Consider the following 114,170-nt stretch of genomic DNA (forward strand, 5'->3'; position numbering starts at 1 on the left):
GTGCGCAAGAAGGTGATGCGCGCCTTCTCGCGCCCCGTGGTCGCCGGGTTCGAGGATGACATCCGCGCGTTGTCGGTCGATATTCTGGACTACGCGCTGCAAGACACCGAGTTCGACGCCACCAAGGCTATCGCGCGGGAATTGCCGATGCGGATGCTGGGCCGCATTCTGGGCGTGCCCGAGGCCGATCTGCCCTGGCTGGTGCAGAAGGGCGACGCGCTGATCGCCAACACCGATCCCGATTTCACCGACCATGTGCTCGACAAGCTGGACACCGACGAATTCCGCATGATGCCGTTCAACTCGCCTGCCGGGGCCGAGCTTTACGCCTATGCGCGCGAGTTGATGGCGGACAAGGCGGCGCGCGGCGACACCGACGGCATCCTGCACATGATCCTTGCGCCTGATGAGGATGGCGAGACCATCAGCGAGACCGAGTTTCGCAACTTCTTTTGCCTTCTGGTCGCCGCAGGGAACGACACCACGCGCTATTCCATCGCCGCCGGGATGCAGGCGCTGGCGCGCCAGCCGGGGCTGCTGGACCAGGTCGCCAGCGGGGCGGTCGATGACACGATGGCCGACGAATTCATCCGCTGGGCCACGCCCGCTACCTATTTCCGCCGCACGGCCGCGCGCGATATTGAGGTGCATGGCCAGACGATCCGCGCGGGCGACAAGGTGCTCTTGTGGTTCGCTTCGGCCAACCGCGACGATGCGGTCTTTGAAGATCCCTTGACCGTCGATCCGGGGCGCAAGCCCAACCCGCACCTGTCCTTTGGGCAGGGCGGCCCGCATGTCTGCCTTGGCATGCACCTTGCGCGGCTCGAGGTGCGAGTGCTGTTTCAGGAATTGACGAAACGTATTGCGGGGATCGAGATGGCGGGCACCGAGAAATTCCTGCGCTCCAACTTCGTGGGCGGGATCAAGTCGCTTCCCGTGCGCGTCACACTCCGCTGAAGGATGCCCCGATGAAAGACCGCCTGCGCGCGATGTTCTGCGATCACCTGTCGATCCTGCGGGGGAAATACCTGCCGGGGAGCAAGATCGGCGATGGCGGCACGCGTTTTGCCCAGCCGACGTTCTCGGTGCATTACGACAAGGACCTGCTGCTCGATGCGCCCGGAACAGGCGTGCGGGGCGGCCTGCCCGACATGGAACTGCGCTGGGCGGGGGCCGAGATCCGCGACGGGTGGGAGCCGTCGACGAAGGTGGTCCTGGGTGATCTGTTCGGTGCGGACGGCGCGCCTTTGCCGCTGTGTCCGCGCGGGGCGCTGAAGCGCGCGGTCGCCGGGTGGGAGGCCAAGGGCCTGACGCCCAAGATCGGGATTGAGCTGGAATGTTTCGCGCTTCAGGCGGACGAGCGCGGCGTGCTGCGCCCCTATGACACCCCCGGCGCCGTGGTTTATGGCACCGGCAACTTCACCGATCCGTTGCGCTTCACCGATGCGATCTGGGAACGCGCCGAGGATCTGGGCTTCGAGCTGGAGCTGATGACAGCGGAATACGATGCGCCCGAGTTCGAGTTCACGTTGAAGTTCGACGACGCGGTCAAGGCGGTGGACGACATTGTCCTGTTCCGCCAGATGGCGCGCGAGATCGCGCTGGATCACGGTATCCTGTTGTCCTTCATGCCGAAACCCGTGGCCGAAGCCGGGGGGGCGGGGATGCACATCAACCTGTCATTCACCGATGCCGAGGGGCGCAATGCCGTCTCGACCGGGCCCGTCGGCGGGCCGGAAAACATGAGCGATCTGGCAAAGGGCTGCATCGCGGGCTGGATGCGGCATCACAAGGGCATGGCCGGGCTGATCGCGCCCACGGTCAACAGCTACCAACGGCTGCAACCTGCGGCCTTGTCAGGCTACTGGTGCAACTGGGGCGGCGACCACCGCGGCGTCACGGCGCGGGTGTCGGGCGAGGGCGGCGCCAAGGCGCGACTGGAACACCGGATGGCCGACGCCTCGGCCAATCCCTACACCGCTGTCGCCACGGTGCTTCAGGCGGCGCGTCTTGGGGTCGAGGGCGGCTATGATCTGCCGCCGATGGAAGGCGGCGATTGTTTCGACCGCACCGATGCCAAGGTCAGCGTCGCCGAAGACCTGCGCCGCGCCATCGACGATCTGGAGGCGGATACCGCCCTGTCGCAGGCCGTCGGCGCCGATCTGGTGGCGCATCATGCGTTCATGAAGCGCAAGGAGGTGCGCAAGACCCGCGAGATGGAAGGCGATGCGCTGCGCGATTTCTACGTTCACTTCATCTGACAGGTCGTTCGGGAAGCGCGCATATTTACAACAGGACCGAGATTTCGGCCTGTGGATATATCGCGGCGGCTGTCTGCGGGCTAAACTAGGCTGCGACCAAGCGCGTGACGCACTGCGGGGTATGTCTGTGCGAGTAACACTTTCCAGCCTGTCGTTGGTATTGGCCCTTTTCACACCAGTCACGGTCGGCGCGGAACCCTTGGCGAGCGCCGTGGCTGCGGCAGTCACGTCGAACCCGGCGGCCCGCGCCGCCGAGGCGGACGTGCGCGCCTCGGTTGCCGACCTCGCCCGCCTGCGGTCCGAATACGAGCCGACGGTCAACCTGTTCGGCGAAGTCGGCGGCCAGATTGTCGACAACCCGTCCTCGCTTGCCCCGAACGAGAACAACCGGCTCAAGCTGGCGCGCCAGATCGGCGTCGGCGTCGAGTTCACCCTGTTCGACGGCTATCGTCGCTCGAACCTTGTCTACCGAAATTCCGTGCGCATCGACGGCGCGATCTATCGCCGCCTCGACGCTGCCGAAACGCTCGCCCTGACGGCGGTCGAGGCGTATATCGACGTTGTGCGCCTGCATCGGCTTGTCGCGCTGGCGCGTGACAATGTGGTGCAGCATCAACAGCTTGCGCGGCAGGTCCGCGATCTGGTCGATGGCGGGCGACTTCCGGCGAGCGACGGGTTCCTTGTCGACGACCGCATTCTTGCTGCGCAAAGCGCCGTGCTGGATGTCGAGCGCTCGCTGTCCGACGCCAAGGCGCGGTACGAGCGTGTCGTCGGTCATTTGCCATCGGGCGCGATGTCGGTGCCGTACCCGCGCGGTGTGCCGCGCCACCTTGACGCCTACCTGTCCGAGGCTGTCGCCGCATCCAACAAGGTTGCCGCCGCCGGGGCGCGGGCGCGAGAGCCGCTGTATGACAAGAACGTCGCGCTGGCGCGCCGTTTGCCCCGTGTGACGCTGAACGCAGGCGTGGCCCACGGGATCGATCGCAGCGGGTCTTTCGGCTCGGACACCGACGCCTTCGTCGGGCTGCGGTTCAACTGGCAGCTCTATGGCGGCGGGCGCGATGCCGAGGAAGCCTATTTCGACGCCGAGGCCGCACAGGCCGCCTATGAGGCAGAGACCATCGCCCGCGAGGTGCGCGAGATCGCGGCGCGGGCGTGGAACGGCTATCAGACGGCAATCGAGCGGCGCGATCTTCTGGCGCGGCAGGTGCGCGCCAACCAGCAGATCGTTCGGCAGTACCGCGATGAGGTCGAGGCGGCCAAGCGCAGCCTGATCGACGTTCTCGAGGCCGAGCGCACGCTGTTCAACATCCGTTTCCAGGAGATCAGCGCCGACTCTGCCGTGACCTTCGGCGCCTACCGCCTGCTGGCCGCGAAAAGCGCGCTGGCCGATCACTTCGGGCTGTCGCGGGCTGCCGTGGCACTGGCGCCGGGCTTTGAGGACCGCGCGCAGGGTGCCCCCACCGGCGCCGTCTTCAACACATCGGTTCCGCCGCTCGAATGACCAGCGATCCCTCCGCCCCCGTCGCGGCCGCCACGACATCGGGCGGACCTGCGGTGCTGGGATCGGAGAGCGAGGTTTCCCCCGATACGCCACGCGGGCTGGCGTTTGCCGTGATCGGCTGGATGGCGGCGCATCACGGGCACCCTTTCACCGCGTCCGCCGTCGCCGCGCGGGTGCCGACCGATTTCGCGGCCCATGACCGAGGCGCGCTGATCCGGGGGCTGGGGGCGGTGGGCCTGCGCGCCCGCACGGTCGAGCGGGATCTGGCCCGCCTGGACCCCGCCGTGTTCCCCGTCATCGCCATCACCCGCAAAGGTCAGCCGCTGATCGTCGCGGGCCGGGCCGAGGGGCGGCGCATGTGGCGCATCGTCGATCCCTCCGAGGGCGCGCACGCGCAGGACATCGGCCAGCGCGCGTTGCGCCGCAGGCTGAGCGGCCCCTTGATCCTTGCCGCGCCCGAGGGCGACGGGGCACCGCGACTGTCCACCGATCCGGGCGGCCGGGCGCGCCACTGGTTCTGGGGGCCGTTCTGGGGCGGATGGGACGCCTGGGCGCAGGTGATCCTTGCGGTGCTGGTGGTGAACCTTCTGAACCTCGCGCTGCCGCTGTTCGTGATGAACGTCTACGACCGGGTGATCCCGAACCTGGCCTTCGTGACCCTCACGACGCTGGCCATCGGCGTCGGCATCGCCATCGCGCTTGATTTCTGCGTGCGGATGATCCGCTCGGTGGTGCTGGAACGGGTGACGCGGCGGGTGGACCTGCGCGTCGGCGCTGCGCTGTTCCGGCAGGCGATGTCGGTGGAACTGCTCTCGCGCCCCGGCGGCGCGGCGGGCATCGCCAGCACGATCCGCGATTTCGACACGGTGCGAGATTTCTTTGCCTCGGCCAGCTTCGTCGCGGTGATCGACCTTGCCTTCGTCGGCATCTTCCTTGGCGTCTTGTGGTACATCGTCGGCCCGCTGGCGCTGGTGCCCGCGCTGGCGGTGCCGGTCGTGCTGCTGCTGGGCCTGATCGCGCAGATGCCGATGCGGCGCAGCGTCGACAAGGGGCAGGCGGTGGCGACCCGGCGTCACACCGTGCTGGTGGAGTCGCTGATGGGCATCGGCACGATCAAGTCACTGGGTGCCGAGCCCGCGATGCAGCGCGAATGGGAGAGTGCCGTCGCCGCCTCGGCCCGGCTGGGCGGGCAGACACGGTTCTGGTCGAACGTCGCGCTGAACGGCACGCAGCTGGTGCAGCAGGCGGTCAGCGTCGGGATCATCGTATGGGGCGTGTTCCTGGTGTCGGACGGGCGCATCACCATCGGCGCGCTGATCGCCGCCAACATCCTTGCGGGCCGCGTTCTGGCGCCGCTGGCCAACATCGCGCAGACGCTGTTCCGCGCGCATTACGCGGTGCGCTCGATGCGGGCGATCACCGATTTCATGGCGCTGCCGGTGGAAGGCGGAGGAGCCGTGCGCAGCGCGGCGCGCGTCCGGCAGGGCGCGGTCGAGCTGAAGGGTGTCAAATACACCTATCCCGGCGCCAAGGTGCCCGCGCTGGACGGCGTGGACCTGTCCGTGTCCCCGGGCGAGTGCGTCGCGCTGGTTGGCCCGGTCGGGTCGGGCAAGACCACCACGGGCATGCTGTTCAACGGCCTCTTGCGCCCGACCGAGGGCGTGGTGCTGGTCGACGGGCAAGAGCTGTCACATTACGATCCGGCGGAACTGCGCGCCGGGATCGGCTATCTGCCGCAGGATGCAGAGCTGTTCACCGGCACCGTGCGCGAGAACCTGTCGATCGGGCGCCCCGGCGCCTCGGACGACGATCTGGCGCGCGCGCTGTGGTATGCGGGCATGGACCGCTTCGTGGCCGAGCATCCCGACGGGCTGGGCGCGCATGTCGGCGAAAAGGGCAACCGGCTGTCAGGCGGCCAGCGGCAGGGCCTGTCGCTTGCGAGGATCGTGCTGCGCCGTCCGCGCCTGATGTTCCTCGACGAGCCGACCAACGCGATGGACCAGCGGATGGAGGCGACTGTGACGGAACGCCTGCGCACGCTGCATACAGAGGGGCTTGGCCTTGTGTTGTGCACGCACCGCCAGTCGCTTGCCGCCATCGCGCCGCGCCTTGTCGTGTTCGACCGGGGCCGCAAGCTGCTGGACGGGCCCTATGCCGAGGTCGTGCAGCGGCTTCAGGGCGCCGCCAAATCAATCGAGGCGCAGTGATGTTCGGACGCGGACCGGAAGCGGAGTTCCTCAACGACATCGCCGCCGCAGAGGCGGGGACGGCGGGGCGCGGCGCATGGGCGTTTCTGTTGCTGATCGTCGGCGGGCTGGCCGCGTTCGGCTGGTGGGCGGCGACCTATGAGATCGAGGAATTGACGCGCGGCATGGGCCGGGTGATCCCGTCGTCGCAGGTGCAGATCGTGCAGGCCCCCGAGGGCGGTGTCGTCCGTGCCATCGCGGTGGCCGAGGGCGACACGGTGGCGCAAGGCGATGTGCTCATCACCGTCGACGACACCACGGTTCTGGCCGAGCAGGGCGAGTTCCTTGAACGCCGCGCTGCGCTGGAGGCCGAGCGCATCCGCCTGTCCGCCGAGGCCGAGGAGGCGGACGCGCCCGACTTTCCCGCCGCGCTGCGCGCGCAGGTGCCCCGTGCCGTCGCCGCCGAGGCCGAGGTTTTTGCCTCGCGCCGCCGCCAGCTTGCGCAAGAGATCGAGGTTCTGGAGAACCGGCTCGACCAGCGCCGTGCGGACCTGCAGGAGTTGCAGGCGACCCGCGCGCGCGCCGAGGCGGTGCTTGGCCCCCTGCGCGACGAGATCACCCTGACCGAGGACATGGCCACGCGCGGCGTCGTGCCCGAGATCGAGCTGTTGCGCCTGCGTGCACGGCTTGCCGAACTGACCGGCGATCTTGCGGTGACCGACGCCGCGCTGCCCCGCACCCGCGCCGCCATTTCCGAGGCCGAGAACGAGATCACCGCCGCGCGGTCGGGCTATGTGCTGGCCGCGCGGGAACGCCTTGCGCGGCTGGAGCTGGAGCTTGCGGTGGTGCAAGAGGCGCTGTCGGCGGCGACCGAGCGCGTCACCCGCACCGAGATCCGCGCGCCGGTGGACGGGGTGGTGAACCGTCTTGCCATCTCGACGCTGGGCGCCGTGGTGCAGGCCGGATCGCAACTGGCCGAGATCGTGCCCGCCGATGACGGGCTTCTGATCGAGGCGGACCTGCGCCCGCAGGACGTTGCCTTCATCGGCCCCGGAGAGCCTGCGTCGGTCACGATCACCGCCTATGATCCGCTGATCTATGGCAAGTTGTCCGGCGAGGTGCTGCGCATCGGTGCCAATTCCATCGACACGGGCGAAGGCGAGACATTCTTTCGCGTCGTGGTGCGAACCGACCGCCAGACGCTTGGCACCGAGGCGAGCCCGCTGCCGATCATCGCGGGCATGGTGGCGACGGTCGAGATCCAGACGGGCCGCCGGACGGTGCTGTCTTATCTGGCCAAGCCCATCCTGCGCGCAAGGGCCGAGGCGTTCCGCGAACGCTAGCCTTCCTTGCTACTTAGACGTCGCCGTATAGACGCCGTCCCAGTCCGGCCCCGGCGGCACGGCGCGGAATTCGGCGATCCGGGCGCGGTAGAGATCGAGGTATCCCGTCAGCCCCATCGCCTCGGCGCCTGCCGTTTCCATCCCGCACATGGCAGCTTCGGCGGCGTCCCAGCGCTGATCGCGATAGGCGGCCAGCATGTCGCGGTTGGTTTCCAGCAGGCTGACGGTCGCCGGATCGGCCATCAGTGTGTGATCCCCGAGCAGGGCGAAGATGCGCACCGGTTCCTGCTTGCCCTTCACCCGCAGAAGATCGAGCTCCATCACCGCCATGTCATGCTCGACTTCGCGCGCGGTCGACTCTCCCAGCACGATGCCGACGCCGTAGGGCTTTGATTGCCCCTCCAGCCGCGAGGCAAGGTTCACCGTGTCGCCAAGCGCGGTATAGTCAAAGCGGGTGTCGGACCCCATGTTGCCCACGACACAGGAGCCGGTGTTCAGCCCGACACCGACATCAATGCGGTGCACCGTCTCGCCGTCAGTGGCCTCGGCGAGGCGGAGCGTGTTCAGCTCTTCGACCGCCTTGCGCATGGCGATCGCGGCGCGGCATCCGGCGCGGGCGTGCTGCGGGATGTCCAGCGGCGCGTTCCAGAACGCCATGACCGCATCGCCCATGAACTTGTCGATGGTGCCGCCCTCGTCGAGGATCGCGTCCGACAGCACGGTGAGAAAGCGGTTCATCAGCACGGTCAGCCCCTGCGGGTCGTCCTTGAAGCTTTCCGAGATCGCCGTGAACCCGCGCACGTCGCTGAACAGGAGCGTCAGCTCTTTCGTCTCGCCGCCAAGGCGCAGGCTGCCGGGGTTGTCCTGCAGCCGCTCGATCAGCGCGGGCGAGACGTATTGTCCGAAGGCGCCCCGGATCTCGCGGCGCTGGCGTTCCTCGCGCAGGTAGTTCGCCGTCGTCATGATGCCTGCGATCAGCAACGTCGCCAGCACCGGATAGGTCGGGTCGATCAGCATCCGCGCACGCTCGAACGCGAGCCATGTTGTCGTGACATAGGCCGCCAGCACCAGCAGCGTCGACAGGATCACCCAGCGCGCCGCCATGTTGGGCACCAGCAGGACGGTCAGAAGGCCAAGGATCGCGGTGGTCAGCAACTCGACCGAGATGGCGTAGTTCGGGCGATCCAAGAGCGTGCTGGACAGGATGTTCTCCAGGAGTTGCGCATGCACCTCGACCCCGGCCATGGCGACGCCAAGAGGCGTGGCGCGGTAATCCTCGAGGCCGATGGCGGAGGTGCCGACAAGGACAAGATGCCCGGCCAGCCGCCCCTCGGGCAGTCGGTTCAGGATCACGTCGGCGGCGCTGACATAGCGCGCGCGCGCGCTGTGCGACAGGTAGGGCCGCACCGACCCGGTGGCATCGGTGCGGATCAGCTGGCGGGCCACCACGATCCCGTCCACGCCCGCCTCGTTGCTGCGGATGGCAAAGCTTTGCCCGCCGGTCGCGACGCGCAGCAACTCGGGCGTCAGGCCAAGGCGCAGCGTCTCGCCCGCCAGCATCACCAGCGGCACGCGGCGGTAGACGCCGTCAGTGTCGGGCCGGACCGAGAACACACCGCGCCCGGCAGCGGCGGCTTCGAGGGCTGGCAGGTTCTCGACCAGATCGGGAAAGCGCGAGAGGAACGGACGCGGATCGGGACCTAGCAGCGCGTGCGGCACATCACGCGGCACGGCGCTTTGCCCGCCCGCCCCTGCGACGCGGATGCTGGTCTGGCCGAGGATCACGCGGCCCCGCCCGATCGCTTCGGCAAAGATGTCGTCGTTCGACGGCAGGCCCGACAGCGCGTCGCGGATCGCAGGGTCGAGCGCCTCGTTGTCGCTTGCGATCAGGCCGGGGGACAGCCGGTCGGGTTCCGAGAAAAGCACGTCGAAGGCGATCGCGGCGGCCCCGCCCGCAGTGGCGTTGTCGACAAGCTGCGCCAGCCTGGTGCGCGGCCACGGCCATTGCCCCAACTCGGCGATAGAGGCGTCGTCGATGTCGATGATCGTCACCGGGGCGGGCGCCACCTCGCGCGGCTTGACGCGCTGGAAGGTGTCGAAGGCAAGGTTGCGCAGGATCGAAACCGGCGTCGGGTCGAGGATGCGAATCGTCAGGAGCAATGCCAGCATGACCAGCCCGGCCATCCGGCTCCAGCCGTTCGAAATCAGATTTCGGCCCACGCGACCGTCCCTCGCCCATCCATTTACCCAGCGTTTCACAAGCGATTGAGGCGGGTAAAGGGAAGAACCGACGCACGCGAAAGAATTGTGCAAGCGTGATGCGCTTCGCTTTGTTTGAAACGCAATTATGCGGTAATGTTGCCAGATTGCTGGGGAAAGCTGATCTCATCATGAAGACATTCATCAACCCGGGGGCGGGACCTGTCGACATTGTGCTGATGGCCAATGCCGAAGGCGTCACCGTGCCGGAAGCCAGTCTTCTGTTTCGGGCCGCGTTCACCCGCGACGGCCCGGATCTTGTGCTTGAAAATCCCGGTCATTCGGACATCCGCATCGTCGGCTATTTCTCGGCGCCGGAACCTGCCGATCTGGTGACAAGCGATGGCGCGGTGCTGCGCGGTCCTGTGGTCGAACGGCTGGCGGGCCCCGAGGCGCCGGGCCAGTATGCGCAGGCCGGGGCTATTCAGGGTGCCAACCCCATCGGACAGGTCGAGACGATCAATGGCGACGGCTCCGTGCAACGCGCCGATGGCACGGTCGAGAACCTGTCGCTTGGCACGCTGGTCTACGAGAATGACGTGGTGCAGACCGGAAACGGCGCGACCGTCGCGATCACCTTTGTCGATGGCACGATCTTCTCGCTGGCCTCGGGCTCGCGGATGCTGCTGGACGAATTGATCTACGATCCCGACGGCAGCGACAATTCGGGCGTGTTCAACCTGATCGAGGGCAGCTTCGTCTTTATCGCGGGGCAGGCGGCCAAGACCGGCGGGATGGAGGTCAACACTCCCACCGCCACCATGGGCATCCGCGGCACCACCGTGAAGGTCGATATTCAAACCGTCAACGGCGTGACCGAGGTCATGGTGTCGCTGAACACCGACCCCGATGGCGGTGTCGGGTCGATCGAATTGCGCGATCTCGACGGCAATCTCATTGCCACGATCACCGCGACAGATACGGCTTGGGTCGTCTCACCGATCGAGGGCGAAACCCGAGAGATCGCGCGCGATCCCGGCGATCTGGCGAATGATGCCGACCTGCTGTCCGAGGCGCTGACTGCCTTCCAGCTTGCGACCCAGCGGTTCGGGCAATCTGGCACCTTCATCACGCTGGATGGCAACGCAGGAGACGGGCCCGCGACGCCGCCCCCGATCGAGGATATCGGCGAGCCGCCCCCGCCGCCCCCGCCGCCCGCCGATGATCTGAACGACGGCGGCGGCGATGACGACAGCGATGGCGGGCAGGGCGGCGACACCGTCATCAACGTGAACGATGCACCCGTTGGCACCGACTTTGTCCTTGCGATGAACGAGGACACGACCGCGCGAGGGCAGCTAGCCGCGACCGACGCGGACGGTGATGCGCTGTCCTTTGCGCTGGCGCAGGGCGCTGCCAGCGGTCTTGTCGTGCTGCAGTCCAACGGCGCGTTCACCTATACGCCGAATGCCGACTTCCAGGGCACCGACAGCTTTACCTACACCGTCAGCGACGGCGAGTTGACCGACACGCGCACGGTGACGTTCACCGTAGCCGGGGTCAACGACGCGCCTGTGGCGCAGGATGTGACGCTGACCCCCACAGGGGACGCGATCGAGAATGCAGGGTTCGACGATGGCCTTCAGGGCTGGAGCGTCGAGAACACGTTTCGGGTCGAGGGGGCGACTTCCAGCAGCAGCACGTCGACAGCCAACCTGAACGGCAGCGTGACGGCGCTTGGCAACGCCGCGCCTGCGGGGGACGATATCACAGCGGCCTCCCTGACGATTGGCGGTTCGGTGTCTTCGCAGTCCACAGGATACGGCCCGCTTCTGGTCAGTTCGGGATTTACCGTCGCGGATGGAGAGGCGATTTCGATCGTCTATCAGCTTGACGCCACCGGCGGATCAGGCGACCGCGATGCGGGCCGGATGCGCGTCTACTTGCGCGACGCCGAGACCGACGCGTTCGTGACCGAGTTGTTCACAGACTCTGCCGCGCTTGGGACCACGCAAGGCATCGAGACGTTCAACGGCACCATCGCCGAAGGCGGCACCTATGAATTGGTGTACGAAGTCGGCTCGCAAGATTCGACCGGCGGGCTCGTGATCGGGAGCGTGCTTCGCGTCTACTCGGTAAGCGTCGAGGGCGGGGTCGGCGAAGGGTCGTCGCGCAGCTTCGACGCATCCAAGTTCCTTGCCGGTGCAACGGATGTCGAAGGGGACACGCTGTCTCTTGCCTCTGTCTCGGCCTTCAGCGCGAATGGCGCGCGCGTGTCCATCGTCGGGGGACAAGTCGTCTACGATTCCGCGACACTGTGCGTGGACCTCGAGGCCGGTCAGACCCTGACCGATACCTTCACCTACCGCATCTCGGACGGGAACGGAGGTTTCGACACCGCTACGGCGACCGTTACTGTTGCGGGTAGCGATTCCGCGGCCGGCGCCTTCTTTTCATCCGACCTGATCGAGACGTTCGGCGCGGAAACACTGCTTGGCAGCGGGCCGCTCGACCTTCAAAACGGCGAGACGGACGACCTTACGCTTTCGGCGGCGGATGTCTTCTGCGTGTCGGATTCGGACAGCGAAGACGGGCTTTTCGAGGCGCTGGAGGCGGGAATTCGGGCGCTGCGGATCAAGGGCGACCCCGACCAGCCGCAATCCGAACAGGCGGGCGACAGCATCACCTTGCAGAACGAGGACGGGCTTGGCTTCGTGCGCGGGGCCGAGGGGGACGACCCTGCGGGCTACAATGTCTATGACCTTGTCCAGACCACCGGCGGCATGTCCGAGATCATCGCGCGGATCGCGGTGGACGAGGATATTTCGGTCGCCGTGGCTCAGGCCAACGTCGCCTAGAACGCCAGCGCGACGCCGATCATCAACACATAGGTCAGCTGGTGCGCCAGCTGATCGAGCCCGAACAGCGACCAGTAGGCCTTGTCCTGAATGGTCAGGCCAAGCCGCTTGCTGACGACTTCCTTCATGAAGTCGACGTGATAATGGATCACGAATTCGCCCACGCAGATCGCAAGGGACAGCAGCGGCGCAAACCCGGCGACCACGAGGATCGGCAGCGACATGGCGGCATGAACACCGGCGTGCTGGATGCCGCCGGGATGCCCGTAGCGCCCCTTGTTCTGGACCATATAGAGGGTCTGGAACTGATAGTCCGCCAGGAAATGCTTGATAAGAAGCGCGGCCGTCAGCGCCAGATAATAGGTCTCGTTGGTCATGGGACCCTTTCGAGGTCTCTGCTCATGGCAGCGCTTCGCCCGCCGCGCCGTTCCATGTGCCCGTCCGCCGCGCCCTGCGTCAAGCCAGATCGCGCAACATGAGTGTGGTTCTGCTCAGCTTCTCGGCGAGTGTGATCGCAATGAGCTTGTGCCACGCCGCCAGTTCGGGTGTACCCGCCATCGCGGATTCCAGTTCTGCGGGATCAACGACATACACCGTGCTGTCCACCTCGGCGACGACATCGGCGGTGCGGGCAAGCCCCGTATAGCTGGCGATCTCGCCCACCAGCGCCCCGGCACGAAGCGAGCGCACGCGCAACATCTTGCCATCGGCCAGCGGGGCATAGATGCCAAGGCGCCCCTCGTCGATCAGATAGATCTCTCCGGTGGTCTGGCCGTGGGTGATGATGCGGTCTCCGGCGCGGATGCTGCGCCGGGTCATCAGCGCCATCAGCGCGTCCGTGATGGCGGCATCGCCGAGGATCGCGGTCAGCGCGCTTTGCGCGGTCTCCTCGTCTGCCTGGGGCGGCGTGGCAAGGATGCGCTCTTCTGCGCTGGCCAGCGCCTCGTCTGCGGTGCCCGCGCGGACAAGCGCCGGAGTGCCGGGCAGGGCAAGACCCTGCCGGTCCAGCGCCTCGGCGACTTCGGGCCGGGCGGCGGCGATCACGACCTGCGCGCCGCGCGCCTCTGCCAGATGCTCGACCTTGCCAAGCGCGGCAAGAGCGGCCGAGTCGACGCCGCGCACCCGCTGGAAATCCAGGATGACGATGCGGACATCGTGCCGCGTGGCCAGCAGGGTGCGGATCTCGGCGACCAGCTGTTCGGTCGAGCCGAAGAACAGGAACCCGTCCAGGCGCAGGGTCACGACCTGTCCGGCCTGACGGTCGAGGCGGCGGGTTTCGGCAGGACCGCGATCGACCGCGCTGCGGCGGGCCGACAGATCGCTGATCTGCGTCACGACCGGCAGTCGCCCGTAGCTGAAGGCAAAGATCATCGACGCGGCAAGAACGCCGACAGCGATGGCCTCCAGCACGCCGAACAGCACCGAGATCAGGACGATGGCGCCCGCGAGCAGCCAGTCGGGCAAGGTCTGGCGCGGACGCTGCCAGACGAACCAGCGCGCCAGGATGCCCGCGCCGATATACAGCAGCAGGCCGCTCGACAGAAAGCCGGGCACGAAGGCGATGATGTCGCCGACCAGGAAGAACCCCACCGTCAGCATCCCGATGACCCCGAAGGCCAGCGCCTTGTGGTTCGCGCCCATATCCTGCGCGGTGATCGTGGTGGTCGAGGACGGATAGCCGATGGTGCCGCCCACGGCGCCAAGGGCAATGTTGGTCACGCCGGAAACCTTGAGGGTGCGCGCGGTGTCAAGGTCACGCCGCAGCGCAAGCTCGATCCCGGTCAGGTTCAGCGCCAGTCCCAGCACAGAGATCATCGCCGCGGCAAGGATGTTGGGAAGTGCGGCGCGGACGAAATCCCAGTCGATGGCGGCCAGCATCGCGGGCGACGGGGCAACCGCGCTGATGCCCTGGGGGCTGTAAGGCAAGAGGCCAAGCGCGCGCGCCTCGGGCAGGTCGATGCCCTTGGCCGACAGGACGGTGTAGAACAGGGCAATGCCGCCGATGATGGCGAACACCAACCCGCGCTCCCTGAGCAGTCGGTAGGCGAGCCCGAGGACCAGCCCGAAGCCAAGCGTCAGGAACAGCGGGGAATGGGTGCTGGGGGACACGCTTACCAGCGCGGCAAGGTTCCTGTCGGCTGCGGGCAAGGCCCCGATGATCGCCGCCAGCATCAACAGCGCGCCGGTTGCCGCCAGGAACCCCGCCGACACCGGATAGGGCATCAGCCGGATCATCCGGTCAAGCCGCAGATAGGCCAGAGCCAGCATCGCGACGCCCGTCAGGACCGAGGTCAGGCCCAGAAGCGCGAAGGCAGTGGCATTCGCCGTGAAGGTCGCCTCGGGCGTGGCGGGCAGCGCGGAGAGCGCAAAGAAGAACGGCAGCAACACCGCAAAGGGCGCTTGCTGCACCGCGCCGATCACCGGCCAGTTGCTGCGCCCGGTCGCAACCATCGAGACCGTGGCCAGCAGGCTGGCCATCACCATCAGCATGGTGCCCGCTGCGGCCCCCGCCGCCAGCGTTCCGGCAAAGATCACCGTCGCCATCGCGACGGCGCGCCCAACAAGGTCGAAGCCGACGATCATGCCGACCGCGGCCGAGCGTGCGGGATGGGCCGACCCTTTCGGGTTGGCCGCAAGGGCTGCGGCGTTGGTCAAATCTCGCTGGCCCCCGCGCCGCGCGCATTGCTGGCCATCAGCTTGCGGGCGGTATCCTCGGTCATGCGCGAATCGAGCGCGCCGCGGATCTCGGACGCGCTGTCCCGCAGTCGGCGCAGGGCGGCGCTCGAGATGGCGAACAGCCGCGCGGGGCGGGTCAGGTTGACGGACGCGCTTGCAGGTCCCTCGCGCAGGGCGCCGATCTCGCCGACAAAGCCGCCGTCGATGGTGGCAACGATGCGCGTGTCCACGCGCACCTCGGCCTCACCGCTCATCAAGAAATACAGCGTGCCGACCGGTTTGCCCTCTTCGGTCAGGGTCATGCCCGGTTCGCCGTCGATCCAGGCGCCATGGTCCATGAACCGGCGCTGATGCTCGCTGCGCAGGTCCGGCAGCAGCGCGTTCAGAAGCGCGGTTTCCTCGGCGGTAAAGCGGATGCGCCGGTTCGCCAGATAGAGCCGGGCAAGGCCGTAGAGGCTGATCGCGGCAAAACTGACCTGCACCACCATGGCCGAGAGGTTGAAATCCCTCTGAAGGCTGGCCATGATCAGAAGAGCGGCGCACAGGTTGAAGGCGGCATAGGCATAGCCGTCGCCCCGAATGAACCCTGCCATCAGCGCGGCATAAGCCCCAAGATAGGCGATCGCGCCGATCAATCCGATAAATTCGAGCGTCCAGCCGAGACCGACGAACATTGAAATCCCCGAGCTCGCCCGCAAAATCGGGCGACATGACCGGCCCCCAAGGACCGCCGTGCTTGAAATCCTTGCCGTACCGATTTCCCCAAACCGGCGCAGAACATTCCGAAGTTGTCACAGCTTTGCCTGCCCGTGGCAAGCACGGGCAGGCCGATCACTCTGTTCCGATTGAAGAAACCGCGTGGCGATCAGATCGCGGCAAAGCCCTTGTCGAGCGCGCCAAGGATGATGTCGACGTCGGCGGCGGTCAGGACCAGCGGCGGCGACATGATGACGTTGTTGCCCGAGACGCGGACCATGGCCCCCGCCTTGTAGGTTTCTTCCTGCAAGGCGGCGATGCTGGCCTTGTCGATGGGCGTCTTGGCGGCGCGGTCCGACACCAGTTCCATCGCGCACATCAGGCCATGCCCGCCGCGCACATCGCCGACGATGTCGTATTTCGCCGCAAGGGCTTGAAGCCCCTGATAAAGCTGGCGCCCCCGCTCGCCCGCGTTCGTCGCCACATCCAGCCGCTCCGTTTCGGCAAGGCAGGCGACCGCAGCCGCCGCGCCGACCGGGTGCCCGGAATAGGTATAGCCGTGGCCGATGGATGCCGCGCCGGTGGTGTCGTTCTCGAACACTTCAGCCACCTTGTCGGCGATCATCACCGCGCCGAAGGGGAAATAGCCGTTTGTGATCGCCTTGGCGGTCGTCATCATGTCGGGCTTCACGCCCCAATGGCGCGAGCCGGTCCAGTCGCCGGTGCGTCCGAAGGCGGTGATGACCTCGTCCGCGATCAGAAGGATGCCGTGGCGGTCGCAGATGTCACGGACGCCGGGCATGAAGGAATGGTGCGGCGGGATCACGCCGCCCGCGCCCAGCACCGGCTCCATGATGAAGGCGGCGATGGTCTTGGCGCCCTGGAACGCGATCTCGTCCTCGATGGCCTGCAGGCACAGTTGTGCCAGCTTCTCGGGTCCGGTCTCGTTGAACGGGTTGCGGTAAGTGTAGGGCGCGGGCGTGTGGAAGCAGCCGGGCAGAAGTGGCTCATAGGCGGTGCGGAAGTTGGCGTTGCCGTTGACTGACGCGGCGCCGAAATGGGTGCCGTGGTAGCCCTTTTTCAGCGACAGGAACTTGGTGCGCCCTTCCTGCCCGCGCAGCTTGTGATACTGCCGCGCCAGCCGCAGCGCGGTTTCCACGCTGTCCCCGCCGCCAGAGGTGAAGAACGACCGCGTCAGCCCGTCGGGCGCGAAAAAGGCGTGCAGCGCCTCGGCGCATTCGATCAGCACGTCGTTGGTGGTGCCGCGAAAGGCGGAATAGTACGGCAGGCGGTGCAGCTGCGCGCTGATCGCGGCGATGATCGGCTCGCAGGAAAAGCCGAGGTTCACGTTCCACAGGCCGCCGACACCGTCGACAACCTCGTGCCCGTCGATATCGACGATCCGCACGCCATGCGCCTCGGTGATGATCGTCGGCGGATGCGCCTGCATGTCGGCGGGGTGCGCCATCGGATGCCAGAGGTGGCGGGCGTTCATTTCCTTGAGGAAGTTGGAATCTTTCATCTCTGCGGCCTTTCAGTCGGTGGGTTCGGGCACGGGGGGCGGGGGCGTGTCTTGCAAGAGGGGGGAAGCGCCCCAGAGCGCGCCAAGCGCCGGGGCCGTGTCGGTCAGCGCCTGCGCGATGCGCGCGCGCAAGGCATCGGTCATGCGCGACACCGGCGTTGCGACGGCCAGCGCGCCCGTCACACTGCCATCGGCGGCGAACAGCGGCACCGCCAGCGACGAGACATCGGCCTCGAAGCCGCCGGTGGACACCGCGATGCCGCTTGCGCGGACCTGGGACAGCGCCGCCCGGATGCGCGCGGCATCGGTCTGGGTCGCGGCCGTGAACCCGGCAAGCGGCGGCGTCAGCAGGGCCTCGCGCCGGTCCGGCGGCAGGTAGGCCAGCACGGCCAATCCCGAAGCTGTGGCATGGAACGGCAGGACGGCGGCGTCTTCCATCCGCACGCTGGTGCCGTGGGCGTCGGCGTAGGTGAAGGCATAGGTGCCCAGCTTGCCGCCCTCGAGGAAGGACAGGTGCACCGTCTCGCCCGTGCGGTCGCTGAGGCGTTGCAGAAGCGGCATCGCGGCGGCGCGCAGCGGCACCGTCGCCTCGCGCAGGGCGGCCAGACGCAAGACGGCGGGGCCGATCCGGTAGGCGCGCGTGCCGGTCTGCTCCAAAAGCCCCTCTGCCTGCAATTCGCTCACCATGCGGTAGACCGTTGCCTTGTTCATGCCCGACAGCCGCGCCAGGTCGCTCAGCCCGATCTCGGGGCGGGCGAGGGTGAACAGATCAAGCAAAGACAGGGCCTTGGCGACGGTGCCCATGGGGCGGGGGACCTCTTGTTCAGGGCGCGGGGCGGGCGCGGAGATGCGCCTGCATTTAACGCGTTCACCTTTTCGTTGACAGATCGACGCGGGCTCTGTCAATCTGAATTAGAACCAAAGGTTCAAATAATGAACCAATCAAAGCCAGAGAACAGGGAGTTCTTGATCATGCCTTTCCCCAAAGCGACCACCGCGATCGCGCTCGGCCTTGCCGCGCTTGCCGGTCCGGCCCTTGCCGATTATCCCGAAAAGCCGGTGGAGTTCATCGTGCCCTGGCCGCCCGGCGATCTCGAGGACGTGCTAACCCGCATGATCGCCGAGGATTTCCAGGCGGAATACGGCGTTTCGGCAGCGGTGGTGAACAAGCCCGGCGGCGGCGGCGGCCCGTTCCCCGGTGCCATCGAGGTGGCGACCGCGCCCGCTGATGGCTACACCATCGGGTCTTTCGTGATCGGCGTGCCGGTGATCGGCCACACCATCGACATCCCCGAATTGACGCCTGCGCAGTTCGAGCCGCTGGGCATCTTCCTGACCTATCCCTTCGTCATCGCCACCGGCGGCAACGCGCCCTATTCGACCATGGACGAGCTTGCGGCCCATGCGCAGGACAACGACGTGGCGCTTGGCCATTTCGGCGACGTGCTGACGCCGACGCAGGTGACAAAGGCCTTCGCCTCGAACCTTGGCTTTGAATACTCGTCCGACGCGGCCTTCGACGCGCTGGACTGCAACACGCTGGCTTCGGGTGATGCCGACGTCATCAACACCACGCTGCAGCTGATCCTGCCCTGCCTCGACCAGGTCAAGGTGCTGGCCTCGATCACCGACGAGCGCATTCCGCTGGTGCCCGACGCGCCGACCGTGGGCGAGCTTGACGACAGCCTGAACATCGCACTGTGGAACGGCCTGTTCGTGCACAAGGACACCCCGCAGGACGTGCGCGACAAGATCGTCGCCGTCGCCGAGAAGACGGTGATGAGCGAGCGCGCGCAGAACGTCGCCGCAGAGACCGGCGCGCTGGTCTATTGGCAGGACGCCGAAGAGTCTGCCGCGCGGATCGCGCAGGACATCGAAACCGTTGCGCGCATCGGTGAAACCCTGGAATGATGCTGGCGCGGGCCGGGATCATCCCGGCCCGTTCCCCCTGTCCGGACCGCTGACATGAGCGACGATCCCCTTCAGGCTTCTGCCGCCAGAACGCGGGGCCAGCCGCTTTTCGCGCTAGTGCTTGTCGCCGTCGCGGCGGGTCTGGCTGTCAGCTTTCCCTGGCAGGTCAGCCACGCCGAAGGCCGTGTGCTGGTCGCGCAGCCCGGTTTCTGGCCGGGTGTGTCGGTCGCCGGGATGCTGGTGTTTGGGCTGCTGCACTGGCGCATGCTGCCCCGCAAGCGCCTGCACCGCATGGACGGCACAGAGGCGCGGGTCTGGGCGGCGGCGCTGGAATACGCCGCATGGTTCCTGTGCTATGTCCTGGTGGTGCCGGTGATCGGCTACCTTCTGGCCACGGTGGGGTTCCTTGCGGCGCTGACGTGGCGGCTGGGCTATCGCAGCCCGGGGATGCTGGCGATGAGCGTGGCGCTCGGCATCGGCATCGTCGTGCTGTTCAAGGCGGGCCTGTCGGTGAAAATTCCCGGCGGGATGATCTACGAGGTGCTGCCGGGTCCGCTGCGCTCCTTCTTCATCCTCAATTTCTAGGCGCCCCGATGGCACCATTCTCCCGTGATCCGGCACCTGCGGTCCCTGACCGGACCGGCGCCGGGCTGATGCGAAAGGTCTGAGCGATGGAGCTTTTGCTCTCTGGGCTGGAGGTGCTGGCGCGCTGGGACGTCGTTGCGGCGCTGCTGGTCGGCTCGGTCGGCGGCGTGCTTATCGGCGCCGTTCCGGGTGTCGGGCCGGCCGTCGCCATCGCGATCCTGTTGCCCGCCACTTTCTCACTTGACCCAATCGTCGGGCTGACAGTCCTTCTTGGGATCTACGGCTCGTCGATGTATGGCGGCGCGATCCCGGCGATCCTGATCAACACGCCCGGAACGGCGGTCAACGCGCTGACGACCTATGACGGCTATCCGATGACCGCGCGGGGCGAGGCGCGGCGCGCGCTGAGCCTTGCCTATTCCGCCAGCTTCTTCGGTGGCATCTTTTCCGTGATCTGCTTGATCCTGTTCGCCCCGGTGCTGGCGCGCATCGCGCCGATGTTCGGCAGCCGCGAGATATTCCTCGCCGCGCTTCTGGGGATCATCCTTGTCGTCGTCGCGCACCGGGGCCAGACGCTGATCGCTGCGGCGCTGGCAAGCTTCGGCATCTTCCTCAACACCGTCGGGCTCGAGCCGGTCGAATACACCCGCCGCTACACCTTTGACCAAAGCTGGCTGTCCAGCGGGATCGACCTGATCGTCGTCGTGCTTGGCCTTTTCGCGCTGAGCCAGGCGTTCCTGCTCATGACCGACATCGACGAGAAGACTCGCATGACCAAGCTGCGCGGCGGGTTGTTCCAGGGCTTCCGCGAGCTTGCGCGCCATCCGCGCCTTGCGTCGGTGTCGGCAAGCTGCGGCGTGGTGATGGGGATGATCCCCGGCGTGGGCGAGTTCACCGCGCAGTTCCTCAGCTACACCTACGCGCAGAAGACCTCGAAGCGGCCTGGCGATTTCGGCCACGGATCAAGCGAGGGTCTGATCGCGTCCGAGACGGCGAACAACGCGGTGCCCGCCGCCGCGATGGTGCCGCTTCTGGCGCTTGGCATCCCCGGCGAGGCGCTGACGGCGATGATGCTGTCGGTGTTCTACGTGCACAACGTGGTGCCGGGGCCGGGGCTGTTCCTGTACCAGATGGATTTCGTCGTCGCGCTGTATCTGGCGCTGTTGATCCTGAACGTCCTTGTCATCGTGTTCCTGCTGGTCTCGACCCGGCAGTTGATCAAGGTGGTGAACGTCCCCAACCGGTTCCTTGGCGCGGCGATCCTCGTTCTGTCCTTCGTCGGGGTGTATTCGCTGCGCAATTCGGCGACGGACTGCATCCTTGCCGCCGCCTTCGGCCTGATCGGCTTTGTCCTCAAGCGGCTGAAGCTGCCGGTGGTCCCGATCATCCTTGGCATGGTTCTGGGCAACATCATGGAGGTCAAGCTGCGGTCCTCGATGAACCGGGTGGATACGCTTTGGGACTTGATCGAGCGGCCGATCGCGATGGTGCTGTTCGGGATGATCGTTGCCGTTCTGGCGCTGCATCTGGTGAATGTCTGGGGCGACTGGCGCATGCGGGCAGCGCGGCGCAAGGACATTCGCGAACGCCCGGAGCGCTTTGGCGGCTGGATGTTCCGCCGCCGGGCGCGGCTGGAGCGGGACCGAGAACGCCAGATGCGCGCGCGCACCGCGACCCACGCAAGGCCCTGGTCGCACCGTCTTGGCGAGTGACGGCGGTGTGCCCTATGGTGCCGCCAAAGGGAGCCTGCCATGCCGCATCTGAGTTTCGAGTATTCCACCGGGCTGGGCGAGATCGCCGATCTTGATGGCTTTGCGCGGCACATGCGCGACGCGATGCTGGACACGGGCGTGTTCCCCCTGGGCGGCATCCGCGTGCGCGGGTTCGAGGCCGACGTGATGGCGGTGGCGGACGGCAATGGCCACCATTTCCTCGACATGGTCTTGCGCATGGGGCAGGGACGTGACCCCGAAGTGCGCGAGGGCGCCGCCGACACGCTTTACGCCGCCGCGCGGACGTATCTGGAGCCGCAGGTCACGGGCACGTTCATGCTGTCGCTGGAACTGGTCGAGATCGACGCGCGGTTCTCGCGCAAGGGCTGGAACACCGTGCACGCCGCCGTCGCGACATGAGAAGCTACGACCGTGCTCTGCCCATCGCGCTTTTGCGGGCGCGCGAGGCGACGCTGCGGCCGTTCCGGGCGCATCTGGACGCCCACGGCCTGACCGTCCAGCAATGGCGGGTGATCCGCGCGCTGGCCGAAGGCGCGGCGCTGACCCCGACCGAACTGGCCGAGCGCTGCGTGCTCTTGCCGCCATCGCTCAGTCGCATCCTAAGGGCGATGACCGACCGGGGGCTGGTCGAGCCTGCCGCCGACCAGGATGCGCGCCGCCGCCGCGTGCGGCTGACGACCGAAGGCCGCGCGCTTTATGACAGCGCCGCCGTTCAGTCGCGCGCCGTCTATGACCGGATCGAAACGGTGTTCGGCGCGGGCAGGATGGAGACGCTGCTCGATCTTCTGGTGGACCTGCAAGACGTGGTCGAGGCGGACCCGGTGCTTGCGAAGAACGGTATTGACGGCGGGGACGATATTACTTAACAGGTTAAGCAATTAGTCTGGGAGGGCAGGATGGCGACGCTCGACGACAATCTGGCGACTGCGAAGGGCTACATGACCCGCTGGTCCGATGGCTGCCTGAACCACATCGGCGGCAAGGCAATGCCTGCCGCGTCGGGCAAGACCTTCGCCACCGTCTCGCCGGTGGACATGGCCGAACTGGCGCAGGTGGCCGAGGGCGACGCCGCCGACATCGATGCTGCCGCGCAGGCCGCCAAGGCGGCGTTTCCGGGCTGGCGCGACATGGCGGGGGCCAAGCGCCGCGACCTGCTGCACGCCATCGCCGACGCCATCGAGGCGCGCGCCGAAGAGATCGCCTTTACCGAATGCCTCGACACCGGGCAGGCGCTGCGTTTCATGTCCAAGGCCGCGATCCGCGGCGCCGACAATTTCCGCTTCTACGCCGACCGCGCGCCCGAGGCGCAGGACGGCCAGTCGCTGTATGGCCCCGGCCAGATCAACATCACCTCGCGCACGCCCATCGGCCCCGTGGGGATCATCACGCCGTGGAACACGCCGTTCATGCTGTCGACGTGGAAGATCGCCCCGGCGCTGGCGGCGGGCTGCACCGTGGTTCACAAACCGGCTGAACTGTCACCGCTAACCGCTCGTCTTCTCGTGGAAATCGCCGAAAGCGCGGGTCTGCCTGCCGGGGTCTGGAACACCGTCAATGGCTTTGGCGAGACGGCGGGCCGCGCGCTGTGCGAGCACCCGGCGATCAAGGCCATCGCCTTCATCGGGGAATCCACAACCGGCCAGCACATCCTGCGGCAAGGCGCCTCGACGCTCAAGCGCACGCATCTGGAACTGGGCGGCAAGAACCCGGTGGTGGTCTTCGCCGACGCCGATCTTGACCGCGCCGCAGATGCGGCCGTGTTCATGATCTACTCGCTGAACGGCGAGCGCTGCACTTCGTCGTCGCGGCTGCTGGTCGAGGCGTCAATCTACGACAGCTTTACCGCAAAAGTGGTTGAGAAAGCAGAGAATATCCGTATTGGCCACCCGCTTGATCCGCAGACGACGATCGGCCCGCTGATCGCGCCGGGGCATCTGGACAAGGTGCTGTCCTACTTCGACATCGCCAAGGCGGACGGCGCGACCATCGCCACCGGCGGCGCGCGCTGGGGCGATACGGGGTGCTGGGTCAAGCCGACGCTGTTCACCCATGCCACCAACGACATGCGCATCGCGCAAGAGGAAATCTTCGGCCCGGTCCTGACCGCGATCCCTTTCGACACCGAGGAAAAGGCTCTGGAGATCGCCAACAGCGTCGACTACGGCCTCGCGGGCTATGTCTGGACCGCCGACGTGACCCGCGCGATGCGGTTCACGCAAGCCATGGACGCCGGGATGATCTGGGTGAATTCGGAGAACCTGCGCCATCTGCCCGCGCCCTTCGGCGGCATGAAGTCCAGCGGCATCGGCCGCGATGGCGGCGACTGGTCCTTCGATTTCTACATGGAAGCCAGGAACGTGGCCTTTGCCACGACCGCCCACAAGATACCGAAACTCGGAGGCTGACGCGCGAGCGCCGATCGAGAGGGAGAACACAGATGCCCGTTCCAGCACATAACCTGACGCCGCCCTTCAACGTGGTGCGATTGTCCCATGTCGATCTTGCCGTCACCGATCTGGAGGCGAGCCGCGCGTTCTATGCCGACACGCTGGGCCTGCAGGTGACGCATCAGGACGACGACACGCTGACCCTGCGCGCGATGGAGGAACGGGGGCACCACTGCCTGATCCTGCGCCGCGCCGAGGCTCCAAGCGCACAAGCCGTGGTGTTCAAGGTCTGGTCCGAGGCGGACCTTGATCTCGCGGAGGCTTGGTTCGCCGACAAGGGCCGGCCGACCGAGTGGGTGGACCGCCGTTGGCAGGGCCGCACCCTGCGCAGCAGCGATCCGCACGGCCTGCCCATCGAGTTCTACGCCCGGATGGACCGGCTGGAGCCGATCCACCAGCACTACAAGCTGTACAGGGGCGTGAAACCGCTGCGGATCGACCATTTCAACTGCTTCTCGCCCAATGTCGACGACAGCGTCGGCTTCTGGAACGAGATGGGGTTTCGCGTCACCGAGTATACCGAGGACAAGGACAGCAAGCGGCTTTGGGCGGCGTGGATGCACCGCAAGGGCGGCGTGCATGACATGGCCTTCACCAATGGCCATGGCCCGCGCCTGCACCATGTCGCGTTCTGGGTGCCGACGCCGCTGAACATCATCGACCTGCTCGACCTGATGGCGACGACGGGATATGTTTCACATATCGAACGTGGGCCGGGGCGGCACGGCATATCGAACGCCTTTTTCTTGTACATACGCGATCCAGACGGACACCGGATCGAGATATACTGCTCGGACTACCAGACCGTCGATCCCGATCACGAGCCGATCCACTGGGATCTCAAGGACCCGCAGCGCCAGACGCTTTGGGGCGCGCCCGCGCCGCGATCCTGGTTCGAGGAAGGCACGCTGTTCGAAGGCATAGACACCCGCGCGCCAGAGCTGGACGCCCAGCCGATCGTGGCGCCATGACCGGGACCATGAACGGGCTGGCGAGTTTCACCTCTGCCGGGCGCGCCTTCTGGGGCGTGGCGACCAATGAAGGCATGATCGCGCTAAGCCAGGAGTTCCCGCAATGGCGGACGCTTCGAAATGTCATCGAGAACAAGGCGTTGAGTATTGTTCTTGAAGCGGCACGCAACGGCGATGTGACCCATCCCGCCGGGACGTTCGACTGGGATATTCCGGTGCCGGACCCCGAGAAGATCATCTGTGTCGGCGTCAACTATCCGGACCGGAACGCCGAGTACAAGGACGGGCAAGAGGCGCCGCCGAACCCGTCGCTGTTCATCCGCTTTGCGCGCTCCTTCGTGGGGCACGGCCAGCCGCTGATCCGCCCGCCCGAAAGCGAAAAACTGGATTACGAGGGCGAGATCGCCATCGTCATCGGCAGACCCGGGCGCCGCATCGCCGAGGCCGACGCCTGGCGCCATGTCGCGGCCATGACGCTGGCGAACGAGGGCACGATCCGCGACTGGGTGCGCCACGCCAAGTTCAACGTGACGCAAGGCAAGAACTGGGACGCCAGCGGCGCCATCGGTCCGTGGCTGGTGCCGCTCGAGGGGCCCGAGCAACTCGCCGACATCCGCCTGACGACCCGCGTGAACGGCAAGGTGCGTCAGGACGACCGCACCGGGCGGATGATCTTCCCGGTGCCCTACCTGATCCACTACATCTCGACCTTCACGACGCTGGTGCCGGGTGACGTCATCCTGACCGGCACGCCGACGGGCGCAGGTGCAAGGTTCGACCCGCCGGTGTGGCTGGTTCCCGGCGACGAGATCGTCGTCGAAGCGGACGGGATAGGCCGCCTTGTGAACGGGGTGACGGACGAATGACGCCCGAGGAACACGCCGCCGCAGGCGCAGCCCTGTTCGAGGCCGAGCAGACGCGCAGGCAGATCGGGCTCTTGTCGGTGAAATGCCCGGGAATGACGCTGGACGATGCCTATGCCGTGCAGGCCGAGTTCGTGCGCCGCCGTCTGATCGCCGGGCGCAAGGTCATCGGCTGGAAAATCGGCCTGACCAGCCGCGCGATGCAGGACGCGCTGAAGATCGACACGCCTGACTCGGGCGTCTTGTTCGACGACATGCTGTTCCGCAGCGGCGACACGGTTCCGGCGGGGCGGTTCATCCAGCCGCGTGTCGAAGCCGAGATTGCCTTCGTGATGAAGGCGCCGCTGAAAGGCGCGGACGTGACGCGCGAGGATGTGCTGGCCGCGACAGACTACATCGCGCCCAGCCTCGAAATCCTCGATACGCGCATCTTGCGCGCCGATCCCGGCACCGGCGTGGCCCGCAGGATCACCGACACGATCAGCGACAACGCGGCAAACGCAGGGATCGTACTGGGCGACGGACGTTTCGATCCGGCGGCGACCGACATGCGCTGGATGGGCGCCATCGTGAAGCGCGGCGGCGTGGTCGAGGAAACCGGTCTTGGCGCGGGCGTGCTGGACGATCCGGCGACGGGGATCGTCTGGCTGGTGCGCAGGCTGGCGCAGTACGGCGACGGGATCGAGGCGGGGCAGGTGGTCTTGTCCGGCAGCTTTATCCGCCCGATCGAGGCGCCGCAGGGCGCGGACATCGATGCGGACTTCGGGCGTTTTGGGAATGTCACGATCCGCTTCGCCTGAGCAAAGATTTCCGAACATCAACCTTCCCTGCCGGACCGTAACGCCCTACCTGACGGGGTAGGGTATGAACATGTCTGATTCCTCGCTTCGTCTTCATCTGACAGGAATGCACTGCGCGGGCTGCGTTGGCCGCGTGGAGCGTGCCGTGGCGCGGCTGGGCGGTGTCGAGACCGCGCATGTCAATCTTGCCACCGGGACACTGGACGTGACCGGCCCGGTCGAGACCGCCGCCCTTGTTCAGGCGCTGGACGAGGTCGGCTATCCCGCCGAGACGACCAGCGCGGTACTGGACATCGAAGGCATGCACTGCGCGTCCTGCGTGGGCCGGGTCGAGGCGGCGCTGCGGGACGCGCGCGGCGTGTTGGACGCGGGCGTGAACCTGACGACGGGCCGCGCCACCGTGACCATGCTTGCGGGGGCTGTGGACGCCGCCGCGCTGGTGCGGGCGGTGCAGGACCGGACAGGATATGCTGCAAGCCTCAGCGGGCAGGACGCGGCGCCCGATCCCGGCGCCCGGTCGGCGCAAGAGATCGCAAGCTATCGCCGCCTGACGCTGATCGCCGCGGCGCTGGCGCTGCCGGTGGTCATCCTCGAGATGGGCGGACACTGGATTCCCGGCTTTCACGCCCTGATCGGCAACACCATCGGGCATGACACCAGCCGCGCGCTGCAATTCGCCTTTGCGACGGCTGTTTTGCTGGGTCCGGGGCGCGTGTTCCTGCAGCGCGGCACGCGGGCGCTGGCGCGTCTGGCGCCCGACATGGATGCACTTGTCGCCATCGGCGCGGGCGCGGCCTGGGTCTATTCCACTATCGCCACCTTCGCGCCCGCGCTGCTGCCCGAAGCCTCGCGCGCGGTCTATTTCGAGGCGGCGGCGGTCATCGTCACGCTGATCCTCGCGGGGCGCTGGATGGAGGCGCGCGCCAAGGGGCAGGCGGGCTCTGCGATTTCGGCCCTGATCGGGTTGCAGCCGGACACCGCCCTTGTCGAGAGGGATGGCATCCCCGTCGCCACCGCCGTCGAGAGCATCGTCGCCGGGGACATCCTGCTCGTCCGTCCGGGCGAGCGTATTCCGGTCGATGGCGCGATCACCGAGGGGGCCAGCTATGTCGACGAAGCGATGATGACCGGCGAGCCGCTGCCGGTCGAAAAGCATGTCGGCGACGCGGTGACGGGCGGCACGGTGAACGGCACCGGGGCCTTCCGGATGCGCGCGACCCATGTAGGCGCCGACAGCACCCTTGCCCGCATCGTGCGCATGGTCGAAGGCGCGCAGGGCGCCAAGCTGCCGATCCAGTCCATCGTCGACCGCATCACGTTGTGGTTCGTTCCGGCCGTTCTGGCCATCGCGGCGCTTACGGTGCTGGTCTGGCTGGCGTTCGGTCCGTCCGGGTCTGCCGCGCTTGTCGCTGGTGTCTCGGTGCTTATCATCGCCTGCCCCTGCGCCATGGGACTTGCCACGCCGACCTCGATCATGGTCGGCACCGGGCGCGCGGCCGAGCTTGGCGTGCTGTTCCGGCGGGGCGACGCGCTTCAGGCGCTGGACGAGGTCAAGGTGGTGGCCTTCGACAAGACCGGCACCCTGACCGAAGGCCGCCCCGAGTTGAACGATTTCGTCACGGCGGGCGGCGATGCCAACACGCTGATGCGCCACATCGCGGCGATAGAAGGGCAGTCAGAGCATCCTATCGCCTATGCGATCCTGCGTGCCGCCGAAACGCGGCAACTGTCCGTGCCCCGCCCCGAGATGGTCGAGGCGATCCCCGGTTATGGCCTGTCGGGGCGGGTCGAGGGTCATGCCTTCCTCATCGGCGCCGCGCGGCTGATGGACCGCGAGGGCATCGACATCGACCGCTTCACCAACGCCGCGCGGGGCGCCGAGAGTGACGGGCAGACCGTGCTGTATGTCGCCCGCAACGGCGAGGCGGTGGCGCTTCTGTCGGTGGCCGATCCGCTGAAGGACGGCGTCGCGGAGGCGATTGCCGGGCTCAAGGCGCGCGGTGTCGAGGTTGCGCTGATTACCGGCGACAGCGAGGCTGCCGCCCGCACCGTCGCGTTCCGCGCAGGGATCGACACCGTGGTCGCGGGCGTGCTGCCGGGCGGCAAGGTCGACGCGATCCAGCATTTGCGCGGCGACGGGCGCAAGATCGCCTTCGTCGGGGACGGCATCAACGATGCCCCCGCGCTGGCCGAGGCGGATGTTGGCATCGCCATCGGCACCGGCACCGACATCGCCATCGAGGCGGCGGACGTGGTGCTTGTCTCTGGCGATCCGCAGGGCGTGGTGACGGCGGTAGACCTCAGCCACCGCACCATGGGCAACATCCGCACCAACCTGTTCTGGGCGTTCGGCTACAACGTCGCGCTGATCCCGGTGGCGGCGGGGGTGCTGTATCCGTTCTTTGGCGTGCTGCTGTCGCCGATCCTTGCGGCGGGGGCCATGGCGGCGTCCAGCGTGCTGGTCGTCGCAAATGCACTGCGTCTGCGCCGGGCCGGAGCGCGGGCAATCGATCCGCGCATGGTTGTGCGGCGTGTCGTTCCCGGCGCGCAACCCGCCGAGTAGCGCGGGCCGCTTCATCCCTTGCCAGTGGATTTCGGGGCGCGCCCCCTCGACGCCGCGCGGTTGACTTCGTTGCAAATGCAACGAATAATGCACATCAATTCGATACCGCTCGAATCGAGATGCGAGGAGGATGCGCATGACCCGCCACGAGCTTGCCCAAGGCATGGTCCGTGCCGCTGGCACCACCGGCACGCATGACGGCTACATGCCCGGCTTCGGCAATGACTTCGAGACCGAGGCGCTGCCGGGCGCGCTGCCGCAGGGCCAGAACAGCCCGCAGAAATGCGAATACGGGCTTTATGCCGAACAGCTGTCGGGCACAGCCTTTACCGCGCCGCGCGGCCAGAACGAACGCACCTGGTGCTACCGCATTCGCCCTTCGGTGCATCATGTCGGCCGGTTCCAGAAGATCGACGTGCCCTATTGGGCCTCGGCGCCCAACATCGACCCCGACGTCATCTCGCTTGGTCAATACCGCTGGGATCCGGTGCCGCATTCCGGCGACGCCCTGACCTGGATTACCGGAATGCGCACGGTCACGACGGCGGGCGACGTGAACACGCAAGTCGGCATGGCCAGCCACGTCTACCTCGTGAACACCTCGATGCAGGACGAATACTTCTTTTCCGCCGACAGCGAGCTTCTGGTGGTGCCGCAAGAGGGCAAGCTGCGGTTTTGCACCGAGCTTGGCGTGATCGACCTTGAGCCGAAGGAAATCGCGATCCTGCCGCGCGGGCTGGTCTACCGCGTCGAGGTGCTGGAAGGCCCGTGCCGCGGCTTTGTCTGCGAGAATTACGGACAGAAGTTCGACCTGCCGAGCCGTGGCCCGATCGGTGCCAACTGCCTTGCCAACCCGCGCGATTTCAAGTGCCCGGTTGCCGCCTTCGAGGACCGCGAGACGCGCAGCCGTGTCGTCATCAAGTGGTGCGGCCAGTTCCATGAAAGCTGGATTGGCCATTCGCCGCTCGACGTGGTGGCGTGGCACGGCAACTACTGCGCCTACAAGTATGATCTGCGGACCTATTCCCCAGTCGGCGCGATCCTGTTCGATCATCCCGATCCGTCGATTTTCACGGTGCTGACCGCGCCTTCTGGACAAGAGGGCACCGCGAACATCGACTTCGTGCTGTTCCGCGAACGCTGGATGGTGGCAGAACACACCTTCCGCCCGCCGTGGTACCACAAGAACATCATGTCAGAGCTGATGGGCAACATCTATGGCCAGTATGACGCCAAGCCGCAGGGCTTCGTGCCGGGCGGGATCAGCCTGCACAACATGATGCTGCCGCACGGTCCCGACCGCGAGGCGTTCGAGGGCGCATCGAACGCGGACCTCAAGGCGCACAAGCTGGACAACACCATGTCCTTCATGTTCGAGACACGCTTTCCGCAGCACCTGACCGCCTTCGCCGCCAAGGAGGCCCCGCTGCAGGACAATTACATCGACTGCTGGGACAGCCTCGAGAAGAAATTCGACGGAACGCCGGGCACCAAGTAGGAACGAAGGGGCGACCCCCACCTTGCGGTGGCCGTAGGGCGGGACGTGTCCCGCCGCCCGCTGAACGACAACGAAGAAGGATCGCCACATGCCGCTGATGCGCAGCTGGGTCGAGAGCGCCAATTCGCCCGACACCGACTTTCCGCTCAACAACCTGCCCTACGGCGTGTTCACCCGCGACGGGGCCGAAGGGCGATGCGGCGTCGCCATCGGCGACATGATCCTTGACGTGACCGCCGCCGAGGAGGCCGAGGTGATCTACCCCGTGCGGCACACGACCGTCTTCGACGTGCCGCACTGGAACGCCTTCATGGAGCTTGGCCCCGATGCCTGGGCGGCCTTCCGTGACCGGCTGACCGCGCTTCTGGCGGAAGGATCGCCCGACCGCGCGGCGGTCGAGCCGTTCCTTGTGCCACAGGCCGAGGTGCAGATGTTGATGCCACTCGCCGTTGCCGAGTACACCGATTTCTACGCGGGGCGGCACCATGCCACGAATGTCGGAACGATGTTCCGGGGCGCCGAGAACGCCTTGCCGCCGAACTGGCTGCACATTCCCATCGGCTATAACGGGCGCGCGTCGTCCGTGGTGGTGTCGGGCACCGACGTGCAGCGGCCCTGGGGGCAACTGAAGGCGCCCGATGCGGATGCGCCCGTCTTCGCGCCCTGCAAGCGGTTCGATTTCGAGCTTGAGATGGGCGCGATCGTCGGCCAGCCGTCGGACGGCATGGTCAGCGTGGCCGAGGCGGACCGGATGATCTTTGGCTATGTCCTGCTGAACGACTGGTCGGCGCGCGATATTCAGGCGTGGGAATACCAGCCGCTTGGGCCGTTTCAGGCCAAGGCCACGGCGACCACGATCAGCCCGTGGATCGTCACCGCCGCCGCATTGAACGCTTTCCGCGTCGACACGCCGGAACGCGACGTTCAGCTTCTGCCCTACCTGCGCCAGCCGGGGCCGATGCTCTACGACATCGCGCTCGAGGTCGATCTGGCCCCCGAGGGCGGCACCGCGACCACGATCACACGCACGAACTATGCCGAGATGTATTATTCATCCGCCCAACAGCTTGCGCACCACACTTCGTCGGGTTGCCCGATGAATGTGGGCGATCTGCTGGGGTCGGGCACGATATCCGGCTCGACCAAGCCGGAACGCGGCAGCCTTCTGGAACTCAGCTGGGGCGGGAAAGAGCCGCTGGCGCTGGACGGCGGCGTCACCCGCAGCTTCATCGAGGATGGCGACACGATCACCTTGCGCGGCGCGGCGAAAGGCGACGGATACCGCGTCGGCTTTGGCGCCTGCAGCGGCACCGTCCGCCCCGCCCAACAGAAACCCGACTGGGCGTAAGCGCCCGGACCTGCACACAAGACTCAAGGGAGATTCCCAATGGCCAAGGCCTTCGCCTCTGCCGGAGACATGGACGACAAGGAAATCAGCTTCACCGAGGTGGGCGAGGGGCTCTATGCCTTCACCGCGCAGGGTGATCCCAATTCCGGCGTCATCATCGGCGATGACAGCGTGATGATCGTCGAGGCGCAGGCAACGCCGCGCCTTGCGAACAAGGTCATCGACTGCGTGCGGTCCGTCACCGACAAGCCGATCACGCACCTCGTGCTCACGCATTACCACGCCGTCCGCGTGCTGGGGGCGTCGGCCTTTGGCGCGCCGGAGGTCATCATGTCCGAAAAGGCGCGCGCGATGGTGGTCGAGCGCGGGCAGGAAGACTGGGACAGCGAATTCCAGCGCTTTCCCCGCCTGTTCCAGGGGCACGAGGATATTCCCGGCCTGACCTGGCCGACGACGACCTTCAACGACCGCATGTCGGTCTACCTTGGCAATCGCCGCGTCGATATCATGCAGCTTGGCCGCGCCCATACGGCGGGCGATGCGGTGATCTATGTGCCGGACCAGAACGTCATGTTCACCGGCGATATCGTCGAATACCACTCGGCCTGCTATTGCGGCGACGGGCATTTCCACGACTGGCCCCGCACCGTCGAGGCGATCCGCCGCTTCGATCTGGATGCCATCGCGCCGGGGCGGGGGGATGCGCTTGTGGGCCGCGACATGGTGAATGCCGCGCTTGACGCCACGACGGATTTCGTCCGCTCGACCTATCGCCCGGCCGCGCGGGTCGCGCTGGCGGGCGGCAGCCTGAAAGACGCCTGGGACGCGGTGCGCGCCGAATGCGATCCGAAGTTCAAGGACTATGCAATCTACGAGCATTGCCTGCCCTTCAACGTCGCCCGCGCCTATGACGAGGCCCGCGACATCGACACGCCGCGCATCTGGACGGCGCAGCGCGACAAGGACATGTGGGAGGCCCTGCAGGGATAGACCGGACACCGGGGGAGGAGACCGCCATGTTCCACGACCGCTATCAGCTTGCCTTCAAGCTTTACCCTTACGCCCGCAGCGCCGATCAGGACGCGGACGCGCCGGTGCGTCACCCCGTGGTCGTCATGGGCGGCGGTCCCATTGGTGTCGCCACCGCGCTCGATCTGGGGCTTCAGGGTATCCCGGTCGTGCTTTTGGACGACCATGAAGGCATCGGGCAGGGCAGCCGCGCGATCTGTTTCGCCAAGCGGACGCTGGAGATCTCGGCGCGCTATGGCTGCGCCGCGCCGATGCTGGACAAGGGCGTGGTGTGGAACCTTGGCAAGGTGTTCCACGACGACCGCAAGGTGTTCGAGTTCAACCTGCTGCCTGAGGACGGCCATCGCTTTCCAGCCTTCATCAACCTGCAACAGCCTTATTTCGAAAAGTTCCTGGTGGAACGTGTGCGTGAGGCGCAGGCGCAGGGCGCGCCGATCGAATTGCGCGGGCGCAACCGTGTGACCAATGCGCAGGTGCACGACGACCATGTCGCGCTGGACATCGAGACGCCCGATGGCCCCTACAGCATCGAGGCCGACTGGCTGATCGGCTGTGACGGTGCATCCTCGCCCCTGCGCGGGATGATGGGCCTCGATTTCGAGGGGCGGGTGTTTCAGGACAGTTTCCTGATCGCCGACATCCGCATGGACGGCGATTTCCCGACCGAGCGCTGGTTCTGGTTCGAGCCGCATTTCAAGTCGGGCGCATCGACGCTCCTGCACAAGCAGCCCGACGGCATCTGGCGCGTCGATTTCCAGATCGGCTGGGACATCGACCGCAAGGAAGAGCTGAAAGAGGAAAACATCCGTCGCCGTCTGGACGCCATGCTGGGCGAGGGTGTCGAATACGAACTGGTGTGGACGTCGATCTACACCTTCCAGTGCCGCCGGATGAAGAAGTTCCGCCACGGCCGCGTGATCTTTGCCGGTGACAGCGCGCATCAGGTGTCGCCCTTCGGCGCGCGCGGGGCGAATTCCGGGATGCAGGACGTCGACAACCTTGGCTGGAAACTGGGCCTCGTGATCGCGGGCAAGGCGCCCGAGGCGCTGCTGGACAGCTACGATGCCGAGCGGGCGCATGGCGCCGACGAGAACATCCGCAATTCCACCCGCGCGACCGATTTCATCACGCCCAAGACGAAGATGAGCCATGTGTTCCGCAACGCCGTGCTCGGTCTGGCAGAAGACTACGAATTCGCCCGCCCGCTGGTGAATTCGGGCCGCCTGAGCGTGCCTTGCACCTATGACGGTCTGCCGCTGAACGGACCCGACGCGCTGCCGGGCGGACCGCCGCGCACCCGCCCCGGAAGCGCGTGCCCCGATGCCCCCATTGCGGGCGGGTATCTGCTGGACTGGCTGGGCGGCGATTTCGTGCTTCTGACCCTGAACGCCGAGGCGCCGGAAACGCTCGAGGAAGCAGGGATCGGGATGCGCCGCGTCGCGCTGACGGGGGCCGAGGATGCCGCCGGGCTGCTGGCCGAGCGCTATCTGGGTGACGCGCCATCCGCGGTCTACCTGATCCGCCCCGATCAGCACGTCGCCGCCCGCTGGGACCGCTTTGACGAGACCGCCGTGCGCGCCGCATTGCACACCGCCTGCACGCTGGAGACCGCATGAGCGCGCTTGTCACGACCCCGAACATCCCCGACCCGGACGGCTTTTACGCCGACCTGATCGCGGCGCAGGACCACATGACCGACGACGAGGCCAGCGCCTTTGCCGCGCGGCTGGTGCTGATCCTGTCGAACCATATCGGCGACCGTGAGGTTCTGGCGCAGGCGATTCACGCCGCAGCGCAGCACGTGCGCGGCGGGTAACACAAAGTTATCAACAAGCGTCCCTTGGGATCACCGACGTTCACGAAACCATGAAAACAAGGGCAGTGAGGCGCTTTTTTCGCCGCTCTGACATGGCCGTGTCACCCGCCTGATACATTGGCAAGGCACAACACCTGCCAATTACAGGCAGGTTCACATCATGTCGTTTCTTCCTCCCTTGCGCCTCACCGGCGCAACGACCCTCCGCGACGGCGCGCTTCAGCGCCGGTCGCTGGCCATCGCGGATGGGCGGATCACCAAGGGTCCGCTGCCCGAGGTGAACCTGTCCGGCTACCTGATCCTGCCCGGCATCATTGACCTGCATGGCGACGCCTTCGAGCGTCACACCGCGCCGCGCCCGACCGCGCCGTTTTCCATCGAGAGCGGTCTGATCGGCACCGACCGGGATGCGGCAGCCAATGGCGTCACCACCGCCTGGATCGCCCAAAGCTGGAGCTGGGAAGGCGGCTTGCGCGGTCCCGATTATGCCGAGGGCGTCATGGCCGCGCTGACCGCCTACCGTCCCCGCGCGCTGATCGACCTGCGCCTGCAGATCCGCTGCGAGACGCATCTGCCGGAAACCCGCGACCGGCTGCTGGCCGCTGTTCGGCGCTACGGGATCGACTATGTCGTCTTCAACGACCACCTGCCCGAAGCCATCGCCGCAATCGACGCCGCGCCGCACCGCCTTGAGGGCTGGGCCGCGCGCGAGGGCCTTCCCGTCGAGCAATTCGTCAAGAAGGTCCGCGACGCCGCCGCAAAGAAGGCGCAGGTGCCGCGTCACCTGTGCGCGCTGGCCGAGGCGTTCGATCTTCTGGGCGTGTCCTACGGCAGCCACGACGATCCCGATGGCGAGACGCGCGAATACTACAGGCTGATCGGCGCCTGCATTGCCGAATTTCCGACCTCGACCAGCGCCGCCGCCGTGGCCAAGGCCTGCAACGATCCCGTCCTGATGGGCGCGCCGAACGTCGCGCGCGGCGGGTCGCAATCGGGCGGTGTGTCGGCGATGGCGCTGATCCGCAAGGGCCTGTGCGATGCGCTGGTGTCCGACTACCACTACCCGGCGCTTGCGCAGGCAGCGTGGCGGATGGTCGATGACGGCGTCAGGACCTTGCCGGACGCATGGGCGATGATCTCGTCGGTTCCGGCCGAGATCATGGGGCTGGCGGATCGCGGGCGGTTGGATTTTGGCCGCCGGGCCGACGTCGTCATCGTCAACGAGACGACGCGGCAGGTCGAGGCGACGATTTCGGGCGGGCGGCTTGCCTATCTTGCCGGGGAAGCGGGCGCGCGGTTCCTGGGTGCGCTGACGGACCAGCACCGCGAACCCGAACGGATCGCGGCGGAATAGTCTCTAGAATGCGCTGGCGCCGGGCGACCTGCGCGTTAGGCTCGGCCCCGGACAAGGGAGCGGGGCATGGCAGACAGCGCGGCGCTGAGGCGCCATTTCGAGATCGGAGATCACCCGCTTGCCTTCGTGACTGAAGCGGACGGGCGGGTGCGTTTCGAGACCCTTGGTGGGGAGGCCGTGGACGGCTTTCTGATCCTGCCCGATGGCCCCGGCCCGCACCCCGTCGTCCTTGTCATCCACGCCCACGGCAACCGCCATGACATCGGCGCGCGCGAGTTGGTCGAGGGGCGCCCTGCCGCGCCCGAACCCATCGGTCCGGTGCTACGGGCGCGCGGGATCGCGTCGCTGTGCCTCGATCTGCCGTGCTTCGGCGGGCGCAGCTCCGCCGTTGAAAACGCCGCAGCCAAGGCCGCGCTGTGGCAGGGGCGCAGCCTGGCCGGGCAGATGATGGGTGAGCTGTCGAGCCAGATCGACTGGCTGGCGGCCGATCCGCGCTTTGGCCCCATCGGGGTCTACGGTCTGTCGATGGGGGCGACGCTGGGATACTGGCTGGCCGCCGTCGAGCCGCGCATCGCCGCGCTGGCGCACCTGTGCTGCCTCGCCGACCTGGACGCGCTGATTGCGACCGGCGCGCATGACCTGCACGGCCCCTACCTGACCATTCCCGGCCTGCCGCGCACCGCGCGCAACGGCCAGATCGCGGGGATGATCGCGCCGCGCCCGCAACTGGGCTGCTTCGGGGCGCTGGATCCGCTGACCCCGCCGGGTGCCTTGTCAATCGCGCTGGACGATCTGCGCGCGGGGTATGCGGCGGTGCCCGATGCGCTGGAGATCCTGATCGACAGGGGCGTCGGCCATGTCGAGACGCCGCAGATGCGCGCCCGGGTGCTGTCGTTCTTCAGCCGGACGCTGGGATGATCCGCTGGCCGTCCGCATCGAACAGGTGGATCTGCGCGTGATCGAGCGCGACGCGCACGGGCTCTCCGATGTGCAGGCCGGGCTGCCCTGACAGCACGGTGACCATGCCGGTGCCGTCCACCGCGCGGGCGTGGACCACGGTTTCCGCCCCCAGCGCCTCGACCAGCGTGACGATGCCTTCCAGCGCCTCCTCGCCGTCGTCGGCAAGGCGCAGGTGCTGCGGACGGATGCCGACGGTGATCTTGCCGTCGCCGGGCGCCTTGACGGTCAGACCGCCCGGCAGTTCTGCATGGCCGCCCTGTGCCGTCGTCTCAAAGAAGTTCATGTTCGGCGCGCCGATGAACCCTGCGACGAACAGGTTGGCGGGCGTGTTGTAAAGGCCAAGGGGGGTGTCCACCTGCTCGATCACGCCCTTGCGCAGCACCACGATGCGGTCGGCCAGCGTCATCGCCTCGACCTGGTCGTGGGTGACGTAGATCATCGTCGTCTTCAGTCGGTCGTGCAGTTGCGCCAGTTCCGCGCGCATCGTGACACGCAGTTCCGCATCAAGGTTCGACAGCGGCTCGTCCAGCAGAAAGGCAGATGGCTCGCGCACGATGGCGCGGCCGATGGCGACGCGCTGGCGCTGGCCGCCCGAAAGCTGCGTGGGCCGCCGTTCCATCAATTCGCCGATCTCGAGCATCCGGCCTGCGTCGTCGATGCGGGCGGTGATCTCGGTCTTGGCCATGCGGGTGTTTTCCAGCCCGAACGACAGGTTCTGGCGCACCGTCATGTGCGGGTAAAGCGCGTAGGACTGGAACACCATCGCAAGGCCCCGGTCGGCGGCGTTGACGCGGGTGACGTCCTTGCCGTCGATCTCGATGGCGCCGCTGGTCGGGCGGTCTAGCCCCGCGATCAGGCGCAGAAGGGTGGACTTGCCGCAGCCTGACGGGCCGACGAAGACGACAAGCTCGCCTTCCTCCACGTCCAGATCGATGCCGTGGATGACCTCGACGCCGCCAAAGCTCTTGCGGATGTCCTTGAGCGCGATGCGGCCCATGTCAGGGTCTCCTTACTTGATGCCTGCGCCCGCGATGCCGGTGGTGATGAACCGCTGCAGGAAGATGAAGACGATGACGACCGGGATCATGGTCACGACGGTCATCGCAAGGATGTAATGCCACTGGACGTTCAATTCGCCCGCGTAGGTGTTGAGGCCGACCTGCAGGGTGTAGGTCTCGCGCTGCGAGAGCACGATCAGCGGCCAGAGAAAATCGTTCCAGCGCCACACGACCGAGAAGATCGCAAGCACGGCAAGGGCAGGGGCAGCCAGCGGCAGCACGATGCGCCAGTAGATCTGCCATTCGCTTGCATGGTCCATGCGCGCGGCTTCCAGCAACTCGTCGGGGATCGTCAGCATGTATTGGCGCAACAGGAACACGCCGGTTGGCGTGGCGACGGTGGGCAGGATCACGCCCCAAAGCGAATTGAGCAGCCCTGTCGCACTGACCACGGAGTAGAGCGGCACAAGGATCACCGACAGTGGCACCATCAGCGTGCCGACGATGATCAGCATCACCGCATCGCGCCCCCGGAAGTCGTATTTCGACAGCGCGAAAGCCGCCATCGAGTTGGTCAACAGCGTGATGAGCGTCGCCATTGTGGTGACGAAGACCGAGTTCCACAGAAAGCGCAGGAAGTCGTTGGTCACAAGCGGCTGGACATAGTTGTCGGTGGCAAAGCCGATCTCGCGCAGAGGTTCGCGGTTGGCGATGTTGACGTTGATCCGGTCCTCGGGTGCGTCGGGGTCGACCATCTGCGCGTTGGTGCCGACGCGGCGGATCTCGGCCAGCACCTCGGTCGTGCCGTCCTCGTTTGTCACCGTATACAGTGGCAGGGGATTGTCGAAGCCCTCGACCGGCATGGTGATCTGTGTATAGGGCAGCAGCGTCGGCGGGAACTCGGCCAGTTGCGCGGGGCCCTTCAGGGATGACGACACCAGCCACAGCGCCGGGCCGAACATCAGGATCGTGCCGCCGATCAGCCAGACCCATGTGACGATGTCGGTCCAGTGCCAGCCGGACCCGCCCCGGCGGCGGAAGATGAATTGCGACACGCGGCTCATCGCTTGCCCGCCTTTTCCTTGCGTCCCGACAGCCACAGCTGGATCAGCGTCAGCACCACCAGCACCAGCCCCATCAGGATCGAGGCGGCCGCCGCCAGCCCTGGATTGCGCAGGATCGAGGCAAAGCCGACCTCGTAGATGTATTGCGTGAGATACAAGGTGGACGTGCCCGGCCCGCCTCCGGTCAGAACGTAGACTTCATCGAAGATCTGCACGCCCTTTATAAGCGCCAGCACCAGCACGACGGCCAGGTTCGGCCCCAGAAGCGGCAGGGTGATGCGCCAGAACACGCGGGCGGGCGGTGTGCCGTCCATGTCGGCGGCTTCATACAGATCCTTCGGGATCGCTTGCAGACCGGCCAAGAGGATCAGCGTGTAGAACCCCATATGTGCCCACACGGACACGCCGATGGTGGCGGTGAAGGCATAGGCGCGGTCGTTCAGCCAGACCTCTGGCTCCATCCCGAGATTGACCATGATCAGGTTCAAAAGGCCCTGCCGCTGCAGGATCCAGCGCCAGATCAGGCCGACCACGACGGGCGACAGAAGGACGGGAAAGAAGAACACCGCGCGGAAGAACCCGCGCCCGGCGATGTTGCGGTTCAGGATCAGCGCGGTGATCAGCGAGACCGCCACCATCGTCGCGACCTGGAAGATGACGAAGGCCAGCGTGTTGCCCGCCGCCGTCCAGAACTGGTCTTCGCGGCAGGTGATGCGGCGCGTGTAGTCGTCGCAGCTCAGAAGGCGCTGGTATTGATCGAGCCCGACAAAGGTGCGGTCGGGCAGGAAGATGTCGGTGCCGGATGTGGTCGAATACAGGAAATTCAGGACCAGTGGCACGATGACGAACACGCCGAAGATGGCGAGGTTCGGGAACAGGAAGACAGCCGCCATCCCGCCCTGGCCGGTCCGGATCTGCCACCACCGCAAGGGGTAGTCGATGATCCGGGCGAGCCAGGCAAGGGGCACCGTCACGACGGTGCCCAATGACTTCGAGATGGCGGCCATGCGCTTGGCTTACTGCGCGTTTGCGACGACGTCGGCGATATCCTCGTCCATGAGCATGCGTGCTTCATCGAGAGTGATCTCACCGGCCATGGCCTGGCTTACGCGGCTGACGAGCGCGCCGTAATAGGCGTTGGCCCATTTCCACGCGGGCAGCTTGTCGGCCAGCGGCAGCGTCTCGCCCGAGGCCTGCACGAAGCGGTCAAGTGCCGGGGGCACGTTGGGATCGTCGGACTGGAAGTTCAGGCCGCCGGTCTCCACGATCCCGGCATGCGCGGGCAGGAACAGCGTGCGTTCGGAGAATTCACGCACCACCGGCTCGGAGCCGAGGTAGTCCATCACGCGCGCAACCTCTTCGGGGTGCTCCGTGTACTTGATGCCGACCAGTGCCGCGCCGCCCGCAAGGCCAGAGCAGCCTGCCGGGCCGCAGGGCGAGCCGATGGCGACCCAGTCGAACGCGTCGCCGATCTTGGTCGACAGGTTCGCCACCTGCCACGATCCCGAATACAGGAACGGGATCTGCGCGTTGATGAAGTCATCCGCACCCGAACGGTAGGTGGTGCCTGCCGCCGAAACCCAGACGTCGGGCAGCTGCTTGCCTTCGGTTGTCCAGTTCACCAGCTTTTCGACAAAGGCCATGGTGCCGTCGTCGATCGGTGCGGGCATCCCGTCTTCACCGATGTAGTTGGCGCCGAAGGACGCGTTGGGGCCGGAAATCCGGTGGCCCGAACGGTCGATGGCGAAGGCTGCGGTGGTGCCCTGGCTCTGGCGGACTTCTTCTGCCGCGTTCACCCAGTCGTCCCATGTGCCGTCCGCGCCGGGCATCTCGACCCCGGCCTGATCGAACAGCGTCTTGTTGGCAAAGCCGCCGACCATGGTCAGCTGCGTCAGGAAGCCGGGGATCGCGTCGGACCCGTCTTCGCGCATCCAGTCGAAGCGGTTGCCGAAGTTCTCGTCCCAATAGGCCGCATCGGCGACGTGGGGGCGCAGGTCAAGCCAGTGAACGGCTTGTTCCTTGAGGTTGGTCACCCGCGCGATGTCGGGGCCCTGGCCGGATGCCAGCTGGATCGGCAGCTGTTCCTGGATCACCTGGTAGGCGACGTTGTCCAGAACCACGTCGATGTCGGGGTTCTCGGCCTCGAAGCGGTCGAGAAGGTCCTGCATGACCTCACCCTCGACACCGTCCGAATACCACATCATCCGAAGTTCGACCGGATCCTGCGCAAGCGCCGACGTGCCAAGCATGGCGACAGCCAGCGCGGCAAAAGACGTCATGGTGCGTTTCATCATTCTTTCCTCCCTTTATCGGCCCTTGCCGGGCCGTCCCTGTTGATCCTGTTACCGGGCAAGCGCCCCGCGCGGCAGAACCGTCCGCTCTCCTGCGACCGTAAAGGCAGCAGGATCGATTCGTCGCCCCTCGGCTTCGACGAGGCCGGACGCGTGAAAGCTCACCTTGCCATAATCGGCGTCATCCACAACGATGACGTCGCCGTTTTCCGCCGCGGAAAGCGTTTCGAAGCGGACGCGGAAGGCATCCGCATCGCCGTGCAGCGCCGTGCAGCCCAGCCGGACCAGCCACCAGCCGTCGCGTCCGGGCAGGCGCAGTTCCGAATTCGCCGAGGGACCGGTCGTGACTTCTTCGAACGCGGCGGAGCCCTTGAGCATCAGGTGTCCGTCGCCGCCCTGTGCCGTGGCGGTGTCGTCCTTGACCTGCGCATCATCGAACGCCGCGCGCGGGAACCAGGCATGGGTAAAGGGCGGCTGCACCGGGTGTCCGGCGAAACGCACCAGCGCAAGGTCGCGGTATTGCTGCACGCGCGGCACCGACGCCGAGCCACCCCAGTAGGACGGACGGCCATAGCCCGAATGGATCAGCTCGCCCGGATGCGTGATCCAGACCTGCGCGTTGGGATCGGTGCCGATGCGGGCGTGGATCAGGGTTTCCTGATAGCCCCAGTCATACCAGCGGTAGGTGACGGCGGACCCTAGCGCGGTGTCGGCGGTCTTGTGGTGATACAGCTTGGCAATCCGGTCTTGCCCTTGCGCGAACGCCCATTCCTGCGCGTCGTCGCCCTGCCAGTCGGCGCGGGCTGTCAGGTCGGGCAGGTCCAGCCCGTGATCGCGCAGGCAGAGCGCGAGACCCGGCAGCGCGTGGAAGCGCGAGCCATAGCTGCCCGTGCCCCAGAGCATCCGGCCGATGGCCGACAGTTCCAGCGTCATGGTCGATCGGAGCGAGTGTTCATAGCTGCGCCCCTGCGCCGCCGTCAGCACGCCTTTGTGCGCCGAGTTGGCGACCAGTTCGACCAGCCGCGCGATGCCCTTGCCCGCGCGGTCGCGTAGGGTCGCATCCGGGGATAGCGCCTGAATGGCGGTCAACCCCTTGAGGTCGATGGGGAAATACGGGGCCGAGTTGAACTCGGCCATCTCCCACGCCTCGAAATGGTCGAACCAGGCGTGCAGGCGGTCGGCGCCGACCTGTGACTGGTCAGCCCCGCTGCGGCCCGAGCGGCGGAAGGTGGCGTCGGGCAGAAGCGCGCCGCCCAGATGCGCGGCGGTGTGGAACAGCAGCGCGTGGTTTTCCGAGAAATACCACTGCACGTCATTGCCCGGCTCATCCATCCAGTAGCGATAGCCAAGGATCGTCTCGTCGATACGGGCGCAGAGATCGCCCAAGAGATCGGCGTATTTTGTCCGCGCCACGATCAGCGGCACCAGCGCGAAATCGGCACAGTCCCAGCAGGCGTCGATGCGCGGCAAGGATACCTCGATCATCGCGCGGGTGGTGTCGTCGCCTATCCCAAGGGCCAGACGCGCCAGCGCGCCGACGGTGTCGTGTTCGCCGTGCGTGGCGACCGCCTGCAGCGCCTCGGTGATCCGGTCTTGCAGGGTGGCAGCGGCTGCGCCGTGGTCATGGGCGATCTCGGTGCCGAAAATGCGGGTCGCGGCGAAGCCGTCCACTGACAGCGTCACCTCGATCTGCCGGAAATCTGCAGGCAGATCGCCGACGGGGCCGAAGTCGATGCTGTCCGCGCCTGCGGTCACATCGGCGGTCAGCACCGGCGCGGTGTCGTGCGACATGAAATCGCCCGCGATCCGTGCTGTGGCTTTGGCAGCAAAGGGCAGGGGCGCGGGCAGGGTGACGGCCAGCGTGCCGCCCATATGCGCGGGGCGGGTGAAGTGCATCGCGTCCAGCGTGGCCTCGACGGCGGCAGCCCCTTCGGGCGCAGGGATCGCCTGCACCGCCCCGGGACCGTCCCGATAGTCGAGTTGCGCGTAAAACCGCGTGTCGCGCTCGGCCAGATCGTCGAGGTATAGTGCGATATGCACCTCGCCCGCAGGCAGGTCGAGGGCGACCTCGGCCATCGTCTCGAAGTTGCGCTTGTAGTCCGACATGGTCAGCACCTGCGTGCCGTTCACCCGCAGGATCGCGCCGCCGCAGGTCGCCAGCCGCAGCGTGGCGCGGCCAGCCTGTGACACCTGCAGCCACGTCTCGGCAGAGGCCGCGATTCGCGTGGGGCGGAACCAGAAGCCCGACAGATCGAGGCGCGGCGAGCCGAAGCCGAGCCAGACGGTGTCGCAAGCCCCCGTCGCGCGTTCCTCGGGCGCGTGGCCCCGGTAGGTCGCGGCAAACTCGGTGCGGCAGGGGTATTCGTGGGGGATGAAGTTCTTTTCCTTGGTCAGGAAGAAGAACGGGTCCATCTCGCCTTGCATCGGCTGATCGGCAACGTCCCACGGCGTTTCCGTCACGGGCGAATGCCGCCAGAGCGTGACCGGCTGGCCGTTGGACAGGGGGCGGGTCAGGTGGGTCATTTGAGGTCTTTCACCGGAACCGGGTCCACGTCCTGATAGACCTGGTTCTCGCCGGTCATGCCCCAGACGAAAGAATAGGGCCCCGTGCCTGCGCCCATGTGGATCGACCAGGCGGGCGACAGCACGCCGTCGCCCGAGGCCACGACCAGATGGCGGGTGTTCTCGGGGCGGCCCATGAAATGCATGACGCGGTCGTCGTCCGACATGTCGAAGTAGAAATAAGCCTCCATCCGGCGTTCGTGCAGGTGCGGCGGCATGGTGTTCCAGACGCTGCCCGGCGCGGGGTCGGTGATGCCCATGAGCAGAAGGCAGGACGGCGCGACCTCGGGGTGGATGTACATGCGCAGGGTGCGCTTGTTGGATTTCGAATCGTCGCCCATGGTCACGGGTTTCGACTCCGCGCGGGTGATGAGGCGGTGCGGGTGGTCAGCGCCCGCGGGGACCGAGTTGAGGTAGAACTGGGCGGGATCGGCGGCGTCGTCGGAGGCCAGCGTCACGTCCTTCGCGCCGCGCCCGACATAGAGGATGTCGCGCGGGGCCAGCGGGAATGCCTCGCCGTCCACGGTGATCGAGCCGTTGCCGCCCGACAGGTTGGCGATGCCCGCCTCGCGCGCCTGAAAGAACGTCTCGGTGCCGACCTCGGCCCCGTCGCCGATGGCGATGGGCTTGGACTTGGGCACGATGCCGCCCACGATCATGCGGTCGACATGGGTGTAGACAAAGCGCGCCTCGCCCGTCGCCCAAAGGCCAGGCATCAGGAATTCGTCGCGCAGATCGTCGGTGCCCATCATGTCGATTTGGGATGGCGACGCGCCGTAGCGGGTGGTCCAGGTCATTCGTGAAGCGCCTCGGTCAGACAGAGAATGGCGAGCGACTGGCCGTAGCCGGTCGGCTGCACCGGGATGTCGCGGTAGAATTGCAGATCGTGGCCCATGCGGGTGCCGTAGGATACCCCCTGCACGACGCCGTCTTGGCCGATCTTCGACAGAAGGAAATTGACGCCGCGCCGCCCTGCCAGAGCTGCCGCTGGCCCCGCCAGCCCAAGCCGCGCCGCTTTCATCAGGCCATAGGCGATGCCCGCCGTGGCGCTGGTTTCCTCGTAGGAGGACGGATCGTCCAGCAGCGTACGCCACGCGCCGCCTTCAGTCTGAAGCGGCAGAAGGGCGTCGATCTGGCTGGTCAGGACGCCTTGCAGATAGGCGGCGACGGACGGCGTAAGGTCGCACAGGTCGGGCAGGTCCACCAGCCCGGCGGTGATCCATGCGTTGCCGCGCGCCCAGCGGGCGCGGGCGAAGTTGTGGCGGCCTTGGAACGTCCAGCCGTGGAACCACAGGCCGGTTTCGGGGTCGGTCAGATAGCGGGCGTGGACAAGGAACTGGCGTTCCGCCTCGTCCACCAGCGCGCGTTTTCCGGATGCCTGCCCGTAGGCGGCAAGGAACAGCGCGACCATGTAGAGCGTGTCGTCCCACAACTCGCCCGCGTTGATCTTGTCGGACACGTCGTGCTGGAACCCGCCTTCGGGTGTGCGGGGCGCATCGGTCATCACGCGGGTTGCCCAGTCCTCAAGCACAGGCTCCCACCGGGGATCGCGCGTCTTGCCCCAAAACAGCGCCAGCGCCAGCATCGGCGCGGTGGTGTTGACGTTCAACCCCGGCAGGCCACGGTTCAGCGCGCGGGTGTACCAGTCTTCGAGGATCGTTCGGCAAGTGTCGTCGCCGGTCTCGCGCCACAGCTTGGCAAGGCCGTAGAGGCCGACGCCCTGCGGCCATTCCCATGCATCGAAGCTGATGTAGTCACCGGCTGAACCATCAAGGTTCGGCTCGTCGAACTGGCCGTCATGGCGAAGGGCGGTCATCCCCGCGACCAGACGGTCGAGAACGCGCCGGTGATCCGGTTCGTCGCGCATGGCAAGCAGTCCTCCCTGACCGCGACGGTGCCGACATGAAAGATATGGCGCAAGACGAAAGATTCTTGCAGTATGAGCGCCATGACGAAACGGCGTGTCACCCTCGACGATCTTGCCGCCCGCTGCGGCGTGTCGCCCGCGACGGTCAGCCGTGCGCTGTCGGACCGCCCCGGCGTGCGCCCCGACTTGCGCGCCCGTGTGCGCGAGGCGGCGCAGTCGCTTGGCTACGCGCTGCCGTCCAAGCTGAAAGGTCAGCGCGTGACGTTGGTGGCGAGCGAGGCGGCGATGGCCGATTACGCCCGCAACCAGTTCACCCTGCACGTTCTGGAAGGCCTGCGGGCGCGGGCAGAGGCGCGGGGGCTGGAGCTGGAAATCCGCACCGCCGCCGTGCCGTTCGAGGCGACATTCGCCGCCGCACGGGACACGGCCGGATACCTCTTGCTGTCACCCGAGACGGACGCGCAGATCGAGGCGCTTGCGGCGCTGGGCGTCCCGGCGGTCATCATCAACTCGGATGACCCGATGATGCGCCTGTCGTCCGTGGCGCCCTGCAACAGGACGGCGGCTGCGCTGGCGACCGATCGCCTGATTGCGCTGGCGCACCGTGATATCCTGTTCCTGACGCGCCCCGGTCGCCGCACCATCGCCCGCCGCCGTGAAGGCTGGGCCGAACGGATGCGGGCCGAAGGGCTATGCGCCGACAACTCCCGCGTGATCGAGGTGTCCGACTGGCTGCCCGCATTGGCCGCCGAGGCGGTGGCGGCGCGGGTTGCCGCGGGGCGTGACTTCACCGCGATCCTTGCGGCGGGGGACAGCCTTGCCACCGGCGCGCTGCTTGGCCTTGCGCGCGCGGGCGTCGATGTGCCGGGCGAGGTCAGCGTGATGGGCTTTGACGGGCTGCCGCAGTGCGATCTGCAGTCGCCGCCGCTGTCGGCGCTGGAGATTCCGATGCAGGCCATCGGCGCGCTGGCGCTTGATCTGCTCAGCGACACGCTGTCGATGCCGGATCTGCCGCCGCGCCGGGTGGAGCTGGCCTGCCGCATCGTCGAGCGGGGATCGACCGGGCCAAGGGCCTAGTTGTTCGCCACCGCGCGCGCCGCCGCCATCGTGCCGCCACCGACGATTGCGTCGAGCGGGCCGCGATACAGCCCCCGGTCCTGCAGGATGCGCTGGAACGCCAGCGCGGTCTCACGCGTCCAGCGCGGGGTATTGCCATCCGGGCCACGGCGCAGGGTGTCGGCGTCGACTTCGCCAGTTTCTAGCGCGGCGATATAGTCGTCCGCCGCACGCTCAGGGTTCACGGTGGTGCCGATGCCGAATTCATGCAGCAGGCCGCGCGCGGCAAGCGCGTCGGGCAGACCTGCATCTACCGCCCGCGCCGTCCAATAGAAGCGCTGGAAGGGCGAAGGCGGCAGGCCCGGCAGATCGCGGGCGAACAAATCCGGCAGTTGCGACAGCGCATCGAGGCTGCCCTGACCTGCGGCGCTTGCCAGCAGGGTGCGCGCGCGGGTGACCGACGCGGCATCGCTCGCGCGGGTCTCCAGCAGCAGCGCCGCCAACCGCGCCTGCGCAAAGTGGTATCCGCTGTCCGCCGCCTCGCCCAAAAGCGCGATGGCCCGGTCGCTGTCACGGGACACGCCGCGCCCCAGCACATGCATCATGCCAAGCGTGGTCTGCGCGGCGGGATCGCCCTGTTCGATCCCCGCGCGGTAGCTGGCCAGCGCCTTTTCCACGTCGGGGCGGGTCCGGCCGATGCCGAAGTTGTAGTAGTCGCCGATCCGCGAATGTGCGGCGGCGATCCCGGCCTCGGCGGCCTGTCCGTAGAGATCAAGCGCCTCGTCGTGACGGCCGCGCGCCTGCGCGATGGTGGCGATGTGGAACAGCGCCGCGCCGTCACCTTCGGTTGCGGCGGCCTCGCAGGCGCTGCGCGCTTCGGCAAGGCGGGCGAACATCGCCTTCTGCGCGTCGGCGCTGATCGGAACCTCGGCGCTGGGGGCTCCTGCGATCTGGGCGCACTGTTCGGCGACAGAGAGTTCAGCCGGGGCGGCGGCGTCGGTCTGGGCCAGCGCGGGGGCGGTGACGGCGAGCGCGGCAAGGACGGCGGCAAGGGCAGTCGGGGCTAAACGTGACAAGGATGTAACCTTCGGCTGAAAAATCCGTTTCCAGTCCAGTCTTAAGGGTGTCTTGAGTTCCTGTCGACACCGGCGCCCGGTAATCTTGACCCAAGGGGACTGCGCCGTGTCGCGCGGCGCTGATGCAATCACGAAGGTCACGGGTTTGGACGATTTCGCTGCACATCCCGAACGCGTTGGCGACACCGGGCGGATGATCGCCGCAGGGGTGGTGCTGGCCGTCGATCTGGACGGCACTCTTCTGCGCTCGGACATGCTGCACGAGACGCTGCTGGCCGCAGCGCACGCCGCGCCGATGACGGTTGTGCGCGCCGGATTGGCGCTGCGCCGGGGCCGAGCTGCGCTGAAGGCTGAATTGGCCGAGGTGTCCGCGATCGACCCGGCCGGGCTGCCCTATGATGCCCGCGTATTGGACGAGATTGCACGCTGGCGCGCCGCCGGGGGGCGCACCGCGCTGGTGACGGCCAGCGATGCGCGGATCGCAGGCGCCATTGCCGCGCATCTGGATATCTTCGACGAGGTGCATTCCAGCGACGGCGATCTGAACCTCAAGGGTGAGGCCAAGCGCCGCCATCTTGAAGCGGCCTTCGGTTCGGGCGGGTTCGTCTATGTCGGCGACAGCGCTGCCGACCTTGCCGTCTGGCCGGGCGCGGCGGCGGCGATCAGCGTGGGCGCAGCGCCGCGTGTGCGCCGCGCGCTCGACACCTTGGGCATTCCCGCACGCCATATCGGAGCGGACCGCAGACCGTTGCGCGCGATGCTGCGCGAGATGCGCCCGCACCAGTGGCTGAAGAACCTTCTGGTGTTCCTGCCGCTTCTGGCCGACCACGCCTTTGACACTGGCAGCGTTCTGGCGGCGGTGGCGGCCTTCGCGGCGCTGTCGATGATGGCGTCGGCCGGCTATGTGGCGAACGATCTTCTGGATCTCGAAGACGACCGTAACCATCCGCGCAAGCGCGCGCGCCCGATCGCGTCCGGCGAATTGCCCATCGCGGCGGCTGTGGGACTTTGCGGCGCACTGGTGCTTGCGGGCGCGGCGATCGCGCTGGCCGTGTCGCCGCTGCTCCTTGGGCTTGTGGTGATCTACCTTGCCACGACGCTGACCTATTCGGTCTGGCTCAAACGGCACCGGCTGATCGACATCTGCACGCTTGCGGCGCTCTATACCCTGCGGATCGCGGCAGGAACCATCGCCATCGCGGCAGAGCCGTCGGTGTGGATGTTCGCGTTCTCGCTGTTCCTGTTCTTCTCGCTCGCCGCCGTCAAACGGCTGGGCGAGTTGTCGGGCGAGGGCACCGGCGCGCGCGCCGCCAGCCGCCGTGGCTATACCCCGTCGGACCGCAGCGTCATCATGCAGATGGCGGTGTCCTCGGGCTATGTCGCGGTGCTGGTGCTGGCGCTTTACGTCGACGAGGCGCGGGCGCGGGTGAATTTTGGAGAGCCTTGGATGCTGTGGGCGGTGTGCCCGGTGCTGCTGGCCTGGCTGAGCCTGATGGTGATGGAGGCTGGGCGCGGCGAGATGCACGACGATCCCATCGTTCACACCTTGCGCGATCCGAAAAGCCGCTGGCTGATCCTTGCGATGGGCGCGCTGATCCTGGGCGCGGTGGCGTTGTGACGACGGGCGGGCTGGTGGTTCGTTATGCCTTGTTCGCGGTGGTGGCCACGGTGGCCAACCTTGGCGTGCAGCGCGCGGTGTTCTGGATCGGCGGCGACAGCGCGGGCTGGTTCGTGCTGGCGATGGCGGCGGGCACGGGCGCGGGACTGGTGGTCAAGTTCGTCGCCGACGCGGTGTGGATCTTTGACGAGGTGCCGACCAGTCTGCGCGGCGGAACCTCGGCGTTCCTTCTGTATACGGCGACGGGCGCGGTCACGACGCTGCTGTTCTGGGTGACGGAAACCGGGTTCTGGCTGTGGTTCGGCACCGATGCGGCGCGCGAGGCGGGGGCGGTGATCGGGCTCGCCTTCGGCTACACGGTGAAATACCGGCTCGACCGGCGCTTCGTGTTCCGCGCGGGGCGCTCGGCATGATCGAGACGCTGTCAGGCTGGGGCCGAACGCCGCGCATCGCCTGCGACGTGCTGCGCCCGCGCACCGAGGCGCAGATCGCCGCCGCGCTGGGGCGGGGCAGCCTGATCGCGCGGGGCAACGGGCGGGCCTATGGCGATGCCGCCCTCAATGCCGGGCTGACAGTCGACATGCGCGGCATGGATCACATGCTGGGCTTCGATCCCGAAACCGGCGTGCTGGAGGCGGAAGCGGGCGTCCTGTTGTCCGAGATCATCGCCGCCTTCCTGCCGCGCGGCTGGTTCCTGCCGGTCACGCCGGGCACAAAGTTCGTCACGCTCGGTGGCGCCATCGCGGCGGATGTGCACGGCAAGAACCACCATATCGACGGGTCCTTCGGCGCCTTCGTCGACTGGATCGACGTGATGGGAGCGGACGGCGACGTGATCCGCTGCCGCAAGTCCGAGAACGGCGATCTGTTCCGCATGACGCTGGGCGGCATGGGCCTGACAGGCGTGATCCTGCGCGCCGGGCTCCGGCTGCGGCCGGTGGAGTCCGCCTGGATCGTGCAAGAGACGACCGCCGCGCCGGATCTGGACGCGCTGCTGAATCTGTTCGAGGCGCAGGCGGACCGTCCCTACCTTGTGGCCTGGGTCGATTGCACGACACGGGGGGCGGGCCTTGGGCGCGGGATCGCGATGGCGGGGCGGCACGCGGCGCTGGACGATCTGACGCCGGGCAAGCGGGCGCGCCCGTTCGAGACCCCGGCCCGGCGGGCGCGGCGCCTGCCGGTGGACCTGCCGCAGCTTGCGCTGAACCGCTTTACCGCGCGGGCGTTCAACGCCGCCTATTACCGCAATGGCGCGCGCGAGGCTGGCACCGCGCTTGTGGATTGGGACAGCTACTTCTACCCGCTCGACGCGGTGCTGGACTGGAACCGCGCCTATGGTCGGCGGGGGTTCTACCAGTTCCAGTGCGTGATCCCGCTCGCGCAGGGGCGCGCCGGCATCCGCGCGCTGATCGAAACGGTCGCGGCGTCCGGGCGGGGCGCGTTCCTGTCGGTGCTCAAGCAACTCGGCCCGTCCTCGGGTGCGCTGTCGTTCCCGATGGAGGGCTACACGCTGGCGCTCGACTTCCCGCGCGCGGCGTGGTCCGAGCGGCTGATGGAACGGCTCGATTCGATCACGCTGGCCCACGGCGGGCGATTCTACCTCGCCAAGGACGCGCGGCTGGCGCGCGGCACGTTCCGGTCGGCGGAGACCCGCGCACAAGACTTTGCCGAGGCGCGGCGCGCGGCGGGGCACTCTGGCGTCTTCGGATCGGCGCAATCGGAAAGGCTGGGACTATGACGAAAAGCGTTCTGATCCTCGGGGCGGGGTCTGACATGGCCAAGGCCACGGCGCGGCTTTATGCGTCGAAAGGATACGCCGTGCGACTGGCCGGGCGGTCGCCGGAACGGTTCGAGACGCTGGTCGCCGATCTGCGCACCCGCAGCGACGTCGACGCCTCCTGCCATGCCTTCGACGCGCTGGCCCCCGAGGGGCACAAGGCCTTCGTGGATGCCCTGCCGGACTTGCCCGACGTGGCGATCTGCTTTGTCGGGGCGATGGGCCAACAGTCTGAAAACGCGGCCGATCCTCTGAAGGGCGTCGAGGTGATGCGCGCGACCTTCGAGGGGCCTGCATCGGTGCTGGCGCATCTGGCCAACGGGATGGAGGCGCGCGGGTCGGGCACGCTGGTCGGGGTCAGCTCGGTCGCGGGCGACCGGGGGCGGGCGACGAACTATGTCTATGGCTCGGCCAAGGCCGGGTTCACCGCCTTCCTGTCGGGGCTGCGCAACCGGCTGGCCAAGCGCGGCGTGCATGTCGTCACCGTCAAGCCCGGCTTTGTCGCCACCGCCATGACCGAGGGCATGGACACGCCCAAGCCGCTGACCGCCGACGCGCAGGAAGTCGCCGACGCGATTTTTGCTGCGGTTGCGAAGGGCCGGAACATCATCTACGTCCGCCCCCTCTGGCGGCTGGTGATGGCCGTGATCGTTTCCATACCGGAACCGATCTTTAAGAAACTGAACCTATGAGCCGGGTATCCTTTCGGCCCTGAACCGGGCCAGTGGATGAACGATTGGGCGGGTTGCCGCCGGAATGGCGTCTGGCACGCGCCATGCAGAAAGCTTTTGTTGCGGCATGGGCTGGTTGGCACTACCGATTGTGCAAGAGGGACAGATCGACATGTTATTCGACACCGGGGACACGGTCGAAAAGACAGGTATGTTCACGCTGCGCGGCCCGATGGGCCTGTCGTTGGCGGGGGCGCTTCTGGCCACGGTTGCGCTTGGGGGCTACTTTGGCCTGACAGCGCTTGGAACCGCAGACCGGCAGCCTTCTGCAGTGATCGAAGTTACACCGCTCGCTCCACCGATTGAAGAAAGCGCAGCCTCCGGCGTGCTGCTTCCGTCTGGGGGGCCTGAAACCGTCATCACGCAGGTGCCGCGCGGACAGCGTCCCGGCAGTGCAGTGCCCGATGCGGCCGCGCTGGCCGAGGATGGAAGCAGCGGGCGTCACCCGACCATCCGGGTCGTGCGCGGTGCGCCGCCCGTCGTTCCACGCCTGCGTCCGCAAACCGCCGATGTCACCGTCCTGCGCCTTGCGCGCGGTCTGACGACCGAGCAGGCGCTTGCCCTGCCGCGCCCGGTGCTGCGCCCCGAGGCGGTAGCCGTCCGCGACACCATCATCGCCGCGCTCGATCAGGGCGCCGACATCGAAACGCCCGTGCTCGGCGGTCAGCCTGATGTGCCGCTGCGCCGTCCCGTGCCGCGCCCCGACCGGCTGGTTCCGGCAGAGCGGGTTGCCGAGGCGCCCGAAGCCGCATCCGAAGAACAGCCGTTGTCGCCGCTGATCGTGGCGTCCAGCCCGCTGCCGCAGCCGCGCAGCCCGCGCCTTGCAGCGCTCGCCCGCGCCCGGATCGTCGCCCCGGCATCCCCGGTGCAGCCCGCGCCCGAGACTGTCACCGTGGCGCGCGCCGAGCCGCTGGATGACACCGTCCAGTCCGCGCGGCTCGAAGTGCCCGATATCGGTATCGACAAGGGGCCGCGCATGTCAGCCTGTTCCGCAGCGATGGCGCGCGGCATTCCGCGCCGGCCCGGCAATGCCCCCGGCGGCAGCAGCGTGATTAACGCGGTTGCCGGCATCGGAGGAGCCTCGCGCGATGGGCGCATCGTCTCCGAGGTTCTGCGCGGCAATGTCCCGGACAGCATCCGAACCCTGCGCCCCGTGCACCTGCGCGGCACCGTGAGCGGGCGGCCGACCGACATCACCGTCTGCGTGACCTCGGACTATCTTGCCGTCGGGTCGGATGGCGACAACATCCGCGTGCCGTTGGGCCTGCCTGCCGCGATGCAGGTGGCGCGCAGCTTTGACATGGTTCTGCCCACGACGCGCATTGTCGATGCGGTCTACCGCCAGGCCGATCTCAAGGTCGCACCGTCGCCGATGACGCCCGGGCCGCAGATGTCCTCGACCGCGTATTTCGCGCAGCACGACCAGACGGTCGATGCGCAGATCCGCAGCCGCACGTCGCGGGGCGACCTGCTGACGGCGGGGCACAAGAAGGACTTGGTGATCGCGAATCGCCTGAACGAGATGTGGGGCAGGGTGGCGATCTATGGCTGGCACCGCACCAACGGCACACCGATCCAGCCGCTGTCGACGGTGCATGGCGCGAATTATGCAGACTACAGCCACGGCATCCGGCTGGTGGCCCGCACCGCCATCGTCGATGGGCGTGCGGTCGACCTGATGGACCTTTTGGCCGATCCGCAATACGCGGCGGTGCTAAATTCGGACGGGCCGCTGCGGAACACCGCGCGCTACGCTTCGCTTCAGTAGCGCGCCGAGGCAGACATGAAAAAGCCCCGTGCGATGCACTCGCGCGGGGCTTTTTCTTTGTCCGGCCCTTGGCTTACTTCACGTCCTTGAAGCAGCGGAACCCAAGGTGATAATTGTGATGGCTTGCCGCCGACATCACCCGCGTTCCGTGCCAGAACGGGGCGCGCCAGCGTGACCAGTGTTCATGCGCGCGGATCTGGTCCCAGATGAACCAGCTGCCCTTCATCTCGGTCGCACCGAGCGTGGTCGACCCTGCGCTTGCCATCTGGTCGAGGGCCAGCGGCAGGTTCATGTGCTCGGCCGCGTTTCCGTCGATGTCGTAGACGCCCAGCGGGCTTTTGCACGCCGGGAACGAGCCGACGGGATAGGTGTTCGACCCGCAGCCCGTAAAGCTGCCGCCGTTGCAGCTGCCGGACTTGGAACTGCCCGTCGCGCAGACGCCGCTGCGCCATTCGCCGATGGAATAGGTGCCGCGCGTGGGGGCGTATTTCGCGTTGTGATACGCGCGGATCGTGTTCACGGCGGGGGACAGACCCATGCCGCGAACCCGCTCGAACGGATAGTCGGGCGGGGTCAACTGCCCGGCGGATGCGCCTTCCCATTCATGCGCGTCGCCCATGCGCTTGCCCTCGGCGGCACAAATGCGCGCGGCCTCGTCGGCGCGGACCCAGACCACCGGATAGGCCAGCGGCACGTTCGGGTACTCGAACATGTCGGCGCAGACGGTCGCATCCTCGGGGCGCTGGGTCGCCGGATCGTAAAGCGGCGCCATCCACTTGCCGCCGCAGATCCGTTCCCAGGCGGGGTTGCGATAGCTTTCGCGCACGCTGTCCACGCTGCCGCCAAGGCGCGCGGCGGCCTGTTCCGGCGTCAGGGGGTGGCGTGTGACGGCGGGGTTGCCTTGGCCGATCACCGACGATCCCGCGAAGACCTGCTTGATCGCAGCGATCTGGCCCGCGCTGACCCCGCGCTCGCGCTGCATCAGCGCGAACATCGCGTCGTTGTTCTGGCTGAGGGTTTGCGCGGGAACGGCGGTCGCCGTCACGCAGGCAAGGGCGGCAGTCAGGGCAATCCGGCGCAGCATGTCAGTCCTTTCTGAGAAGGTAGAAGAAGTCGCGGTTGTCGGGCTGGGACACGAAGCGCGGATAAACCTCGCCGCTGCGGCCGCGCCCGTCGATGGCAGACATGCCCTGCACAAGGTGATGCGGTTTGATGCCGTCTTCCTCGTGCGTGTAAAGCGCCATGTAGGTGTGTTCCTGCGAGTTCATGTCGAGAAGCATCGCATAATCGCACTGATACGCCTGAAACGTGCGCGCCATGCCCGACGGCGTCGCCGACGAGAAATAGGCGTAGATCATGAACTGCCGGCCACCGACGGTGCGCAGGCAGGCGCCGCCGCGCAGGGTGCGCAGGTCTGCGTTGGCCGAGCCCGACCAGTTGCCGCCGCCCCAGCTGGCCACCTGGCTGCCGGGCACGCCGTCCTCGATCACAGGAACGCCGTTCTGGCGGGCAAAGACGATCCGCGGCAGCAGCGCCTCATGTTCCTCGGTCCAGGTTTCCATATGGACCGAGCCATCATCCAGCACATACAGCGTCGCCAGCGTCGGCCAGAGCCGCGACAGCATCACGCCGTTTTCAAGAAAGCCGTAGTGGTGGCCCCAGTTCGCCTGTGCGTAGGGCCCAAAGCGCCAGGCGCCGTGTTCGCGCTTGAAGCCGCCGGTGAAGGTGGCGGCGACGCGGTCGGCCTTGGACGGGTTCAGAACGCCCACCGTCACGAGGGGATCGGTGGTGCCAAAGCCGTCGGGTCCCTGACCTTCATAGTGGCGCCCGCCCCGGCCAGAGGGGCGCGGCGACCAGTTGACGCGCGGATGGTCGGTGCCAACCTCGTAGCCGATCTCGAATTGCTGCATGTCGAAGGCGACCATGTAGACATCGGCGCGGCTTTCGACGCCGTCCGGCCAGCCCGCGCCGCCGGAATTCAGGATCTCGCGCGACACCATGCCGGGCTGAACGACGCTGGCATAGATGCCCGGCGCGTCCTCGATCTCGTACCATGATCCGGCCTGCATCAGCCCGCCGTCGGTGCCGATCACGTCGAAGCCCATGTAGGGGCGCATCTGCGGCGCGCGGTCCAGAAGCGCGGCCCCCAGCACCTCGACGCCATCATTGACGACCTCGGCCTCGAATTCGTCCGACGACACCATGAAGGCGTCTTCGTAGAACGATCCCTTGATCATGTTCACGATGCTGTCGCCGAACAGGACGTTGTCGCGCAGGAAATCCGCCACCGCCTCCTTGGTGGACCGGTTGCCAGAGACAGGGTTGCGCAGATAGGCCGCCCAGTCACAGATCGGGGCGTAGGGCAGCGCGCTTTGCCGCGCTTCCTCGATCTCGGCGCGCCAGTCGCGGCAGTCGCTCGCCTCGCCGTCGCGCATCACCGTCAGTGCCGGAGCGGCGCCGGTGGACAGCGCAAGGCTGCTGGTGTCCGGGTCGGCAAGTTCGAGGTGGTAGCTTGCAGCGCGCGTGTTCGGCGGCGCGATCTCAAGCACGTACCAGATGTTGATGTGCGGGTTCAGCGAGGTCAGCGTGTAGACCGTTCCGTCCTCCGCGGTCGCGGTGGCCGCGTTGCGGAAGGGTTGCAGCGCGAACACCGAACCGGGCACGGGCGCGCGAAACTGCTCCATCTGCTGGGCAAGAACGGCATCCGCAGCGGGCGGGATGTCTTCGGCGGCAAGGGCGGCAGGGGCCATCACGGAGCAGACCAGAGCGCCAAGAGCGGTCGGGATCGGCCTGTGACGAATTGCCGAAAGAAAACGGGGCACGCAGTTCTCCTGTATCGTCTCGGCCTTGATCTGTCCGCGAGGACCAGCACGAAATCAACTGTCTTCGCGCAGATTTCCCGCCGATGTGGCCATCGGTTCGCATTTTGCCGCGACACTGTGCGTCCCGCACGGATGCGGCGCGGCGGGGGCACGTCGCGGCAGGGCGATCATGGCCCCGGAACAGTCTGTGAACGTTGTCACAATCGGGTGAGACCGCAACACTGGTGGGCGGGCGTTGTGCGCGGAACACGCCCCCTTGCATCTGGTTGCAGCCCGCCTTGTGCTGCGGCTAGCGTGGCGCAGCGGCAAGAGGAGAGGCGGCGATGATCCACGGCGGGCAGGTTCTGGTGCGATCGCTGGTCGCGCTCGGCGCGCGCAAGGCGTTCGGGGTTCCGGGTGAAAGCTTTCTCGCGGCGCTCGATGCGATGCACGACACCGGCGGCGCGCTGGATTTCGTGAACTGCCGCAACGAGGGCGGAGCGGGCTTCATGGCGGCGGCCTGGGGCAAGCTGACCGGATCGCCCGGCATCGCCTTTGTCACGCGCGGCCCCGGCGTCACCAATGCGTCCATCGGGGTGCATACCGCGATGCAGGACAGCGCGCCGATGCTGCTGTTCGTGGGACAGGTCGGCACCGACATGCGCGGGCGCGAGGCGTTCCAGGAAATCGACTATCGCGCGGTGTTCGGCACGATGGCGAAATGGGCGGTCGAGATCGACCACGCCGACCGCATCCCCGAGATCGTCGCGCGCGCCTGGGTGACGGCGACGACCGGGCGGCCCGGCCCGGTGGTGATCGCACTGCCCGAGGACATGCTGTCGGGGCCATGCGATGCCGCGCCGCTGGCCGCGCTGTCGCCGGTGGCCGAGGCGGCGCCGGATGCCGGGGCGCTGGCCCGCGCACAGGACATGCTGGCAGCGGCCCAGCGTCCGCTGATCCTGATCGGCGGCGCCAACTGGACCGCCCCGGCCCGTGCGGCGCTGCAGGCCTTTGCCGAGGCATCAAGCATCCCCGTGGTCTGCGCCTTCCGCTATCAGGATATGTTCGACAACCACTCGCCCGTCTACGCGGGCGAGGCGGGGGTCGGGATGCCGCCGAACGTCAAGGCGGCGATCCGGGACGCCGATGTGATCCTGGCCCTGAACGTCCGGTTCGGCGAGATGACGACGGATGCCTACACGCTTCTGAGGGTGCCGGTGCCGGACCAGACGCTGATCCATGTCCATGCCTCGGACCGCGAGATCGGCAAGGTGTATCAGCCCAGCCTTGGCATCCATGCCAGCCACAACGCGGTCGCCTTGGCGCTGACGCCGGTGCGCGGCGACTGGGGCGAGTGGTGCAAAGGGGCGCGGGCCGCCTATGAGGCGGGCTTTGATCTGCCGCCGCTTGATTCGCCTGTGGATATGGGCGCGGTCACGGCGCATCTGCGCGACGTGCTACCGGAAGATGCGATCCTGACCAACGGCGCGGGCAATTTCGCGGTCTGGCCAAACAAGTTCTACCGCTTCGGCCCAAAGGCGCGCCTGCTGGCGCCGCAGTCGGGCGCGATGGGCTACGGCCTTCCCGCTGCTATCGCCGCGAGGATCGCGCAGCCGGACCGGCGCGTGGTGTGCTTTGCCGGGGACGGCGATTTCCAGATGACCTGCCAAGAGCTTGCGACGGCCCGTCAGGCAAATGCCTGCCCCATCGTGCTGATCGTCAACAACGGCATCTACGGCACCATCCGCGCCCATCAGGAACGCAACTACCCCGCCCGCGTGTCGGGCACCGAGATGTGGAGCCCCGATTTCGCGGCGCTGGCGCGGTCCTACGGCTTTCACGGCGAACGGGTCGAGCGGACCGAGGATTTCGCGGATGCCTTCGCCCGCGCCTGCGCGTCGCCGACCGGCGCGGTGCTTGATCTGGTGGTCTCGCCCGAGGCGGTGACGCCGCGCCAGACGCTTGCCCAGATGCGCGCTGCGGCCCTTGCGGCGCAAGAGGGCTGAGAATGCGGGACCACTACGATGTCGTCATCGTCGGCGGGGCGGTCATCGGCTCGGCCGTCGCATATTACCTGACCGCCGATCCCGGTTTCGGTGGATCGGTGCTGATCGTCGAGCGTGATCCGACCTATGCGCGGGCCGCGACGGCGCTGTCGGCGGCGTCGATCCGCACCCAGTTCTCGAACGCGATCAACGTCAGGATCAGCCAGTATGGTCATGAGGTCATTCGGAATTTCGGTGATCTGATGGAGGTGGACGGCACCCGGCCCTCGCTGAACTTTCATCCCGGCGGCTACCTGATGCTGGCCGGAACCGAAGCGGGGGCGCAGACCCTGCGGGAAAACCATGCGGTGCAGCGCTCCTGCGGCGCCGACACGGTGCTGATGAGTCCCGGCGAGATCGCCGAGGCCTTTCCGCATCTGCGGACCGATGACCTGACGCTTGGCTGTTACGGACGCTCGGGCGAGGGGTGGTTCGACAACACCGGGCTGATGAACGGCTTTCGCGCCAAGGCGCGCGCGCAGGGCGCCGAGGTGCTGAAGGGCGAGGTGGCCGCGATCGCGCGAGAGGGCGGGCGCGTCACCAGCGTGACGCTCTCGTCCGGCGCGAACATCGGGGCGGGCACGCTGGTGAATGGGTCGGGGCCGCGCGCGGCGCTGACGGCGCGGATGGCGGGGCTCGAGGTGCCCATAGAGCCGCGCAAACGCACCACCTTTGTCTTCGACTGCGCGCGCAGCCCCGAGGGCACGGCACGGATCAACGGCGGGCGGCTGCCGCTCATGGTGGACCCGTCGGGCGTCTATTGCCGCCCCGAGGGGCGCTATTTCATGGCCGCAGGCGTGCCCGACCCGGACCCGGCGGTGGACTGGGACGATTTCGATCCCCGCCACGCCGAGTTCGACGACACGGTCTGGCCCGCGCTCGCCGCGCGGTCCGAAGCCTTCGAGGCGCTTCGCGTGGTGAACTGCTGGGCGGGGCACTACGACTACAACGTCCTCGATCACAACCTGATCGTCGGACGCCATCCCGAAGTGGCGAACTTCATCTTCGCCAATGGTTTTTCCGGCCACGGGCTGCAACAGGCCCCGGCGACGGGGCGCGCCGTGGCCGAATTGATCGTCCACGGCGGATACCGGACGCTCGATCTGTCCGAGGTCGGGTATGAGCGCGTGATCGAGAACAGACCGTTTCTGGAAAAGGCGGTAATCTGAGCGGGTTTGGCGGGCACAGCTGCGGGACGCCACGGCACCCCGGATGGAGAACGGTGATCCGATTGACCCTTTCAAGCGCGCGGTGATACCTTGCCCGGCAGGGATGGGGAATTTCTTCGATCAGGCCAAAGGACGATGCGGCGCCCCTTGCGCGGGCGCGCGGACTGTCGTGAAACTGGTATCCACATCTACCTGGGCGGAGTCGCGTCATGCGGCCTGCCCTGACCACCGGGGGCCCGACATGGACCCCGGCAACCAACGGGAGAGACACCTATGAAGACCCTTCTGCTTTCCACCGCTGCGGCCCTTGCCTTCACCGGCGGCGCGATGGCGGCGTCCCACGAGGGCGGCGCCGTCAAGATCGGCGTGATCCTTGGCTTCACCGGCCCGATTGAATCGCTGACCCCGAACATGGCCGCCGCCGCCGAACTGGCGATGACCGAGATCAACGAGGCGGGCGGCGTCCTTGACGGCATGATGCTGGAGCCGGTGCGCGCGGATTCGACCTGCATCGACAGCGCCGCCGCCACTGCCGCGGCCGAGCGTCTGATCACCTCGGACGGCGTCGTCGCGATCATGGGCGCCGATTGCTCGGGCGTGACCGGCGCGATCCTCGCCAACGCTGCGGTTCCGAACGGCATCCCGATGATCTCGCCCTCGGCGACCTCGCCGGGCCTGTCGACCGCAGAGGACAACGGCCTGTTCTTCCGCACCTCGCCTTCGGATGCGCGTCAGGGCGAAGTTCTGGCCGCCATCCTGGCCGACAAGGGCATCACCGAAGTCGCTGTGACCTACACCAACAACGACTACGGCAAGGGCCTGTCGGATGCCTTCATCTCGTCCTTCGAGGCGAACGGCGGCACCGTGACGATCAGCGCACCGCACGAAGACGGCAAGGCCGACTATTCGGCAGAAGTCGCATCGCTCGCCTCGGGCGGCGGTGAGGTTCTGGCCGTGCTCGGCTATGCCGACCAGGGCGGCAAGGGCGTGATCCAGGCGTCGCTCGACACCGGCGCATTCGACACGTTCATGATGGGTGACGGCATGTTCGCCGACAGCCTGATGGCCGATCTTGGTGCCGACATGGCCGGCTCGTTCGGCGCGGTTCCGTGGAGCCAGGGCGAGGGCGCCGAAGCCTTCACCTCCGTGACCGAAGCGGCCGGGATCAACGGCGACACCTCGTTCACCCGCGAATCCTATGACGCGGCGGCGCTTCTGGCGCTGGCGATGCAGGCGGGCGGCGAAGCGACCCCGGCGGCGATTGCGGCGAACATCCTGAACGTGGCGAACGCTCCGGGCGAGCCGATCTTGCCGGGCGAGCTGGCCAAGGCGCTGCAGATCCTCAAGGATGGCGGCGAGATCGACTATGTTGGCGCGACCAACGTGGAACTGATCGGCCCCGGCGAAGCGGCAGGCACCTACCGCGAATATACCGTGGAAGACGCGGACTATTCGACGGTTCAGTTCCGCTGATCGTCTGATCTGACCAGACCCCTTGGCAACCCGGAGCGCCCGCGTTCCGGGTTGCCTGTTTGAACGAAAAGGCAAGATGGATGATCGAAGTCCACGACCTTCACAAGCATTTCGGCGGGTTTCACGCCGTCGACGGCGCGTCCCTGTCGATCCGCGAGGGGTCGATCACCGGGCTGATCGGGCCCAATGGCGCGGGCAAGACGACGCTGTTCAACGTGATCGCGGGCGTTCTGCCGCCGACCTCGGGCCGGGTGACGATGGCGGGCGAGGACATCACCGGCCTGCCGCCGCATTCGCTGTTCCACAAGGGCCTCTTGCGCACCTTCCAGATCGCCCATGAATTCGCCTCGATGACCTGCCGCGAGAACCTGATGATGGTGCCCGGCGGGCAATCCGGCGAGACGCTGTGGAACACCTGGTTCGGCCGCAAGCGCATCGCCGAGGAGGAACGCGCGCTGCGCGCCAAGGCCGACGAGGTGCTGGAGTTCCTGACGATCTCGCATCTGGCCGACCACAAGGCCGGGCAGGTGTCGGGCGGGCAGAAGAAACTGCTGGAACTGGGCCGCACCATGATGGTGGATGCCCGGATCGTGTTTCTGGACGAGGTCGGCGCCGGGGTGAACCGCACGCTTCTGAACACCATCGGCGACGCGATCCTGCGGCTGAACAAGGAACGCGGTTACACTTTCGTCGTGATCGAACACGACATGGATTTCATCGAACGCCTGTGCGACCCGGTCATCTGCATGGCCGAGGGCCGCGTGCTCGCCGAGGGCACGTTGGCCGAGATCAAGGCGAACGAGCAGGTGATCGAGGCGTATCTCGGCACCGGGCTGAAGAACAAGGAGCAGGTGGGCGCATGAGGCGGATGTCGCAGGGCGAGGGGCCAGCCCCTCGCGCTCCCCGGAGTATTTCGGGACCAAAGATGCAAGGGGGCGGCGCGCATGTCTGATGCTTACGGCGCACGCGGCAACACCGACCGGTCGATCACCAAGGGCGGCGAGACCGGCACGCTTGGCGCGCATCCCGGAACCGGGCAGGCGATGGACACCTCGAACGCCTACCTGATCGGCGACAGCATGACGGGCGGCTACGGGCAGGGGCCCGACATCCTGCACGGCTGCACGGTGGCGGTGAACCCGGGCGAGATCGCGGTGATCGTGGGCCCGAACGGGGCGGGCAAGTCGACGGCGATGAAGGCGGTGTTCGGGATGCTGCCGCTGCGGGCGGGTTCGGTGCGGCTGGACGGCGAGGACATCACCGGCCTGACGCCGCAGGCGCGCGTCGCCAAGGGCATGGGCTTTGTGCCGCAGACCTCGAACATCTTTCCGTCGATGACCGTCGAGGAAAACCTCGAGATGGGCGCCTTTGTGCGCCGCGACGATTTCCGGGGCACGATGGAGCAGGTCTATGACCTGTTCCCGATCCTGAAGGACAAGCGCCATCAGGCGGCAGGCGAGTTGTCGGGCGGGCAACGCCAGCAGGTCGCCGTGGGCCGCGCGCTGATGACCAAGCCCAAGGTGCTGATGCTGGACGAGCCGACTGCGGGCGTGTCACCCATCGTCATGGACGAATTGTTTGACCGCATCATCGAGATCGCGCGCACCGGGCTGCCGGTGCTGATGGTCGAACAGAACGCACGGCAGGCATTGGCCATCGCGGACAAGGGATATGTGCTGGTGCAGGGTGCGAACGCGCATACCGGGACCGGCAAGGAGCTTCTGGCGGACGAACAGGTCCGCCGGTCGTTCCTGGGGGGCTGAAGACATGTTCACGAAGATCGCTTTCGTGTTGGCGTCGGCCATGCTGGCCCTGGGCATCGTCTCGGTCGTTCTCGGAATGACCATTCTCGCCCAGGCACCCGCGCCCGGGACCGAGCTTTTCGGTCTTCCCGTCGGGCGCATTCCCCGGCTGCTGGAGGATGGTCTGATTGTCATCGTCGCAAGCATCGCCCTGAGCGCAATCGCCGAGATCAGCAGGTCCGTCACCGCAGCGCCAGAAACAGGGAAGCACTAGACATGGAATTCCTGAACGCCATCGTGGCGCTGACCAATTTCGTGCTGATCCCGGCCACCGCTTACGGCGCGCAGCTTGCGCTTGGCGCGCTGGGGGTGACGCTGATCTACGGCATCCTGCGGTTCTCCAATTTTGCCCACGGCGACACCATGGCCTTTGGCACGATGAGCGTCGTGCTGGCGACCTGGGGTCTGCAGGCGATGGGCGTGTCGCTGGGGCCGCTGCCCACGGCGCTGCTGGCGCTTCCGGTCGGCATCCTTGCGACGATCGGGCTTGTCCTGCTGACGGACAGGGTCGTCTATCGCTTCTACCGCGCGCAGAAGGCCAAGCCGGTGATCCTTGTGATCGTCTCGATCGGCGTGATGTTCGTGCTGAACGGTGTGGTGCGGTTCATCATCGGCCCGGACGACCAGAACTTTGCCGATGGTGGCCGGTTCCTGCTGGGCGCGCGCGAATTCCGCAATCTCACCGGGCTTGACGAAGGGCTTGCGATCCGCACGACGCAAGGCATCACGCTGGTGGTCGCGGTGATCGCGGTGGTCCTGCTGTTCTGGTTCCTGAACCGGACGCGCACCGGCAAGTCGATGCGCGCCTATTCCGACAATGAGGACCTTGCGCTTTTGTCGGGCATCAATCCCGAGAGGGTGGTGATGGTCACCTGGATGATCGTCGCGGCGCTCGCGGTCGTGGCGGGCACGCTTTACGGCCTCGACAAGTCGTTCAAACCCTTCACCTATTTCCAGCTTCTGTTGCCGATCTTTGCCTCGGCCATCGTCGGCGGACTTGGCAGTCCGATCGGCGCCATCGCGGGCGGCTTCGTGATCGCCTATTCCGAGGTGATGATAACCTACGCCTGGAAGAAGGTGCTGACCTATGTTCTGCCCGAGACCCTTGCGCCGGACGGTCTCGTGCAACTGCTGTCGACCGACTACAAGTTCGCGGTCAGCTTCATGATCCTGCTGATCGTGCTGCTGTTCCGCCCGACCGGCCTGTTCAGGGGGAAATCGGTATGACCGAGCCGCTGCGCAATGCGCTTCTGTTTGTCGTGGTCTTCGGGCTGATCCTGTCCACCGGGTTCATCCAGAGCTGGAACACCGCGCTCCTGATCTTCAACATGGGCCTGATCTCGGCGATCATGTCGCTGGGGGTGAACCTGCAATGGGGCTTTGCGGGCCTGTTCAACGTCGGCGTGATGGGCTTTGTCGCGCTGGGTGGTCTGGCCGTGGTGCTGACCTCGGCCGGTCCGGTGGGCGAGGCGTGGTCGGCGGGAGGCGCGCGGGTGCTGGCGGGTCTGGCACTGGGGGCGGCCACCATCGGCGCGGCCATCGCGCTGTGGAAGCGCATGGCGCCGGGCCGGACCCGGGCGCTGGCCATGGTCGCGCTGCTGGTCGCGGGGTTTTTCGCCTATCGCTGGGTGTTCGACGCGGGCGTGCAGGCGGTCGAGGCGGTGAACCCGGCCTCCACCGGCTATCTCGGCGGGCTGGGCCTGCCGGTGCTGATGGCCTGGCCTGTCGGCGGGCTTCTGGCGGCGGGCGCCGCCTGGATCATCGGCAAGACGGCGCTTGGCCTTCGCTCGGACTATCTGGCGATTGCCACGCTGGGGATCGCCGAGATCATCATTGCGATGCTCAAGAACGAGGACTGGCTGGCGCGCGGCGTGAAGAACGTCATCGGCCTGCCGCGCCCGGTGCCGAACGAGATCGACCTGCAGCAAAGCCCCGCCTTCGTCGAAAGCGCGCAAGGCCTTGGGCTGGACGCCGTCACGGCATCGACGCTGTACGTCAAGCTGGGCTACATGGGCCTCTTTGCGGTCGTGCTGGTGGTGGTTCTGGTGCTGGCGCAGCTTGCGCTTGCCTCGCCCTGGGGGCGGATGATGCGCGCGATCCGCGACAACGAGACGGCGGCCGAGGCGATGGGCAAGGACGTCAAGCGGCGTCATTTGCAGATCTTCATCCTTGGCTCCGCGGTCTGCGGCGTCGCGGGGGCGATGATGACCACGCTGGACGGGCAGTTGACGCCGGGCACCTACCAGCCCTTGCGCTATACCTTCCTGATCTGGGTGATGGTGATCGTCGGCGGGTCCGGCAACAATTTCGGTGCGGTGCTGGGCGGCTTCCTGATCTGGTTCCTCTGGGTCGAGGTAGAGCCGCTGGGGCGGCTGATAATGGACCTTGTGACCGCACCGATGGCCGAAGGCTCGTGGCTGAAGGGGCATCTTCTGGACGCCGCCGCGCACATGCGGCTGATGACCATGGGGATCGTGCTGCTGGTCGTGCTGCGGTTCAGCCCGCGCGGGCTGATCCCCGAACGGTGACGGCGGCGCGGGGCGGTCAGGACGGGTTCAGCCTGTAGCCTGCACCGCGCACAAGGTTGATCGGGTCGATCCCAAGCTGATCCTTCGCGGACCGGCGCAGGCGGCTGATCTTGGCCTCGAGCGCACGGCTTTTCGGGATGTCGAAGGGCGAGAATACCGCCTGCTGCAGGATGTCCCTGCTCCAGATGCGGGCGGGGGCGTCGAACATCATGCCAAGGATGGTGACGTCCATCCGGGTCAGCGGCATCGTCCCGTCGCGCGCCCTGAGGCCGAAGGTTTCCTCGTCCAGCGTCATGGCGCCGAACTGCCGCGTCTCGGCCACGGCCTGCGGACGTATCCGCCGCACCGCAGAGCGGCACAGCGTCTGCACGTCGGCGCGTCCCTGAGCGTCGCCGACCAGCGCTTCGATCCCCAATCCTTCCAGCCCGCGCAGATCGCTTGAAAACCATTTCCCGAACAAGGCTACGGGAAGGTCTTCGGTTCGTTTCACGGCAAGCGCGCTGCGCATCAGGCACGGCAGATCGCCCGGTCCGACGGCGGATCGGTGAAGAATCGCAAGGTCGATGCTGATGCGCCCAAGCGTTTCAAGAAACGCTTGCGGGGTGGCGACAAAGCTCATCTCCCCCAGGCCGCCGATCCGCGCCCGCGCAGCGGCAAGCGGGGCGGGGTCGCAAAGCAGGAGCACGCGCATCTATCGCGCCATGCCGGTCCGGACGTTGGGGCGGGTATCGGCGCGGGGCTGTGTCACCCCAGCGCATATCCTGCGCCGCGCACGGTGCGCACCGGGTCTTCGCCGCCGTGTTGGCAGAGCGCCTTGCGAAGGCGTCCGATGTGCACGTCGACAGTGCGGGTGTCGACATAGATGTCGCGGCCCCAGACCCTGTCCAGAAGCTGCTCGCGCGACCATACTCGGCCCGGCTTTTCCATGAAGGTGGTCAGCAGGCGGAACTCGGTCGGCCCCAGCTTGAGCTGTTTCTCGCGCCGGTAGACCTTGTGCGTCTCGCTGTCGAGCATGATGTCCTCGAACTCGAGCCTCTGGCCAACGGCTGCGGGCCGGGTCCGGCGCAGCTGCGTGCGCACCCGCGCCATCAGCTCGACCACGGAATACGGCTTGACCACGTAGTCGTCGGCGCCGGTTTCCAGCCCGCGCACCCGGTCGACCTCTTCGGACCGGGCGGACAGCATGATGATCGGGATGTTCCGCGTCTCGCTGCGCGATTTCAGCTGGCGGCAGATCTCGATGCCGGACACGCCGGGCAGCATCCAGTCGAGGACAATGATGTCGGGCCGGTCCTCGTCGACGAGCATCAGCGCCTCGTCGCCGGTGCCCGCCTTGGTCACGTCAAAGCCTTCGGCCTCGAGATTGTAGGACAGGACCTCGCGCTGTGCGGGTTCGTCTTCGACCAAGAGGACACGGGGGTGTCCGCCAGCCATCAGGTCGTCTCCGTTCCTGTCAGCGATGTCTTGTCGCGCTTGGGTCGGCCTTCCGTCGGCATCGCGCCCGTCACCAGGTAGATCACCTGTTCGGCGATGGACGTGACGTGGTCGCCCATCCGTTCCATGTTCTTGGCGATGAAGTGCAGGTGCATGCAGGCGGTGATGTTGCGCGGGTCTTCCATCATGTGGGTCAGGAATTCGCGGAACAGCGCGTTGTACATCTGGTCCACGTCGCCGTCGCGCTGGCGCACGTCCTCGGCCAGCGCCACGTCGCGGTGGATGTAGGCGTCAAGCGCGTCCTTGAGCATCAACTCGACTTCGCGCGCCATGCGGCGGATCGAGGTCGAACCACCGTCAATGGGCTGCATCTGGACCAGCACCGAGGTGCGTTTCGCCAGGTTCTTGGCGTAATCGCCGCAGCGTTCGAGATTTGCCGAGATGCGCATGACGGTCAGGACGGTGCGCAGATCGCCTGCCGTGGGCGAGCGCAGCGCCAGAACGCGCGCCGCTTCCTCGTTCACTTCGACTTCTAGCGCATCGATCCGCTTGTCGGCATCACGCACCTTGAGCGCCAGTTCCTCGTCGCGGTCGACCAGCGCCTTGGCGGCGTCGTTGACCATCGATTCAACAAGGCCGCCCATCTTCATGATCAGTGCCTGGACCGATTCAAGATCGCGGTCGAAGGACGAGACGATATGTTTGTCGTTCGGGGCCATTGGATTATCCGATCTTGCCGCTGATGTAGCTTTCGGTCCGCGGGTCTTGCGGATTGGTGAAGATCTGGCCGGTCTCGCCGTACTCGACCAGATTGCCCAGATGGAAGAACGCGGTCTTCTGGCTGACGCGCGCGGCCTGCTGCATCGAGTGGGTGACGATGACGACCGAGTAGTCGTTGCGCAGCTCGTCGATCAGCTCCTCGACCTGGCCGGTGGCGATCGGGTCGAGCGCCGAGCACGGCTCGTCCATCAGAAGAACCTCGGGTTCGGTGGCGACGGCGCGCGCAATGCACAGACGCTGCTGCTGGCCGCCCGAAAGGCCGGTGCCAGGGGCATCGAGGCGATCCTTGACCTCGTCCCAGATGGCGCCGCGGCGCAGCGCCCGCTCGACGATCTCGTCCAGGTCGGCCTTGTTCTTGGCCATGCCGTGGATGCGCGGACCGTAGGCCACGTTGTCGTAGATCGACTTCGGAAAGGGGTTCGGCTTCTGGAACACCATGCCGACCTTGGCGCGCAGTTGCACCGGATCGACGCGCTTGTCGTAGATGTCGTCGCCGTCGATGCGGATGTCACCTGTCACGCGGCAGATGTCGATGGTGTCGTTCATTCGGTTGAGACAGCGCAGGAACGTCGACTTGCCGCAGCCGGACGGGCCGATAAAGGCGGTGACCGTCTTGTCCTGGATCAGCACGTCCACATCCTTGATGGCATGGGTGGTGCCATAATAGACTTGGACGCCCTTCGCGGAGATCTTCACGTCGTTCATGTCCACGTCCCTTTCGATTTTTCTCATGTCGTTCATGGATGTGCCTCCAGGGAATTACCAGCGACGCTCGAAGCGGCGGCGGAGAATGATGGCGAGGACGTTCATCGCCAGAAGGAAGACGAGCAGCACGATGATGCCGCCCCAGGCCTTTTCGTAGAACGCCTGATCGGCCCGCGCGGCCCAGGTGTAGATCTGGGCGGGCATGGCCGAGTTTGCATCGGTAAAACCGCTCACGATCCCGTCGGGATATTCGCGGGCGACGAAGCCGACCATGCCGATCAGCAACAGAGGTGCCGTTTCACCCAGCGCCTGCGCAAGGCCAATGATCGTTCCGGTCAGGATGCCCGGCATCGCCAGCGGGAGAACGTGGTGGAACACCGACTGCATCTTGGACGCCCCGACGCCAAGTGCGGCGCTGCGGATCGACGGCGGCACCGCCTTGAGCGAAGCGCGGGTCGAAATGATGATCGTCGGCAGCGTCATCAGGGTCAGCACAAGGCCCCCGACCAGCGGCGCCGACTGGGGCAGACCGGCAAGCTGGATGAACACGGCAAGGCCAAGGATACCGAACACGATGGACGGGACGGCGGCGAGGTTCGAGATGTTCACCTCGATCAGGTCGGTCCACCGGTTCTTGGGCGCGAATTCCTCAAGATAGATCGAGGCGGCGACGCCGATTGGCAAGGCCAGCATAAGCACCACCAGCATCATGAAGAACGAGCCGATGACCGAAGCCCCGATCCCTGCGCCACCAGGGTTGTCCACGCCAGCGTCCTTGCCCGTCACGAAGGTCCAGTTGAATTGCTGCTTCATGATCCCGACGTCGGCAAGCACGTCGACGATGTCGAGGTCCTCGGCATTGAGAAAGCGGCTGTTGGACAGGTCTTCACGGGTCACGCGCCCCTTGAAGTAGCCATCGACGCGCGACGACGCCCCGAGCGAGAAGGTCACGGGCTGACCAAGCTGGTCCTCGTTCGCACGGAAGTAGGTGCGAAGCGTGTTTCCGGCCTGTCCGACGATCCGGTCGATGGCGCTTTCGTCGAACGGCACCTCGACTCCGCGCTCGCTCAGGTTCTCGCGGAAGGCCGTCACCAGGAATTCCTTGTAGGCGGCGGTCTTGAGAACCTTGCTCTCGGCGTCGTTGTACTGCTCTTCGGTCAGGGTGAATTCAAGTTCGACCACGGTCTGCGTGAAGGCGGGCAGGCCGTTGCGCAGGATCGAGGCTGCCAGCACCACCAGAAAGAACACACCGATGAGGATCGCGATGATCCCGTAGGCCTTGAACCGGGCTTCGGCGGCGTTGCGCTGCTTGGTCCGCGCATCCGGCGCCATGAGTGAGTTCTTGCGCTGCGGGGTTGCGGGGCCGTCCATGTTGGTATCGGTCATTCGTATTGCTCCCGGTATTTCCGCACGATGTAGAGGGCGAAGACATTGAGGCCGAGCGTGATGACGAACAACGTCATCCCGAGCGCGAAGGCGACAAGCGCCTCGGGGCTGTTGAAGTCCGAGTCCCCGGTCAACTGGCTGACGATCTTGGCGGTGATCGTCGTCATCGCTTCGAACGGGTTGAGGGACAGGCGTGCGGCGGCCCCCGCACCGAGAACGACGATCATCGTCTCGCCGATGGCGCGCGAGGCCGCCAGCAGGATTGCGCCGACGATGCCGGGAAGCGCCGCGGGAAGGATCACTTGCCGGATGGTCTCGGACTTGGTTGCGCCAAGCCCGTAAGAGCCGTCGCGCATCGCCTGCGGGACCGAGTTGATGATGTCGTCCGACAACGAGGACACGAAGGGGATCAGCATGATGCCCATCACCAGGCCCGCGGTCATCACCGATGTCGCCGACCGCATCCAGCCGACGCCGTCATCACCGAACACGACCATCAGGATCGGCCCGACCGTCAGCAGCGCGAACAGCCCGTACACGATGGTCGGGATACCGGCGAGAATTTCGAGCGCCGGCTTGGCAATGGCGCGCACCGGCTTGCTGGCGTATTCGGACAGGTAGATCGCCGCGAACAGTCCGATGGGCACGGCCACCGCCAGTGCGATGAGCGAGATATAAAGCGTGCCCCACAAGAGCGGCCAGATCCCGAGGGACGATCCGCCTCCGAACGACGGCTGCCACGTCAGGCTCAAGAAGAAATCGGCCGCTGGATAAATCCTGAAGAATTCGATGGTGTTGAAGATCAGCGACAGCACGATGCCGACGGTCGTGAGGATGGCGATGGACGCGGCGCCGATCAGAAGAAGCCTCACGCCGCCTTCGACGACATTGCGCGCCCGGAACCCGGCGACGCTTTCGCGCAAGCCAAAGGCGATACCGCCAAGCGCGGCCAGCGCCACGACGACGGACATGGCGATCGAACCGATACGGTTGAGGGTGCGGAACTCCTGCGCGGCGCGGAGGGTCTCGGGCGTGACCGCCGACCCAAGCGCCACGCCCGCCTCGTTGATGCGCTGCGTCACGTTGGTGAATTCGGTGCGGATGTCGAAGGCTTCCTTGCGGGTCAGGCTGCCTTGCGCCACCGCGGCGTCGAGACCGTCGGCGACCCGGCGCACGTCCGACATGAACAGGCCCATACTGGAGCCGCTGGCGACCACGTTCTCGGGCACGTTCGCGACGACCGCGCGGCTCACGACAATCGGCTGCACCAGAAGCCACACCAGAAGGATCAGCAGGCTTGGCACGATGACTTTCATCGCGACGTTGGTGCCGTAGTACGAAGGCAACGAATGCAGCTTGCGGCTATCGCCGCCTGCGCTTTGCAAGGCGCGGCCCCGCCCGAGCACATAGCCTGCAGCCGCGATCGCAAGCACGGTCAGAACGATCCAGGAAAGTGGCATCTTGTGCCCTCGTTGTATTTCGGATTGGCCCAAAAGGCGAGTGGGGACGGCGGTTACGCCGCCCCCGATAATCCTGCGAACTTGCGCTGGATTACATTTCTTCCGACATCGTGGTCTCGTTCGCAACCTTTTCCTGGGTCGCGGCGAGTTCGGGGTCGGACACGAGGCCGTAGTTGGCGAGCGGGCCGTTCGGACCTGCGATTTCATCCGACACGAAGAAGGATGCGTACTCTTTCAGGCCGGGGATCACGCCGATGTGGGCCTTCTTGACGTAGAAGAACAGCGGGCGCGAGACGGGGTATTCGCCGGACGAGATGGTGTCGGTGTTCGGCGCGACGCCGCCCATGGTGGCGACCTTCAGCTTGTCGGTGTTGTTCTCGTAGAACGACAGGCCGAACACGCCAAGGCCATCGGGGTTGGACTCGATGCGCGCCAGCGTCTCGGTGTAGTCGCCGTCGATGTCGACCGATGCGCCATCGGCGCGGACGGCGATGCATGCATCCTCGGCATCGTCTTCGCTCATGCCGGTGGCGACCATGGCTTCCATGGCACCGCTGACTTCGCAGCCCACGCGCAGCACGTTTTCTTCAAAGACTTCGCGGGTGCCGTGCTTGGTGCCGGGGATGAAAGCAGCAATCTCGACTGCCGGAAGATCGGCGTTCACGTCGGCCCAGGTGGTGTTCGGGTTTGCGACCATCGCGCCATCGACGGGCAGTTCAGCGGCAAGCGCGTTGAACCAGTCGGTCGCTTCGAACGCGGTGAATTCCGGGCCGTTGATCTGGCTGGCAAAGACGATGCCGTCATAGCCGATGCGGACTTCGATGATGTCCTCGACGCCGTTGGCGGCACAGGTTTCAATCTCGCTCTCGCGGATGGCGCGCGATGCGTTCGCGATGTCGACGGTGTTCTCGCCGACGCCTTCGCAGAAGCGTGCGAGACCAGCCGAGGAGCCACCGGATTCGACGACGGGCGTCGGGAAATCGGTGTTGGCGCCATAGGCTTCTGCGACGATCGAGGCGTAGGGCAGGACGGTCGAGGAACCGGCGATCTGCACGTTGTCACGGCTCTGAGCGGCAACAGCGGTTGCGGAAACCGCGGCCAGAGCAAACGCCGAAGCGGAAATCTTGAGATAGGACATGAGTACTCCCAGGTTTTTGAGTAGGCCATGAGTCGGCGGCCATGGGCGCACAATTAGGGGGCCGCTGTGACGCTAATGAAAAGGTTTTGTAACGCTTTAATGACAGCCGCCGACGAACGGGGGATCACGGCGGGCTGCTGCCGACGCGAGTTCTGTTTTATCAATGCGGATCAATACTTTGCCCTCCATCGTCCGATGCGGCAAAGGGGTGCGTCGGCTGGCTTTTGACGTCGGGACACGGCCCGCGACGGTGGGCGCGGACCGAATCGGCTTCGCTGCGGCGCACACTGCAACAGGAGGCGCACCGAGTTAAATCCGGGCGCCCGCCGGGTGATCTTGCCGAGATATGGTGACTAAAGCGCCAGCGCCCGCGGATCGGCGATCAGGCCGCACAGATGCGCCATGAACCGCGCCGCATCGGCGCCGTTGATGACCCTGTGATCGTAGGACAGATCGAGCGGCACCATTGGCACCGGGCGCGGCGTGTCGCCGTTCCAGACCGTGATGGTCTCGGTGCGGGTGATGCCCAGAATCGCCACCTCGGGCGGGTTCACGATGGGCGAGAACGCCGTGCCGCCGATGCCGCCGAGGTTGGTGATCGTCATCGACGCGCCGCCCATCTCGTCCGGGCCGATCTTGCGCGCCTGTGCGCGCGTGGCAAGGTCCGCGATCTCGGTCGCGATCTGCCACAGCCCTTTGCGGCCCGCATCGCGGATCACCGGCACCATCAGGCCATGTTCGGTGTCCACCGCGATCCCGATGTGAACGTAATCCTTGAGGATCAGGCTTTCGCCATCCGCCGACAGCGACGCGTTGAAGCGGGGAAAGCGCCGCAGCGCGCGGGCGAGGGCGGCGACATGGAAGGCCAGCGCCGTCAGCTTGACGCCGCGCTCCTGCGCTTCGGGCTTCCACAGCTTGCGCAGCGCCTCGATGGCAGAGACATCGGCACGGTCATGGTGGGTGACGGCGGGGATATGCGTCTGCGCGGCGCCAAGATTGCGCGCAGCGACCTTGGCGAAGCGGCTGAGAGGCTCGGACGTCACGGAGCCGAACTGCGCGTGGTCCACATCCCAGAAGGCGCTGGTCGCGGGCGCGTCCGGCTGGCTGCGGGACGCTGCGGCGTCCAGATCCTCGGCGCCGATGGTCTGGCGGCCAAGGTCTTGCGCTAGGCGGTCGATGTCGACGCCCTTTTGCCGGGCGATGCGGCGGACGGACGGGCTGGCGATGGTGTCTGACATGGGGCGCCTCCGTTACCAGCTGGCCGAGATGTATTGCGTTTCCATGAATTCGAGCATGCCCTCATGCCCGCCTTCACGCCCCAGCCCCGATTGCTTGGTGCCTCCGAACGGCGCGGCGGGGTCGCTGACCAGCCCGCGGTTGAGGCCCACCATGCCGTAATCCAGCCGCTCGCAGACCTGCAGGGCGCGCTTGAAATCCTCGGAAAACACATAGGCGACCAGACCGTATTCGGTGGCATTGGCGCGGGCGATGACGTCGTCCTGATCCGTGAAGGTCTGGATCGCGGCGACGGGGCCGAAGATCTCGTCATGGACGCAGTCAGCGGTCTCGGGGACGTTCGACAGGACGGTAGGCGGATAGAAGTATCCCTTGCCGTCCGGCACCGTGCCGCCGCACTCAATCTTCGCGCCCTTGGCCACGGCGTCGGCGACGAACTCTGCCACCTTGTCGCGGGTGCTGGCGTTGACCAGCGGGCCGACATCGACCGACGGATCGGTGCCGTCGCCGACCTTGAGCGCGGACATGGCGGCGCTCAGCCGGCGGGTGAACTCGTCTGCCACGGCCTCGTGGACGTAAATGCGGTTCGCCGCCGTGCAGGCCTCGCCGAGGTTGCGCATCTTGGCCAGCATGGTGCCCTCGATCGCGGTGTCCATGTCGGCGTCGTCGAACACGATGCAGGGCGCGTTTCCGCCCAGTTCCATCGCGGGTTTCAGCACCTGATCGGCGGCGGATTTCAAGAGCGTCCGCCCGACCCCGGTGGACCCGGTGAAACTGACCACCCGCACGCGCGGATCGTGCAGCATGTGATCGACCAGCGCGCCGGTTTTCTTCGACGGCAGGACGTTCACCAGACCCTTCGGCACGCCTGCCTCTTCCAGAAGCGGCATCAGCGCCAGCATGGTCAGGGGCGTTTCCGACGCGGGCTTGATGATGACGCCGCAGCCCGCCGCCAGCGCGGGCGCGATCTTTCGCGTGCCCATCGCGGCGGGGTAGTTCCACGGCGTGATCAGTACCGCCAGACCGGCGGGCTTGTGCTGCACGATGATCCGGGCGACGGATGCAGGCGCGCGGGTGATCAGGCCATCGGCGCGCACCGCTTCTTCGGCGAACCAGCGGAAGAACTCGGCGGCATAGGTCGCCTCGCCCTTGGCATCGGTTCCGGCCTTGCCGTTCTCCAGCGTGATGAGATGCGCGAAGTGGTCCAGCCGCGCGGTCATCAACTCCCACGCCTTGCGCAGCACTTCGGAGCGTTGGCGCGGCGTGCGCGCGGCCCAGTCGGCCATCGCGCGTTCGGCCGCATCGAGGGCTGCGTCGGCGTCCGCGATGTCGGCGGAGGCGACCGAGGCGAGCACCTCTTCCGTGGCCGGGTTAATGACGTCGAAGCGTTCGGCCGACGTTTTCCATGTGCCGTCGATGTAGAGATCGGTGAAATCCATGTCGGTCCTCGCTGTCAGAGCAGGGCGCGCAGCGGCTGGTGCAGCCGGTCCGCGAATTCGGAAAGAAGCGTCAGGGCGGCGGCGCCATCCAAAGCGTCCGCCGGGCATTCCAGCGTCACGGTCAGGCCGTCGCCCTGTGTCATCAGGGTCAGCACCGGCACATCCTCGGGGCCAAGCGTGACCGACCGCACCGCAGAGCCGCGCAGGTCGCGCAGGATCAGGTGCGGTGCGTTGTCGGTTGCGGTAACGTCGGACAGGCCGAGCCCGCCAACACTGTAAGCTTGCCGTGTCCCGCGCCGTTCGATCGCCACGCAGGTTGCGTCGGCCCCGGCAGCACGCAGGCAGGAGGCGGCGAGCCCCGCCAGCAGCGCCTTGGCGTCGGTCAGCCCATGCGCCTCGGCTGCCCAGTTGGCAAAGGCGGCAAAGCCATCGTCGGGAACCTGTGCCGTGGCGTGACGGGCAGGGGCCGCGCCTTGGAGCGACGGGCCTGCGGCCTTGGCGGGCATCGCGCGCAACGTGTCCAGATCGCGGACGTGGTAGGGCTGGGGGTGTCCCGCCTCGGCCAGCCGCGCCAGATCGAGCCCCTGTTCCAGCGCCAGCCGCCGTGCCTTGGGCGAGGCGAGGATGCGCCCGCCGGGGGCAGGTGCAGGTGCAGGCTTTGGCGTCTCGCGCGGGGCGGGTGGCGGAGCCTTTGCCTCGGCCGGCGCCGCGGGGGCAGGGGCGGCATCCGCCACCGAGCGGGCCACCGGCGCGTCCGGCTTGTCATTCGAGATGATCGCGACCGTCTGGCCGACCGGCACCGCGTCGCCGTCCTGCGCCAGTGTTGCCGCCAGAAAGCCGTCGGCCCCGGCGGGAACCTCCATGGTGGATTTGTCGGTCTCGACCTCGAACAGCGGATCATCTGCGCTGACCGCGTCGCCCGGCTCTTTCAGCCACGCCACCAGAATCCCGCTGTCCTGCGCCATGCCAAGCTGCGGCATGGTCACGGCGCGGCCTTCGGGCAGGGCGTCGTCCTCCTGCGCGGGGGCTTCAGCCTTGTCCTTAGCGGGCGGCGGTGCGTCATCCTCGGCGCTGTCGGAAATCCGCGCGATGACCTGCCCGACGGGCACGTCGTCGCCTTCGCCTGCCGCGATGCTGGTGAGATAGCCGCTCGCCTGCGCCTCGACCTCCATCGTCGCCTTGTCGGTCTCGACCTCGAACAGCACGTCACCCTTTGCCACCGCGTCGCCCTGCGCCTTCAGCCAGGCGACGATGCGCCCAGTGTCCTGCGCCATGCCAAGCTGCGGCATCGTCACGTCACGCCGCGTGAAACCTTCGCTTTCACGCTGCATGGATCATCTCTCCGCCGCACAGCTTGCGCGCAGCCTCGACGACCGCTTGCGGCGTCGGCACCGTCAGATCCTCGAGCGCGGGCGAGAACGGCACCGGCACGTCCATCGCGCCCATCCGCATCACCGGGGCGTCGAGATGGTAGAACGCCTTTTCGTTCAGGCGCGACGCGATCTCGGATGTCACTCCGTAGCTTTGATGGCCCTCGTCGATGACGATGGCGCGGCTGGTTTTCTTGACGCTCTCGATCAGCGTGGCCTCGTCCAGCGGCACGATGGTGCGCGGGTCGATGACCTCGGCCTCGATGCCTTCCTGCGCCAGTGCCATTGCGGCCTTTTCGGCCACCTGCACCATCGAGGACGTGGCGATCAGGGTGATGTCGCGCCCCTCACGCTTCACAAAGGCCTCGCCGAAGGGGATAAGGTATTCCTCTTCGGGCACCGGCGCCTTGTCCTGATACATCAGCTTGTCTTCAAAGATCACGACCGGGTTGTTGTCGCGGATCGCGGTCTTCATCAGGCCCTTGGCCTCGTAGGCCGAGGACGGCATCGCCACTTTCAGCCCCGGAATATGCGCCACAAGCGCCTGCAATGATTGCGAATGCTGCGCGGCGGACCGGCGCGTTGCGCCCATGTTGGTGCGCAGGACCATCGGCACGGTCAGCTTGCCGCCCGACATGTAATGCTGCTTGGCCGCCTGATTGCAGAGCTGGTCCATCACCAGATAGATGAAATCGCCGAACATCAGATCGACGATGGGCCGCGCGCCGGTCATCGCGGCACCGACGGCCAGCCCGACGAAACCGGGTTCCGAGATGGGCGTGTCGATGATCCGCTCGGTGCCGAATTCCTCGACCAGTCCCGACAGCACCTTGAAGGGCGTTCCGGCCTCGGCCACGTCCTCGCCCATCAGAAAGACCGTGGGATCGCGGCGCATTTCCTCGGCGATGGCCTCGTTGACGGCCTGGGACAGGGTGATCTCTCGCATGGTGGTCCTCCTCAGGCCTCGTCAGGCCGCGTAGACGTGCATGTCCACTTCGGACACATCGGGGTAGGCGGCGGCCTCGGCATAAGCGACGGCCTCGGCGGCATCCTTCTCGATCTCGGCGTTGATCGCGTCGATCTCGTCTTCCGAGGCGATGCCTTCGCTGACCAGATGCGCGCGGAAGCGGATGATCGGGTCGCGGTTGTCCTTCCAGTCCTTTTCCTCATCCTTGGACCGGTAGTATTCGCGGTTGATGTCGCCGACGTGGTGGCCGTGGTAGCGGTAGGTCATAAGTTCGATGAAAAACGGCCCTTCGCCCTTGCGGGCCCGCGCCACCAGCTTTTGCGCCAGCGCGTTGACGGCCATGACATCCTGTCCGTCGACCTGATGCGCCTCAATGCCAAAGGCTTCGGCACGTGCGGTGATCGAGCCTGCGGCGATCTCCTCGGTCTTGGTGTATTCGGAATAGCCGTTGTTCTCGCAGGCGTAGATCACCGGCAGCTTCCAGAGTGCTGCCATGTTCATGACCTCGTACCATAGCCCCTGCGCCGTCGCGCCGTCACCGAAGAAGCAGACGGTGACATCGTCCGAGCCTTGCAGTTTCGCGCGCAAGGCAGACCCAGTGGCGATGCCCATGGACCCGCCGACGATGGCGTTAGCACCAAGGTTGCCGTGGCTCTGGTCGGCGATGTGCATCGAGCCGCCCTTGCCCCGGCAATAGCCCTCGGCCTTGCCCAGAAGCTCGCAGAACATCTCCTTGAACTCCGCCCCCTTGGCGACGCAGTGCCCGTGCCCCCGGTGGGTCGAGGTGATGCGGTCATCGTCGGTCAGCGCCTCGCAGATGCCCACGGCGACGGCTTCCTCGCCGGAATACATGTGCGTCAGCCCCGGCATCTTGGCCGAGAGATACAGCTGGTTCGCGTTGTCCTCGAAGGTGCGGATGCGCACCATCTGGCGGTACATGCGCAGGTAGTCTTCGGTGTTGGTCTTGGCCTTGGCCATGGTGGTCCTCCAAGAGGGGGGAGGCGGGGTGAACCCCGCCCTACAACGGTCCGTAGGGCGGGATTTATCCCGCCGCACCGTCAGTAACGGTTGGCGATGGGCAGCTCTTCGGCAGGGAACAGGCTGATGACTTCGCAGCCGTTTTCCGTCACCACGACCTCTTCCTCGATCCGGGCGGCGGAATAACCGTCGGTCGCGGGGCAATAGGTTTCGAGCGCAAAAACCATGCCGGTCTTGATTTCCATCGGGTGTTCAAGGCTGACCGCGCGGCTGATGATCGGGCGTTCGTGCAGCGCCAGCCCAAGCCCGTGGCCGAATTGCAGGCCGAACGCCGCGTCCTCGTTGGGAAAGCCCAGCGATTCCGCCGTCGGCCAGACCTCGGCCACCTTGTCGGTGGTCACGCCGGGCTTGATCATCGCGATCGAGGCGTCGATCCATTCGCGCGCCTTCACGTAGGCGTCGTTCTGCACCGGTGTCGCGCGGCCCACGTTGAAGGTCCGGTAGTAGCAGGTGCGATAGCCCTGATAGCTTTGCAGGATGTCGAAGAAGCACTGATCGCCGGGCCGGATCAGCCGGTCGGTGAAGTTGTGCGGGTGCGGATTGCACCGCTCGCCCGAAATCGCGTTGATCGCCTCGACGTCGTCGCTGCCCATCTCGTAGAGCATCTTGTTGGACAGCGCGACGATGTCGTTCTCGCGGATGCCCGGTTTCAGTTCCTCGTAGATCATGTGGTAGACGCCATCGACCATCGCGGCGGCCTGCGTCAGAAGCTGGATCTCGTCCCAGTTCTTGATCTCGCGCGCCGCCAGCATGATCTGCTGGCCGTCGACAACCTTGATGCCTTCCTCTTGCAGCGCGTGGAACATGGCGGTCTCGGCATAATCGACGCCGACCGGCATGTCGGCCATGCCTGCGTCCTTGATGAGCTGCGCGATCATCTTGGCGTACTTGCGCATCAACCCGAATTCGGGCGGGATCGTGCCGCGCATGCCGACGACACCGGCAAGGCAGTGGTCAGGCTCCAGCCAGTCGGAATGGCGCTTGTGGTGAACGGCGGCCGAGCCGAAATCCCAGACATACGGGGAATCGTCGCCCGTCAGCAGGCAGAAGCGGCACATCTTGTCCCGCTCCCATTCACCGATCTTGGTCGCGCTGACGTAGCGGATGTTGTTCACGTCGAACAGAAGCAGCGACCCGGCCTGCGAGTTCTGCAGCGACTGCCGGGTGCGGGCCAGCCGGTAGCGGCGCAGGCGGTCGTGGTCGATCCGGCGCTCGAAATCCACGGACATGTGGCCCGAGGCGGGCAGGCGGTCGCGCCATTCCCAGTTCGGCTCCAGGTCCTGCGGGGTCAGCAGGTTCGGCATCAGGGCGCGCGTCATGGGCAAGTCCTCCCTTCGGCGCACCGCGCGGGGCGCACCGGTCAAGTGTCGTGTCAGGTGGTGGGGGCGCGGCACCCGCGCCCCCGTGGGTGTCACCAGGGCGTCACTGGATGCACCAGCCGCCGTCGATGTGGATCATCTGGCCGGTCATGTAGTCGCTGTCGTGGCTGGCCAGGAAAGACGCGGTGCCGACGATGTCGTCCGGGTAGGACACCCGCTTGATCTGCAGCGCGTCGCGCGCGATGTCCTCGTAGGCCTGGCCTTCCTTCTGCTTGAAGCCGATCTCCACCAGGTCCTTGTCCAGTTGTTCCCACAGCGGCGTGACCACGACGCCCGGCGCATAGCCGTTGACGGTGATGTTGTGTTCGGACAGGGCGATGGCGCCGCAATGGGTCAGCGCGAGGCAGCCGTATTTCGAGGTGCAGTAGACGGTCACGTCCACCAGCGGCTTGCGCGATGCGATGCTGCCCACGTTGATCAGCTTGTAGGGCGTATCCTGCGGGCCCTGCGCGATCATCTGGCGCGCGGTCTCCTGCATCCCAAGCCACATCGCCTTGGTGTTGACGTTCATGATCATGTCCCAGTTGTCTTCATCGATATCCATGAAGAACCGGGGCTTGTTCAGGCCCGCGTTGAACAGGCCGACGTTGATCGAGCCGAACGCCTCGACCGTGGCGGCGACGGCGGCGGCGTTGTCGGCGCGGCTGGTGACATCCATCCGCACCGCAACGGCCTTGCCGCCTCCGGCCGCATTGATCCGGTCCGCAACCTCCTGCGCGGCATCCTGGTCAAGATCGCCAAGGCAGACATTCGCGCCCTGTGCGGCGAAATGCTCGGCATTGGCGGCACCCATGCCGCGGGCGGCGCCGGTGATCAGGATGTTCTTTCCGGTCAGGCGATTGGGGTCCATGGTTTCCTCCCTAGGTGTCGGTCGTGGTCATTGTGGCTTCGGCGCGGGCCTGAACCCGGGCGAGCGCCTCGCGCGGGGTCACGAGACCGCGCAGCATGTCGTGCAGCTCGTGTCCGCAGATGTGGATGATGTCCGAGATCTGCGGGATCGGCGGACGCGGCCAGAATTGCAGCTCGTCGCGCCAGGACATCTGGTCCACCGTCTCGAAGATCGGCGACAGGCGCCGCACCTCGGGGTCGGCGCCCACCGAATAGCGGGGCGCGGTGCGGCTGCCGTTCTGGGCGTAGACCTTTTGCGCCGCGGGCGAGGTGAAGGCGACGAGCGATTCCACCGTGTCCTCGATGCGATCCTCGGCAAGATTGGACGGCACGCACAGCACATAGCCGCCCACGGGCGCGATCGGCCGCCCCTTGGGGCCGTGCGGATGCGGCAGATAGCCGGTGTTGCCGTGCGCCGGGCAGGTCTCGTCCAGCTCGAAATAGGGGGCGAGCAGGGTGTAGCCGTAGGCCATCGCGACCTTGCCGGCCGCATAGGGGCGCACGCGTTCATACCAGGACATCGACAGGATGTCGGGCGGCGAGAACTCCATTAGCGTCATGAGGTAGTCCGCCGCCGCAAGCGCGCGGTCGGTGTCGAGCGTGGGACGCAGCGCGCGGCCTTCGATCTGGTCAGCGTCATAGCCGCCCGCGTGCTTCGGCAGGTCCACGATGGGCTGGCCGAAGGCGGCGCAGGTCATCATGAAGGTGTGGCCCAGCGCGGTGCCGCGTGCCGCGTTCCACGCAACGCCATAGCGCCCGTGGCGCGGATCGTGGAAATGGCGCGCGGCCTCGATCACCTGGTCGGTGGTGCTGGGCGGCTCCAGCCCTTCGGCGGCGAACCAGTCCTTGCGGAAGAACATCAGTTCGGGCGTCGTCTGGCTGGGCACGCCGTAAGGCACGCCGTTCCAGTGTGCGGCACGCCATCCGGCGGTGTGGAAGTCGGCGGGGTCAAGCCGCGATACGTCCATGATCTCGGGCAGGGGGCGGATCACGCCGCTGCGCACGAACTCGCCCACCCAGGGCAGATCGACGGCGATCAGGTCGTAGCGGCTTTTCGGACGCTCCGCATTGCGCAGCGCCTCGATGCGCAACCGGTCGATCGAGAACGCGCGCTGCTGGATGTCGGCGCCGATGATCTGCTCGAAGTGGCGCTTGAGGTTCTCCATCACCATGAAGGTCGGATCGCTGTGCACCAGGATGCGCAGGCCGCCCGGCATCTTGACCGGTTGCGGCAACGCGCGCGGCGGCGGGATCATCGCGGTGCCCGGCTGATACGATCCGCCGAAGTAGTAGTCGCGCGCGCCCTCGGCGGCGCCGGGTCCGGCAAAGGCGGCGGTGGCGATGCGGTCGATGCGGTCGGACAGTTGCTTGAAACGGTCGAGCAGAAGCGCGCTGGGATGCAAGGAAAAGCTTTTGCCGGTGCGGGTGCGCGGGCGTTGTTCGACCAGCCCCGCCGCCTGGATCTCGGCCAGCCTGCGCATCGCCGTGGCATAGGGAACGCCCGACGAGGCCACCAGCGACGAGGGCGACACCAGCCGTCCCTCCAGATGCCCCCGCAGCAGGTTCAGGATCATGCTGAGATGCGGGTTCGGGGTGTTGGGGTCGAGCGAGGTGTCGATCTCGACCATCAATTCGCCCAGGAACCCCACAACGCGATCCAGCTCGGGCTCGGGGCCCGCAGTCGGCGGGGCAGGGCGCGCTTGCGCCAATTCCCGTCCGATATGGATATTTCTTGATGCGGTCGCGTGCATGGCGGGGGTGTCTTTACCGGTCCTGGCGGGTTTGGGGGGCGTCTTCATTCCGATTATCCTGATAATGTCCAGATTGAGGGCGTGCCGACATGCCCCATTTGTCCAAGCTGGATACCAGAATATCCAACATGGATAAATCGAGGGTGACTCCGGGACGGAGAATCGCGCTGGATAGGAACAGATTGCATCGGGCTGTGGCTCGGGCTGGGAGGACAGCAGCAATCGCAGAACAATGAACCCAAGGGAGGGGATATACCTATGAAACTCACATTCGGTGCAGTTCTTGCCACCACCACCGCCATCTCGGGCGCGGCCTTTGCCGCGTCGCACAGCGACACGATGACCATCGGCATCACGCAGAACAACGTCGGCGTGGACAGCTACCAGACCACCTATGAGCAGGCGTTCATCGCGGCCGCCGAGGCCAATGACATGGTCGAGACGGTCGTTCTGGATGCAGGCGGCGACGTGGCGCGGCAGATCGCGCAGATGGAAGACCTGATCCAGCAGGAAGTCGATGCCATCATCATCTGGCCGACCAACGGCGAGGCGGTCATTCCCGCCGTGCGCAAGGCCAGCCAGGCCGGGATCCCGGTCATCGTCACCAACTCGAACATCGCCGAGCAGGGCTTTGATTTCGTGGCCAGCTTCTCGGGGCCGGACAACATCACGCAAGGCTCGCGCTCGGCAGAGATCATGTGCGACCGCTTCAAGGATCTCGGCATCGACGGCGAAGCGCGGGTCGTGCAGATCTCGGGTCAGCCCGGCTACACCACCGCGATCGAGCGCGCGCAGGGCTTTGAAGAGCGTCTGCCCGAGGTTTGCCCCGACGTGACGCTGGTCGAGACCCAGCCGGGCGACTGGAACCGCGAGAAATCGCAGCAGGTGATGGAAGCGTTCCTCGTCAAGTATGACGACATCGATGGCGTCTATTCGGGCGATGACAACATGGGCGTCGGCGCTCTGAACGCGGCCAAGGCGGCCGGGCGCGCGGGCGACATCACCTTCGTCGGGGCCACCAACTTTGCCGTCGGATACGAGGCGATGGCTGCAGGTGACTACTGGGGCTCGATCTACCAGTCGCCGGTCGACGATGCCGAGGCCGCGCTTCAGACCGCCATCGACGTGCTGAACGGCGAAGAGGTTCCGTTCCTGAACTACTTCGACACGCCGAAGATCACGCAGGACAACATGGACGAGTTCACCAAGCCCGTATTCTAAGTTCCTCCCCTGGACACGCGCGGGGCCCTGGTGCCTCGCGCGTGTCCTTTTTCCTCAACGCATACAAGAAGACCGAGGGGAGGGACGGCATGGGCCGTGTTTCGGGTCGCTCGTGCATCGTCACGGGCGCAGCGCAGGGGATCGGACGCGCCATCGCCGAGGATCTCCTGGATGAGGGCGCCGACGTCTGCTTTGCCGACGTGAATGCCGCCAAGGTCGCCGAAGTGGCAGAGTGCAACGCGGCCCGCGCGCGGGCAGGCGGCGGGCGCATCACGCATTCGGTCGTCGATGTCACCAACCGCGAGATGGTCCGCGCGATGATCGCCCACACCGTCGATCGCTTCGGCAAGCTGGACGTGAAGTTCAACAATGCCGGTGTGAACAGGCCGATGAACTTTCTCGACGTGACCGAGGCGAACTGGCACTTCATCATGGACATCAACGGCTTGGGCTGCCTGATCGGCATGCAGGAAGCCGCGCGCCAGATGATCGCGCAAGGCTCCGGCGGCAAGATCGTCAACACCGCCTCGATCGCCAGTCGGCAGGGCTTTGACAACGTGGCGCCCTATTGCGCCAGCAAGTTCGCCGTGGTCGCGCTGACCCAGTCCGGCGCGCGCGACCTTGCCAAGCATGATATCACGGTGACGGGATTTGCCCCGGGTGTCGTCGCGACCGAAATGTGGGAGCAGGTCGACCGCGACCTGATGGAGATCGGTGCGGCAGACCGGCCAGGGCAGGCGATGGACGAGTTCTCGTCCGAAATCCTGCGCGGGCGCGTGGCGACACCGGCGGATATCACCGGAACGACGACGTTCCTCGCGTCTGCGGCCAGCGACTACATGACCGGCCAGATCGTGATGATCGACGGGGGCATGACGCTGGTCTGACGCGCTGCGACAGGCGCCGCTGCCATTTTGGGAGGGAAAGGCATGGCTGAACTGACGAAATCCGGCGTCGCCGGAGTTCTTGCGCGACAGGGCATCCTGATCGCCTTCGTGATCTTCATGGTGGGGTTCGCCATCGCGAACCAGCGGTTCATCGCCGTCGACAACGTGTTCGGCGTGATCCGGTCCTCGGCGATCCTTGGTGTCATGGCGCTTGGCGTGACCTTTGTCGTCATCGGCGGCAACCTGGACCTGTCGGTCGGCTCGATGATGTCGTTCTCGACCATCGTGGTGCTGGACCTGCACGACAAGCTTGGCCCCGCGCTCGCCATACCGGCGATGTTCGCGCTGACCCTGCTGCTGGGCGCCTTCATCGGGTTCCTCGTGGGGTATCTCAAGCTCAATTCGCTGATCGTGACGCTGGGGATGCTGTCGGCGATCCACGGGCTGACGCTGACCTGGTCGGGCGGCAAGAACATGGACATCGCGGACAAGTCGGGCACCTGGTTCGGCTTCTTCGGGCAGGGGTCGGTCATGGGCATTCCGATGCCGATCCTGATGTTCGCCGGGCTTGCCGCGGTGCTGGGCATCGTGCTGGCGCGCACGCCGTTCGGCCGCAAGGTCTATGCCGTTGGCGGCAACGGGACGGCGGCGACATTCTCGGGCGTGCCGCGTGCGCGGGTGGTGTTCACCACCTACCTTCTTTCGGCGTTCTGTGTCGCGACTGCGGGTCTGATGCAGGCCAGCCGGTCGATGGGAAGCCAGAACACCGTCGGGCAGGGGATGGAGCTTGAGGTTCTGGCCGCCGTGATCCTGGGCGGCGCATCGCTGCTGGGCGGGTCGGGCACGATCTTCAAGACCGTGATCGGTGTGCTGATCCTCGGCTTCATCCAGAACGGACTTCTTCTGGTCGGGCTCGAATTCTACGTCCAGTACGTCGTGACCTGGACGATCATCATCCTCGCGGTCTGGCTGGACATCGCTGCAAAGCGGGGCCGTCTCTGGTCCCCGATCGCATAGGGGCGGATGGCATGAACAAGGAAACACTCATCAAGCAAGGCGGCATCTGGGTCTTCATCCTGGTCGAGCTTGCGTTCTTCTCGATCGCCGGAGAGTTCCTGTCGGTCACGGACGTGGCCTTCATGGACTACGGCAACATGCTGCTGCTTCTGAAGCAATCCGCGCCCATCGGGATCATCGCGCTTGGCATGACCATCGTGATGATAAACGGCAACATCGACCTCAGCGTCGGCGCGACCTTTGCGCTGGCCGCCATCGTGCTTCTGGACAGCATGACATGGCCCTTCATGCAGGCGCTTGGCGACTGGGCGATCCCGCTGGCGTGGCTGTTCGCGCTTCTGACCGGAACGGTACTGGGCGCGATCAACGGGCTGATCGTTTGGAAGACGGGGGTCGACGCCTTCATCGTCACGCTGGGCGCGATGCTGGGCTACCGCGGCCTTGTGTTCATGTACAACGGCGAGCAGCCGACGAGCCATCTCAACTGGACGCTGGTGGATTTCGCCGAGGCGCAGTTCCTGGGGCTGCACACCGCAACCTGGTTCCTGCTGGGGGCGGCGCTGGTCCTGTGGCTGGTGATGACGCGCACCGTGCATGGCCGCAACGCCTATGCCATCGGCAACAACCGCGAGGCGGCGGTGAATGCCGGTATCCGCGTGGGTCCGCATTTCCTGTGGAATTTCATGCTGATCGGCTTTCTCGCCGCGCTGTCGGCGGTGGTGTTCTATTCGGAATCCGGGTCGGTGAACCCCAATGACGGAATGCTCTACGAGCTGTGGGCGATCACCGCGGTCGTGCTGGGCGGCACCAAGCTGACGGGCGGCTATGGCTCGATCATCTCGACGCTGGGCGGGGTCATCGCGATCCAGCTTCTGCGCAAGGGCCTTGGGCACATCGGCGCGGACACCGAAACGGTGAACCTCGTGATCGGCCTGATCCTGATCGCTGTGCTGTTCCTCGACCGGCAGCTTAACCGGCGTGGCAAGGAGGAATTGAAGACATGACCGACCAGACCCCCGCCCTGCGGCTTGAAGGCATCGTCAAGACGTTCCCCGGCGTGCGCGCGCTTGACGATGTGTCCTTTGCCGTCATGCCCGGCGAAGTGCACGCCCTGATGGGCGAGAACGGCGCCGGAAAGTCCACGCTGATGAAGGTGCTTGGCGGCATCCACCAGCCGGACGAGGGGCGCATCTTCATCGACGAAGAGGCGACGGTGATGACCTCGCCGATCCAGGCCAAGGCGCGGGGGGTGGTGTTCATCCACCAGGAGCTCAGCCTTGCGGACGAATTGTCGGTGGCCGAGAACATCTTTCTTGGAGAGTTGCCGCGCAAGACCCTCGGGCGCGTCGACTGGGCGGCGCTCTATGCCCGGACCGACGACATCCTTGGCAAGCTGAACGTGGGATTCAACGCCCGCACGCGTGTCGGCGAGTTGTCCATCGCCAACCAGCAGATGGTCGAGATTGCCCGCGCGCTGACCGTCGATCCCCGCGCGGTGATCTTCGACGAGCCGACCGCATCGTTGACCGATGCCGAAAAGGTCGTGCTGTTCGACGTGATCGCGGACCTCAAGGCGCGCGGCGTGGGCATCGTCTATATCTCGCACCGGATGGAAGAGATCTTCAAGATCACCGACCGGATCAGCGTTCTGCGCGACGGGCAGTATCGCGGAACCCTGAACACGTCCGAGACGGACGAGGACGAGGTGACGCAACTGATGATCGGGCGCAGTCTCGATCTGTCGCGCAACCATGCCCACGCCGAACTTGGCGAGGTGGCGATCGAGGTGCGCGGTCTGTCCTGCGGCAAGGTGTACCGCGACATCAGCTTTTCGGTGCGGCGCGGCGAGGTCGTGGGGTTCTACGGGCTGGTCGGCGCGGGACGGACCGAGATCGCCGAGACGATATTCGGCCTGCGCGATCCCGATGCCGGCGCGATCTATCTGGACGGCAAGGAAGTGCGCATCGCCTCGCCCATCGACGCGATCCGTCACGGCATCTCGCTGGTCCCCGAGGACCGCAAGGGGCAGGGGCTGGTCTTGGGGATGAACTGCCGGGACAACATGACCCTGCCGCAGGTCGACGACATGACGTCTTCGGTCTTCGTATCCGAACGCGCCGAGCTGTCGATCTTCGATCACTACAAGGACAAGCTGGACATCCGCACGCCGGGCTGGCGGCAGACGGTGGGGAACCTGTCGGGCGGCAATCAGCAGAAGATCGTGATCGGCAAGTGGCTGTCGATGAACCCCAAGCTGCTGATCGTGGACGAGCCGACGCGCGGCATCGACGTCGGGTCGAAAGCCGAGATTCACAACCTGATCCGCGATCTGGCCACGCAGGGCTATGCGGTGATCGTCATCAGCTCGGAAATGCCCGAGGTGCTGCACCTGGCCGACCGTGTCGTGGCGATGCACCAGGGCCGCATCGTGCGCGAGTTCACCGCCGAGGAAGTGACCGAGGACAGCCTGATCCAGGCAATTTCGGGCATCGGCGGGAACGGCGCGGCACAAGCGGATGTGACCGCGCAAGACGCAGGCTGCTCCCGGCCTCATTGATCTGGCAGAGCACACCGCACGAATGCTAAGGCACGGCTTGGGCTGAAGGATCGGGAATGCCCCCGATTCCGGCGCCCGTCCTTCATGCCGCGCCGCCGCCTTGGCGGGCCATTCCGAGTGTGACCCTGATGACCGACCACAGCGCGCCCGACCACGACTCCCTGCGCGGCCGCGTCGCCCGCTTTGTGGACCGCAGGGCCGTGCAGAATTTCATCCTTGGCGTGATCCTGTTCAACGCCATCGTGCTGGGGCTTGAGACCTCTGCCACCGTGATGGACCGCGCCGGGCCGCTTATCCTTGCGCTCGACACGATCTGCCTTGGCATCTTCGTGGTCGAGCTTGCGCTGAAGCTGTTCGCGCGCGGCCGGAGGTTCTTTCGGAACGGCTGGAACATCTTCGATTTCGTGATCGTGGCGATCTCTCTCGCGCCCGCCGCGCAGGGCCTCAGCGTCTTGCGCGCGCTGCGCATCCTGCGGCTGCTGCGGGTGGTGTCAGTGGCGCCGTCGCTGCGCCGCGTGGTCGAGGGGCTGGTGAACGCGCTTCCCGGCATGGGATCGGTGTTCCTGCTGATGGGGATGCTGTTCTACATCGGCGCGGTGATGGCGACCAAGCTGTTCGGCGACGCCTTTCCCGACTGGTTCGGCACGCTGGGGCGGTCGGGCTACACGCTGTTCCAGATCATGACGCTGGAAAGCTGGTCGATGGGCATCGTGCGCCCGGTGATGGAGGCATATCCCTATGCCTGGATGTTCTTCGTGCCCTTCATCGTGGTCACGACCTTTGCCGTAGTGAACCTTCTGGTCGGTCTCATCGTGAACTCGATGCAGGATGCCCACCACGCGGAATCGAACGAGAAGACCGACAGCTACCGCGACGAGGTGCTGGCCCGCCTGACCGAGATCGAGACGCTGCTGAAGTCCGGCGGTACCGACAGCAAGCCGCCTGGACGAGGCTGACCGGGCTTGCGTCGGCGCCAGTTCGGCGTAGGGTGCGGCTGCGGATCAGAGGCGGCGTTCTTGCCTCTTCAACGGTTTGACCGCACCGAGTGACCGGGCCCCTCTGGCGGGCGTCTGCGACGCGCCCGTGATGTCGGCACTCGACCGAAACCTGTCGCCGAGGCTTGGCACCGCTGGATTGACGCGCCCCACGACGGGGCGCCCCGGCACGCCACAATCACATCATGGCAGACCACAACGCCGCCGCCCGCGTCCGGTCCGGGCACTCGTATTTCATCTGGCCGGGGATCGTCACCGTCCTTGGCCTCGCGCTGGGCGGGGCCATTGGCTACGCCTATACAGGCACCGTGGCGGGGTTCCTCGAATTCCTGTTCATCTGCTCGGTGCTCGCGGTTCTCGAGATTTCGCTCAGCTTCGACAATGCGATCGTGAACGCCAACAAGCTCAAGACGATGCGCCCCGAATGGCAACGGCGCTTTCTGACCTGGGGCATCCTGATCGCGGTGTTCGGCATGCGGATCGTGTTTCCGCTGCTCGTCGTCTGCATCGCCGCACGGATCGGCCCTATCGACGCCGTGGTCCTGGCGGCATCAGAGCCGCAACGCTACAGCGCCCTCATGGAAGAGGCGCACCTGCCGATCACCGCCTTCGGCGGCACCTTCCTGATGATGGTCGCGCTGTCGTTCTTCTGCGATGCGGACAAGGACGTGCACTGGTTCGGTTGGCTGGAGCGGCGGTTGACCGGGTCGGGCGGCTTGCGGTCGGGCGAGGTGCTGCTGACGCTTGTGGTCATCACGGTGTTCTCGCGGCTGCTGGGGCCGGACAAGGCGGACACCTTCCTCTACTGCGCGGTGCTGGGCCTCATCACCTTCCTGCTGGTCGAGGCGCTGGGCACGATCATCGACAAGCAATCCACGACGACGGCAGCGGCGCAGGGCGGCCTTGGCGCGTTCCTCTACCTTGAAGTGCTGGACGCCTCGTTCTCGTTCGACGGGGTGATCGGGGCCTTCGCGCTGTCGACGAACCTGTTCATCATTGCCATCGGTCTGGGCATCGGCGCGATGTATGTGCGGTCGATGACGATCTTCCTTGTCGATCGCGGCACGCTGTCAGAGTACCGGTTTCTCGAACACGGCGCGTTCTACGCGATCTTTCTGCTGGCGATCATCATGTTCGCGCAGTCCATCGTGCATGTCCCCGAGGTCATCACCGGGTTGATCGGCGCGGCGATCATCCTTTTCGCGCTCTACCGGTCCCTGAAGGAGAAGCGGGACCGGTAGGCGCTGTCACGCGGTCACACGGTGGCGACGGGCGTGACGGGAGAGCCGACCGAGCCGGGCAGGCGCAGCGGCGGGGCGGTCAGGAAGAAGGCCGATCTGCCGTTCTCGCGCAGCCACCGCGCAAGCTCGGAAAAGTTCCACAACTCGCCCAGATGGATGCCCAGCTTGAACAGGCAGTGGTTGTGCAGCGGCAGCGCCGGGAAACGCTCGCCTTCAGGGGTGCGGGCCGGATAGGCCTCGACCGCGAAATTGTCGGCACAGATCGCCGCGATGCCGCTGTCGGTGATCCAGTTGAGAAGCCGGGTGTCGCGGCCGTCGAGCACGGCGCAGGACTTGCCCAAGACCTCGCCGTCGGGCTGTTTCTTCATCGACAGGACAAGGTCCGCAAATCCGGTGTTGAGGCACAGGAAATCGCCCTCGGCGATGTCGGTGTCGTTGCCGTCCATCGCCTTCATCAGAGCATCGTAGTCGATCAGCACCCGGTCGCGTCCGTGGCTGCGTTCCAGATCGACCATCACGCCGCGGCCCTGAACGCCAGACGCGGCAAGGTTCTCGATCCCCAGCGCGGCGGCCCCGTTCGGCCTGCCGCCGTCGTCGGGGCCAACGATGTCCTCGCCGCCGCGATAGCCGTTGTAATAGACCTTTTCCGCCTCGCCGTCGCCGTCCGCGTCGAAACGCATGCCGACATGGGCCAGCGCATCCCACTGGGTCGAATACTGGGTATACAGCGTCACCGCGTCGTCGGACACGACATCGCAGTAGCACGGCGACAGCGCGGACATGTCGAAGTTGAAGTTGTGCCCGTCGCCGCGCTTTTCGTGGTGAAAGACCGGCTCTTTGCGCAAGGGGAACAGCACGTTTCCGCCCGGATAATCGAGCGGCAGCGACAGGCAGAACGACAGCCCCTCGCGGATTTCGCGTGCGCCGCTCAGGCGGGCCTCTGGGGTCACGAGGTTCATCCGGCCGATCTGGTCGTCGGGGCCGAAATCGCCCCAGTTCGATCCCTCGGGGCGGTTCTTCCAGCGCTGTGTGGTCATGGTTTGCTCCCTTGCAACAGCCCGCGCATCTCGTCCCGGCCCGGCAGGACACGGCGGTCCTGAAGGTCGGCGATCAGCTCGCGGAACATGGTTTCGGTGTCGATGCAGTCCGCAAAACCCGCCTGACGCAGCTTGATGGTCGAGACGATCACGGGCGCAGGGGCGCGTTTCGCGCCGGTGGCAAAGGTGAAATCGGCGTAGTGGTGCGAGCGGCCCATCAGCGCGCCAAGGTCGGGCTCGGCCAGCGACAGACGTGCGGCAAGAGCGCGCCAGTCATCACCTTGGGGCGGCATCGTGTCGGCCAGCGTTTGCGGCACCTCGTCGCCCGGATCGGTCCCAAGCGCCTCTGCCAGCACCGGCCAGAGGTTCTGCCAGACGAAGACATCGCCGTTGGTGATGTTGAAGACCTCGCCGCGCGCGCTGTCCGCCTCTGCCGCCCATTGCAGCGCCCGCGCGATCAGGCGCGCGTCGACGGCTTCAAGGACATAGGCAGGCCCGCCGGGGTAGGTCAGGGGGCGCCCTTGTGCCGCCTCAAGCGCTGCGAAGGCGCCGATTACCGGAAGCACGTTCATCACCGCGCCGATGGCGTCGCCAAACACCACCTGCGGGCGCCATATCGTGAAGGCAAACCCAGCCTTCGACGCCGCCTCGCGCAAGAGATCCTCTTGCAGCCAGTAGAAATTCGCATGGTCGTGGCGCGGCCAGTGTTCGCGCGCGGGCACCGGGAAAGGGCGTATGTGTACGCCGTAAGCCTTTGTGCCCTGAAACGCCGAAACATGCGCCAGGTGCCCGGTGGACGCCAGCGGGGCCAGCAGGTTGGCCAGCATCGCGCGATTGGTTTCCATCTGGGCAGCTGATCGCCAACCGCTGACCAGATCGGGTTCCTCGTAGACGGCGGCGTAGACAAGATGCGTCACCGGATCGTCCAGCCCTGCAACCGCATCGGCGCAGGCCGCCCCGTCTGTCAGATCGAGCGACAGGTGACGATAGCTGCAGGCAACGCCGGGGCCGCGCCGCGACAGCGCCGTGACCTGCCAGCCTGCCGCCGCAAAGCGTTGCACCGCCGCACGGCCGATGACACCGGACGCGCCCGCGATCAGAACATGGGGGCGGGCCATGCTCAGCCCCTCTGGCTGAACCGGCGTCCGACCAGCCCGGCGGCGATGTTGACCTTCTGGATGTCGATGGCGCCGCCTGCGATACCCCAGCCGAAACTGTCACGCACCCGGCGCTCCATCCCGTATTCGCGCGCATAGCCATAGCCGCCCATGAGCTGCATCGCGGCCGCAGTCACCTCGCGCGTGATCTCGTTGGCCATGCACTTGGCCATCGCGGCTTCCTGGCTGTCGGGCAGCCCGGTGCCCGCGCGGGCGGCAGCGCGGTGGATCATCAGGCGCGACGCCTCGACCTTGACGGCCATTTCCGCAAGGCGAAGCTGCACCGCCTGGAAATCGACGATCGGCTTGCCGAACTGCTTGCGCTCCTGAACGTAGAGCGTTGCCTTTTCCAGCGCGCCGGAGGCCACGCCGAGCGCCATCGTGGCATTGCCCAACCGTTCGATGTTGAACAGTCCCATCAGCTTGCCGAAACCGCCCGCCTCGACCAGCAGATGCTCGCGCGGGACGCGGACATCGTCGAACGCCATGTCGGCGGACGGAACGCCGCGAAAGCCCATCAGCCGCTCCTGCGGACCAAAGGACAGCCCGGCCGTGTCCTTGTCCACGAACACCGCGCCGACGCCCTTGGCGCCCGGGATGCCGTCAAAGCGGCAGAACACGACATAGCCGCCCGAATGGCCCGCGCCCGAGCACCAGCGCTTGGTGCCGTTGATGACGATCTCGTCGCCGTCAAAGCGGGCCGAGGTGCGCAGGTCCGTCAAGGCTGTGCCCGCGTCCGGTTCCGACATCGAGATCGCCACCAGCATCTCGCCCGCCGCCGCCTTGGAGACGACGCGCGCAGCAAGGTCTGGATGCCCCAGCGCCTCGACGATGCGCACAGGCCCGGCGCAGCATTCGAACACCGGAAAGCCGACGCCGACCGACACCTTGGCGAATTCCTCCATGACAAGGAAGGCATCGAGATGCGGCAGGCCAAGCCCGCCATGCTCTTCGCGGGTATTGACCCCCAGGAACCCCATTTCGGCGTAGCGTTTCAGCCAGTCGTGGTTCACCGGCTTGCAGGTGTCGTCGACCTCATCCGCAAGCGCAGGCAGTTCGGCCTGCGCGAACTTGCGTGCGGTGTCCTGCAAGGCGATCTGGTCGTCGGTCAGGTCGAAATTCATTGGCCAGCGGCCTCCGTCTTGAAATCGAAACGTCCATTCTTGAGAACGGCGGCGTCGCGGTCCGCCGCGCGCACCTCGAAGCCGACTCGCCCGGGCGCATCGGTCCACCACGCCAGCGTCAGCGTCTCGCCGGGATAAACCGGCGCGGAAAAGCGGCCCGACTGCGCCAGAACGCGCCCGGCGTCATTGCCGCACAGCGCGGCCATCAGCCCCCGGCAGGCGATCCCGAAGGTGGACAGCCCGTGCAGGATCGGACGTTCGAACCCGGCGCGCCGCGCCACATCGGGGTCGGCGTGCAGCGGGTTCAGATCGCCAGACAGCCGGTAGATCAGGGCAAGCTGCGGCGGTGTCTCGATCCGCACAGTGCCGTCCGGCGCGCCGGACAGGACCGGCGCCGGGGCGCTTTCCGCCTGCACGGACGCGCCGCCGAAGCCGCCCGCGCCGCGGCAAAAGATGTTGTGGTTCACCGTGGCGATCCGGTCGCCGGTGGCATCGTCGGTGATCTCGCGCCGCGTGACGACGATTGCGCCCTTGCCGGGGCCCTTGTCGACAAGATCGACAATGTTCGTGCGGGCGCGAAAGCGTCCTTCTACGGGCAGGGGGCCATGCATCTGCATCGCGTGTTCGCCGTGGACGACCTGCAGATAGTCGATGCCGGTCCTTTCATCCCTCAGCCACGCGCCGTCATAGCCCAGCACGTTCACCATTGCGGGCATCGCCTGCATGTCCTGCGCGCGGTCCAGAAACCGAAGCTGTCCCTTGTCCAGCGGATCGTCGCCGTAGCCCAGACCCAGCGCGTAGATCGCCGCGTCCTTCCACGTCCACTCCTGCACGATCTCTGGCCGGTCGAGCGCCATCAGGTAGTCGGGATCGAGAGGCATCAGACGGGATCCCACGAGATGACATCGGCCGAACGCTCCAGCGGCGTGAGATGCGGCGCAAAGGCGGGCGCCATGTCGGCGATGGTCGAGGCCGTCCAGCCTTCGCCCCGGTGCAGGCTGCGCACGGGGCGGGGCTGCGAGAACAGGAATATCTCGTTGTTGCGGACCGAAAAGACCTGTCCCGAAATATGGCTGGACAGGTCAGAGCCCAGGTAGGCGACCATCGGCGCGATCTTTTCGGGCGTCATCCGCTTGAGCTTGGCGACGCGGTCCTTGTCGGCCTCGGTCTCGGTCGGAATCGACGAGACCATGCGCGACCATGCGAGGGGCGCGATGCAGTTCGAGCGGACGTTGTAGCGCTGCATGTCCAGCGCGATGCCGCGCGACAGCCCGACGATGCCCATCTTGGCGGCCATGTAATTGGCCTGTCCGAAATTGCCGATCAGCCCGGATGTGGACGTCATGTGGACCATCGACCCGCTTTTCTGGTTGCGGAACACGCCCGCAGCGGCCCGGCTCAGATGGAAGCTGCCCAAAAGATGCACGTCGATGACGGCGCGGAACTGGTCGGGGTCCATCTTGTGAAAGATCGTGTCGCGCAGGATGCCCGCGTTGTTCACCACCAGGTCGAGGCCGCCGAAGGTGTCCATCGCGGCGGCGACCATGCGCTGCACGGCGTCCCAGTCGCTGACCGATTCCGCATTTCCGATCGCGCTGCCGCCGTTGGAGCGGATGCTTTCCGCGACCTCTTCGGCGGCGTTCGCGTTCTCGGCCTCTCCGGTGAGGGTTACGCCGATGTCGTTGACGACCACGTTCGCGCCCTCTGCGGCCAGCCCTTCGGCGATGGCGCGCCCAACGCCCTGTCCGGCGCCCGTCACGATGGCCGTCTTTCCTTGCAGAACCCCTGTCATGGTGTCTCCTTCCTGTGTTTCAAAGCGTTGCCGCCGTTCCAAGGATCGCCGTCGCCTGGCTGGACAGCACGCCGCCGTTGCCATGGGCCAGGGCGATCTCGGCGCCCGGCACCTGCCGCGCGCCCGCCTGTCCGCGAAGTTGCACGGCGGCCTCGATCAACGTGAACAGGCCATACATCCCGGGATGATTGCAGCTTAGCCCGCCGCCATTGGTGTTCACCGGCAAGTCTCCGCCCGGCGCAATGGCGCCCGAGGCGGCAAACGGCCCGCCGTCGCCCTTGGCGCAGAACCCAAGGTCTTCGAGGAACAGAAGCGTGCAGATCGTGAAGGCGTCATACAACATCACATGGTCGATGTCGGCGACGCTTACGCCCGCCTCGGCCATCGCGGCGGCGCCCGAGCGCTTTGCGGCGGTTTCGCTCAGCGACGGCATCGCGGCGATCTGGCGGTGGCTGACCGCAACCCCCGTGCCAAGCACCGGCACCAGCGGCTGGCGCAGGTCGCGCGCCCGGTCGGTGCGCGTCAGGACCAGCGCGCCGCCGCCATCGGTGACAAGGCAGCAGTCGGCCTTGGTCAGCGGGTCACTCACCATGCGCGACGCCAGGATCTCGTCCGCCGTGATGTCGCCCCTCTCGAAGGCCGCGGGGTTCAGCTTGGCCCATTGGCGCGCTGCCACGGCAACCTCGGCCAGCTGCGCGCGGGTCGTGCCGTAGTCATGCATGTGCCGTGCGGCGGCGAGCGCGTAGCCCGAGATCGGATAGCGCGCCTTGTAGGGGGCCTCGAACGGCTGCGGATCTGGCATCGCGGCCAACCGGCCGCCTGCGCTGCGCTGGTTCGATCCGTAGCAGACAAGAGCCACGTCGCATTGCCCTGTGGCCAGCGCCGACATGGCAGAACGCAGGTGGAACAGGAACGACGCGCCGCCGACCATGGTGCCATCGGCGTGGCGCAGCTGCGGCGCGATCCCCAGCCGTTCGGCGACGTTCAGGACCGGAAAGCCCGACACGGACATGGCGCAATATAGCCCGTCCACATCGGCAAGGCTCAGCCCGCAATCTTCCAGCGCAAGGATCGAGGCCTCTTGCAACTGGTCGAACGCAGACCGGCCGGGTGCGTCCCAGCGCTGGGTGTTGCCGATCCCGGCGATGGAAATGGCGCCGCGCAGATCGGTCATCAGGTTGCCTCCGGGGCGTCGAACACGACGCGCGGGCCGTCCGCCGCACGTTCGATGCGCGCTGTGACGGCCATGCCGATGCGGACATCGCCCGGCGCGATGCCGGTGACGCAAGTCATCAGGCGCGGACCTTCGGACAGCTCGACGATCGAGACGTCGTGATCGCCTTCGCGCGCACGCACGGTGGTCGTGGAATAGACGGTGCCGCGCCCGTCCGCCGGGATCATGTCAGGGCTGGCGGCGCCGCAGGCCTTGCAGGTGGCGACGGGCGGGAATTGCGCCGCACCGCAAGCGCCGCAGCGCTGAATTGCAAAGATGCCGTCTGCAAGCATCTCGGTCCACCGGGCCTCGGGGCCGGGGCCGCCAAATCTGGGGTCGCTGTTGGTCATGCCTGACGCTCCGTCGAAGCCGCGCCGAGGGCGGCGAAGTCTGCCGCCTCATCAAGCGGCAATTCCGCCGCCGCGACCAGTGCGGGTTTCAACGCGGTGAAGACCGAGGGCAGCGGCGGCTGCGCAAGCCCGCAGGCCGCGAGGGCGGCGGCAGGATCGGGATCAGTTAGAAACCGGCGCGCGGCGGTCTGGCCAAGGCACTGTGCCGCGATCACCGCGATCATTGGGGTCTGGTGCGCGCCATCCTGCGCCTGCGCCTGCGTCCATTCGGCAGCGTCTGCCAGCAGCGCCAGCGCCACGCCGCGCTCTGCCAATGTCCCGGTCAGATGCACGCTTACCGGCCGGCGCGCCTTGGCCAGCGCCATGACCCATCCCGTGGACGACGCGTGCAGTCCGCCTCCGCCGTCGCCGCGCAGCGCGAGCGGAGCGCCCGCCCGCAGCGCCTTGGCGATCGCCTTGGCGAGGTCGGCGTCGGGCATATCGGCGGAAAGGGCGATATCCGTCATGCTCATGCCCCCCGGAACTCTGGTGCGCGCTTTTCAAGGAAGGCCGTGATGCCCTCGTTCGCGTCCCCAGAGGCAAGCAGGTTCGCCATCACGGCCACCTCGTGCCCCAGGGCCGCGTCAAGCGTCATGCCCCAGCGGGCGCGCATCGCCGCCTTGGTCGCCCGCAGGGCCAGCGGTGCCTGCGCGGCCAGTTGCGCGGCGAGAGATTGCGCTGCCGATACGGCGCAGCCTGATGGCACGACGCGGTCCACCAGCTTGATCCGGCGCGCTGTGTAGGCATCGACGGGCGCGCCTGTCAGGGCCGCCATTGCCTGTGCGCCCGGACCGGCGCGATCCGTCCAAAGCTGGGTGCCGCCCGCGCCGGGGATGATCCCAAGCCGGATCTCCGGCTGGCCGAAGACGGCTGTATCCGACGCGATGACCACGTCGCAGGCCAGCGCGATCTCGCAGCCGCCGCCAAGACAATAGCCCGCAACCGCCGCGATCACCGGCACGCGCGCAGCGCGGATGCGGTCGAAGGCGTGGCGGTTCTCGGACACCACATAACTGGCCGCCGTGTGACCTGACAACATGTCGATATCCGCCCCGGCCGAGAAGTTGTCTTCTCCGCCGGTCAGGATCACGGCGCGGACCGTTGCATCGGCGTTGGCCGCATCGACCGCGTCCGCGATATGCGTCAGCACCTCGGCATTCAGCGCATTGCGCGCCTCGGGCCGCTGGATGGTGATCGTCATGACGCCCGCGTCGGTCTGGACCGAAACCGGAGTGTGCTGTTGGCCTGGCATGGTCGTCCTCCTTGCGGCCAGCCTGACATACTCAATAGTATGGATGCAAGCCGCAATCCGGCTGTGCCATTGCCTGCGGGGGCGGTGCCTTGGTTTTTGCCGACGGGGCTGTGCGCGCGACGTCCTGCTGGCTGGCCATGCTGCACGGCAGCGAATCCATTCGCCAGGAATTCCAATTATTATTGGACATGGGCACGTCTTGCTGGCCCATAGTGCAGTTCCGGTGCCTCGCGCGCGCGAGCGACTCTGGCGGGATTGCGCCGTGATCCGGGATCACACCAGGCAGGGTTGCGATGGGTTGACGGAATTACATACCTATGAGTATGGTTCTTCTCACCAGGGAGGATAAACCATGCACACCATCTTCAAGCCAATGATTGCAGCCGCTGTGGGCCTCGGCCTCGCCGCAGGCGCGGCGACTGCCCAGGATGACCCGGTCAAGGTCGGCGTCATCTTTCCGTTCAGTGGCGGCGCGGGTCCGCAGGGCCAGCACGTCAGCTGGGCGATCGATTCGATGGCCGCGCTCATCAACGAGGACGGCGGCGTTCTTGGCCGCCAGATCGAACTGGTGATGCGCGACGATGAATCGACCCCGGCGGTCGGCGTGTCGCGCGCGAACGAGCTGATCGCAGAGGGCGTCGAGGTCATCATCGAGGGCTGGAACAGCCCGGTGACGCTTGCCATGCAGCCGGTCATCAGCCGCGCCGGCATCCTTGATCTCACGGCGATCTCCAAGGCGGACCCGATCCTGTCGGGCGAGGGCAACCCGCTTGCTGTCCGCTTCAACAGCTCGAACGCGCAAGACGGCGAGGTCGTCGCCAAGTACATCGTCGACAATGGCTATTCGCGCGTCGCCTTCATGACCGAGAACGATGCCTACGGAAACGGCGCGCAAGCCTCGATCCTGTCGGCGCTCGACGCGACCGGCCATGACTATGAAATCGTCGCGGAAGAGAAGTTTCCCTTCGACCAGGCCGATTTCCGCGTCGCGCTGTCGAACGTGAAGGCCGCCGAGCCCGACGTGACCATCGCGATCAACGCGAACGAAGGTCTGGGGATGCCTGCGCTGATCCGCCAGGCCTCGCGCTCGCGTTTGCCCGGGCAACTGGTCGCTGCGGTCGGAACCGTCGCGCCAAGCGTGATCGATGTGGCCGGACCTGCAGCCAACGGCGTCGTCGGGGCGGACATCTACTTCCCCAACGTCGAGCCCTTCGCATCCAACGCCGAGAACCAGGCGTTCGTCGCAAAGACCGAAGAGCTTCACGACTACACGCCCGACAAGTTCATGGCGCTTGGCGCAGCCGCGCTTCAGGTCTGGGCAAAGGCGGTCGAGGATGTGGGCAGCTTCGAGAAAGAGCCTGTGGCGGAACGGATCCGCGGCGGCAGCTTTGAGGGCACGATCCTGGGCGACATCACCTTTGGCGACAACGGACAGCTGAACTCGAACCACTACCTGTTCGACATCGTCGATGGCGAAATCGTCGTCCGCACCGACGGCTGAAGCGCAGGGCGATCGCCAGATGAGCATTCAATCACAGAACGGGCGGTCGCTTACCGTCGAAGGGCTTCGGGTGTGCTACGGCGCGCTCGTCGCCCTCGACGGGGTTTCTTTCACCGTGCGCCCCGGCGAAATCCTGGGCATCATCGGGCCCAACGGCGCGGGCAAGAGCACCTGCTACAACGCCACCACTCACATGGTGGGGCGCGAGGGCCGGGTGTTCATCGACGACGAGGATGTCACCGAGGTTCCCGCGCACAAGTTGGCCGGGATGGGTCTGCGCCGGGCGTTCCAGCAGAACACCTTCTTCTCCGACATCTCGGTCCTGGGCAACATGATCGCCGTGATCCAGCACGACTATGGCTCGTCGCTGGGGCAGACGATCTTTCGCCCGCTGCACTCTGCCCGCCGAGCGGCCGAGGCGCGAGACGCGGCGCGGGCGGCGCTGATCCGGATGGGCGTGCCCGAGAATTACCACGACAGCTATCCGACACAGATTCCCTATGGCACGCAGCGGTCGCTTTCGATCGCGCTGGCCAATGCGACGGGCGCGGGCATCCTTCTGCTCGACGAGCCCGCAGCCGGGCTTGGCGGCGAGGACATGCAAAAGCTTGTCGCGCTGATGAAATCGCTGCGGGACGACGGCGTCGCGCTGGTCGTCATCGAACATCACATGGACCTTATCATGAGCGTCACCGACCAGATCGTCGTGCTCGACCAGGGCCGCATGATCGCCAGCGGCACGCCGTCCGAAATCCGCAACTCGCCCGAGGTGCTTGAAGCCTACCTGGGGCGTTCGGAATGACCGGCGCGCAATCCCCCGTTCTGGAAGTCAGGAACCTGACCGCCGACTACAACGGCAACCGGGCGCTGACGATCGACCATCTGGCGCTGCACGAGCAAGAGCTTCTGGGCGTGGTCGGCGCGAATGGTGCGGGCAAGTCCACGCTGGTGGGCGCAATCCTCAACTGGTCGCGCGGCGCGCCGCGCGTGTCCGGCGAGGTGATCCTCGACGGCGAGGATCTCAGCCGCATGGACACCCCGAGCCGCGTCAAGAAGGGGCTTCTTCTGATCCCGGAAAGCCAGCTGATCTTTCACAGCATGAGCGTGGCCGAGAACCTGGCGCATCACGCAAGTGCGGCAGACGCGGCCGGGCGCCACGTCTATTCGCTTGATGACATCTACGATCTGTTCCCCAACCTCGCCAACCGCCGCGGCCACCTTGGCGGCCAGCTTTCGGGAGGCGAGCGGCAGATGCTGGGCATCGCACGGGCGCTGCGCCTTGCGCCGCGCGTGCTGCTTCTGGACGAGCCGTCCATCGGTCTTGCGCCCAAGCTGGTGCTGACCGTGCTGCGGACCATCCGCCAGCTTGCCGACAACGGCCTGACGGTCCTTCTGATCGAGCAGAACGTGAAGGCGGCCGTCGAGGTCGTCGACCGCATGGCGCTTCTGGAGCGCGGCCGCGTTCTGGCCGAAGGCGCCGCCGCCGAGATGCGCGACGATCCCCGCATCGCCGAAGCCTATCTTGGAGGACACGCCACATGAACCTTGCGCAGCAGATCATCAACGGGATCGTGCTGGGCCATGCCTTTGCGCTGATCGCCATCGGCTGGACGGTGCTTCTGGGCGTCGCCCGGCTGGTGAATTTCGGCCACGGGCAGATGTACATGCTCGGCGCGTTCATCACCTGGTTCGCAATGTCGGCCTGGGGGCTGCCCTATCTGGTGGCGATCCCGCTTGCGATGTCGGTGGGCGTCGGCGTCGGCTATCTGATGCAGCGCACCATGCTGAACCTGACGATCCGGCAGGATCTGGTGTCCGTGATGATCGTGACGCTGGGTTTCGGCTATGTGATCGAGGGCGCGGCGGCGCTGACCTTCGGGTCCACTGGCCAGATCCTCGACACGCCGCTGTCGCTGATGGACATCTACATCGGGGACATCTGGTTCACCTGGCAGGACATCGCCATCGTCGTCGTGACGATCCTGGTGTTCATCGCGCTGAAATACGTGATCGAGAACAGCCCCGTCGGGCGCCGCGTGCGGATGGTCGCCGAAGACCCCAAGCTGGCGCAACTGGCCGGCATCAACATCAAGCGGGTCTACCTTGGCGTCTTCGCCTTCGAGGGGGCGACGGTCGCGCTGGCCGCCGCGATGGTCGCGCCGCGCACGCCGATCCTGACCTCGATGGGGTTCGAGGAGGTCATCATCACCTTCGTCGTGGTCGTTCTGGGCGGCATCGGCTCTGTCACCGGCAGCTATCTTGCGGGGCTTGGCCTTGGGCTCTTTACCGCGTTCTTCGGGGCCTATGTCTCGTCGGCCTATGCCACGGCGGCGATGTTCGTCGTGCTGATCGCGGTTCTCGTGCTGCGGCCCGGCGGCATGACGCAGAAGATGGGAGGGCACTGAGATGACGGCATCCCGTCTTCGGCCCTTCGTGCTGCCCGTGACGGCCATCGCCCTACTTGCGCTGCCCTGGCTTCTGGGCGGGGCGAACGTGGTCTTCTCGGCCTGCGTCATCATCGCGATCTTTGCCGTGATGTCCTACGGGCTGGACGTGATCGTGTCCGACCTTGGCGAGGTCAGCCTTGCGCATCCGGTGTTCTTTGCGAGCGGCGCCTACACGACCTCGATCGCGTCGTCGCGCTATGGGCTCGATCCGGCTTCGACGCTGGTGCTGACCGTCGTGGTGGTCCTTGCGCTTGCGGCGGCCATTGCCTTCGTGACGCTCAAGCTGCGCGAGTTCGTGTTCTCGCTGGTGACCTATGCCGTGTCCGTGGTGGCGATGACCGTGGCGGCGAACTGGGCGTTCCTTGGCGGATCGGACGGAGTGACCGGCATCCCGGCCTTCGAATTCGCGGGCTTCCGCGCGCTGACCGACCGCCAGCTGTGGCCGCTGGCATGGGGGCTTCTGGTGGTGGTGCTGTATCTGGTGTCGGCTTTCCGCAAGTCGCGGCTGGGCCACGCGGCGATGACCGTGCACCTCAACCCCGCGCTGGCGCGGATGTCCGGCATCAGCCCCGAGATCGTGCGGATGAAGGTATTCCTCGTCTCGGCGCCGATCACCGCGTCGGCCGGGTGGCTTTATGCCTATCAGCGCGCCTACATCAGCGCCGATGTCCTGACGCCGTATTTCCTGATCCTGATGCTGACCGCCGTCGTGCTGGTCGGGCGCCGGATCCTGCTGGCGCCGCTGATCGGTGTGGCCATCGTGGTGACGCAGGAACGGTTCCTGTCCTACGGCGCCTATGTCGACCGGATCATCCTCGGCACACTTCTCATCCTCGCCCTCTCGTTCCTGCCGCGCGGCCTTTACGGCCTTGTCGTCGACGCCCTGTCGATGCTGCGGCGCAAGAAATCCCGTCCGCTCGACGAGCGGCAAGAAGTCTAAGGAGACAGTTATGTCCGTCATCTGGTCCCCCGCTCTCGAACCGGACGCGCAGAAGTGGTTTCAGACCGCCGCGTCACTGACCCGCGATGCCTTTGCGCCGCTTGCCGAAGAACTGGACCGCGACCAGCGGTATCCGTGGGAAAGCATCGACAAGCTGGTGAAATCGGGGCTGGCGGGGATGTTCATCCCCAAGGAATACGGCGGGCAGGGCGCGCCGCTGCGCGCCACCGTCGCCGCCGTCGAAGAGGTCGCCACCGGCTGCGCCTCGACCGCCGCGATCCTGTGCGCCTGCCAGCTTGGCGCCTTTCCGGTCTTGCTGGGCGGCACGGAGGAGCAGAAGAAGAAATACCTCGGCGCGATGGCCAGCGGAACCGCCACCAGCTTTGCCCTGTCCGAGCGGTCTACCGGGTCCGACGCCGCCGCGATCACCGCCACCGCCGAGCGTGAAGGCGACGGCTGGCGCATCAAGGGCGAGAAATACTGGATCGGTAACGGCGGCGCGTCGCGCTACTACGTCGTCTTTGCCAAGACCGATCCCGATGCGGGCGGGCGCGGCATCACCGCCTTCATGGTCGACAAGGAAGACGACGGCGTCGAGATCGACGAGTTGAACGACAAGATGGGCATTCGGGGCACGCAGACCTCGAACCTCAAGCTCGACACCTGGGTTCCAGCCAGCGCCATGCTCGGCGAGGAAGGCAAGGCGCTGCGCCTTGCGCTCAAGACGCTGAACGTCGGGCGGATCATGGTGTCGGCGCAGTCCACCGGCCTTGCCATCGCCGCCTACCGGACAGCCGCAGAGCGCGCGGTGACGCGCGAGGCGTTCGGCAAGCCGATCATCGACAACCAGGGCATCGGCTACAAGCTGGCGGACGTGGCGACCGAACTGTCTGCCGCGCGCATGATGCTGTACGAGGCCGCTCGCGCCTATGACGCGGACGAGGACGTGCAAGTCCTTGGCGCGATGGCGAAACTCTACACGTCCGAAGTCTCGCACAAGGCGGCGGATGCGGCGGTCCAGATCTGGGGCGGCTTTGGCTATTGCAAGCCGAACCTGGCCGAACGGCTATACCGCGATCAGCGCATTCTTGAAATCTACGAAGGCACGTCGGAAATCCAGAGACTTGTCTTGGCGCGGTCTGTGCGAAATGAAGTTGAGGCGTCCGTAAAGGAACGGGCAGCCTGATATTTCATACGAGGATGCGCGCAATGGTCATGCAATACCCCGCTCCGGCAAACGAGAACGACGCGAAGGACGATATCGTTCGTGCGGCAGCAGAGCTGTTCATGAACTACGGCTATTCGGCGACGTCGATAGACGCAATCGCCGAGAAACTGGGCGCGACCAAGGGGCGCATCTATCACTACTATCGCAGCAAGTCGCAGATATTCTTCGACATTCAGCGCGCGGCCATGACTCGCCTTTTCGAAGAGGTGGACCCGATCGCCCGCGCGCGGCTGCAGCCTGCCGAAAAGCTGCCGCTGATGGCCAAGGCGCATCTGTCGCTGCTGATCCGCGACATGCCGATCCAGAAGGTCGCGGTGCAGGGACTCGAGAAATACCTGTTCGAGGCCGAAGGCTTTCGCCACGCCAAGACGCTGGCCGAGATCAACCAGCTTCGCGACGACTATGAACAGCTCTTCGCCGAGGTGATCGACGCAGGGACGCGCGAAGGGGTCTTCGTCAAGGGTTCGCCGCGCATCCTGACCAAACCGTTCTTCGGAGCGATGAACTGGGCCACCGTCTGGTACCGCCCGCGTCGCACCCAGTCCGAAGATGACATCGAGATGATCTGCTCTTCGCTCGTGGATTTTGCGATGCGCGGCTTGCTGGTCGACAAAGGAGGACTTCATGAGGCCGGCGGTTAGACAGCCCTATTCCGACACCATCTGGGACGAGGTGGAAACCTGGTCGCGCGACAGGATCGCGGCGTTCCAGACCGAGACGCTGCCGGTGCAGCTTGACCATGTCGCGCGCAACAGCGCCCATTATGGCCGCGTTTTCAAGGACATCGGGTTCGAACCGGGCGATCTGAAGTCGCTCGACGATCTGCGCAAGCTGCCACTTACCAAGAAACAGGACTATGTTCAGGGGCTTGCCGACGATCCGCCCTTCGGCAGCTTCCGCGCCGTGTCGATGGCCAATGCCGCGCGGGTGCACTATTCATCGGGCACCACGTCGCGCCCTGCGCCCGTGCTGTGGAGCCACGACGACCTTGACCGCTGGGCGGACCTCTATGCGCGGTATCTTTATGCGCAGGGGCTGCGGGCGTCGGACGTGTTCCATTGCATGTTCGGCTATTCGTGGTTCGTCGGCGGGCTTGGCGCGACGATGGCGGCGCAGCACCTTGGCGCGCTGGTGATCCCGGGCGGCTCGGTCGACACCCAGCGCCAGATCGACACGATCCTCGAATACCGCCCGCGCTGCGTGATCGGCACGCCGTCCTTCATGGCCCACATTGCCGAAGCCGCCCATGCACGCGGCGTGGACCTGCCTGCAAGCAGCGTCGAGATGGTCTGCGTCGGCGGCGAGCCGGGCGCGTCGATCCCCGGCACCCGCGAGCGGATCGAACGCCAGTGGGGCGCGAGGATGTTCGACTGCTACGGCGCGCTGGAATGCCAGCCGATCGGCTGGGACACCGCGCTTCAGATCGGGCCGACGCTGGCCGAGGATTTCATCCACGTCGAGATCCTTGATGCCGACACGGACGAGCCGGTGCCCGACGGCACCCCCGGCGTTCTGGTGCTGACACATCTCGACAAGCGGGCCTGCCCGCTGGTGCGCTGGTGGACCGGCGACATCGTGGTGCGCGACAGCACGCCCGCCCCCGACGGGCGCACCCACGCGCGCCTTGTCGGCGGTGTCCAGGGACGCGCCGACGACATGCTGATCGTGAGGGGCGTCAACCTGTTCCCCTCGGCGGTCGAGGACGTGGTGCGTGCGCACCCCGGAACGACGAACGAATACGCGCTCGTCGTCTCGGACGACATGAAGGACCCCGAGACCGGGTTCCTGGGCCGGGTCGTTCTGCGTGTAGAGCGGGCCAGCCTGGCGGATGACAGCCTCAAGGACAGCCTTGGCCGTGCCCTGCGCGACAAGCTGAACGTGCGCTTCGACATCGAGGTTCTGGACCTCGGCACGCTGCCGCGCACGGTGCACAAGGCCAAGCGGCTGATCCGGGAATGACGCCGCAACCGCTCAAGGGCCGCCGCGTCGTCGAGTTTTCGCAGTTCATCGCCGGACCGACGGCGGCGCAGATGCTTGCCGACTACGGCGCCGAGGTCATCAAGGTAGAGCCGCCGCGCGGCGACGGGTCGCGCGCGCTGCCAGGCGGGGCGCACGGCTCTGCCTATTTCCGCAGCTTCAACACGTCGAAGGACAGCCATGTCCTCGACATGGCAACGCAAGACGGGCAGGCGGCCTTTGCGGCGCTTCTGGACGGAGCCGAGGCGCTGATCTGCAACGTGGCGCCGCGCGCTCTGAAGAAACTGTCGCTCGATCCCGAGAACCTGCGCCGCCGTTTTCCGCATCTTGTGGCGACGCTCATTTCGGGCTTCGGACAGGACGATGATCGATCCTGCATGGACACCATCGCGCAATGCGAAAGCGGGTTCGCCTGGATGAACGGCAATCTCGACGGAACGCCGCGCGTGTCGACCTCGTGGCCGGTCGATTTCTATTCGGGGCATTATGCCGGGATGGCGACCGCGATGGCGATGCTCGACCCTGTGCGCGAGGGCGGCATGATCGTCGATCTGTCGATGATGGAAGTCGCTTCGGCGATGCTTCTTGGCCCTGCGGCGGTTCTGGCGGCCGAGGGGATGCCGCTGGGCGCACCGTCTGGCAACCGCGACCGCGCCTCGGCGCCGTCCGGCATCTACAGGTGCAGCGACGGGCACGTCTACATCTACGGCGGGCTTGATGCCTATTGGCGGGCGCTGAACACCGAAATCGGCGCGCCGGACGCAAGCTTTGCCGAGCGGCTGGAACGGGCGGGCGAGTATGACGCCCATGTCGAGGCGTGGACCGGCGACAAGACCGCCCAGGACGTTCTGGCCATCATGGCGCGCCTGCGCATCCCGGCGGGGGCCGTGCGGCACCCGGCCGAGGCGCTGGACCGCATTCGCAGGCTGCGGCCCGGCGCGGGCGTGACGCTGCACAGCGACGGGCAGGCGATCCCCGCCTATCCCGCCCTTTTCGACGGCGCGCGGATCGCACGCACCCCGGCGCCGCCGTTGGCGGGCCCGAACGAACCTACGGAGGACTGAGATGAAGGACGAAGACATCCGCGCGGCATCGGCCGTGCTGAAGGACGGCCTGTTCGCGGGCAAGGGCGCCGTGGTCAGCGGCGCGGGCACCGGCATCGGCCGCGCCATCGTGCTGCGTCTTGTCGCGCTTGGCATGTCCGTCACCGGCCTTGGCCGCCGCGAAGAGCCACTTGCCGAAACCGCCGAGGCTGCCAGGGGGCTTGCAGGCAGCTTTCGCCATGTCTCGTGCAACGTGCGCGAGACCGAGGCGCTCGAAAAGGCGATCGCGGACGCGGGCGAGGCACATGGCATCGACCTTTTGGTGAACAACGCGGGCGGGCAGTTCTTTGCCCCCGCGACGGAAATCAGCCGCCGTGGCTGGGACGCGGTGATCGACCTGAACCTGTCGGCGGTGTTCACCGCGACCAAGGCCGCCTATCCCTACCTCAAGGCATCGCGCGGGGCGGTGGTGAACATGTCCCTTTCGGGGGTCGAACGTGGCTCGATGGGGCTTGCGCATTCGATCGCGGCCCGGGCGGGCGTACTTGGCATGACCCGTTCGCTTGCGCTGGAATGGGCGGCGGACGGCATCCGCCTCAACTGCCTCGGGCCGGGAACGGTGGTGACCTCGGGCCTGTCGGACGAGGCGGCGCGCGCGCTGCTTGACGGTTTGCTGGACGCGACCCCGATGCACGCGGAAACCAGCGTCGAGGAAGTCGCCGAACTGACCGCCTTTCTCGCCAGTCCGGCGGGGCGCCTGATGACCGGCCAGCTGATCCAGCTCGACGGCGGCGCACATATCGGCGCGGGGCTGCACATGATCGAGGCCGCGTGATGGCACCGCCACTTGACGGGATCACGGTTCTGGATCTCAGCCGGGTGCTGGCGGGGCCGACCTGCACGCAAACGCTGGCCGATCTGGGGGGCGAGGTCTGGAAGATCGAACCGCCGGACCGGGGCGATGACACGCGCGGCTGGATGCCGCCCGATATCGGCGGCGACTCCACCTATTTCCTGTGCTGCAATCGCTCGAAGAAGTCCGTCGCGCTGGATCTCAAGACCGAGGAAGGGCGCGCGCGCATCGCCGAGCCTGCCGCCCGCGCCGACGTGCTGGTCGAGAATTTCCGGCTGGGCGCGCTGGCGAAATACGGGCTGGACCCGGACACGCTGCTGCGCGTGAACCCGCGTCTCGTTTATTGCTCGATTTCGGGCTACGGGCGCACCGGGCCGCGCGCGGGCGAGGGCGGTTACGACTTCACGATCCAGGCGGAAAGCGGGCTGATGTCGATCACCGGCACGCCGGACGGCGAGCCGATGAAGCTGGGCGTGGCGATCACCGATCTGGCGACGGGAATGAATGCGGTGCAGGCGATCCTTGCCGCGCTGTTCGCGCGCGAGAGGACCGGGCGCGGGCAGCATCTTGACCTTGCCCTGTTCGACAGCGCCGTCGCGCTTCTGGCGAACGTGGCAAGCGGCTATCTGCAGACCGGGCAAGAGCCGTCGCGCCATGGCAATGCCCATGCGACGGTGGTGCCCTATCAGTTGTTCGACACGGCGGACGGCACGGTTGCGCTGGCTTGCGGGAACGACAGCCAGTTCCAGGCCCTCTGCGCCGCGATGGATCGCCCCGATCTTGCCGCCGATCCGCGCTACCTCAGGAACCGGGACCGCGTCGATAACCGGGAAACGCTGATCCCGAGTCTCTCGGACGCCTTCCGCACGCGCGGCACCGACGACTGGATCACGCTGTTGAAGGCTGCCGCCGTTCCGGTCGGGAAGGTGAGGTCGGTGGGCGATACCCTGAACTCCGATGACGTTCAGGGGCGCGGCCTGGTGGTCGAGGTGCCGGACGCCGTGCATGGCCGTCTGCGGCTCGTGCGCTCGCCCTTGCGGTTCTCGGACACGCCGCTGCGTGATCCGGTCGCGCCGCCGCGGCTTGGGCAGGACACGGAAGAGGTTCTGGGCCCGCAGACCTGACGCGCCGCCCGGCGCCTAGTGCAAATGGCGCGCCACGTCGCTGCCGGACCGCGCGTGCCGGTCATCCGCGTGCAGCGTCATGCGGCGCAGCGCGAGCCCGACGGTTTCCGCAAGCCCGACGAGGCAGGGCGCGATGTCGGCGCGGACCAGCAGCATCGCCATCATCAGCGCATCCTCGCGCGCGCCGTCCGCAGCCGCGCCGATGAAATTGGCAAAGCAGGCCTCGTCTGATCCAAGGCATTTGCACCCGGATTGGTGGCGCATCATCGGGCGGCGCCCATAGCGCGCGCACAGGATGCACAGGTCCTGAAAGGCGCACATCGCGGTTTCTCCGTGGCGCGCGCCGAGTTGTCCCACGATCTCGCGCAGGATGTCCTCTTGCGCGTCCGGCCCGTCGTTCCAGCGGCGCAGGCAGGCCACCGCCCAAGCCTCGACGGGCGCAAGGTCAGCGACAAGGCCAACGGGTGCGCCGCCCCGGATCGGTGTCTGATCGGTCATTCTGGACGGTCCTTCTTGCAGGGGAGGCTGATCCTTCCGTGGATTGTTGAGTGAAACAGTAAGGCATGTCAATCCTGAGTATTTTTGTCGGCAAAAGCCCGCAGAGGTTTCCCATGCGCCGGTCTTGCCGCCCGTGCGTGGCCGTTCTACCGTCCGGGCGCCCGATCCTGCGGGCGTGCGCGCGTGGTGAATGATGCCTTTCAAGACCCTGAAAATCGGACATTCCCTGCCTTCGGGGCGGCAACGATGACCTCTGCGCTGGACGTCATCGCGGCGAACCTTGATCCGCTCGGGGGATTGCGGATTATTGATGTCGGCTGCGGTTCTGGCACCCTGCAGCGCGCGCTGACCGAGGCGGGGGCACTTTGGCGCGGCCTCGATCCGGCTGGTGCGGGGGCCGGCATCGACATTGGCGTGGCCGAGGCGATGCCCTACGCGGATGCCAGCTTTGACGCTGCCGTCTGCGTGAACGCCCTTCACCATGTGCCCATGCCCGCGATGGACGCCGCCCTGCGCGAGATCGCGCGCGTGCTTGTCCCCGGCGGCCGCCTTGTGGTGATCGAACCGGACGCGACAGGCGATCTGAGCCGTGTGCTTGCCATCGTCGATGACGAGACCGAAATCCGCACCGCCGCGCAGGCGGCTCTTGACCGGGCCGCTGCGTCGGGCGTGTTGCACCAGACCCGCGCCTACCGCTACGACCGGCGCGACAGCTATGACGGCTTTGCCGCGTTTCGCGACCGCATCCTGGCTGCCGACCCGGCGCGCGCGCCTGCCGTTGAGCGGCACGAGGCGGCGCTGCGGGCGGCTTTCGACGCCCATGCCACGCTTCGCGATGGTCGCCCCGGCCTGTCGCAGCCGATGTCCGTCCGCCTGATGACGGTGCCCGATCCAAAGGACGCAAGATGATCCAGACCACCCAGGGCGCCGCCCATGACGACATCCGGGACGCCGTGCGCGCGCTCTGCGCCGAGTTCCCGCCCGAGTATCACCGCAAGATCGACGAAGACCGCGCCTATCCCGAGGCCTTCGTCGATGCGCTGACCAAGGGCGGCTGGATGGCCGCGCTGATCCCCGAAGAATACGGCGGTTCCGGCCTCGGGCTGACCGAAGCCTCTGTCATCATGGAGGAAATCAACCGCGCGGGCGGCAATTCAGGCGCCTGTCACGGCCAGATGTATAACATGAACACGCTGGTGCGGCATGGATCGGAAGAGCAGCGCCAGCGCTACCTGCCCAAGATCGCCAGCGGCGAATTGCGCCTGCAATCCATGGGCGTGACCGAACCCACGACCGGCACCGACACCACCAAGATCAAGACCACCGCGGTGCGTAAGGGCGACCGCTATGTCATCAACGGCCAGAAGGTCTGGATCAGCCGGGTGCAGCATTCCGACCTGATGATCCTTCTGGCGCGCACCACGCCGCTAGCGGATGTGAAGAAGAAATCCGAAGGGCTGTCGATCTTCCTTGTCGACGTGAAGGACGCGATGGCCAAGGGCATGGACGTCAAGCCGATCCGCAACATGGTGAACCATGAGACGAACGAGCTGTTCTTCGACAATCTCGAAATCCCCGCCGAGAACCTGATCGGCGAGGAGGGGCAGGGGTTCAAATACATCCTCACCGGTCTGAACGCCGAACGCGCGCTGATCGCGGCGGAATGTATCGGCGACGGTTATTGGTTCATCGACAAGGTCACCGCCTATGCGGGCGAGCGTCAGGTGTTCGGCCGCCCCATCGGCCAGAACCAGGGCGTGCAGTTCCCCATCGCCGAGGCCTTCATCGAGGTCGAGGCGGCGAACCTGATGCGCTACGAAGCGTGCCGCCTGTTCGATGAGGGCCAGCCCTGCGGCGCGCAGGCGAACATGGCCAAGTATCTGGCGGCCAAGGCAAGCTGGGAGGCGGCGAATGCCTGCATCCAGTTCCACGGCGGGTTCGGCTTTGCGTCGGAATACGACGTCGAACGCAAGTTCCGCGAGACGCGGCTCTATCAGGTCGCCCCGATCTCGACCAACCTGATCCTCTCCTATGTGGCCGAGCACATGCTCGGCCTGCCGAGGTCGTTCTGAATGCTGCCGCTGGAGGGCCTTGTCGTCGTCGCAGTGGAGCAGGCGGTCGCCGCGCCTTTCGCCACCTCGCGGCTGGCAGACGCGGGCGCGACGGTATGGAAGGTGGAACGCCCCGAGGGTGATTTCGCGCGCGGCTACGACGACGTGGCGGCGGGGCAATCGAGCTATTTCGTCTGGCTCAATCGCGGCAAGCGGTCGGTGGTCATCGACATGGCCTCTGACGCGGGCAAGGCACGGCTGGCCGACCTGATCGCGGGCGCGGATGTGCTGGTGCAGAACCTCAAGCCCGGCGCGATGGCCAAGCTTGGCTTCGCGCTGGATCGTCTGCACGCCGAGAACCCGGCGCTGATCTCCTGTTCCATCTCGGGCTACGACGAGACCGGCCCGATGGCGACGCGCAAGGCCTATGACCTGCTGATCCAGGCCGACAGTGGCCTGTGTTCCATTACCGGCGGCCCGTCCGAGCCTGCCCGCGTCGGCACCTCGGTCGTCGATATCGCCACCGGTGCCACCGCCCACGCCGCGATCCTTGAAGGCCTGATCCGGCGCGGCATCACCGGGCAGGGCGCGCGCCTGTCGGTGTCGATGTTCGACGTGATGGCCGACTGGCTGACCGTGCCGCTCTTGAACCACGAGGGCGGCAGGACCCCGCGCCGCGTCGGCCTCGCCCATCCCTCGATCGCGCCTTACGGTGTATTCCAGCCGCGCGAGGGACCGCCGATCCTGATCTCTGTCCAGTCCGACCGCGAATGGCGCATCCTTGCGCGAGATTTCATCGGGGATGCCGCGCTGGCCGACGATCCGCGCTTTGCCACCAACGTGGCGCGGGTGAAGAACCGAACATCGACAGACGCCGCCGTGCAGGCCGGTTTCGCCGCGCGCACGTCGGACGAGGCCGAGACGCTGCTGCTGGCCGCCGATATCGCCTTTGCCAAGGTCAACGACATGGCAGGCCTCGCCGCCCACCCGCACCTGCGGCGGATCACCGTCGACACCCCCGGCGGCCCGGTCAGCTTTCCCGCGCCGGGTGTGCAAGAGACCGGCGCCGCGCGGTCCTATGGCCCGGTTCCGGGGATCGGCGAGGGGGAGGAATAGCGCGTCACTCCGCGCGCGCCTGCGGCGCAGCAACGCGGCGACGCCCTGCGCGGCTTTGCGCAACGCTCGCAGACAGTTCTTGCCTTGCGGGTGCGGGTGCACTAGCGATCAACCATCCGAGGATGATGCTTTTTCTGGACGGAACGGAATTCACCATGACGAAGTCGCACGTATCGCCGTCCGAGAATGACGCAGGCGAGGCGAAGAAACCTTGGTCGGCCCCTGCGCTGCAGCGGGTCGATATCGCGCAGACGACCATGGGAGTCCGTGATCCAAAGGGGCCTGTAGAGGACGCAGTATACTTCCCGTCCTGATGGTGGGGGCAAGGATTGGTATCTCGTTCCTGAACTGAGGGATGATCCTAGACTGGTCACCGGCTACGGGCATCGCCTCCGCGGTTGGCGACGGACGGCAGCGTCATGGACCTGTCCGCACCTCAGCGGATCAACCTAATCAACTGCCATGCATGGATACCGAGTCACGTCTTTCCCGCATTCGGTCGGAAACGTGCAGCGATTGCCTATGTAGGCGGTGTCAAGAAGCACCGCCTCCCCCCCTGACCGGCCGCTCCGACGAGAGCGCCGCGCAACGTGACCATCCCGCCGACTGCCAGCGTTCTGGCGCCAAGTCGGGGCGCGTGAGGCGGGACGTCGCGATCAACACCGCCGGCATCACCGCAGCTGATACGGATACTGGCCCCGCCACCGGATCACGACGTCGATCGATGCCGAACTTCGCTGATCAGGCGCTTGTCCCCTGTCCATCGCGTTCCATGACCCCTGCGAAACCG

At 66.5% G+C, this 114,170-nt stretch carries 100 protein-coding genes (1 of these 100 only partly in view); 59 read left to right on the top strand and 41 right to left on the bottom strand.

The features are described 5' to 3' along the window. The 5 genes from KTJ87_RS05170 to KTJ87_RS05190 all read left to right on the top strand — a co-directional run. Positions 1-957, top strand: partial view of a cytochrome P450 gene (locus KTJ87_RS05170; protein WP_267138031.1) — the 3' portion only. It extends 300 nt beyond the left edge of the window; 957 of the gene's 1,257 nt are visible here — the last part of the coding sequence; its start codon lies off the left edge, out of view; it ends in the stop codon at positions 955-957. A gap of 11 nt (positions 958-968) precedes the next feature. Then, positions 969-2,261: a type I glutamate--ammonia ligase gene (locus tag KTJ87_RS05175; RefSeq protein WP_267138032.1), complete on the top strand. Its 1,293-nt coding sequence runs from the start codon at positions 969-971 to the stop codon at positions 2,259-2,261. A gap of 211 nt (positions 2,262-2,472) precedes the next feature. Further along, a complete protein-coding gene (locus KTJ87_RS05180; RefSeq protein ID WP_267138033.1) occupies positions 2,473-3,765 on the top strand; it encodes a TolC family protein in 1,293 nt (430 codons plus the stop codon). Beyond that, positions 3,762-5,972, top strand: a complete 2,211-nt coding sequence (locus KTJ87_RS05185; protein ID WP_267138034.1) for a type I secretion system permease/ATPase — start codon at positions 3,762-3,764, stop codon at positions 5,970-5,972. Before KTJ87_RS05180 ends, KTJ87_RS05185 begins: the two co-directional genes overlap by 4 nt. Next, positions 5,972-7,294, top strand: a complete 1,323-nt coding sequence (locus tag KTJ87_RS05190; protein WP_267138035.1) for an HlyD family type I secretion periplasmic adaptor subunit — start codon at positions 5,972-5,974, stop codon at positions 7,292-7,294. The genes KTJ87_RS05185 and KTJ87_RS05190 overlap by 1 nt, the downstream gene beginning before the upstream one ends. A gap of 9 nt (positions 7,295-7,303) precedes the next feature. On the opposite strand, the gene KTJ87_RS05195 is transcribed toward KTJ87_RS05190, so the two are convergent. Beyond that, a complete protein-coding gene (locus KTJ87_RS05195; protein WP_267138036.1) occupies positions 7,304-9,514 on the bottom strand; it encodes a CHASE2 domain-containing protein in 2,211 nt (736 codons plus the stop codon). A 170-nt stretch (positions 9,515-9,684) separates the two neighbouring features. On the opposite strand from KTJ87_RS05195, the gene KTJ87_RS05200 reads away from it, so the two are divergent. Continuing rightward, positions 9,685-12,351: an Ig-like domain-containing protein gene (locus KTJ87_RS05200; RefSeq protein ID WP_267138037.1), complete on the top strand. Its 2,667-nt coding sequence runs from the start codon at positions 9,685-9,687 to the stop codon at positions 12,349-12,351. Here the strand turns inward: KTJ87_RS05200 and KTJ87_RS05205 are convergent. The 5 genes from KTJ87_RS05205 to KTJ87_RS05225 all read right to left on the bottom strand — a co-directional run bounded on the left by KTJ87_RS05205 (position 12,348) and on the right by KTJ87_RS05225 (position 18,049). Continuing rightward, the gene (locus tag KTJ87_RS05205; protein ID WP_267138038.1) at positions 12,348-12,728 is read right to left on the bottom strand and encodes a DUF3307 domain-containing protein; all 381 of its coding nucleotides are present in this window, start codon (positions 12,726-12,728) and stop codon (positions 12,348-12,350) included. The two genes, KTJ87_RS05200 and KTJ87_RS05205, sit on opposite strands and share 4 nt — an antisense overlap. A 79-nt stretch (positions 12,729-12,807) precedes the next feature. Further along, positions 12,808-15,006: a cyclic nucleotide-binding domain-containing protein gene (locus KTJ87_RS05210; protein ID WP_267138039.1), complete on the bottom strand. Its 2,199-nt coding sequence runs from the start codon at positions 15,004-15,006 to the stop codon at positions 12,808-12,810. Continuing rightward, positions 15,003-15,701: a CBU_0592 family membrane protein gene (locus KTJ87_RS05215; RefSeq protein ID WP_267138040.1), complete on the bottom strand. Its 699-nt coding sequence runs from the start codon at positions 15,699-15,701 to the stop codon at positions 15,003-15,005. Before KTJ87_RS05215 ends, KTJ87_RS05210 begins: the two co-directional genes overlap by 4 nt. A gap of 191 nt (positions 15,702-15,892) precedes the next feature. Beyond that, complete coding sequence (locus KTJ87_RS05220; RefSeq protein WP_267138041.1) at positions 15,893-17,245, bottom strand: aminotransferase class III-fold pyridoxal phosphate-dependent enzyme; 1,353 nt, start codon at positions 17,243-17,245, stop codon at positions 15,893-15,895. 12 nt (positions 17,246-17,257) lie between these two features. After that, entirely contained in the window at positions 17,258-18,049 is a 792-nt protein-coding gene (locus KTJ87_RS05225) for an IclR family transcriptional regulator (protein WP_267138042.1), read from the bottom strand. A gap of 168 nt (positions 18,050-18,217) precedes the next feature. On the opposite strand from KTJ87_RS05225, the gene KTJ87_RS05230 reads away from it, so the two are divergent. From KTJ87_RS05230 to KTJ87_RS05310, 17 genes are all read left to right on the top strand, one after another. Further along, on the top strand, positions 18,218-19,156 hold the full coding sequence (locus KTJ87_RS05230; RefSeq protein WP_267138043.1) for a tripartite tricarboxylate transporter substrate binding protein: 939 nt from the start codon (positions 18,218-18,220) through the stop codon (positions 19,154-19,156). A gap of 54 nt (positions 19,157-19,210) precedes the next feature. Next, on the top strand, positions 19,211-19,741 hold the full coding sequence (locus tag KTJ87_RS05235; protein WP_267138044.1) for a tripartite tricarboxylate transporter TctB family protein: 531 nt from the start codon (positions 19,211-19,213) through the stop codon (positions 19,739-19,741). An 86-nt stretch (positions 19,742-19,827) separates the two neighbouring features. Beyond that, positions 19,828-21,453, top strand: coding sequence for a tripartite tricarboxylate transporter permease (locus KTJ87_RS05240; protein ID WP_267138045.1), 1,626 nt, complete (start codon positions 19,828-19,830; stop codon positions 21,451-21,453). A 39-nt stretch (positions 21,454-21,492) separates the two neighbouring features. Then, positions 21,493-21,873, top strand: coding sequence for a 5-carboxymethyl-2-hydroxymuconate isomerase (locus KTJ87_RS05245; protein WP_267138046.1), 381 nt, complete (start codon positions 21,493-21,495; stop codon positions 21,871-21,873). After that, positions 21,870-22,340 carry a homoprotocatechuate degradation operon regulator HpaR gene (gene hpaR, locus KTJ87_RS05250; RefSeq protein ID WP_267138047.1) on the top strand — a complete coding sequence of 157 codons (471 nt, stop codon included), beginning with the start codon at positions 21,870-21,872 and terminating at the stop codon, positions 22,338-22,340. Before KTJ87_RS05245 ends, hpaR begins: the two co-directional genes overlap by 4 nt. A 30-nt stretch (positions 22,341-22,370) precedes the next feature. Then, a complete protein-coding gene (hpaE, locus tag KTJ87_RS05255; protein ID WP_267138048.1) occupies positions 22,371-23,879 on the top strand; it encodes a 5-carboxymethyl-2-hydroxymuconate semialdehyde dehydrogenase in 1,509 nt (502 codons plus the stop codon). Between the two features lie 32 nt (positions 23,880-23,911). Continuing rightward, positions 23,912-24,892: a 3,4-dihydroxyphenylacetate 2,3-dioxygenase gene (hpaD, locus tag KTJ87_RS05260; RefSeq protein WP_267138049.1), complete on the top strand. Its 981-nt coding sequence runs from the start codon at positions 23,912-23,914 to the stop codon at positions 24,890-24,892. Further along, a complete protein-coding gene (locus KTJ87_RS05265) occupies positions 24,889-25,758 on the top strand; it encodes a fumarylacetoacetate hydrolase family protein (RefSeq protein ID WP_267138050.1) in 870 nt (289 codons plus the stop codon). Before hpaD ends, KTJ87_RS05265 begins: the two co-directional genes overlap by 4 nt. Further along, positions 25,755-26,555: a 2-oxo-hept-4-ene-1,7-dioate hydratase gene (gene hpaH, locus KTJ87_RS05270; protein WP_267138051.1), complete on the top strand. Its 801-nt coding sequence runs from the start codon at positions 25,755-25,757 to the stop codon at positions 26,553-26,555. Before KTJ87_RS05265 ends, hpaH begins: the two co-directional genes overlap by 4 nt. A gap of 70 nt (positions 26,556-26,625) precedes the next feature. Further along, complete coding sequence (locus KTJ87_RS05275) at positions 26,626-29,118, top strand: heavy metal translocating P-type ATPase (RefSeq protein WP_267138052.1); 2,493 nt, start codon at positions 26,626-26,628, stop codon at positions 29,116-29,118. Between the two features lie 136 nt (positions 29,119-29,254). Further along, positions 29,255-30,616 (top strand): homogentisate 1,2-dioxygenase, encoded by a 1,362-nt coding sequence (gene hmgA, locus KTJ87_RS05280; protein ID WP_267138053.1) that lies wholly within the window; start codon positions 29,255-29,257, stop codon positions 30,614-30,616. Between the two features lie 88 nt (positions 30,617-30,704). After that, positions 30,705-31,964: a fumarylacetoacetase gene (gene fahA / locus KTJ87_RS05285; RefSeq protein ID WP_267138054.1), complete on the top strand. Its 1,260-nt coding sequence runs from the start codon at positions 30,705-30,707 to the stop codon at positions 31,962-31,964. Positions 31,965-32,003: 39 nt separating this feature from the next. After that, positions 32,004-32,954 (top strand): MBL fold metallo-hydrolase, encoded by a 951-nt coding sequence (locus tag KTJ87_RS05290; protein ID WP_267138055.1) that lies wholly within the window; start codon positions 32,004-32,006, stop codon positions 32,952-32,954. Between the two features lie 26 nt (positions 32,955-32,980). Further along, positions 32,981-34,609 carry an FAD-dependent oxidoreductase gene (locus tag KTJ87_RS05295; RefSeq protein WP_267138056.1) on the top strand — a complete coding sequence of 543 codons (1,629 nt, stop codon included), beginning with the start codon at positions 32,981-32,983 and terminating at the stop codon, positions 34,607-34,609. Further along, positions 34,606-34,809 (top strand): DUF2783 domain-containing protein, encoded by a 204-nt coding sequence (locus KTJ87_RS05300; protein WP_267138057.1) that lies wholly within the window; start codon positions 34,606-34,608, stop codon positions 34,807-34,809. The genes KTJ87_RS05295 and KTJ87_RS05300 overlap by 4 nt, the downstream gene beginning before the upstream one ends. A gap of 160 nt (positions 34,810-34,969) precedes the next feature. Beyond that, positions 34,970-36,163 (top strand): alpha-D-ribose 1-methylphosphonate 5-triphosphate diphosphatase, encoded by a 1,194-nt coding sequence (locus KTJ87_RS05305; RefSeq protein ID WP_267138058.1) that lies wholly within the window; start codon positions 34,970-34,972, stop codon positions 36,161-36,163. Positions 36,164-36,229: 66 nt separating this feature from the next. Then, on the top strand, positions 36,230-37,081 hold the full coding sequence (locus KTJ87_RS05310; RefSeq protein WP_267138059.1) for a dienelactone hydrolase family protein: 852 nt from the start codon (positions 36,230-36,232) through the stop codon (positions 37,079-37,081). On the opposite strand, the gene KTJ87_RS05315 is transcribed toward KTJ87_RS05310, so the two are convergent. The 7 genes from KTJ87_RS05315 to bglB are packed head-to-tail and all read right to left on the bottom strand — an operon-like array spanning position 37,062 to position 45,905. Further along, entirely contained in the window at positions 37,062-38,120 is a 1,059-nt protein-coding gene (locus tag KTJ87_RS05315; protein WP_267138060.1) for an ABC transporter ATP-binding protein, read from the bottom strand. The genes KTJ87_RS05310 and KTJ87_RS05315 overlap by 20 nt on opposite strands. A 12-nt stretch (positions 38,121-38,132) precedes the next feature. Then, positions 38,133-39,185, bottom strand: a complete 1,053-nt coding sequence (locus KTJ87_RS05320) for a carbohydrate ABC transporter permease (RefSeq protein WP_267138061.1) — start codon at positions 39,183-39,185, stop codon at positions 38,133-38,135. After that, positions 39,182-40,192, bottom strand: a complete 1,011-nt coding sequence (locus KTJ87_RS05325; RefSeq protein WP_267138062.1) for a carbohydrate ABC transporter permease — start codon at positions 40,190-40,192, stop codon at positions 39,182-39,184. The genes KTJ87_RS05320 and KTJ87_RS05325 overlap by 4 nt, the downstream gene beginning before the upstream one ends. A 9-nt stretch (positions 40,193-40,201) precedes the next feature. Continuing rightward, the gene (locus tag KTJ87_RS05330) at positions 40,202-41,479 is read right to left on the bottom strand and encodes an ABC transporter substrate-binding protein (protein WP_267138063.1); all 1,278 of its coding nucleotides are present in this window, start codon (positions 41,477-41,479) and stop codon (positions 40,202-40,204) included. A 48-nt stretch (positions 41,480-41,527) separates the two neighbouring features. Then, entirely contained in the window at positions 41,528-43,999 is a 2,472-nt protein-coding gene (locus tag KTJ87_RS05335) for a hypothetical protein (RefSeq protein WP_267138064.1), read from the bottom strand. After that, a complete protein-coding gene (gene kduI / locus KTJ87_RS05340) occupies positions 43,996-44,835 on the bottom strand; it encodes a 5-dehydro-4-deoxy-D-glucuronate isomerase (protein WP_267138065.1) in 840 nt (279 codons plus the stop codon). Before kduI ends, KTJ87_RS05335 begins: the two co-directional genes overlap by 4 nt. Then, positions 44,832-45,905 (bottom strand): beta-galactosidase BglB, encoded by a 1,074-nt coding sequence (gene bglB, locus KTJ87_RS05345; RefSeq protein ID WP_267138066.1) that lies wholly within the window; start codon positions 45,903-45,905, stop codon positions 44,832-44,834. The genes kduI and bglB overlap by 4 nt, the downstream gene beginning before the upstream one ends. 72 nt (positions 45,906-45,977) lie before the next feature. Here bglB and KTJ87_RS05350 point away from each other — a divergent pair, with 72 nt between their 5' ends. Then, complete coding sequence (locus KTJ87_RS05350) at positions 45,978-46,982, top strand: LacI family DNA-binding transcriptional regulator (protein ID WP_267138067.1); 1,005 nt, start codon at positions 45,978-45,980, stop codon at positions 46,980-46,982. On the opposite strand, the gene KTJ87_RS05355 is transcribed toward KTJ87_RS05350, so the two are convergent. Next, the gene (locus tag KTJ87_RS05355; protein ID WP_267138068.1) at positions 46,979-48,037 is read right to left on the bottom strand and encodes a tetratricopeptide repeat protein; all 1,059 of its coding nucleotides are present in this window, start codon (positions 48,035-48,037) and stop codon (positions 46,979-46,981) included. The two genes, KTJ87_RS05350 and KTJ87_RS05355, sit on opposite strands and share 4 nt — an antisense overlap. Positions 48,038-48,182: 145 nt before the next feature. On the opposite strand from KTJ87_RS05355, the gene KTJ87_RS05360 reads away from it, so the two are divergent. The 5 genes from KTJ87_RS05360 (at position 48,183) to KTJ87_RS05380 (ending at position 53,931) form a co-directional block, all read left to right on the top strand. Further along, positions 48,183-49,655, top strand: a complete 1,473-nt coding sequence (locus KTJ87_RS05360) for a UbiA family prenyltransferase (protein ID WP_267138069.1) — start codon at positions 48,183-48,185, stop codon at positions 49,653-49,655. 14 nt (positions 49,656-49,669) lie between these two features. Further along, on the top strand, positions 49,670-50,068 hold the full coding sequence (locus KTJ87_RS05365; RefSeq protein WP_267138070.1) for a GtrA family protein: 399 nt from the start codon (positions 49,670-49,672) through the stop codon (positions 50,066-50,068). Further along, the gene (locus KTJ87_RS05370) at positions 50,065-51,393 is read left to right on the top strand and encodes an FAD-binding oxidoreductase (protein WP_267138071.1); all 1,329 of its coding nucleotides are present in this window, start codon (positions 50,065-50,067) and stop codon (positions 51,391-51,393) included. Before KTJ87_RS05365 ends, KTJ87_RS05370 begins: the two co-directional genes overlap by 4 nt. After that, positions 51,390-52,124 (top strand): SDR family oxidoreductase, encoded by a 735-nt coding sequence (locus KTJ87_RS05375; RefSeq protein ID WP_267138072.1) that lies wholly within the window; start codon positions 51,390-51,392, stop codon positions 52,122-52,124. The genes KTJ87_RS05370 and KTJ87_RS05375 overlap by 4 nt, the downstream gene beginning before the upstream one ends. Positions 52,125-52,275: 151 nt before the next feature. Next, the gene (locus KTJ87_RS05380) at positions 52,276-53,931 is read left to right on the top strand and encodes a hypothetical protein (RefSeq protein ID WP_267138073.1); all 1,656 of its coding nucleotides are present in this window, start codon (positions 52,276-52,278) and stop codon (positions 53,929-53,931) included. 73 nt (positions 53,932-54,004) lie between these two features. Here the strand turns inward: KTJ87_RS05380 and KTJ87_RS05385 are convergent, their stop codons facing one another. Next, positions 54,005-55,015: an SUMF1/EgtB/PvdO family nonheme iron enzyme gene (locus KTJ87_RS05385; RefSeq protein WP_267138074.1), complete on the bottom strand. Its 1,011-nt coding sequence runs from the start codon at positions 55,013-55,015 to the stop codon at positions 54,005-54,007. A 1-nt stretch (position 55,016) separates the two neighbouring features. Next, positions 55,017-56,753, bottom strand: a complete 1,737-nt coding sequence (locus KTJ87_RS05390) for a hypothetical protein (protein ID WP_267138075.1) — start codon at positions 56,751-56,753, stop codon at positions 55,017-55,019. Positions 56,754-57,076: 323 nt separating this feature from the next. Here KTJ87_RS05390 and KTJ87_RS05395 point away from each other — a divergent pair, with 323 nt between their 5' ends. The 8 genes from KTJ87_RS05395 to KTJ87_RS05430 all read left to right on the top strand — a co-directional run bounded on the left by KTJ87_RS05395 (position 57,077) and on the right by KTJ87_RS05430 (position 65,749). Next, entirely contained in the window at positions 57,077-58,738 is a 1,662-nt protein-coding gene (locus KTJ87_RS05395; RefSeq protein ID WP_267138076.1) for a thiamine pyrophosphate-dependent enzyme, read from the top strand. 2 nt (positions 58,739-58,740) lie between these two features. Beyond that, positions 58,741-59,946, top strand: a complete 1,206-nt coding sequence (locus tag KTJ87_RS05400) for an NAD(P)/FAD-dependent oxidoreductase (protein ID WP_267138077.1) — start codon at positions 58,741-58,743, stop codon at positions 59,944-59,946. 273 nt (positions 59,947-60,219) lie between these two features. Then, positions 60,220-61,419, top strand: a complete 1,200-nt coding sequence (locus tag KTJ87_RS05405; protein ID WP_267138078.1) for an ABC transporter substrate-binding protein — start codon at positions 60,220-60,222, stop codon at positions 61,417-61,419. 80 nt (positions 61,420-61,499) lie between these two features. Then, on the top strand, positions 61,500-62,282 hold the full coding sequence (locus KTJ87_RS05410) for an ABC transporter ATP-binding protein (protein WP_267138079.1): 783 nt from the start codon (positions 61,500-61,502) through the stop codon (positions 62,280-62,282). A gap of 180 nt (positions 62,283-62,462) precedes the next feature. Beyond that, positions 62,463-63,182, top strand: coding sequence for an ABC transporter ATP-binding protein (locus KTJ87_RS05415; RefSeq protein ID WP_267138742.1), 720 nt, complete (start codon positions 62,463-62,465; stop codon positions 63,180-63,182). A 4-nt stretch (positions 63,183-63,186) separates the two neighbouring features. After that, positions 63,187-63,435, top strand: coding sequence for a hypothetical protein (locus KTJ87_RS05420; RefSeq protein ID WP_267138080.1), 249 nt, complete (start codon positions 63,187-63,189; stop codon positions 63,433-63,435). A 2-nt stretch (positions 63,436-63,437) separates the two neighbouring features. Next, complete coding sequence (locus KTJ87_RS05425; RefSeq protein ID WP_267138081.1) at positions 63,438-64,448, top strand: branched-chain amino acid ABC transporter permease; 1,011 nt, start codon at positions 63,438-63,440, stop codon at positions 64,446-64,448. After that, positions 64,445-65,749, top strand: a complete 1,305-nt coding sequence (locus tag KTJ87_RS05430) for a branched-chain amino acid ABC transporter permease (RefSeq protein WP_267138082.1) — start codon at positions 64,445-64,447, stop codon at positions 65,747-65,749. Before KTJ87_RS05425 ends, KTJ87_RS05430 begins: the two co-directional genes overlap by 4 nt. Before the next feature lie 16 nt (positions 65,750-65,765). Here KTJ87_RS05430 and KTJ87_RS05435 read toward each other — a convergent pair whose 3' ends face one another. The 15 genes from KTJ87_RS05435 to KTJ87_RS05505 all read right to left on the bottom strand — a co-directional run bounded on the left by KTJ87_RS05435 (position 65,766) and on the right by KTJ87_RS05505 (position 82,720). Continuing rightward, positions 65,766-66,440, bottom strand: coding sequence for a winged helix-turn-helix domain-containing protein (locus KTJ87_RS05435; RefSeq protein ID WP_267138083.1), 675 nt, complete (start codon positions 66,438-66,440; stop codon positions 65,766-65,768). 53 nt (positions 66,441-66,493) lie between these two features. After that, positions 66,494-67,183 carry a phosphate regulon transcriptional regulator PhoB gene (phoB, locus tag KTJ87_RS05440; RefSeq protein WP_267138084.1) on the bottom strand — a complete coding sequence of 230 codons (690 nt, stop codon included), beginning with the start codon at positions 67,181-67,183 and terminating at the stop codon, positions 66,494-66,496. Then, complete coding sequence (gene phoU, locus KTJ87_RS05445; protein ID WP_267138085.1) at positions 67,183-67,902, bottom strand: phosphate signaling complex protein PhoU; 720 nt, start codon at positions 67,900-67,902, stop codon at positions 67,183-67,185. The genes phoB and phoU overlap by 1 nt, the downstream gene beginning before the upstream one ends. 4 nt (positions 67,903-67,906) lie before the next feature. Further along, positions 67,907-68,704 (bottom strand): phosphate ABC transporter ATP-binding protein PstB, encoded by a 798-nt coding sequence (gene pstB, locus KTJ87_RS05450; protein WP_267138086.1) that lies wholly within the window; start codon positions 68,702-68,704, stop codon positions 67,907-67,909. An 18-nt stretch (positions 68,705-68,722) separates the two neighbouring features. After that, positions 68,723-70,054, bottom strand: a complete 1,332-nt coding sequence (gene pstA, locus KTJ87_RS05455; RefSeq protein ID WP_267138087.1) for a phosphate ABC transporter permease PstA — start codon at positions 70,052-70,054, stop codon at positions 68,723-68,725. Next, positions 70,051-71,514 (bottom strand): phosphate ABC transporter permease subunit PstC, encoded by a 1,464-nt coding sequence (gene pstC / locus KTJ87_RS05460; protein WP_267138088.1) that lies wholly within the window; start codon positions 71,512-71,514, stop codon positions 70,051-70,053. The genes pstA and pstC overlap by 4 nt, the downstream gene beginning before the upstream one ends. Before the next feature lie 91 nt (positions 71,515-71,605). After that, positions 71,606-72,652: a substrate-binding domain-containing protein gene (locus KTJ87_RS05465; RefSeq protein WP_267138089.1), complete on the bottom strand. Its 1,047-nt coding sequence runs from the start codon at positions 72,650-72,652 to the stop codon at positions 71,606-71,608. 353 nt (positions 72,653-73,005) lie between these two features. Continuing rightward, the gene (locus KTJ87_RS05470; protein WP_267138090.1) at positions 73,006-73,890 is read right to left on the bottom strand and encodes a 2-oxo acid dehydrogenase subunit E2; all 885 of its coding nucleotides are present in this window, start codon (positions 73,888-73,890) and stop codon (positions 73,006-73,008) included. Between the two features lie 12 nt (positions 73,891-73,902). Next, positions 73,903-75,327, bottom strand: a complete 1,425-nt coding sequence (locus KTJ87_RS05475) for an NAD-dependent succinate-semialdehyde dehydrogenase (RefSeq protein ID WP_267138091.1) — start codon at positions 75,325-75,327, stop codon at positions 73,903-73,905. 14 nt (positions 75,328-75,341) lie between these two features. Continuing rightward, complete coding sequence (locus KTJ87_RS05480; protein WP_267138092.1) at positions 75,342-76,658, bottom strand: biotin/lipoyl-containing protein; 1,317 nt, start codon at positions 76,656-76,658, stop codon at positions 75,342-75,344. Further along, on the bottom strand, positions 76,648-77,643 hold the full coding sequence (locus KTJ87_RS05485; protein ID WP_267138093.1) for an alpha-ketoacid dehydrogenase subunit beta: 996 nt from the start codon (positions 77,641-77,643) through the stop codon (positions 76,648-76,650). The genes KTJ87_RS05480 and KTJ87_RS05485 overlap by 11 nt, the downstream gene beginning before the upstream one ends. A gap of 21 nt (positions 77,644-77,664) precedes the next feature. Continuing rightward, entirely contained in the window at positions 77,665-78,642 is a 978-nt protein-coding gene (locus KTJ87_RS05490; RefSeq protein ID WP_267138094.1) for a thiamine pyrophosphate-dependent dehydrogenase E1 component subunit alpha, read from the bottom strand. Between the two features lie 80 nt (positions 78,643-78,722). Then, entirely contained in the window at positions 78,723-80,021 is a 1,299-nt protein-coding gene (locus KTJ87_RS05495) for a M24 family metallopeptidase (protein ID WP_267138095.1), read from the bottom strand. A gap of 103 nt (positions 80,022-80,124) precedes the next feature. After that, positions 80,125-80,931, bottom strand: a complete 807-nt coding sequence (locus tag KTJ87_RS05500; RefSeq protein ID WP_267138096.1) for an SDR family NAD(P)-dependent oxidoreductase — start codon at positions 80,929-80,931, stop codon at positions 80,125-80,127. Positions 80,932-80,941: 10 nt separating this feature from the next. Further along, a complete protein-coding gene (locus tag KTJ87_RS05505) occupies positions 80,942-82,720 on the bottom strand; it encodes an extracellular solute-binding protein (RefSeq protein ID WP_267138097.1) in 1,779 nt (592 codons plus the stop codon). A gap of 258 nt (positions 82,721-82,978) precedes the next feature. On the opposite strand from KTJ87_RS05505, the gene KTJ87_RS05510 reads away from it, so the two are divergent. The 7 genes from KTJ87_RS05510 (at position 82,979) to KTJ87_RS05540 (ending at position 90,638) form a co-directional block, all read left to right on the top strand. Then, positions 82,979-83,941 (top strand): sugar ABC transporter substrate-binding protein, encoded by a 963-nt coding sequence (locus KTJ87_RS05510; protein ID WP_267138098.1) that lies wholly within the window; start codon positions 82,979-82,981, stop codon positions 83,939-83,941. An 89-nt stretch (positions 83,942-84,030) separates the two neighbouring features. After that, positions 84,031-84,828: an SDR family oxidoreductase gene (locus KTJ87_RS05515; protein WP_267138099.1), complete on the top strand. Its 798-nt coding sequence runs from the start codon at positions 84,031-84,033 to the stop codon at positions 84,826-84,828. 42 nt (positions 84,829-84,870) lie between these two features. After that, entirely contained in the window at positions 84,871-85,845 is a 975-nt protein-coding gene (locus KTJ87_RS05520; RefSeq protein ID WP_267138100.1) for an ABC transporter permease, read from the top strand. An 11-nt stretch (positions 85,846-85,856) separates the two neighbouring features. After that, positions 85,857-86,849 carry an ABC transporter permease gene (locus tag KTJ87_RS05525; RefSeq protein ID WP_267138101.1) on the top strand — a complete coding sequence of 331 codons (993 nt, stop codon included), beginning with the start codon at positions 85,857-85,859 and terminating at the stop codon, positions 86,847-86,849. Then, positions 86,846-88,402 (top strand): sugar ABC transporter ATP-binding protein, encoded by a 1,557-nt coding sequence (locus KTJ87_RS05530; protein WP_267138102.1) that lies wholly within the window; start codon positions 86,846-86,848, stop codon positions 88,400-88,402. The genes KTJ87_RS05525 and KTJ87_RS05530 overlap by 4 nt, the downstream gene beginning before the upstream one ends. A gap of 128 nt (positions 88,403-88,530) precedes the next feature. Next, positions 88,531-89,358, top strand: a complete 828-nt coding sequence (locus KTJ87_RS05535; protein WP_267138103.1) for an ion transporter — start codon at positions 88,531-88,533, stop codon at positions 89,356-89,358. Positions 89,359-89,582: 224 nt separating this feature from the next. Then, positions 89,583-90,638, top strand: coding sequence for a DUF475 domain-containing protein (locus KTJ87_RS05540; protein WP_267138104.1), 1,056 nt, complete (start codon positions 89,583-89,585; stop codon positions 90,636-90,638). Between the two features lie 14 nt (positions 90,639-90,652). Here the strand turns inward: KTJ87_RS05540 and KTJ87_RS05545 are convergent, their stop codons facing one another. The 9 genes from KTJ87_RS05545 to KTJ87_RS05585 are packed head-to-tail and all read right to left on the bottom strand — an operon-like array spanning position 90,653 to position 98,602. Then, entirely contained in the window at positions 90,653-91,675 is a 1,023-nt protein-coding gene (locus tag KTJ87_RS05545; RefSeq protein ID WP_267138105.1) for a cyclase family protein, read from the bottom strand. After that, the gene (locus tag KTJ87_RS05550) at positions 91,672-92,793 is read right to left on the bottom strand and encodes an NAD-dependent epimerase/dehydratase family protein (protein ID WP_267138106.1); all 1,122 of its coding nucleotides are present in this window, start codon (positions 92,791-92,793) and stop codon (positions 91,672-91,674) included. The genes KTJ87_RS05545 and KTJ87_RS05550 overlap by 4 nt, the downstream gene beginning before the upstream one ends. 2 nt (positions 92,794-92,795) lie before the next feature. Further along, positions 92,796-93,956, bottom strand: coding sequence for an acyl-CoA dehydrogenase family protein (locus tag KTJ87_RS05555; protein ID WP_267138107.1), 1,161 nt, complete (start codon positions 93,954-93,956; stop codon positions 92,796-92,798). After that, positions 93,953-94,837, bottom strand: coding sequence for a MaoC/PaaZ C-terminal domain-containing protein (locus tag KTJ87_RS05560; protein ID WP_267138108.1), 885 nt, complete (start codon positions 94,835-94,837; stop codon positions 93,953-93,955). Before KTJ87_RS05560 ends, KTJ87_RS05555 begins: the two co-directional genes overlap by 4 nt. Next, the gene (locus tag KTJ87_RS05565; protein WP_267138109.1) at positions 94,837-95,748 is read right to left on the bottom strand and encodes an SDR family oxidoreductase; all 912 of its coding nucleotides are present in this window, start codon (positions 95,746-95,748) and stop codon (positions 94,837-94,839) included. The genes KTJ87_RS05560 and KTJ87_RS05565 overlap by 1 nt, the downstream gene beginning before the upstream one ends. 19 nt (positions 95,749-95,767) lie before the next feature. Then, positions 95,768-96,922, bottom strand: coding sequence for an acetyl-CoA acetyltransferase (locus KTJ87_RS05570; RefSeq protein WP_267138110.1), 1,155 nt, complete (start codon positions 96,920-96,922; stop codon positions 95,768-95,770). Next, a complete protein-coding gene (locus KTJ87_RS05575) occupies positions 96,922-97,311 on the bottom strand; it encodes a Zn-ribbon domain-containing OB-fold protein (protein ID WP_267138111.1) in 390 nt (129 codons plus the stop codon). Before KTJ87_RS05575 ends, KTJ87_RS05570 begins: the two co-directional genes overlap by 1 nt. Further along, positions 97,308-97,817 (bottom strand): hypothetical protein, encoded by a 510-nt coding sequence (locus KTJ87_RS05580; RefSeq protein ID WP_267138112.1) that lies wholly within the window; start codon positions 97,815-97,817, stop codon positions 97,308-97,310. The genes KTJ87_RS05575 and KTJ87_RS05580 overlap by 4 nt, the downstream gene beginning before the upstream one ends. 2 nt (positions 97,818-97,819) lie before the next feature. Continuing rightward, on the bottom strand, positions 97,820-98,602 hold the full coding sequence (locus KTJ87_RS05585; protein WP_267138113.1) for an enoyl-CoA hydratase/isomerase family protein: 783 nt from the start codon (positions 98,600-98,602) through the stop codon (positions 97,820-97,822). 352 nt (positions 98,603-98,954) lie between these two features. Here KTJ87_RS05585 and KTJ87_RS05590 point away from each other — a divergent pair, with 352 nt between their 5' ends. The 11 genes from KTJ87_RS05590 to KTJ87_RS05640 are packed head-to-tail and all read left to right on the top strand — an operon-like array spanning position 98,955 to position 109,715. Then, entirely contained in the window at positions 98,955-100,103 is a 1,149-nt protein-coding gene (locus tag KTJ87_RS05590) for an ABC transporter substrate-binding protein (protein WP_267138114.1), read from the top strand. A gap of 19 nt (positions 100,104-100,122) precedes the next feature. Continuing rightward, positions 100,123-100,905: an ABC transporter ATP-binding protein gene (locus KTJ87_RS05595; protein WP_267138115.1), complete on the top strand. Its 783-nt coding sequence runs from the start codon at positions 100,123-100,125 to the stop codon at positions 100,903-100,905. After that, the gene (locus KTJ87_RS05600) at positions 100,902-101,645 is read left to right on the top strand and encodes an ABC transporter ATP-binding protein (RefSeq protein WP_267138116.1); all 744 of its coding nucleotides are present in this window, start codon (positions 100,902-100,904) and stop codon (positions 101,643-101,645) included. Before KTJ87_RS05595 ends, KTJ87_RS05600 begins: the two co-directional genes overlap by 4 nt. Further along, positions 101,642-102,508, top strand: coding sequence for a branched-chain amino acid ABC transporter permease (locus KTJ87_RS05605; protein ID WP_267138117.1), 867 nt, complete (start codon positions 101,642-101,644; stop codon positions 102,506-102,508). The genes KTJ87_RS05600 and KTJ87_RS05605 overlap by 4 nt, the downstream gene beginning before the upstream one ends. Before the next feature lies 1 nt (position 102,509). Continuing rightward, complete coding sequence (locus tag KTJ87_RS05610; RefSeq protein ID WP_267138118.1) at positions 102,510-103,490, top strand: branched-chain amino acid ABC transporter permease; 981 nt, start codon at positions 102,510-102,512, stop codon at positions 103,488-103,490. A 10-nt stretch (positions 103,491-103,500) separates the two neighbouring features. After that, positions 103,501-104,676 (top strand): acyl-CoA dehydrogenase family protein, encoded by a 1,176-nt coding sequence (locus KTJ87_RS05615; RefSeq protein ID WP_267138119.1) that lies wholly within the window; start codon positions 103,501-103,503, stop codon positions 104,674-104,676. 23 nt (positions 104,677-104,699) lie between these two features. Continuing rightward, on the top strand, positions 104,700-105,359 hold the full coding sequence (locus KTJ87_RS05620; protein ID WP_267138120.1) for a TetR/AcrR family transcriptional regulator: 660 nt from the start codon (positions 104,700-104,702) through the stop codon (positions 105,357-105,359). Beyond that, complete coding sequence (locus KTJ87_RS05625; RefSeq protein WP_267138121.1) at positions 105,343-106,677, top strand: phenylacetate--CoA ligase family protein; 1,335 nt, start codon at positions 105,343-105,345, stop codon at positions 106,675-106,677. The genes KTJ87_RS05620 and KTJ87_RS05625 overlap by 17 nt, the downstream gene beginning before the upstream one ends. Then, positions 106,674-107,759: a CaiB/BaiF CoA transferase family protein gene (locus tag KTJ87_RS05630; RefSeq protein ID WP_267138122.1), complete on the top strand. Its 1,086-nt coding sequence runs from the start codon at positions 106,674-106,676 to the stop codon at positions 107,757-107,759. The genes KTJ87_RS05625 and KTJ87_RS05630 overlap by 4 nt, the downstream gene beginning before the upstream one ends. Before the next feature lies 1 nt (position 107,760). Then, positions 107,761-108,573 carry an SDR family oxidoreductase gene (locus tag KTJ87_RS05635; protein ID WP_267138123.1) on the top strand — a complete coding sequence of 271 codons (813 nt, stop codon included), beginning with the start codon at positions 107,761-107,763 and terminating at the stop codon, positions 108,571-108,573. Then, positions 108,573-109,715, top strand: a complete 1,143-nt coding sequence (locus KTJ87_RS05640) for a CaiB/BaiF CoA transferase family protein (protein WP_267138124.1) — start codon at positions 108,573-108,575, stop codon at positions 109,713-109,715. Before KTJ87_RS05635 ends, KTJ87_RS05640 begins: the two co-directional genes overlap by 1 nt. Before the next feature lie 15 nt (positions 109,716-109,730). Here the strand turns inward: KTJ87_RS05640 and KTJ87_RS05645 are convergent, their stop codons facing one another. Further along, complete coding sequence (locus tag KTJ87_RS05645; protein WP_267138125.1) at positions 109,731-110,213, bottom strand: hypothetical protein; 483 nt, start codon at positions 110,211-110,213, stop codon at positions 109,731-109,733. Between the two features lie 246 nt (positions 110,214-110,459). On the opposite strand from KTJ87_RS05645, the gene KTJ87_RS05650 reads away from it, so the two are divergent. The 4 genes from KTJ87_RS05650 to KTJ87_RS05665 all read left to right on the top strand — a co-directional run bounded on the left by KTJ87_RS05650 (position 110,460) and on the right by KTJ87_RS05665 (position 113,694). Continuing rightward, positions 110,460-111,122, top strand: a complete 663-nt coding sequence (locus KTJ87_RS05650) for a class I SAM-dependent methyltransferase (protein WP_267138126.1) — start codon at positions 110,460-110,462, stop codon at positions 111,120-111,122. Then, positions 111,119-112,285: an acyl-CoA dehydrogenase family protein gene (locus KTJ87_RS05655; protein WP_267138127.1), complete on the top strand. Its 1,167-nt coding sequence runs from the start codon at positions 111,119-111,121 to the stop codon at positions 112,283-112,285. Before KTJ87_RS05650 ends, KTJ87_RS05655 begins: the two co-directional genes overlap by 4 nt. Next, complete coding sequence (locus KTJ87_RS05660; protein WP_267138128.1) at positions 112,286-113,380, top strand: CaiB/BaiF CoA transferase family protein; 1,095 nt, start codon at positions 112,286-112,288, stop codon at positions 113,378-113,380. 155 nt (positions 113,381-113,535) lie between these two features. Next, a complete protein-coding gene (locus KTJ87_RS05665) occupies positions 113,536-113,694 on the top strand; it encodes a hypothetical protein (RefSeq protein ID WP_267138129.1) in 159 nt (52 codons plus the stop codon). Positions 113,695-114,170: the final 476 nt, after the last annotated feature.

The organism is Anianabacter salinae (assembly GCF_019061145.1).
Classification (GTDB): Bacteria; Pseudomonadota; Alphaproteobacteria; order Rhodobacterales; family Rhodobacteraceae; genus Anianibacter; species Anianibacter salinarum.

What these genes read in the sequence shown, in the direction of transcription:
- KTJ87_RS05425 (WP_267138081.1), top strand. Translation starts at nt 63,438, where the DNA reads ATGGAATTCCTGAACGCCATCGTGGCGCTGACCAATTTCGTGCTGATC.
- KTJ87_RS05235 (WP_267138044.1), top strand. Translation starts at nt 19,211, where the DNA reads ATGAGCGACGATCCCCTTCAGGCTTCTGCCGCCAGAACGCGGGGCCAG.
- KTJ87_RS05435 (WP_267138083.1), bottom strand. Translation starts at nt 66,440, where the DNA reads ATGCGCGTGCTCCTGCTTTGCGACCCCGCCCCGCTTGCCGCTGCGCGG.
- KTJ87_RS05475 (WP_267138091.1), bottom strand. Translation starts at nt 75,327, where the DNA reads ATGGATTTCACCGATCTCTACATCGACGGCACATGGAAAACGTCGGCC.
- KTJ87_RS05265 (WP_267138050.1), top strand. Translation starts at nt 24,889, where the DNA reads ATGACCGGGACCATGAACGGGCTGGCGAGTTTCACCTCTGCCGGGCGC.
- KTJ87_RS05630 (WP_267138122.1), top strand. Translation starts at nt 106,674, where the DNA reads ATGACGCCGCAACCGCTCAAGGGCCGCCGCGTCGTCGAGTTTTCGCAG.
- KTJ87_RS05275 (WP_267138052.1), top strand. Translation starts at nt 26,626, where the DNA reads ATGTCTGATTCCTCGCTTCGTCTTCATCTGACAGGAATGCACTGCGCG.
- KTJ87_RS05590 (WP_267138114.1), top strand. Translation starts at nt 98,955, where the DNA reads ATGCACACCATCTTCAAGCCAATGATTGCAGCCGCTGTGGGCCTCGGC.
- KTJ87_RS05555 (WP_267138107.1), bottom strand. Translation starts at nt 93,956, where the DNA reads ATGAATTTCGACCTGACCGACGACCAGATCGCCTTGCAGGACACCGCA.
- KTJ87_RS05640 (WP_267138124.1), top strand. Translation starts at nt 108,573, where the DNA reads ATGGCACCGCCACTTGACGGGATCACGGTTCTGGATCTCAGCCGGGTG.
- KTJ87_RS05510 (WP_267138098.1), top strand. Translation starts at nt 82,979, where the DNA reads ATGAAACTCACATTCGGTGCAGTTCTTGCCACCACCACCGCCATCTCG.
- pstA (WP_267138087.1), bottom strand. Translation starts at nt 70,054, where the DNA reads ATGACCGATACCAACATGGACGGCCCCGCAACCCCGCAGCGCAAGAAC.
- KTJ87_RS05610 (WP_267138118.1), top strand. Translation starts at nt 102,510, where the DNA reads ATGACGGCATCCCGTCTTCGGCCCTTCGTGCTGCCCGTGACGGCCATC.
- KTJ87_RS05465 (WP_267138089.1), bottom strand. Translation starts at nt 72,652, where the DNA reads ATGTCCTATCTCAAGATTTCCGCTTCGGCGTTTGCTCTGGCCGCGGTT.
- KTJ87_RS05605 (WP_267138117.1), top strand. Translation starts at nt 101,642, where the DNA reads ATGAACCTTGCGCAGCAGATCATCAACGGGATCGTGCTGGGCCATGCC.
- hpaH (WP_267138051.1), top strand. Translation starts at nt 25,755, where the DNA reads ATGACGCCCGAGGAACACGCCGCCGCAGGCGCAGCCCTGTTCGAGGCC.
- KTJ87_RS05370 (WP_267138071.1), top strand. Translation starts at nt 50,065, where the DNA reads ATGATCGAGACGCTGTCAGGCTGGGGCCGAACGCCGCGCATCGCCTGC.
- KTJ87_RS05660 (WP_267138128.1), top strand. Translation starts at nt 112,286, where the DNA reads ATGCTGCCGCTGGAGGGCCTTGTCGTCGTCGCAGTGGAGCAGGCGGTC.
- hpaD (WP_267138049.1), top strand. Translation starts at nt 23,912, where the DNA reads ATGCCCGTTCCAGCACATAACCTGACGCCGCCCTTCAACGTGGTGCGA.
- KTJ87_RS05415 (WP_267138742.1), top strand. Translation starts at nt 62,463, where the DNA reads ATGGACACCTCGAACGCCTACCTGATCGGCGACAGCATGACGGGCGGC.
- KTJ87_RS05575 (WP_267138111.1), bottom strand. Translation starts at nt 97,311, where the DNA reads ATGACCAACAGCGACCCCAGATTTGGCGGCCCCGGCCCCGAGGCCCGG.
- KTJ87_RS05245 (WP_267138046.1), top strand. Translation starts at nt 21,493, where the DNA reads ATGCCGCATCTGAGTTTCGAGTATTCCACCGGGCTGGGCGAGATCGCC.
- KTJ87_RS05420 (WP_267138080.1), top strand. Translation starts at nt 63,187, where the DNA reads ATGTTCACGAAGATCGCTTTCGTGTTGGCGTCGGCCATGCTGGCCCTG.
- KTJ87_RS05530 (WP_267138102.1), top strand. Translation starts at nt 86,846, where the DNA reads ATGACCGACCAGACCCCCGCCCTGCGGCTTGAAGGCATCGTCAAGACG.
- KTJ87_RS05300 (WP_267138057.1), top strand. Translation starts at nt 34,606, where the DNA reads ATGAGCGCGCTTGTCACGACCCCGAACATCCCCGACCCGGACGGCTTT.
- KTJ87_RS05645 (WP_267138125.1), bottom strand. Translation starts at nt 110,213, where the DNA reads ATGACCGATCAGACACCGATCCGGGGCGGCGCACCCGTTGGCCTTGTC.
- KTJ87_RS05200 (WP_267138037.1), top strand. Translation starts at nt 9,685, where the DNA reads ATGAAGACATTCATCAACCCGGGGGCGGGACCTGTCGACATTGTGCTG.
- KTJ87_RS05580 (WP_267138112.1), bottom strand. Translation starts at nt 97,817, where the DNA reads ATGACGGATATCGCCCTTTCCGCCGATATGCCCGACGCCGACCTCGCC.
- KTJ87_RS05240 (WP_267138045.1), top strand. Translation starts at nt 19,828, where the DNA reads ATGGAGCTTTTGCTCTCTGGGCTGGAGGTGCTGGCGCGCTGGGACGTC.
- KTJ87_RS05545 (WP_267138105.1), bottom strand. Translation starts at nt 91,675, where the DNA reads ATGACCACACAGCGCTGGAAGAACCGCCCCGAGGGATCGAACTGGGGC.
- KTJ87_RS05485 (WP_267138093.1), bottom strand. Translation starts at nt 77,643, where the DNA reads ATGCGAGAGATCACCCTGTCCCAGGCCGTCAACGAGGCCATCGCCGAG.
- KTJ87_RS05230 (WP_267138043.1), top strand. Translation starts at nt 18,218, where the DNA reads ATGCCTTTCCCCAAAGCGACCACCGCGATCGCGCTCGGCCTTGCCGCG.
- phoU (WP_267138085.1), bottom strand. Translation starts at nt 67,902, where the DNA reads ATGGCCCCGAACGACAAACATATCGTCTCGTCCTTCGACCGCGATCTT.
- KTJ87_RS05185 (WP_267138034.1), top strand. Translation starts at nt 3,762, where the DNA reads ATGACCAGCGATCCCTCCGCCCCCGTCGCGGCCGCCACGACATCGGGC.
- KTJ87_RS05385 (WP_267138074.1), bottom strand. Translation starts at nt 55,015, where the DNA reads ATGCTGCGCCGGATTGCCCTGACTGCCGCCCTTGCCTGCGTGACGGCG.
- pstB (WP_267138086.1), bottom strand. Translation starts at nt 68,704, where the DNA reads ATGAACGACATGAGAAAAATCGAAAGGGACGTGGACATGAACGACGTG.
- KTJ87_RS05665 (WP_267138129.1), top strand. Translation starts at nt 113,536, where the DNA reads ATGACGAAGTCGCACGTATCGCCGTCCGAGAATGACGCAGGCGAGGCG.
- KTJ87_RS05480 (WP_267138092.1), bottom strand. Translation starts at nt 76,658, where the DNA reads ATGCAGCGTGAAAGCGAAGGTTTCACGCGGCGTGACGTGACGATGCCG.
- KTJ87_RS05395 (WP_267138076.1), top strand. Translation starts at nt 57,077, where the DNA reads ATGATCCACGGCGGGCAGGTTCTGGTGCGATCGCTGGTCGCGCTCGGC.
- KTJ87_RS05320 (WP_267138061.1), bottom strand. Translation starts at nt 39,185, where the DNA reads ATGAGCCGCGTGTCGCAATTCATCTTCCGCCGCCGGGGCGGGTCCGGC.
- KTJ87_RS05405 (WP_267138078.1), top strand. Translation starts at nt 60,220, where the DNA reads ATGAAGACCCTTCTGCTTTCCACCGCTGCGGCCCTTGCCTTCACCGGC.
- KTJ87_RS05615 (WP_267138119.1), top strand. Translation starts at nt 103,501, where the DNA reads ATGTCCGTCATCTGGTCCCCCGCTCTCGAACCGGACGCGCAGAAGTGG.
- KTJ87_RS05500 (WP_267138096.1), bottom strand. Translation starts at nt 80,931, where the DNA reads ATGGACCCCAATCGCCTGACCGGAAAGAACATCCTGATCACCGGCGCC.
- fahA (WP_267138054.1), top strand. Translation starts at nt 30,705, where the DNA reads ATGCCGCTGATGCGCAGCTGGGTCGAGAGCGCCAATTCGCCCGACACC.
- KTJ87_RS05655 (WP_267138127.1), top strand. Translation starts at nt 111,119, where the DNA reads ATGATCCAGACCACCCAGGGCGCCGCCCATGACGACATCCGGGACGCC.
- KTJ87_RS05625 (WP_267138121.1), top strand. Translation starts at nt 105,343, where the DNA reads ATGAGGCCGGCGGTTAGACAGCCCTATTCCGACACCATCTGGGACGAG.
- KTJ87_RS05490 (WP_267138094.1), bottom strand. Translation starts at nt 78,642, where the DNA reads ATGGCCAAGGCCAAGACCAACACCGAAGACTACCTGCGCATGTACCGC.
- KTJ87_RS05400 (WP_267138077.1), top strand. Translation starts at nt 58,741, where the DNA reads ATGCGGGACCACTACGATGTCGTCATCGTCGGCGGGGCGGTCATCGGC.
- bglB (WP_267138066.1), bottom strand. Translation starts at nt 45,905, where the DNA reads ATGCGCGACGAACCGGATCACCGGCGCGTTCTCGACCGTCTGGTCGCG.
- kduI (WP_267138065.1), bottom strand. Translation starts at nt 44,835, where the DNA reads ATGACCTGGACCACCCGCTACGGCGCGTCGCCATCCCAAATCGACATG.
- KTJ87_RS05315 (WP_267138060.1), bottom strand. Translation starts at nt 38,120, where the DNA reads ATGGGCCGCATCGCGCTCAAGGACATCCGCAAGAGCTTTGGCGGCGTC.
- KTJ87_RS05430 (WP_267138082.1), top strand. Translation starts at nt 64,445, where the DNA reads ATGACCGAGCCGCTGCGCAATGCGCTTCTGTTTGTCGTGGTCTTCGGG.
- KTJ87_RS05350 (WP_267138067.1), top strand. Translation starts at nt 45,978, where the DNA reads ATGAGCGCCATGACGAAACGGCGTGTCACCCTCGACGATCTTGCCGCC.
- KTJ87_RS05410 (WP_267138079.1), top strand. Translation starts at nt 61,500, where the DNA reads ATGATCGAAGTCCACGACCTTCACAAGCATTTCGGCGGGTTTCACGCC.
- KTJ87_RS05295 (WP_267138056.1), top strand. Translation starts at nt 32,981, where the DNA reads ATGTTCCACGACCGCTATCAGCTTGCCTTCAAGCTTTACCCTTACGCC.
- KTJ87_RS05220 (WP_267138041.1), bottom strand. Translation starts at nt 17,245, where the DNA reads ATGAAAGATTCCAACTTCCTCAAGGAAATGAACGCCCGCCACCTCTGG.
- KTJ87_RS05330 (WP_267138063.1), bottom strand. Translation starts at nt 41,479, where the DNA reads ATGATGAAACGCACCATGACGTCTTTTGCCGCGCTGGCTGTCGCCATG.
- KTJ87_RS05540 (WP_267138104.1), top strand. Translation starts at nt 89,583, where the DNA reads ATGGCAGACCACAACGCCGCCGCCCGCGTCCGGTCCGGGCACTCGTAT.
- KTJ87_RS05215 (WP_267138040.1), bottom strand. Translation starts at nt 15,701, where the DNA reads ATGTTCGTCGGTCTCGGCTGGACGCTCGAATTTATCGGATTGATCGGC.
- KTJ87_RS05520 (WP_267138100.1), top strand. Translation starts at nt 84,871, where the DNA reads ATGGCTGAACTGACGAAATCCGGCGTCGCCGGAGTTCTTGCGCGACAG.
- KTJ87_RS05550 (WP_267138106.1), bottom strand. Translation starts at nt 92,793, where the DNA reads ATGGCCCGCCCCCATGTTCTGATCGCGGGCGCGTCCGGTGTCATCGGC.
- KTJ87_RS05335 (WP_267138064.1), bottom strand. Translation starts at nt 43,999, where the DNA reads ATGACCCACCTGACCCGCCCCCTGTCCAACGGCCAGCCGGTCACGCTC.
- hpaE (WP_267138048.1), top strand. Translation starts at nt 22,371, where the DNA reads ATGGCGACGCTCGACGACAATCTGGCGACTGCGAAGGGCTACATGACC.
- KTJ87_RS05375 (WP_267138072.1), top strand. Translation starts at nt 51,390, where the DNA reads ATGACGAAAAGCGTTCTGATCCTCGGGGCGGGGTCTGACATGGCCAAG.
- KTJ87_RS05470 (WP_267138090.1), bottom strand. Translation starts at nt 73,890, where the DNA reads ATGTCAGACACCATCGCCAGCCCGTCCGTCCGCCGCATCGCCCGGCAA.
- KTJ87_RS05305 (WP_267138058.1), top strand. Translation starts at nt 34,970, where the DNA reads ATGTCGTTTCTTCCTCCCTTGCGCCTCACCGGCGCAACGACCCTCCGC.
- KTJ87_RS05600 (WP_267138116.1), top strand. Translation starts at nt 100,902, where the DNA reads ATGACCGGCGCGCAATCCCCCGTTCTGGAAGTCAGGAACCTGACCGCC.
- KTJ87_RS05190 (WP_267138035.1), top strand. Translation starts at nt 5,972, where the DNA reads ATGTTCGGACGCGGACCGGAAGCGGAGTTCCTCAACGACATCGCCGCC.
- KTJ87_RS05225 (WP_267138042.1), bottom strand. Translation starts at nt 18,049, where the DNA reads ATGGGCACCGTCGCCAAGGCCCTGTCTTTGCTTGATCTGTTCACCCTC.
- KTJ87_RS05505 (WP_267138097.1), bottom strand. Translation starts at nt 82,720, where the DNA reads ATGCACGCGACCGCATCAAGAAATATCCATATCGGACGGGAATTGGCG.
- KTJ87_RS05205 (WP_267138038.1), bottom strand. Translation starts at nt 12,728, where the DNA reads ATGACCAACGAGACCTATTATCTGGCGCTGACGGCCGCGCTTCTTATC.
- KTJ87_RS05525 (WP_267138101.1), top strand. Translation starts at nt 85,857, where the DNA reads ATGAACAAGGAAACACTCATCAAGCAAGGCGGCATCTGGGTCTTCATC.
- KTJ87_RS05325 (WP_267138062.1), bottom strand. Translation starts at nt 40,192, where the DNA reads ATGGCCGCCATCTCGAAGTCATTGGGCACCGTCGTGACGGTGCCCCTT.
- KTJ87_RS05310 (WP_267138059.1), top strand. Translation starts at nt 36,230, where the DNA reads ATGGCAGACAGCGCGGCGCTGAGGCGCCATTTCGAGATCGGAGATCAC.
- KTJ87_RS05535 (WP_267138103.1), top strand. Translation starts at nt 88,531, where the DNA reads ATGACCGACCACAGCGCGCCCGACCACGACTCCCTGCGCGGCCGCGTC.
- KTJ87_RS05175 (WP_267138032.1), top strand. Translation starts at nt 969, where the DNA reads ATGAAAGACCGCCTGCGCGCGATGTTCTGCGATCACCTGTCGATCCTG.
- KTJ87_RS05495 (WP_267138095.1), bottom strand. Translation starts at nt 80,021, where the DNA reads ATGACGCGCGCCCTGATGCCGAACCTGCTGACCCCGCAGGACCTGGAG.
- hpaR (WP_267138047.1), top strand. Translation starts at nt 21,870, where the DNA reads ATGAGAAGCTACGACCGTGCTCTGCCCATCGCGCTTTTGCGGGCGCGC.
- KTJ87_RS05595 (WP_267138115.1), top strand. Translation starts at nt 100,123, where the DNA reads ATGAGCATTCAATCACAGAACGGGCGGTCGCTTACCGTCGAAGGGCTT.
- KTJ87_RS05560 (WP_267138108.1), bottom strand. Translation starts at nt 94,837, where the DNA reads ATGCCTCTCGATCCCGACTACCTGATGGCGCTCGACCGGCCAGAGATC.
- KTJ87_RS05570 (WP_267138110.1), bottom strand. Translation starts at nt 96,922, where the DNA reads ATGACCGATCTGCGCGGCGCCATTTCCATCGCCGGGATCGGCAACACC.
- KTJ87_RS05650 (WP_267138126.1), top strand. Translation starts at nt 110,460, where the DNA reads ATGACCTCTGCGCTGGACGTCATCGCGGCGAACCTTGATCCGCTCGGG.
- KTJ87_RS05380 (WP_267138073.1), top strand. Translation starts at nt 52,276, where the DNA reads ATGTTATTCGACACCGGGGACACGGTCGAAAAGACAGGTATGTTCACG.
- KTJ87_RS05290 (WP_267138055.1), top strand. Translation starts at nt 32,004, where the DNA reads ATGGCCAAGGCCTTCGCCTCTGCCGGAGACATGGACGACAAGGAAATC.
- KTJ87_RS05565 (WP_267138109.1), bottom strand. Translation starts at nt 95,748, where the DNA reads ATGACAGGGGTTCTGCAAGGAAAGACGGCCATCGTGACGGGCGCCGGA.
- KTJ87_RS05635 (WP_267138123.1), top strand. Translation starts at nt 107,761, where the DNA reads ATGAAGGACGAAGACATCCGCGCGGCATCGGCCGTGCTGAAGGACGGC.
- phoB (WP_267138084.1), bottom strand. Translation starts at nt 67,183, where the DNA reads ATGGCTGGCGGACACCCCCGTGTCCTCTTGGTCGAAGACGAACCCGCA.
- KTJ87_RS05515 (WP_267138099.1), top strand. Translation starts at nt 84,031, where the DNA reads ATGGGCCGTGTTTCGGGTCGCTCGTGCATCGTCACGGGCGCAGCGCAG.
- KTJ87_RS05585 (WP_267138113.1), bottom strand. Translation starts at nt 98,602, where the DNA reads ATGCCAGGCCAACAGCACACTCCGGTTTCGGTCCAGACCGACGCGGGC.
- hmgA (WP_267138053.1), top strand. Translation starts at nt 29,255, where the DNA reads ATGACCCGCCACGAGCTTGCCCAAGGCATGGTCCGTGCCGCTGGCACC.
- KTJ87_RS05620 (WP_267138120.1), top strand. Translation starts at nt 104,700, where the DNA reads ATGGTCATGCAATACCCCGCTCCGGCAAACGAGAACGACGCGAAGGAC.
- pstC (WP_267138088.1), bottom strand. Translation starts at nt 71,514, where the DNA reads ATGCCACTTTCCTGGATCGTTCTGACCGTGCTTGCGATCGCGGCTGCA.